The 115343-nt window shown below is 54.0% G+C and carries 104 protein-coding genes and 1 riboswitch (1 of these 105 running past the window's edge); of the genes, 26 read left to right on the top strand and 78 right to left on the bottom strand.

Features of this window, described 5'->3' with window-relative positions; genetic code table 11:
- The 3 genes from FYJ35_RS10030 to FYJ35_RS10020 form a co-directional block, all read right to left on the bottom strand.
- Positions 1–493 carry the 5' portion of a DNA-3-methyladenine glycosylase 2 gene (locus tag FYJ35_RS10030; protein WP_205839798.1) on the bottom strand. It extends 455 nt beyond the left edge of the window, so 493 of the gene's 948 nt are visible here — the first part of the coding sequence; its start codon is at positions 491–493; its stop codon lies beyond the left edge, outside the window.
- Entirely contained in the window at positions 490–1596 is a 1107-nt protein-coding gene (locus tag FYJ35_RS15010; RefSeq protein ID WP_328597077.1) for a DNA-3-methyladenine glycosylase I, read from the bottom strand. Before FYJ35_RS15010 ends, FYJ35_RS10030 begins: the two co-directional genes overlap by 4 nt.
- A 97-nt stretch (positions 1597–1693) precedes the next feature.
- Positions 1694–1918, bottom strand: coding sequence for a hypothetical protein (locus tag FYJ35_RS10020; protein WP_154526093.1), 225 nt, complete (start codon positions 1916–1918; stop codon positions 1694–1696).
- 320 nt (positions 1919–2238) lie between these two features.
- Here FYJ35_RS10020 and FYJ35_RS10015 point away from each other — a divergent pair, with 320 nt between their 5' ends.
- Entirely contained in the window at positions 2239–3177 is a 939-nt protein-coding gene (locus FYJ35_RS10015) for a TIGR01212 family radical SAM protein (protein WP_154526091.1), read from the top strand.
- A gap of 65 nt (positions 3178–3242) precedes the next feature.
- Here FYJ35_RS10015 and FYJ35_RS10010 read toward each other — a convergent pair whose 3' ends face one another.
- Positions 3243–5126, bottom strand: coding sequence for a threonine--tRNA ligase (locus tag FYJ35_RS10010; RefSeq protein ID WP_154526089.1), 1884 nt, complete (start codon positions 5124–5126; stop codon positions 3243–3245).
- A 197-nt stretch (positions 5127–5323) separates the two neighbouring features.
- On the bottom strand, positions 5324–6457 hold the full coding sequence (locus FYJ35_RS10005; RefSeq protein ID WP_205839797.1) for an aldo/keto reductase: 1134 nt from the start codon (positions 6455–6457) through the stop codon (positions 5324–5326).
- 361 nt (positions 6458–6818) lie between these two features.
- On the opposite strand from FYJ35_RS10005, the gene FYJ35_RS10000 reads away from it, so the two are divergent.
- Positions 6819–7490, top strand: coding sequence for a response regulator transcription factor (locus FYJ35_RS10000; protein ID WP_154526087.1), 672 nt, complete (start codon positions 6819–6821; stop codon positions 7488–7490).
- On the opposite strand, the gene FYJ35_RS09995 is transcribed toward FYJ35_RS10000, so the two are convergent.
- Together FYJ35_RS09995 and FYJ35_RS09990 are read right to left on the bottom strand one after the other, a co-directional pair.
- Positions 7480–8514 carry a hypothetical protein gene (locus FYJ35_RS09995; protein WP_154526085.1) on the bottom strand — a complete coding sequence of 345 codons (1035 nt, stop codon included), beginning with the start codon at positions 8512–8514 and terminating at the stop codon, positions 7480–7482. The two genes, FYJ35_RS10000 and FYJ35_RS09995, sit on opposite strands and share 11 nt — an antisense overlap.
- Before the next feature lie 13 nt (positions 8515–8527).
- Positions 8528–10159: an MBOAT family O-acyltransferase gene (locus FYJ35_RS09990; protein WP_154526083.1), complete on the bottom strand. Its 1632-nt coding sequence runs from the start codon at positions 10157–10159 to the stop codon at positions 8528–8530.
- A 319-nt stretch (positions 10160–10478) separates the two neighbouring features.
- Here FYJ35_RS09990 and FYJ35_RS09985 point away from each other — a divergent pair, with 319 nt between their 5' ends.
- Both FYJ35_RS09985 and FYJ35_RS09980 read left to right on the top strand, forming a co-directional pair.
- Positions 10479–11462, top strand: a complete 984-nt coding sequence (locus FYJ35_RS09985) for an SPFH domain-containing protein (protein WP_235906529.1) — start codon at positions 10479–10481, stop codon at positions 11460–11462.
- 14 nt (positions 11463–11476) lie between these two features.
- Complete coding sequence (locus FYJ35_RS09980) at positions 11477–11677, top strand: PTS ascorbate transporter subunit IIC (RefSeq protein ID WP_277067575.1); 201 nt, start codon at positions 11477–11479, stop codon at positions 11675–11677.
- Here FYJ35_RS09980 and FYJ35_RS09975 read toward each other — a convergent pair.
- The 8 genes from FYJ35_RS09975 to FYJ35_RS09945 form a co-directional block, all read right to left on the bottom strand.
- Positions 11671–12909: a YibE/F family protein gene (locus FYJ35_RS09975; protein ID WP_235906516.1), complete on the bottom strand. Its 1239-nt coding sequence runs from the start codon at positions 12907–12909 to the stop codon at positions 11671–11673. The two genes, FYJ35_RS09980 and FYJ35_RS09975, sit on opposite strands and share 7 nt — an antisense overlap.
- A 132-nt stretch (positions 12910–13041) precedes the next feature.
- A complete protein-coding gene (locus FYJ35_RS09970; RefSeq protein ID WP_235906528.1) occupies positions 13042–14427 on the bottom strand; it encodes a metallophosphoesterase in 1386 nt (461 codons plus the stop codon).
- Entirely contained in the window at positions 14393–14635 is a 243-nt protein-coding gene (locus FYJ35_RS14760) for a hypothetical protein (protein WP_235906515.1), read from the bottom strand. The genes FYJ35_RS09970 and FYJ35_RS14760 overlap by 35 nt, the downstream gene beginning before the upstream one ends.
- 132 nt (positions 14636–14767) lie before the next feature.
- The gene (gene phoU / locus FYJ35_RS09965) at positions 14768–15463 is read right to left on the bottom strand and encodes a phosphate signaling complex protein PhoU (protein ID WP_154526079.1); all 696 of its coding nucleotides are present in this window, start codon (positions 15461–15463) and stop codon (positions 14768–14770) included.
- A gap of 189 nt (positions 15464–15652) precedes the next feature.
- Positions 15653–16414: a phosphate ABC transporter ATP-binding protein PstB gene (pstB, locus tag FYJ35_RS09960; RefSeq protein WP_154526078.1), complete on the bottom strand. Its 762-nt coding sequence runs from the start codon at positions 16412–16414 to the stop codon at positions 15653–15655.
- Positions 16415–16436: 22 nt separating this feature from the next.
- On the bottom strand, positions 16437–17357 hold the full coding sequence (gene pstA / locus FYJ35_RS09955; protein WP_154526076.1) for a phosphate ABC transporter permease PstA: 921 nt from the start codon (positions 17355–17357) through the stop codon (positions 16437–16439).
- Positions 17354–18247 carry a phosphate ABC transporter permease subunit PstC gene (gene pstC / locus FYJ35_RS09950; RefSeq protein WP_154526074.1) on the bottom strand — a complete coding sequence of 298 codons (894 nt, stop codon included), beginning with the start codon at positions 18245–18247 and terminating at the stop codon, positions 17354–17356. Before pstC ends, pstA begins: the two co-directional genes overlap by 4 nt.
- 118 nt (positions 18248–18365) lie before the next feature.
- Positions 18366–19298 (bottom strand): phosphate ABC transporter substrate-binding protein, encoded by a 933-nt coding sequence (locus FYJ35_RS09945; RefSeq protein WP_154526072.1) that lies wholly within the window; start codon positions 19296–19298, stop codon positions 18366–18368.
- 303 nt (positions 19299–19601) lie between these two features.
- Between FYJ35_RS09945 and FYJ35_RS09940 the strand changes: the two genes are divergently transcribed.
- On the top strand, positions 19602–21389 hold the full coding sequence (locus tag FYJ35_RS09940) for a Na/Pi cotransporter family protein (protein ID WP_154526070.1): 1788 nt from the start codon (positions 19602–19604) through the stop codon (positions 21387–21389).
- 31 nt (positions 21390–21420) lie between these two features.
- Entirely contained in the window at positions 21421–22740 is a 1320-nt protein-coding gene (locus FYJ35_RS09935) for a sensor histidine kinase (RefSeq protein ID WP_154526068.1), read from the top strand.
- A gap of 30 nt (positions 22741–22770) precedes the next feature.
- On the opposite strand, the gene FYJ35_RS09930 is transcribed toward FYJ35_RS09935, so the two are convergent.
- The 16 genes from FYJ35_RS09930 to rsxC form a co-directional block, all read right to left on the bottom strand.
- Entirely contained in the window at positions 22771–23460 is a 690-nt protein-coding gene (locus FYJ35_RS09930; protein WP_154526066.1) for a Maf family protein, read from the bottom strand.
- The gene (locus FYJ35_RS09925; RefSeq protein ID WP_154526064.1) at positions 23460–24026 is read right to left on the bottom strand and encodes a TIGR01440 family protein; all 567 of its coding nucleotides are present in this window, start codon (positions 24024–24026) and stop codon (positions 23460–23462) included. Before FYJ35_RS09925 ends, FYJ35_RS09930 begins: the two co-directional genes overlap by 1 nt.
- 397 nt (positions 24027–24423) lie before the next feature.
- Positions 24424–25191: an amino acid ABC transporter ATP-binding protein gene (locus FYJ35_RS09920; RefSeq protein WP_154526136.1), complete on the bottom strand. Its 768-nt coding sequence runs from the start codon at positions 25189–25191 to the stop codon at positions 24424–24426.
- Between the two features lie 43 nt (positions 25192–25234).
- Complete coding sequence (locus FYJ35_RS09915) at positions 25235–26119, bottom strand: amino acid ABC transporter permease (RefSeq protein ID WP_154526062.1); 885 nt, start codon at positions 26117–26119, stop codon at positions 25235–25237.
- A gap of 109 nt (positions 26120–26228) precedes the next feature.
- Positions 26229–27140 carry a transporter substrate-binding domain-containing protein gene (locus FYJ35_RS09910; RefSeq protein WP_154526060.1) on the bottom strand — a complete coding sequence of 304 codons (912 nt, stop codon included), beginning with the start codon at positions 27138–27140 and terminating at the stop codon, positions 26229–26231.
- A gap of 225 nt (positions 27141–27365) precedes the next feature.
- Positions 27366–28535, bottom strand: a complete 1170-nt coding sequence (locus FYJ35_RS09905) for a pyridoxal phosphate-dependent aminotransferase (RefSeq protein ID WP_154526058.1) — start codon at positions 28533–28535, stop codon at positions 27366–27368.
- 42 nt (positions 28536–28577) lie between these two features.
- A complete protein-coding gene (locus FYJ35_RS09900) occupies positions 28578–29561 on the bottom strand; it encodes a D-isomer specific 2-hydroxyacid dehydrogenase family protein (RefSeq protein WP_154526056.1) in 984 nt (327 codons plus the stop codon).
- Positions 29562–29646: 85 nt separating this feature from the next.
- The gene (locus tag FYJ35_RS09895; RefSeq protein ID WP_154526054.1) at positions 29647–30354 is read right to left on the bottom strand and encodes a YczE/YyaS/YitT family protein; all 708 of its coding nucleotides are present in this window, start codon (positions 30352–30354) and stop codon (positions 29647–29649) included.
- Positions 30355–30603: 249 nt separating this feature from the next.
- Positions 30604–32541 (bottom strand): heavy metal translocating P-type ATPase, encoded by a 1938-nt coding sequence (locus tag FYJ35_RS09890; RefSeq protein ID WP_154526052.1) that lies wholly within the window; start codon positions 32539–32541, stop codon positions 30604–30606.
- 15 nt (positions 32542–32556) lie between these two features.
- Positions 32557–32775, bottom strand: a complete 219-nt coding sequence (locus FYJ35_RS09885; protein ID WP_154526050.1) for a cation transporter — start codon at positions 32773–32775, stop codon at positions 32557–32559.
- A gap of 60 nt (positions 32776–32835) precedes the next feature.
- Complete coding sequence (locus FYJ35_RS09880; RefSeq protein WP_154526048.1) at positions 32836–33198, bottom strand: ArsR/SmtB family transcription factor; 363 nt, start codon at positions 33196–33198, stop codon at positions 32836–32838.
- A 315-nt stretch (positions 33199–33513) separates the two neighbouring features.
- The gene (locus tag FYJ35_RS09875; RefSeq protein ID WP_154526046.1) at positions 33514–35190 is read right to left on the bottom strand and encodes a hypothetical protein; all 1677 of its coding nucleotides are present in this window, start codon (positions 35188–35190) and stop codon (positions 33514–33516) included.
- A gap of 102 nt (positions 35191–35292) precedes the next feature.
- On the bottom strand, positions 35293–35865 hold the full coding sequence (locus FYJ35_RS09870; protein ID WP_154526044.1) for an electron transport complex protein RnfA: 573 nt from the start codon (positions 35863–35865) through the stop codon (positions 35293–35295).
- Positions 35862–36473, bottom strand: a complete 612-nt coding sequence (locus FYJ35_RS09865) for an Rnf-Nqr domain containing protein (protein ID WP_154526042.1) — start codon at positions 36471–36473, stop codon at positions 35862–35864. The genes FYJ35_RS09870 and FYJ35_RS09865 overlap by 4 nt, the downstream gene beginning before the upstream one ends.
- Positions 36470–37885: an RnfABCDGE type electron transport complex subunit D gene (locus FYJ35_RS09860; RefSeq protein ID WP_235906514.1), complete on the bottom strand. Its 1416-nt coding sequence runs from the start codon at positions 37883–37885 to the stop codon at positions 36470–36472. Before FYJ35_RS09860 ends, FYJ35_RS09865 begins: the two co-directional genes overlap by 4 nt.
- Positions 37886–37897: 12 nt before the next feature.
- Positions 37898–39223 carry an electron transport complex subunit RsxC gene (gene rsxC, locus FYJ35_RS09850; RefSeq protein ID WP_154526040.1) on the bottom strand — a complete coding sequence of 442 codons (1326 nt, stop codon included), beginning with the start codon at positions 39221–39223 and terminating at the stop codon, positions 37898–37900.
- A 173-nt stretch (positions 39224–39396) separates the two neighbouring features.
- Between rsxC and FYJ35_RS09845 the strand changes: the two genes are divergently transcribed.
- From FYJ35_RS09845 to FYJ35_RS09835, 3 genes are all read left to right on the top strand, one after another.
- On the top strand, positions 39397–40602 hold the full coding sequence (locus FYJ35_RS09845) for an FAD:protein FMN transferase (RefSeq protein WP_154526038.1): 1206 nt from the start codon (positions 39397–39399) through the stop codon (positions 40600–40602).
- 72 nt (positions 40603–40674) lie between these two features.
- Positions 40675–41097 (top strand): NusG domain II-containing protein, encoded by a 423-nt coding sequence (locus FYJ35_RS09840; protein WP_205839795.1) that lies wholly within the window; start codon positions 40675–40677, stop codon positions 41095–41097.
- Entirely contained in the window at positions 41081–41593 is a 513-nt protein-coding gene (locus FYJ35_RS09835) for a Gx transporter family protein (protein ID WP_154526034.1), read from the top strand. Before FYJ35_RS09840 ends, FYJ35_RS09835 begins: the two co-directional genes overlap by 17 nt.
- A gap of 105 nt (positions 41594–41698) precedes the next feature.
- Here the strand turns inward: FYJ35_RS09835 and FYJ35_RS09830 are convergent, their stop codons facing one another.
- The gene (locus tag FYJ35_RS09830) at positions 41699–42265 is read right to left on the bottom strand and encodes an HD domain-containing protein (protein WP_154526032.1); all 567 of its coding nucleotides are present in this window, start codon (positions 42263–42265) and stop codon (positions 41699–41701) included.
- A gap of 319 nt (positions 42266–42584) precedes the next feature.
- Here FYJ35_RS09830 and FYJ35_RS09825 point away from each other — a divergent pair, with 319 nt between their 5' ends.
- Entirely contained in the window at positions 42585–44219 is a 1635-nt protein-coding gene (locus FYJ35_RS09825; RefSeq protein ID WP_154526030.1) for a Na/Pi cotransporter family protein, read from the top strand.
- On the opposite strand, the gene pdxR is transcribed toward FYJ35_RS09825, so the two are convergent.
- Entirely contained in the window at positions 44214–45737 is a 1524-nt protein-coding gene (gene pdxR, locus FYJ35_RS09820; RefSeq protein WP_154526028.1) for a MocR-like pyridoxine biosynthesis transcription factor PdxR, read from the bottom strand. The genes FYJ35_RS09825 and pdxR overlap by 6 nt on opposite strands.
- Before the next feature lie 237 nt (positions 45738–45974).
- Here pdxR and FYJ35_RS09815 point away from each other — a divergent pair, with 237 nt between their 5' ends.
- Positions 45975–46733, top strand: a complete 759-nt coding sequence (locus FYJ35_RS09815) for an alpha/beta hydrolase (RefSeq protein WP_154526026.1) — start codon at positions 45975–45977, stop codon at positions 46731–46733.
- 100 nt (positions 46734–46833) lie between these two features.
- On the opposite strand, the gene FYJ35_RS09810 is transcribed toward FYJ35_RS09815, so the two are convergent.
- The 15 genes from FYJ35_RS09810 to FYJ35_RS09740 form a co-directional block, all read right to left on the bottom strand.
- On the bottom strand, positions 46834–48363 hold the full coding sequence (locus FYJ35_RS09810; protein WP_154526024.1) for a M28 family metallopeptidase: 1530 nt from the start codon (positions 48361–48363) through the stop codon (positions 46834–46836).
- A gap of 12 nt (positions 48364–48375) precedes the next feature.
- Positions 48376–51054, bottom strand: a complete 2679-nt coding sequence (locus tag FYJ35_RS09805; RefSeq protein WP_154526022.1) for a transglutaminase-like domain-containing protein — start codon at positions 51052–51054, stop codon at positions 48376–48378.
- A gap of 19 nt (positions 51055–51073) precedes the next feature.
- Positions 51074–51817, bottom strand: coding sequence for a copper homeostasis protein CutC (locus FYJ35_RS09800; protein ID WP_154526020.1), 744 nt, complete (start codon positions 51815–51817; stop codon positions 51074–51076).
- A 10-nt stretch (positions 51818–51827) separates the two neighbouring features.
- Entirely contained in the window at positions 51828–52595 is a 768-nt protein-coding gene (locus FYJ35_RS09795; RefSeq protein WP_154526018.1) for a DeoR/GlpR family DNA-binding transcription regulator, read from the bottom strand.
- A gap of 16 nt (positions 52596–52611) precedes the next feature.
- Positions 52612–53919: an alpha-L-fucosidase gene (locus tag FYJ35_RS09790; protein WP_154526016.1), complete on the bottom strand. Its 1308-nt coding sequence runs from the start codon at positions 53917–53919 to the stop codon at positions 52612–52614.
- An 87-nt stretch (positions 53920–54006) separates the two neighbouring features.
- A complete protein-coding gene (locus FYJ35_RS09785) occupies positions 54007–54981 on the bottom strand; it encodes an ABC transporter ATP-binding protein (protein WP_277067518.1) in 975 nt (324 codons plus the stop codon).
- A 2-nt stretch (positions 54982–54983) separates the two neighbouring features.
- The gene (locus FYJ35_RS09780) at positions 54984–55964 is read right to left on the bottom strand and encodes an ABC transporter ATP-binding protein (protein WP_154526014.1); all 981 of its coding nucleotides are present in this window, start codon (positions 55962–55964) and stop codon (positions 54984–54986) included.
- Positions 55965–55969: 5 nt separating this feature from the next.
- Positions 55970–56893, bottom strand: a complete 924-nt coding sequence (locus tag FYJ35_RS09775; protein WP_154526012.1) for an ABC transporter permease — start codon at positions 56891–56893, stop codon at positions 55970–55972.
- Position 56894: 1 nt separating this feature from the next.
- Positions 56895–57833 carry an ABC transporter permease gene (locus FYJ35_RS09770; RefSeq protein WP_154526010.1) on the bottom strand — a complete coding sequence of 313 codons (939 nt, stop codon included), beginning with the start codon at positions 57831–57833 and terminating at the stop codon, positions 56895–56897.
- 190 nt (positions 57834–58023) lie between these two features.
- Positions 58024–59622: a peptide ABC transporter substrate-binding protein gene (locus FYJ35_RS09765; RefSeq protein ID WP_154526008.1), complete on the bottom strand. Its 1599-nt coding sequence runs from the start codon at positions 59620–59622 to the stop codon at positions 58024–58026.
- A 377-nt stretch (positions 59623–59999) separates the two neighbouring features.
- Entirely contained in the window at positions 60000–60572 is a 573-nt protein-coding gene (locus FYJ35_RS09760) for a nitroreductase family protein (protein WP_154526006.1), read from the bottom strand.
- A gap of 68 nt (positions 60573–60640) precedes the next feature.
- Positions 60641–61846, bottom strand: a complete 1206-nt coding sequence (locus FYJ35_RS09755; RefSeq protein ID WP_154526004.1) for a glycosyltransferase — start codon at positions 61844–61846, stop codon at positions 60641–60643.
- A gap of 127 nt (positions 61847–61973) precedes the next feature.
- Complete coding sequence (locus tag FYJ35_RS09750; RefSeq protein WP_154526002.1) at positions 61974–63338, bottom strand: MFS transporter; 1365 nt, start codon at positions 63336–63338, stop codon at positions 61974–61976.
- A 129-nt stretch (positions 63339–63467) separates the two neighbouring features.
- Positions 63468–63779 carry a thioredoxin gene (trxA, locus tag FYJ35_RS09745; RefSeq protein WP_154526000.1) on the bottom strand — a complete coding sequence of 104 codons (312 nt, stop codon included), beginning with the start codon at positions 63777–63779 and terminating at the stop codon, positions 63468–63470.
- A gap of 13 nt (positions 63780–63792) precedes the next feature.
- Positions 63793–64746, bottom strand: a complete 954-nt coding sequence (locus tag FYJ35_RS09740) for an NAD(P)/FAD-dependent oxidoreductase (RefSeq protein WP_235906512.1) — start codon at positions 64744–64746, stop codon at positions 63793–63795.
- 307 nt (positions 64747–65053) lie between these two features.
- On the opposite strand from FYJ35_RS09740, the gene FYJ35_RS09735 reads away from it, so the two are divergent.
- Positions 65054–65332 carry a type II toxin-antitoxin system HicB family antitoxin gene (locus FYJ35_RS09735; RefSeq protein ID WP_154525996.1) on the top strand — a complete coding sequence of 93 codons (279 nt, stop codon included), beginning with the start codon at positions 65054–65056 and terminating at the stop codon, positions 65330–65332.
- Positions 65333–65442: 110 nt separating this feature from the next.
- Here FYJ35_RS09735 and FYJ35_RS09730 read toward each other — a convergent pair whose 3' ends face one another.
- The 4 genes from FYJ35_RS09730 to FYJ35_RS09715 form a co-directional block, all read right to left on the bottom strand.
- Positions 65443–66195, bottom strand: coding sequence for a glycerophosphodiester phosphodiesterase (locus tag FYJ35_RS09730; protein ID WP_154525994.1), 753 nt, complete (start codon positions 66193–66195; stop codon positions 65443–65445).
- 1 nt (position 66196) lies between these two features.
- Positions 66197–66451, bottom strand: a complete 255-nt coding sequence (locus tag FYJ35_RS09725) for a kinase to dihydroxyacetone kinase (protein ID WP_154525992.1) — start codon at positions 66449–66451, stop codon at positions 66197–66199.
- Positions 66452–66610: 159 nt separating this feature from the next.
- Positions 66611–67546, bottom strand: coding sequence for an alpha/beta fold hydrolase (locus FYJ35_RS09720; protein WP_154525990.1), 936 nt, complete (start codon positions 67544–67546; stop codon positions 66611–66613).
- Between the two features lie 53 nt (positions 67547–67599).
- Positions 67600–68904, bottom strand: coding sequence for an O-acetylhomoserine aminocarboxypropyltransferase/cysteine synthase family protein (locus FYJ35_RS09715; RefSeq protein WP_154525988.1), 1305 nt, complete (start codon positions 68902–68904; stop codon positions 67600–67602).
- Between the two features lie 329 nt (positions 68905–69233).
- Here FYJ35_RS09715 and FYJ35_RS09710 point away from each other — a divergent pair, with 329 nt between their 5' ends.
- Complete coding sequence (locus FYJ35_RS09710; RefSeq protein WP_154525986.1) at positions 69234–70553, top strand: class I SAM-dependent rRNA methyltransferase; 1320 nt, start codon at positions 69234–69236, stop codon at positions 70551–70553.
- Positions 70554–70678: 125 nt separating this feature from the next.
- Here FYJ35_RS09710 and FYJ35_RS09705 read toward each other — a convergent pair whose 3' ends face one another.
- From FYJ35_RS09705 to FYJ35_RS09695, 3 genes are all read right to left on the bottom strand, one after another.
- Entirely contained in the window at positions 70679–72172 is a 1494-nt protein-coding gene (locus FYJ35_RS09705; protein ID WP_154525984.1) for a glutamate synthase subunit beta, read from the bottom strand.
- A gap of 93 nt (positions 72173–72265) precedes the next feature.
- Positions 72266–76819, bottom strand: coding sequence for a glutamate synthase large subunit (gene gltB, locus FYJ35_RS09700; protein ID WP_154525982.1), 4554 nt, complete (start codon positions 76817–76819; stop codon positions 72266–72268).
- A gap of 166 nt (positions 76820–76985) precedes the next feature.
- Positions 76986–78317 carry an aminotransferase class I/II-fold pyridoxal phosphate-dependent enzyme gene (locus FYJ35_RS09695; RefSeq protein WP_154525980.1) on the bottom strand — a complete coding sequence of 444 codons (1332 nt, stop codon included), beginning with the start codon at positions 78315–78317 and terminating at the stop codon, positions 76986–76988.
- Between the two features lie 338 nt (positions 78318–78655).
- Here FYJ35_RS09695 and FYJ35_RS09690 point away from each other — a divergent pair, with 338 nt between their 5' ends.
- Positions 78656–79627 carry a C39 family peptidase gene (locus FYJ35_RS09690; protein WP_154525978.1) on the top strand — a complete coding sequence of 324 codons (972 nt, stop codon included), beginning with the start codon at positions 78656–78658 and terminating at the stop codon, positions 79625–79627.
- A gap of 96 nt (positions 79628–79723) precedes the next feature.
- Here FYJ35_RS09690 and rpiB read toward each other — a convergent pair whose 3' ends face one another.
- The 6 genes from rpiB to FYJ35_RS09660 all read right to left on the bottom strand — a co-directional run bounded on the left by rpiB (position 79724) and on the right by FYJ35_RS09660 (position 85123).
- Complete coding sequence (rpiB, locus tag FYJ35_RS09685) at positions 79724–80164, bottom strand: ribose 5-phosphate isomerase B (RefSeq protein WP_328597076.1); 441 nt, start codon at positions 80162–80164, stop codon at positions 79724–79726.
- 90 nt (positions 80165–80254) lie between these two features.
- The gene (locus FYJ35_RS09680) at positions 80255–81196 is read right to left on the bottom strand and encodes a transketolase family protein (RefSeq protein ID WP_154525976.1); all 942 of its coding nucleotides are present in this window, start codon (positions 81194–81196) and stop codon (positions 80255–80257) included.
- Positions 81184–82023 (bottom strand): transketolase, encoded by an 840-nt coding sequence (locus FYJ35_RS09675; protein ID WP_154526128.1) that lies wholly within the window; start codon positions 82021–82023, stop codon positions 81184–81186. Before FYJ35_RS09675 ends, FYJ35_RS09680 begins: the two co-directional genes overlap by 13 nt.
- Positions 82024–82061: 38 nt before the next feature.
- On the bottom strand, positions 82062–82769 hold the full coding sequence (locus tag FYJ35_RS09670; protein WP_154525974.1) for an L-ribulose-5-phosphate 4-epimerase: 708 nt from the start codon (positions 82767–82769) through the stop codon (positions 82062–82064).
- Between the two features lie 305 nt (positions 82770–83074).
- Positions 83075–83893 (bottom strand): DnaJ domain-containing protein, encoded by an 819-nt coding sequence (locus FYJ35_RS15255; RefSeq protein ID WP_154525972.1) that lies wholly within the window; start codon positions 83891–83893, stop codon positions 83075–83077.
- A gap of 66 nt (positions 83894–83959) precedes the next feature.
- Positions 83960–85123, bottom strand: coding sequence for a S66 family peptidase (locus tag FYJ35_RS09660; protein ID WP_154525970.1), 1164 nt, complete (start codon positions 85121–85123; stop codon positions 83960–83962).
- 159 nt (positions 85124–85282) lie between these two features.
- Between FYJ35_RS09660 and proB the strand changes: the two genes are divergently transcribed.
- Both proB and FYJ35_RS09650 read left to right on the top strand, forming a co-directional pair.
- The gene (gene proB / locus FYJ35_RS09655) at positions 85283–86092 is read left to right on the top strand and encodes a glutamate 5-kinase (RefSeq protein ID WP_154525968.1); all 810 of its coding nucleotides are present in this window, start codon (positions 85283–85285) and stop codon (positions 86090–86092) included.
- Between the two features lie 19 nt (positions 86093–86111).
- A complete protein-coding gene (locus FYJ35_RS09650; RefSeq protein ID WP_154525966.1) occupies positions 86112–87113 on the top strand; it encodes an alpha/beta fold hydrolase in 1002 nt (333 codons plus the stop codon).
- A gap of 118 nt (positions 87114–87231) precedes the next feature.
- On the opposite strand, the gene FYJ35_RS09645 is transcribed toward FYJ35_RS09650, so the two are convergent.
- The 4 genes from FYJ35_RS09645 to FYJ35_RS09630 form a co-directional block, all read right to left on the bottom strand.
- Positions 87232–88002: an SIMPL domain-containing protein gene (locus FYJ35_RS09645; protein WP_154525964.1), complete on the bottom strand. Its 771-nt coding sequence runs from the start codon at positions 88000–88002 to the stop codon at positions 87232–87234.
- Positions 88003–88046: 44 nt separating this feature from the next.
- The gene (ilvN, locus tag FYJ35_RS09640) at positions 88047–88520 is read right to left on the bottom strand and encodes an acetolactate synthase small subunit (RefSeq protein ID WP_154525962.1); all 474 of its coding nucleotides are present in this window, start codon (positions 88518–88520) and stop codon (positions 88047–88049) included.
- A 12-nt stretch (positions 88521–88532) separates the two neighbouring features.
- The gene (gene ilvB / locus FYJ35_RS09635; protein ID WP_154525960.1) at positions 88533–90158 is read right to left on the bottom strand and encodes a biosynthetic-type acetolactate synthase large subunit; all 1626 of its coding nucleotides are present in this window, start codon (positions 90156–90158) and stop codon (positions 88533–88535) included.
- 199 nt (positions 90159–90357) lie between these two features.
- Positions 90358–90567 carry a FeoB-associated Cys-rich membrane protein gene (locus FYJ35_RS09630; protein WP_154525958.1) on the bottom strand — a complete coding sequence of 70 codons (210 nt, stop codon included), beginning with the start codon at positions 90565–90567 and terminating at the stop codon, positions 90358–90360.
- A 185-nt stretch (positions 90568–90752) separates the two neighbouring features.
- On the opposite strand from FYJ35_RS09630, the gene FYJ35_RS09625 reads away from it, so the two are divergent.
- The 5 genes from FYJ35_RS09625 to FYJ35_RS09605 all read left to right on the top strand — a co-directional run bounded on the left by FYJ35_RS09625 (position 90753) and on the right by FYJ35_RS09605 (position 94655).
- Positions 90753–91025, top strand: a complete 273-nt coding sequence (locus FYJ35_RS09625; RefSeq protein WP_235906509.1) for a heavy-metal-associated domain-containing protein — start codon at positions 90753–90755, stop codon at positions 91023–91025.
- A gap of 72 nt (positions 91026–91097) precedes the next feature.
- Entirely contained in the window at positions 91098–91319 is a 222-nt protein-coding gene (locus tag FYJ35_RS09620) for a FeoA family protein (RefSeq protein WP_154525956.1), read from the top strand.
- Between the two features lie 84 nt (positions 91320–91403).
- A complete protein-coding gene (locus FYJ35_RS09615) occupies positions 91404–91622 on the top strand; it encodes a FeoA family protein (RefSeq protein WP_154526124.1) in 219 nt (72 codons plus the stop codon).
- 222 nt (positions 91623–91844) lie between these two features.
- Positions 91845–94034 carry a ferrous iron transport protein B gene (gene feoB / locus FYJ35_RS09610; RefSeq protein ID WP_154525954.1) on the top strand — a complete coding sequence of 730 codons (2190 nt, stop codon included), beginning with the start codon at positions 91845–91847 and terminating at the stop codon, positions 94032–94034.
- Between the two features lie 177 nt (positions 94035–94211).
- A complete protein-coding gene (locus FYJ35_RS09605) occupies positions 94212–94655 on the top strand; it encodes a metal-dependent transcriptional regulator (RefSeq protein ID WP_154525952.1) in 444 nt (147 codons plus the stop codon).
- Positions 94656–94805: 150 nt separating this feature from the next.
- Here the strand turns inward: FYJ35_RS09605 and rbr are convergent, their stop codons facing one another.
- The 13 genes from rbr to FYJ35_RS09540 all read right to left on the bottom strand — a co-directional run bounded on the left by rbr (position 94806) and on the right by FYJ35_RS09540 (position 110490).
- Positions 94806–95348, bottom strand: coding sequence for a rubrerythrin (rbr, locus tag FYJ35_RS09600; protein WP_154525950.1), 543 nt, complete (start codon positions 95346–95348; stop codon positions 94806–94808).
- A 134-nt stretch (positions 95349–95482) separates the two neighbouring features.
- On the bottom strand, positions 95483–96130 hold the full coding sequence (locus FYJ35_RS09595) for a potassium channel family protein (RefSeq protein ID WP_154525948.1): 648 nt from the start codon (positions 96128–96130) through the stop codon (positions 95483–95485).
- Positions 96131–96175: 45 nt separating this feature from the next.
- Positions 96176–97507 (bottom strand): TrkH family potassium uptake protein, encoded by a 1332-nt coding sequence (locus FYJ35_RS09590; protein ID WP_154525946.1) that lies wholly within the window; start codon positions 97505–97507, stop codon positions 96176–96178.
- Positions 97508–97765: 258 nt separating this feature from the next.
- Positions 97766–99496 carry a bifunctional metallophosphatase/5'-nucleotidase gene (locus FYJ35_RS09585; RefSeq protein ID WP_154525944.1) on the bottom strand — a complete coding sequence of 577 codons (1731 nt, stop codon included), beginning with the start codon at positions 99494–99496 and terminating at the stop codon, positions 97766–97768.
- 207 nt (positions 99497–99703) lie between these two features.
- Positions 99704–100942, bottom strand: a complete 1239-nt coding sequence (locus FYJ35_RS09580) for an aspartate-alanine antiporter-like transporter (RefSeq protein ID WP_154525942.1) — start codon at positions 100940–100942, stop codon at positions 99704–99706.
- Positions 100943–101182: 240 nt separating this feature from the next.
- Positions 101183–102307 carry a DUF362 domain-containing protein gene (locus tag FYJ35_RS09575; RefSeq protein WP_154525940.1) on the bottom strand — a complete coding sequence of 375 codons (1125 nt, stop codon included), beginning with the start codon at positions 102305–102307 and terminating at the stop codon, positions 101183–101185.
- Between the two features lie 126 nt (positions 102308–102433).
- Complete coding sequence (locus FYJ35_RS09570; RefSeq protein ID WP_154525938.1) at positions 102434–103300, bottom strand: aldo/keto reductase; 867 nt, start codon at positions 103298–103300, stop codon at positions 102434–102436.
- 133 nt (positions 103301–103433) lie between these two features.
- A complete protein-coding gene (locus tag FYJ35_RS09565) occupies positions 103434–103907 on the bottom strand; it encodes a GNAT family N-acetyltransferase (protein ID WP_328597080.1) in 474 nt (157 codons plus the stop codon).
- A 120-nt stretch (positions 103908–104027) separates the two neighbouring features.
- Complete coding sequence (locus FYJ35_RS09560; RefSeq protein ID WP_235906508.1) at positions 104028–105425, bottom strand: MFS transporter; 1398 nt, start codon at positions 105423–105425, stop codon at positions 104028–104030.
- A gap of 46 nt (positions 105426–105471) precedes the next feature.
- On the bottom strand, positions 105472–106923 hold the full coding sequence (locus tag FYJ35_RS09555; RefSeq protein ID WP_154525934.1) for a family 43 glycosylhydrolase: 1452 nt from the start codon (positions 106921–106923) through the stop codon (positions 105472–105474).
- A 185-nt stretch (positions 106924–107108) separates the two neighbouring features.
- Positions 107109–109181 carry a beta-glucosidase family protein gene (locus FYJ35_RS09550; RefSeq protein ID WP_154525932.1) on the bottom strand — a complete coding sequence of 691 codons (2073 nt, stop codon included), beginning with the start codon at positions 109179–109181 and terminating at the stop codon, positions 107109–107111.
- Positions 109178–110107: a helix-turn-helix domain-containing protein gene (locus tag FYJ35_RS09545; RefSeq protein ID WP_154525930.1), complete on the bottom strand. Its 930-nt coding sequence runs from the start codon at positions 110105–110107 to the stop codon at positions 109178–109180. The genes FYJ35_RS09550 and FYJ35_RS09545 overlap by 4 nt, the downstream gene beginning before the upstream one ends.
- A 68-nt stretch (positions 110108–110175) precedes the next feature.
- The gene (locus tag FYJ35_RS09540; RefSeq protein ID WP_328597079.1) at positions 110176–110490 is read right to left on the bottom strand and encodes a pyridoxamine 5'-phosphate oxidase family protein; all 315 of its coding nucleotides are present in this window, start codon (positions 110488–110490) and stop codon (positions 110176–110178) included.
- 264 nt (positions 110491–110754) lie between these two features.
- On the opposite strand from FYJ35_RS09540, the gene FYJ35_RS09535 reads away from it, so the two are divergent.
- The 5 genes from FYJ35_RS09535 to FYJ35_RS09515 all read left to right on the top strand — a co-directional run bounded on the left by FYJ35_RS09535 (position 110755) and on the right by FYJ35_RS09515 (position 115008).
- Entirely contained in the window at positions 110755–111606 is an 852-nt protein-coding gene (locus FYJ35_RS09535) for a DUF3100 domain-containing protein (protein WP_154525926.1), read from the top strand.
- Complete coding sequence (locus FYJ35_RS09530; RefSeq protein WP_154525924.1) at positions 111603–112049, top strand: hypothetical protein; 447 nt, start codon at positions 111603–111605, stop codon at positions 112047–112049. The genes FYJ35_RS09535 and FYJ35_RS09530 overlap by 4 nt, the downstream gene beginning before the upstream one ends.
- Position 112050: 1 nt before the next feature.
- On the top strand, positions 112051–112815 hold the full coding sequence (locus tag FYJ35_RS09525) for a sulfite exporter TauE/SafE family protein (RefSeq protein WP_154525922.1): 765 nt from the start codon (positions 112051–112053) through the stop codon (positions 112813–112815).
- A 69-nt stretch (positions 112816–112884) separates the two neighbouring features.
- Entirely contained in the window at positions 112885–114267 is a 1383-nt protein-coding gene (locus FYJ35_RS09520) for an amidohydrolase family protein (protein WP_328597075.1), read from the top strand.
- A gap of 15 nt (positions 114268–114282) precedes the next feature.
- Complete coding sequence (locus FYJ35_RS09515) at positions 114283–115008, top strand: Crp/Fnr family transcriptional regulator (RefSeq protein ID WP_154525920.1); 726 nt, start codon at positions 114283–114285, stop codon at positions 115006–115008.
- Between the two features lie 64 nt (positions 115009–115072).
- A riboswitch (TPP riboswitch) is annotated at positions 115073–115174 on the top strand.
- Positions 115175–115343 lie beyond the last annotated feature (169 nt).

Below are 115343 nucleotides of genomic sequence, written 5' to 3'. Positions count from 1 at the left end.
GCTGCGAGATGATGAAGGTGATCAGCATCTCCCACGGATCCTGCCGAAGAATCCGCAGTCCCCTGCCCGCCTGCTCCGCCTGCGTCAGGAATCGGATCGCAGCATCTGAACCCACGTCTAGTCCCTGGATACATCGTTCTCCGGGGTCTATGCTGCCCTGCCTGCGGGCTGTTTCTGTGGCGGCATCTCCCTCTGATATCCCGCGGGATGTCTGTCCGAAAGGGGTCGTCCTTTCTCCGCTGAGCTGCAGAAGAAGGTCCTCCCTGATCCGCTTGTATGTTCTGGACAGATCAAAGTAGTCTCTCCAGAATTCATCCCACTCCTCCTCAGAGCAGGACACCTGGAACTGATGAGGGACCTGTTCCCTGATATTCAGAACCTTTTCGCGGCTGATGAACCGATAGCTCCCGTCCGGGAGGCAGACAGCCCGGAAGCACTGCCCGCAGTCTGCCATCTTCTCAAGACTGAAATCATCCTCTATTCCAATGATCATCTGTCGTTTCTCCCGCCGGACACGCGATTTTCCGGCTGATAGTGGTTCTGTGCAAATGTCTCCGCGTGGTCTCTGTGAAAGCAGAGGCATTCCGGATCATGGCAGTAGAGAATGCCGACCGCCTGCAGGAAGGAAAACACTGTCACCGAACCGGCGAAACGGATCCCCCTCTTTTTCATATCCTTCGACACGTCATCACTCAGCTGGTCGGTCACAGCGTCCATGCGCTCCGGGATACTCCGGTTTTCCGTAAAGTGCCAGAGATAATTTGAAAATGACCCAAACTCTTCCCTCAGCTTCAGCACCACACGTGCATTCCCGATGGCCGCCTCAATCTTCCTGCGGTTCCGGATAATGCCCGGATCCTGCATCAGCGCGTCAATCTTCTCCGGTCCGTACGCCGCAATTTTCTCTACGTCAAAGTTGTCAAAAGCGCTTCGGAAATTCTCCCGCTTTCTGAGCAGAAGTTCCCACGAAACACCTGCCTGGAAAAGCTCCAGGACAAACATCTCATAGAGCTTCTGCGCGTCATGCTCAGGCTTTCCCCACTCCTCATCATGATAGCGCGTCAAAAGTTCGTTCTTCAGATAATAGCGTTCCCCGCAGCGTACCACCTTCTCATAGGCGTATCTCGGGTCATCGTCCTCCGGAATATGGACGATTCCGCAGTACCGGAACCCGTTTTTCTGGAGCATATGCTGCATGATGAGGTTATCCGGATGCGTATCAATCCTGAGGTTCCCGCACTGAGATACCGCCCAGTTCACGCAGAAAGAGCCGGCGCCATGACCATTTTCGGAAGCTGCAATTCTATGCACGACGCCATATCGCGCCGGCCCTGTAAAGCTTCCGTCTATAACCGAGTACGCCGGTTCGACGTTCTCCCCCTCATCATAGAAAAATGTCGCTTCAACCCTCCTATCTGCCTCGCAGACGTAACTCTTTCCTCTCCGGATGTCCTCCCGGATCAGCGCCTCGGGCGGCCATTTGTCGCCCCACTGCCTCGGGTTCCCGTGTTCCCTCATAAAAGTTCTCGCATATCTGTAGATTGCCAGAACCTCCGGCAGATCCCTCTCTTCGGTTTTTCTGATCTCCATATTCATCAATATCGTTGACTCCGTTTCTCTTCATATCCACATCTGCATGCCTTGAGCCCTTTCAGGCCCGGCTCCGGAAACCTGTCAGCTATCTTCCGAATGATCAATCCATTCCCAGCGCTGTTCCTGCCTCAAGCCCTCGCAGCTCCTCCTCTGTCAGCACGATTCCTTTTGCCAGCGCGCACTTCCTGGCCAGTTCATCCGGAATGTTCCGGTATATTCGTTTTCCGTCTGCCGACAGTACCAGGCAGCACAGAAGAGGTGCCCCTTCCTCCCGCTCCTCGCAGCCAAAGTCCGCTTCCAGAATATCTTCAATCTGGTACTGCATGCGTATTCCTCCTCGTTGTTTCTTTTATCCTGACCGCCTATTATTCCCACCAGCCTTTTACTGACGGTCTCTTTCCGCCATCCTCATATCGCAAGCCTGATCCCATCAGCCTTTATTACCGCCGGCTTAAGTTCCGCTGGTCCAGGCAGCCTGACATGAGTGTACCGCTGAGCAGACTCTGAATCAATCCCGGCCTTTCGATTACCGATTCCGTCCATTTCATACCCCCGCTGCTTCCATGCCTTGAAAAGGCAGACAGATCCTTTCATAATAGGAACGTCAGGTTTGAAAAATGAAAATCTGAAAAGGAGAGAAGAAAATTGGAATATCGGAGTGTTTCAGACGTCCTGAAGGAAACCTATGGCCAGAAAATATACAGGCTGTCCCTTCAGTCGGGCTGCAGCTGCCCGAACAGAGATGGCACGCTCGGGACAGGAGGCTGCACGTTCTGCTCAAACGGCGGATCCGGAGAATTCGCCTCCCCTCTCCTGCCTGTCGAAGAGCAGATCCGTCTTGCAAAACAGCGTGTGGATCAGAAGATCCCCTCCTCGATCCCGGCAGAAAAGCGGCTGTACATTGCATACTTTCAGTCCTACACCAACACCTACGGCGATGTGAAAAGGCTCCGTTCGCTCTATCAGGAAACCATCCGGCGGCCGGAAATCTGCATTCTCTCCGTCGGTACCCGGCCCGACTGTCTCGGAAGTGATCAGATTCGGATGCTCAGAGAGCTGAACCGGTTCAAGCCTGTCTGGGTGGAACTGGGACTTCAGACCGCCAGTGATCAGACCGCACAGCGCATCCACAGAGGATATGCCCTGAAGGTTTTTGACGATGCCTACCGCAGACTGAAAGAGGCTGGTCTGACCGTCATTGTCCATGTCATCCTGGGACTTCCCGATGAAAATGAATCAGATATGCTCCAGACTGTCCGGCATGTGAGCGATCTGTTTTGGCGTTACCAAGTCGGCTACTCAGAAGGCATCCGCACGGACGGCATCAAGCTCCAGCTTCTTCACGTGCTTCGTGGCACGCAGCTTGCGCGGGAATATCAGGAAAAACCCTTCCATATCCTGACTCTTGAGGAATACTGCCGGATTGTCATCTCCTGTCTGAAGCTTCTTCCCGAGGAAATAGTCATCCACCGCCTCACCGGGGATGGCCCAAAAGCGCTCCTGATTGCGCCGCTCTGGAGCGCTGACAAGAAAAAAGTATTGAATACACTCAACGCCACCATCCGAAATACAGATCGAGAATGAAATACGTGCGAAGCGCATAAGAAAAGCCATCCGCTGAGGTATGATCAGCGGATGGCTTTTCATTATCAGTCCAGTGTATCGATGATGTCAAGGCAGTGTGTCTTGTTCATCCGGTCGCAGAGCTCGAGGAACTTCTCCACCGGAACATCATTCAGCTTCTTATTGCCTCTGATGTTGATGGAGACGGTGTTCTCCGCCGCTTCCTTGTCGCCGAGGACCAGGATGTACGGATCCCTGTAGTTGTGGAAGGTCTTGATCTTGGTCTTCATGTTGATGTCGTTGTAGTCGGCCTCCACACGGATTCCTCTGTCGACCAGCAGATCCTCAATCTTCTTTGCATAGGCGTTGTGCTCCGGACGGATCGGAACGATGCCGACCTGCATCGGGGAAAGCCAGAACGGGAAGTTCCCCTTAAAGTTCTCGATGATGATTCCGATGAAACGCTCAAGTGATCCGTAGATTGCCCTGTGGATGACAACCGGCATCTGACTGGATCCATCCTCGGCCGTGTAGGTCAGGCCAAAGTTATGCGGAAGCTGGAAATCCAGCTGAATGGTACCGCACTGCCATTCTCTTCCGATGGCGTCCTTTATCTGAAGGTCAATCTTCGGTCCGTAGAACGCGCCGTCTCCCTCATTGACCTCGTAGCCGCCCTTCCCGTACTTCTCATCCAGAATCTCGCGCAGATCAGCCTCCGCCTGGTTCCAGACCTCGATGTCTCCCATGAAATCATCCGGCCTAGTGGAGAGCTCTGCCCGGTAGCTGACGCCGAAGGTCTTGTAGACCTCGTCCGCGATGGAGATGATGTCCGCGATCTCATCCTTGATCTGGGACTCCATGACGAAGGTATGGCAATCGTCCTGACGGAACTCCTGCACACGGAGCAGGCCGTTCAGCTGTCCGGACTTCTCCTTGCGGTGAAGGACATCATACTCGCCATAGCGGATCGGCAGCTCCTTGTAGGAGCGGGTCTTTCTCTTGTAGGTGAGCATGGCGTTCGGGCAGTTCATCGGCTTTGCAGCCATCGTGTCCGGATTCTCGCGGTTGTAAACCACGGATCCAGCTTCGATCTTTGTCTTGGAGGTCTCTGCATCCGGATCCTTCAGGTCTGCGACAAGCTCATCGACATCGACATCCGCCTTCGTGTACCCGTCAACGCCCGGCACAATGAACATATTGTTCAGATAGTGTGCCCAGTGCCCGCTGACAAGCCACAGGCGCTTATTATTGATCAGCGGCGCCGCGATCTCGGTATAGCCATGCTTTCTCTGGATCTGACGGCTGTACTTCATGAGCGCCTGGTACATCTGCCACCCTCTCGGCAGCCAGTACGGCATACCCGGAGCGGTCTCGTTGAACATAAAGAGCTCGAGCTGCGTGCCGATCTTCCGGTGATCACGCTCCTTTGCCTCCTCGATCATCTTGAGGTGCGCCTTGAGCTCGTCCTTCGATGGAAATGCATACAGGTAGACTCTCTGCAGCCTGTCACGCTTTTCATCCCCTCTCCAGTATGCCATGGAGGTGGAGTGGATCTTGAATGCCGCACTCAGAAGCTCCTGGGAGTTGGACACATGAGGTCCACGGCACAGGTCGACATAGTCATCCCCGGTATAGTAAACAGTGATCTTCTCGTCTTCCGGAAGGTCCCCAATCAGCTCGGTCTTGAACTTTTGATTCTTGAAGAGCTCAAGAGCCTCCGCGCGGCTGACCTCCCTGCATGTCCAGTCTTCCTTCCTCTTCAGGATCTCATGCATCTTGTTCTCGATCGCTGTGAAATCTGCCTCGGTGATCGACTTTCCTGCGGGAAGCACAAAGTCATAGTACGCGCCATCCTCGATCTGCGGTCCGATCGCATACTGAACGTCCTTCCCGTAGATCTCAATCACAGCCTTCGCCAGCACATGGGCGAGGGAGTGGCGGTATACCGCAAGATACTGTTCCTTATCCATAACAGAACTCCTTTCAATTTGAACCCAACCAGGGTCCTTTTTCCTTTACAGTGTTTCATTATATAGCAAAATTAAAATGTAGCAACCAGTCTTTCCCATACTCCTGTACTTCTAAAATGCAAGATGGCTGCTCCTGCCAGTCTGTCTGCATATCCTGAGTCTGCTGTGTCTATGGAATTTCATTGCGGACGTCCCGTTTACTCCAGTATCGCTGCGATTTTGTCCATCCATTCCGGAATCTGAATGTGCTGCGGGCACTGTCTTGCACACTGGCCGCAATGGATACAGTCTGATGCCTTTCCATGCCCTTCTCCTGTAGAAAAAGCATAATTTCTCACTGCGGATGTATGGTTATCATAGACCATCTGAAGGTTCATCGCGCTGAATATGCCCGGAATATTGATTTTTTTCGGACAGCCCGCTACGCAGTAGCGGCAGGCGGTACACGGAATCTGATCGATTTCGGCGAGGATCTTCTGCACGCTTCGGATCACTTCCTGTTCTTTTTCGCTGAGTGGCTGGAAATCCTTCATATAGGATATGTTATCCGCTGTCTGTTCCTCATCGGACATCCCGGAGAGCACCACCATGACGCCCGGCAGGCTGGCTGCAAACCGGATGGCCCACGATGCGTAGCTGGCCTCCGGATCTGCTGCCTTCATCTGTTCTCTTGCGGCCTTCGGCGGGCTGGCCAGGGTTCCACCCTTGACCGGCTCCATCACGATGACCGGCTTGTGATGCCTGACGGCGGTCTCATAGCAGCCCCTGGACTGCACACGCGGATTCTCCCAGTCCGCATAGTTGACCTGGAGCTGGACAAACTCGACATCCGGGTGCTTCGTCAGCAGCTCATCGAGCAGCTCAGGCGTGTCGTGAAAGGAGAACCCGTAGTGGCGGATCTTCCCCTCCGCCTTCTTCTTCCTTATAAACTCCCACAGATGCCAGTCTTCAAACTTCTGAATGTTTCCGCTTCCCAGCGCATGGAGCAGATAGAAGTCAAAGTAATCGACTCCCTCGCGCCTGAGCGATTCGTCAAACTCCGCCTTCGCCTCCGCTTCATTATGAATATAGGAAGCATTAACATTCAGCTTCGAGGTGATGTAGAAGCTGTCGCGCGGGTAGCGTTCTGTCAGCGCCTTTCTCGCCGCTTCCTCACTGCCATTGTAGACATAGGCACTGTCAAAATACTTCAACCCTGCACTCATGAACGCATCGACCATTCTTTTTGTCTGCTCAAGGTCGATGATATCCTTTTCCTCGTCCGCCCTCGGCAGACGCATCAGCCCAAAGCCCAGCTTCGGCATCTGTCTGATCATTCTCTCATCCAGCATACTGTTCCTCCTCACTTGAATATCCCCGGCTCAGGCAGCCCGGCGTACGCGGCAACCCTTCATTCTGACATGTTGAAACAATTCTACCATGTACCCGGAGGGCTGTCACGCATGCCCTGTTCCTGCGCCAGACCACTTTACGCAGATTTTTCATTTGCTTATCGATCTTTTTACATCCTTCTGGTATCCTGTGAGTTAAGTGCCGGACTTTTTACACTCGACTTTTGACACTCATTTATGATTACGCGTGTCAATAAGTCCTGCCACCACCTGCATGCAAGCATGCGTGGTGGCGGACTTTTGACACTGTAATCACTCTGTTACGGAAGACAGCATTTTTCTTACAGGAGCGAAATCGGACATGGCTGAGATTTACATTGTTGAGGATGACAGAGATATTCAGGAGATTGAGAGCATTGCACTGAAGAATTCCGGACATACCGTCCAGGGCTTCTCGAACGGAAAGGATTTCTTCCGGGCTGTCTCGGAGAAGATGCCAGATCTGGTTCTCCTTGACATCATGCTCCCCGATATGGATGGAAATGAAATTCTGAAAAAGCTTCGCCAAAATGAGATGACGGCTCATGTTCCGGTCATCATGGTGACGGCAAAAACGGCCGAGATCGATATGATCAAGGGACTCGATATCGGTGCTGACGATTATATCAAAAAGCCCTTCTCCGTCATGGAGCTGATCACGCGCGTGAAAGCCCTGCTCCGGAGAACCCAGGGCGACCAGATCCGGCCTGTCCTGCAGCTGGAAAATGTGTGCCTTGACAGCTCCCGCCGCATCGTCACAGTTGATGGCCAGCCGATTGATCTGACATACAAGGAATTCGAGCTGCTGCGGCTTCTGATGAGCAATCCGGGCATCGTCATGACAAGAGACGTCATCATGCAGCGCGTCTGGGATACAAACTTCGAGGGGGAGTCCCGCACCGTTGACATGCACATCAAGACTCTGCGCCAGAAGCTCGGGAATTCCGCAGACCGCATCAAGACCATCCGGAATGTGGGCTACGTCATGGAGTGAGTCCCTGCGCCGCAGCCCGTTCTCTCATCTTCGCGAGCATCCTGCTTTCCCGCTTCTGGTACCGTGCCGCCAGCCCGTTCCATCCGCTGTAGGCCGGATCGGACCGCTTGTCGAAAAGCGCCGGCACTTCTGTCTGAAGCATCCTCTGAAGATAAGCCGTCGTCTTCCGCGCTCCTGACAGATTCAGGTGATCACCTCCATCGAGGCTGTCCGTCGTCCAATCGATTCCGACCTCCCCGGTCTTCAGGTTCAGGTCGGTATACGGCACGCCCAGCTCTTCTGACAGGCGCGCGAGTGTGTTGTGTCGCTTCATATTGTAATTCTTCGGGGATGGCGCACTGTACAGGAGCAGTTCCATCCCTCTTCTCTCACAGATTTTTTGAATCTTTTTAAGAATCCGGACATTCTGAGGGTCAATCGGCTCTGTCCCGTCATCGGGATTCATATAATCGCCAAGCTGCTTCGGCGGTCTGATTGTAGGCATCAGCCGAAATCCCTTCCAGACCCTTCGTTTGTTCTTCGGCTTTTCGATGGCATCCTTCCAGAGATTATGCAGCCGGAAGATCTGAAATGCATTCTGCCCGGCCTGCTGAAGCAGCAGTTCATCTGCCTTTCCAGGTTCCAGATCAGTATAAAGCGCATGTGTCTCGATGAGCAGTGCCTTCGGGTGCTGCCGTCTGAGCGCCGCCTGGAGGATGGAATTCATTTCCACCATCGTCTCCCCCGGAATCGATGCCAGGTAGGCCGGAATGCCGCCGCCAAGCCACAGCTCCATCGGGGAGAAGGACGCAAAGGCCTCACTGTTTCCAAGTACAAGGACATCCAGGCTGTTCTTTTTCTCCTGCTCAAGATCCCAGTAGACCGTGTTGCGGGAGCGATATCCATGCTTTGCCTCCGCGCCGGTGATCTCCATAAAAAGCCGTGACGCCAGAAGCAGCAGGACCAGCAGGCAGGCCAAAAATGCAAGCACCTGCAGTGCGGTCCTTCTTCCTGACCGGATCGATTTTGATGTCTCTTTTCCCATATTGCTGTACCCTTCAGAATCCGGCATAGATCAGGTCGACTGCCTGATAGCCGGTTCCGTATGCGCCAAAAATGATCACCGCGAATATAAGCACATTGTAAAGTGCCCACCGGACCGGGAGCTTTCTTGCAAAAACCCAGTCCCGGATGGAAAAGCCGCGCTCACGCAGCAGATCATAGAGAAAGACAACAGCTGTTCCGCCGATGATGGCTGTCCAGTCTGCCATTCCCAGGCCGAATGTCAGGAGCGTCCCGTCCCAGAGGCGGCTGATTCCAAAACTGTGAAACAGACTCCGGAACATGCAGAATCCTGCCCGCAGCCCCGGTGCGCGGAAGAACATCTCCCCGGTGAAAATGATCACCCAGGTTCTCAGAATCCTCAGCAGCGTGGCACCCCGGCCGTTCTGACGGATCCCTGTCCTGCGGTAAAAGCCCGCCTTGACCGGCTCAAGCGCCAGCTCCAGGATCAGCAGCACAAGATAATAGATCCCGTAGAAGATGTAGTTCCATTCCGCTCCATGCCACAGGCCGTTGAACAGCCAGACAGGCGTCAGCGCCAGCGCAGAGACGGCCAGCTTCGCCACATACCGTCCGGACATTTTCCGGAGTCTTTTCCCCAGCTTTTTGGCCGTTGTCGATGCGGCGACCGGATAGAACAGATAGTCCTTCAGCCAGGCGCCGAGTGAGATATGCCATCTTCTCCAGAATTCCGATGCTGTCTGAGAGAAAAAGGGCTGGCGAAAATTCTCCGGCAGACGGATGCCAAACAGTCTGGCAGAGCCGATGACCACATCCATCATCCCGGAGAACTCCATGTAAAGCTGGACCGTGTAGCAGACGGCTGCCACAATGATCAGCACACCATTCTGTTTTTCATATTCCCCGAACAACGTCGCAACGATGATGTTCAGCCGGTCGGCCACGACCAGCTTCTTGAACATCCCCCAGCAGATGCGCATAGCGGAGGCTGTCATTTCCTCCAGCGTGCGCGGCACGCCGCTCTGCGCCTGAATGCCCGGCATACCGCATCTCGTTATTTCCACCTTCTCCGGAAGGCTGGAAAACTGCATCGCAGTATCTCCGTAGCGTGCAATCGGTCCTTCCATCGTCTGCGGAAAGAACCCCAGGAAAAGCGCAATCCGGATGAAATCCCTGTCCGCCGGAATTCTTCTCCAGTAGACCTCGAGAAGATATCCCACCGCTTCAAGCGTATAGAAGGATATACCGATCGGCACAAGCAGCCTTGGCGCGATGATCGCAGCCCCGCCTGCATGCACAACCAGCTTGTTCAGCTGCCGTACAAAAAAGCCGGTATATTTCAGATAGAAAAGAACCCCAAACAGAACACCATTCGCAAGGAGCATCGCAGCATGATGTGCCATCGCCTGTTTTCTGTACGGATCCCGGGAAGCAGCGGCTGCACTCTCCGGAAGCCCTTCTCCAAGCTTCCCGATCCAGATCCCCATGAGGTAAGTCCATACCGTCGTTCCGAGAAGATAGACAATCAGATACCGGCTGCATAGAAAGAAGTACAGCCAGGAGGCACCGGCAAGCACATACCTTCTGGATCGTTTCGGACAGATGGAGAATAATAGAAGAACCAACGGGAGAAATCCCAGCAGGTAAGACAGTTGATGATAGCCCATGCGTGATCAGAGAATCCTTTCCTTACAGATGATTCGTGCAGTATTCAAAACCATACGCCCAATTATATCTGGTTTGCCAGATCGTAGCGTACCCGGATCTGCAATAAAAGTGTCATAAAACAGCCTGACGTTCTTGACAGCACGTTAAGTTTTGATATCATTTAGATATCAGTAAGACATCTTCGCAAATTGGAGGGAGGATCCAATCATGATGGACAATCTGAATCAGAATCAGAATCAAACGTCAAGTACAGCTGCCGGAAAACAGCCTCAGGATGTAAATGTAAAGGAAAAGATATTGAATGCCAGGAAGAACGGTATGCTCGTTCTCACCCTGACCCTTGCACTCGAGATCGGACTGGTGCTTCTGACCGTCTTTTTCATCTCAACCGACGCCCCTCTGGCGCTCCAGGTCATTTCCATGATCCTGGCCTGCATCTGCTGGCTTCCGCTGGCAGGTCTGCGTGTCCTGAAGCCGCAGGAGGCGCTCGTCATCACACTGTTCGGCGACTACATTGGAACACTGAAGGGACCTGGCTTCTATGCGGTCAATCCCTTCTGCAGCAGCTTCAATCCCGCTAAGAGAACCCAGCTTGGACAGAGCCGGGATGTGAACGATGGCGACAAAAATTCTGTCGCAGCAGCACTGCTGAAGGGTGCCGCCGAGCCCTCCACCCCCTCTTCCAGCGGGAATGTCATTTCTCTCAAGGTGATGACCCTAAACAACAGCCGACAGAAGGTCAACGACGCGCTCGGAAACCCGGTCGAAGTCGGGGTCGCCGTCATGTGGCGGGTTGTCGATACAGCGAGGGCTGTCTTCACCGTCGACAACTTCAAGGAATACCTCTCGCTCCAATGCGATGCGGCCGTCCGCAATGTCGTGAAGATCTATCCATACGACGTCGCGCCGAACATTGACACCACAGGCGACGGTCAGGCGGACGACGGTTCCCTGCGCGGCTCAACAGAGGTCGTCGCAAAGCGGATCCGGGACGAGATCCAGAGCAAGGTTGAGGTTGCCGGGCTCGAGATCCTGGATGCCCGCATTACTTACCTGGCCTACGCGCCGGAGATCGCGGCCGCGATGCTGCAGCGCCAGCAGGCATCGGCAATCGTCGATGCGAGAAAACTGATCGTAGACGGTGCTGTCGGTATGGTTCAGATGGCGCTTGAGAAGCTGAAGGAAGATAATGTTGTCGATCTCGACGACGAGCGAAAGGCTGCCATGGTCTCCAACCTGCTGGTCGTTCTATGCGGCAATCGTGATGCGCAGCCAGTCGTCAACTCCGGCTCGCTGTATTAAGCTGAAAAGGAGGGATACGCTTGGCAAAGAAACAGATTCCGCTCAGGTTGAATGAAAAGCTCTACGATGCAATCGCTGCCTGGGCAGAGGATGATTTCCGCTCTGTCAACGGCCAGATCGAATACCTCCTGACCGAATGCGTTCGGCAGCGCAAGAAAGATGGGAAGTACGTTTCGCAGCATCTCGACGAGCCGCCGGAGCTGGATCTTCACTGAAGAATCCGTTCTGTGGATTCTGACGGCTTCCCACGGAAAATCCAGGATGCGATCAGCACGGTAATCGGGACGGACAGCACAATGCCGAAGCTGCCGGAAAGGCCCTGCATGACAGCAATTCCGATGTTGTTGGAATTGAGGACCTGTGCAGCCGGAAGATCGTAGGCAAAATTCAGGACCAGCTGAGAGACCTCCGTCCCGACAAAAGCAAGAAGCAGCGTATTAGAATCCGTTCCCATCATATCTCTTCCCACACGCATACCCGCACAGAAAAGTTCCCATCTGGAAATCCCGGGATTCTGTCTGCACACTTCCTGCATTGAGCTGGATATAGACATCGCCACATCCATCTCCGCACCGAGCGCCGAGATCAGAATTCCTGCAAAGAGAAGGCCTCCGACCTTAATGCGGTTTGACTCCCAGATCGTCAGCAATGTCTCGATGTTCGAGACATTCCAGCCGCTGATTCCCGTCACCAGAGAGAAAATCTCCGCAAAGATTCCGGCGATCACAACACCTGAGACCGTCCCGAGCGTTGCAGTGATCGTCTTGCGGCTGATTCCGCCGATGCACCAGAAGGTCAGAATGGTCGTCAGGGCACAGATCACAACGGCGGAGCGGATTGGCGAGACCCGCAGATAGATGAGCGGAATCCAGATAAAAATGATGATGAAGAACGTGATGATGAGGCCGGCGGAAGCCTTCAATCCCTGCCGACCGCCGACCGCGATCAGGGTTGCAAGATACAGCAGGCCAAAAAGAAGGATCATCCCACCTCGGTCTCTGGAATAGACGGAGGATACCGTTGAGTCACCGGAGACGGATTGAACGACTATGACATGAAGACCGGGCGTGCAGGCTGTCCCAAACAGGAAACCAGATGCAGAGGTCATTTGAATGACCTCTCCTTTGCGCACTCCTGTTGTCATTTTCACTGTCACGACCTGTTCTCCACTGCGTGTCCCGTCTGCCTGCAGGTTGTCCTGCAGGACTTTCTGCACAACCCCCTTCTCATATGTATTCCCGGTGCGGGTGACAAGCTCCGTCTTTTTCATCGTGTTCAGCCTGTAGGCTGCAAGAATCAGAATAAGAAAGATGGTCGCCATCACCGTCCGCCGGACCCAGATTCTTTTTCCGCATGACGTGCTTTCTTTCAGTTTCTCAATCCTTCTTCCGGTCACAGTTGTCTGCTTCTCTTTGATCATTGGCTTTTTGACCGTAAATCGTCCCATATCTCAGCTCCACAATATCTGTATATGAAAGGCTGCCCCGGGCTCTTACGCCTGGAGCAGCTTCTTCCAAACCCTGTATGTCTGATCTGCCCTGCGCTGTTATCGCACAGAGCAGCTGATTGGTGTTCAGGTTTACTGTGCCTCGGTCACAGCTGAAGTTTCATCTGAAGAATCCGTCTTGTTGATGGTGAAGGTGTCATCGATCGCCTCGACCGATCCATCGTCCTTGATTTGGTACGTATCGATCGTGAAAGCACTGTCGCTCAAAGAGATGACTGAGTAGGACGGAAGCCAGTTCTGGCTGCGGACTTCTACATAATCCTGCTGTGTCTCCGCCAGCTCATAGTACTTGGAACCGGATGCGGAGTTTGCAGTCATGTAGAGGATCCCAGTCGGATTGTTGACGGAATTGCCATCCACATCCTCGATGGTGTAGCAACTGTTGTCCTGGTCGAACTTTTCCTTCGCAGCCTTCTCGTCATCGGTCGCGTCCGACGTATCAAGCTTGATTGCTTCATCCGTGTCAACATTGTAAGCATGGTCCCAATCATAGTCCTTGCCTGTATCATCCAGTCTGAACTCATACTTACCATGCTCCTGACCATCGCCTTCCAGCATCTTGGTTCTGCTGTAGGTGTGGTCATGGCCCTGGAGAACGACGTCGATATCATTCTCATCAAAAAGCGGTGTCAACTGTGTACGAAGGATCATGCCATCTGTGTTGGAATGGTCAAGCCCTGAACCATAGATGTCCTGATGGATCGTGACGATTCTCCACTTTGCGTCCGGGTTCGAGGCCACCGCTTCCTTGATTGTCTCCGCATGCTCCGCGACATTGTAATTGTTTGTATTCAGCACGATAAAAAGGCCGGGTCCATAGCTGTAGTAGTAGTCGCCGCCTGCTTCCGTCTGTCCTTTCCCAGTCTGGTTCGGATTGAAGAAGTGATATCCGTAATCCTTCGTCAGGGAGTCATGATTGCCGATTGTGGTCGCCTCTGCGATGCCGGACAATTTTTCTGCGTTCAGGTAGCTGGCAAATTCCTCTTCCTTCGGGTTCCCTGTGTTGTTGACCTGGTCGCCTGCGGAAATGATATAGTTGATGTCCTTGTTCTGATCCAGCGCGATGTTCAGCGTCCGGTTCCATGCAAAGCCATCATTCTCGGCTGCCGTGTTCGCCTCGCCGCTGTCCTCCGCAAGCTCCTCGGAGGAGGAAGTCGGCTGTCCCTTTGAGGTTCCAACCTGCGGATCGCCTACAAAGAGCATCTTGACCGTATCAAAAGACTGGGTGTCAAACTCTGCGGGATCTGTCTGCTTTCCATCCTTCTGGACCGTATAGTAATACTTCGTCGATTCCTTCAAGCCCGTGACCGTCACATGATTGTAATAGTACTGAGTGTCACCTGTGAAGGTTTTGTCAACTTCTCCGCTCTCTCCGTCAAACTCCTGGAGCTTCTCCTGATCCTCTCCGAAGAATACCTTGGCATCATCCTTCGATTTGGAATACCATCCGAAATTCAGCTGTGTCTGGTCTGCGCCGACTGAGATGGAAACCTTCTCGTAGTCTGCCGCAACAGTCGGCCACTTTTTTTGTCCAGTCTTCCCAGCCGGAATCCTTTCCTGTCACGCTGGAGTCATTGAAATGAGCGGTCGATGCCATTGCAGACACGCTCAGACATGCCGCAAGCGTTCCCGTCAGAATCATTCCAGTGATTTTGTGATTCAGCATTCCGTTTTCCCTCCTGCAAGTTATCCTGTTTTTTTGATTACAGGAAGAGTGTACATGCAGAATGTGAACTCTGACCGCCTGCCGCCGTGAAATGTCTGTAAAAAATAAGAAAGGCCGTCGTGGCTTCTGCTGTCACTGTGGGTCGTCCTTGCTCTCCCTGGCATAGCGGTCCGTGAACATGATGTTCAGTTCGCCCTTTGTGATAAAAGAAATCCAGGACGCGACGGCAGTCACGTGGTCCGCCATCCGCTCTACATACTTGTCGATGAACAGATAATCCAGATACTGCTCGATGGCATCTGTGTCTGCCTTGATGGCATCCCGGATTTCCTGAACATTCTTCTCAAACAGATCATCGATGACATCATCTGCCTTTACGACCTTTTCTGCCAGCTGAAGATCTTCATTATGGAAGGCCTCCACCATGTCGGCGACCATCTGCCTCATGGACGAGAAGGCCTCACCAAGATGAGCCGGAGGCGTGACGGTTTTCAGGGACGCCAGCTTCTTGATGTAGATGGCGATGTCACTGCAGTTGTCCGCGATCCGCTCCAGGTCGCTGATCATCCGCATGTAGCTCGCCAGCCGTCTCCAGTCCGATGCGATTGGCTGCTCCTTGACGACAATCTGAATACACCGCTCCTCGATGTCTGTCTCCATCGCATCGATCAGTGCATCATTCTTCATGATCGCATTCGCCGCCACGACATCCATCTTCTCCAGCGCGATGATCGTCCGGTCAATGGCGAGCAGCACCTGCTTGCCCATCGTCTCCACCCGGTCATTGATCTCCTTCAACTCCAGGTCATATCCTTTCCGTGTTCCCATACTTACCTCCTGACTCTCCGGGACGAACTGCCTGGGTGACTCTCATTCAGTCCGTCTGTCTTTCTCTGGTATATGCTCAACCGGTCTTCTGCCTGCGTAAGCTTCTTCAGTCCCCATCATTCTCCACGGCACAGCTGACAAGCCGCTTCCAGTCTGATACGGCCGCCTGTTCCCTGCCGTGCCCGGCAGTCAGCCGAACCTTCCGGTGATGTATTCTTCCGTCTTCTTGTTCTTCGGATTGAGGAAGAGATCCTTTGTCGCACCGGCCTCGATCAGCTCGCCCAGCAGGAAGAAGGCCGTCGTGTCGGAGATCCGGTTTGCCTGCTGCATGTTGTGCGTGACAATCACGATGGTGTACTTTTTCTTCATTTCCACAGCCAGATCCTCGATCTTCATCGTGGAGATCGGATCCAGCGCCGAAGTCGGCTCATCCATCAGAACGACCTCCGGATGAACGGCGACGGTCCTCGCAATACAGAGCCGCTGCTGCTGCCCGCCGGAGAGTCCCAGCGCAGATTTGTGCAGGCGGTCCTTGAATTCATCCCAGATTCCGACCTCGCGCAGGGAGGTCTCTACAATCTCATCCAGTTCGCTCTTCTTTTTGATCCCACGGATTCTCGGTCCATAGGCGACATTCTCATAGATGGATTTCGGAAAAGGATTGGGCTGCTGGAAGACCATCCCGACTCTCTGCCTCAGCTCGATGGCGCTCATGTCTGTCTTATAGATGTCTTTTCCGTCCAGAAGGACATCTCCTTCAATTTTGCAGCCTTCGACGAAATCGTTCATACGGTTCAAGGTCTTCAGGAAGGTTGACTTGCCGCAGCCGGAGGGTCCGATCAGTGCCGTGATCTTGTTGGCCTCGATTTCAAAATTGATATTCTTCAGCGCGTGGAAATCCCCGTAGTAGAGATTCAGATTCCTCGCTGTAAACTTGCTGTTTTCACTCATCTCTTCTTATCCTCCCAAAGGCTCACTTGGTATCGCCCATCTTCTTCCGGATTCTCCCCTCCAGATAATGCGCAAGCAGGGAGAAGGACAGCACCAGAATCATCAGAATCGCCGCACTCAGATTGGCAACATCCTCCGCGCCGACGGACGCCGTGAAGGAGGACCAAATTTTCAGAGAGAGGGTGCCGCCGCGTCTGAGCGGGTTAAACGGGTTCAGCGACGGATTGATCCACGCATGTGGATTCCACTTGATGTTGGTGTCGGAACCGGAGGTATACAGAAGTGCTGCTGCCTCGCCGAAACCACGGCCGGCGGCCAGGATGACACCCGTGATAATTCTCGGAACACAGGCCGGAATCAGAACCGACTGGATCGTCTGCCGGAGCGTCGCCCCCATGCCAAGAGACCCGAGCTTATAGCTCGGCGGAAGGCTTCTGAGCGCATCCTCCGTCGTTGTCGTCATCAGCGGGAGGGACAGAATGGCCACACAGATCGAACCTGCCAGAAGGCTTGGCTGTGAATGGGTCGCAACCAGAAAGATCAGATATCCGAACAGGCCGACTACGATTGACGGTAGGGAGGACAGCGTCTCGATTGCGATTCGGAGAAATTTCGTAAAAGCATTGTCTTTTGCATATTCTGCCATGTAGATCCCGCCCATCACACCGATCGGCACCGAGATCAGAAGAGACAGAAAGACCAGATAAATGGTATTGAAGAAATAGTTTCCGATTCCATTTCTGTCAAACCGGAACATCTCCGGCGTTGCACCGGCAAAGCCCTTGATGATAACGTAGCCTGCAAACGCAAACAGCAGAAGAAGGAAAAACAGTGCAACCAGGTAAAACACGACGGTCCAGATCCGGTCAACAGCCTTCGCGCGACCGATCAGACCTCTGGAGGGTGTCAGATCTTTTGTCTGCTCGTTTTTGATCTCTGTCATGATTCTTTCTTCGCCCCCTTTGCCGCAATCAGATGAATCAGGAACATGAACAGCAGCGAAATCAGATACAGGACAAACGCGATCGTCCAGAGCCCTGCCTTGGCTTCACTGCCCTCCATCAGCTCCGCCATCCGTGACGCAATGACGGTTGTCATGGTTGCTGTCTGTCCGAAGATTCCTTTTGGAAATGCAGGTGTCTTGCCAATGACCATAGCCACGGCAAGTGCCTCGCCGAACGCCCTGGCAAGTCCGAGGATCACACCGGTCAGCACACTCGTTTTCGCAGCCGGCATCACAATCTGATGGATGACCTGCCAGCGCGTCGCGCCAAGGCCGTACGCCGCCATCCTTGCGGAGACCGGCACCGCACGGATCGCATCCGCCGCCACCGTTGTGATGGAAGGGAAAATCATGATCGCCAGGACAATGCCGCCCGCCAGTACCGACCGGCCGGTCTTGAGGTGAAACAGGCTCTGGAGCGCCGGAACCAGAACCGTCATGCCGATCCAGCCATATACAACGGAGGGGATTCCGACAAAGATCTCCACCGCCGGGCGCAGAATCCGGTTTCCGGTCTTCGGCGCGATCTCCGTCATGAAGATGGCGACTGCCAGTGAGAACGGCACCGCGATCAAAAGCGCCAGTCCGCAGACAATCAGGGAGCCGACGATAAAGATCGCTGCACCCCCCTGTCCGCCTCCGGTCAGGTCGTCCTTCAGCTTCCAGGTCGTTGTGAACAGAAATTCCCAGAGCGTGTGATGATAGTGGTAAAAAAGGGCATTCCCCTTAATTGCAAGAAACACACCGATCGCAATCGGAAGGGCAATCATCAGAAGCCCGCAAAGCATCACAAAGAATTTCCAGGTTTTTTCTTTTCCTCTGCTATACATAGATTGGATTCTCCAAAAAAGCCCACCCGAATCGATGTTCCTTCGGGTGGGCGGGTCTCAGACTGTTTCTGCCTGACTTTTCCGGTTTCCGTCTTCTGGATCCGGGCGGTGTTGAAACTTACTGTGCCTCGGTTGCTGCTTCTGTCGCTGCGGCTGCATCCGCAGTCCCGGTGTGGCCGTCCGTCTTGGTGAGCTTGGAGGAGACGCAGTAGCCAAGGGACTCGACATCATCCGAGAAGTCGCCGGTGATGTAATCGATGAAGGCCTGGGTTGCCTCGTCTGCATCCCCCTTGGTGTACATATGCTCATAAGCCCAGACGTCATACTTGCCGCTGTAGATGTTCTCAAGCGTCGGCTCGACATCATTGATTGCAACCGTCGCAATTCCCTTCATTGCATCCTTCGCATTGTCCGGAAGAATATAGGAAAGAGCCAGGTATCCGACAGAGCCATTCGTGTCCTGAAGCGCTTTCTGAAGCTCTGCGGAGTTGTCGTTCTCCATCGCCTCGCCCGCTTCCTCTGCTCCGCCAAGCGCATACTTATCGAAGGTTGCGCGGGTTCCGGATCCCTCCGGGCGAAGGACAAGTGTGATGTCCTCATCCGGGCCCCCGACATCCTTCCAGTTGGTTGTCTCTCCCGTAAAGATCGAGACGAGCTGGTCGGTTGTCAGGCTCTTGACCCCGCCGTCAGCCACATCCTGGGAGACGACAACCGCCATGCCGATTGCGCAGACCTGATGGTCAACCAGCTCTGCGGCCTTGTCCTTATCGAGCTTCTCCTCAGCGAATACGTCAGAATCGCCGACAGTCGAAGTTCTATCTGAAACGTTCTGAAGTCCCTGTCCTGATCCGCCCGCATCGACCGTGATGTTCACACCCGGCGCGACATCGGCAAACTTGTCCGCTGCCGCCTGGACAAGCGGCTGAAGGGCGGATGATCCGGTGCAGCTGATGTCTCCGCTGATCTTGGACAGATCAGAATCCGCGAATACTGTCATGCTCATTGCCATTGCACCGATCAATGTAAGTACAGCTACCTTCCTGAACTTCATGTTTGTTCTCCTTTTTTAATGAATACCGCATCTGTATACCCCGTCGTTACGGTCAGAATCGTAACACCCGCAAATGCCTTCTTTCCACCAAGGTCCCGTAAAGTGTGAAACGCCTTGGAGAAAACAATGTATCAGTTTTGTAAAGTCAGGTCCACTTTACAAATCCTTTACATAAATAACCATTGTTATTGACACGGGCATGATATGTTTTTGATGTATTCTTTAAGGAAACGCGGCATTTAGACATTCTTCAGAAACCTGCTGCGTTCAGGATCAGGATTTCACATCCTCAGAGGACCGAACATGAACATTTTCTCTATTCTCACGCTGATCGGCGGCCTGGCACTGTTCCTCTACGGCATGAAGGCCATGGGAGACGGGCTGACGATGCTTTCCGGCGGCCGCATGGAACAGCTGCTGGAAAAACTGACCTCCACCCGCTTTTCCGGTGTCCTCCTCGGTCTGGCCGTCACGGCCGTCATCCAGTCTTCATCTGCGACGACCGTCATGGTAGTCGGCTTCGTCAACTCCGGCATCATGAAGCTGGAGCAGGCCGTCGGCGTAATCATGGGTGCCAACATCGGGACCACCGTGACCTCCTGGCTGCTCTCCCTGACCGGGGTCAGCGGGAATGCCGTGTGGATCAAGCTGCTCAAGCCCTCCTCATTTTCTCCGGTTCTGGCACTGATCGGCATCTGCTTCCTCATGTTTTCCAAGAAGGAGAAGAAGCACAATATTGGTATGATCCTGATGGGATTCGCCATCCTGATGTTCGGAATGGAGACGATGTCGGATGCCGTTGCGCCCCTCGCGGATGACAGCCGCTTCACATCCATTCTGCTGATGTTCAGCAATCCGGTGCTCGGCACTCTGATGGGGCTGGCGGTCACCGCCATCATCCAGTCTTCATCTGCTTCTGTTGGTATCCTGCAGGCACTGGCACTGACCGGGGTCGTGCCGTTCAAGACAGCCATCCCGATCATCATGGGACAGAACATCGGAACCTGCGTCACGGCGCTCATTTCCTCCATCGGAACAAGGAAGAACGCACGGCGTGCGGCGATGATTCACCTGTACTTCAACCTGATCGGCACTGTCCTGTTCATGCTGGCCTTTTACACGCTGAATCACTTTGTGCATTTTGCCTTCATGGGAGAAATGGCAACACCGGCCGGCATCGCCGTCATCCACAGCCTGTTCAACATCATCACAACGATCGTGCTCTTCCCGTTCGGCAACCAGCTGATGAAGCTGGCCATCCTGACCGTCCCGGACAAGCACTCGAAATCCGATGTTGCGGAGGATGCTGCCGCTGTTCTCAGAAGGATTGACGTCCATCTGCTGGATCGTCCTGCGATGGCGCTGGAACAGGCAAGGTATGTGACCAACCGCATGAGCGAGCTCTCCCGCGAGGCCGTCACAGATGCCCTGTCCATGATCGATTCCGGTTTTGACGAGGATCTGGACGTCAAAATCAGGGAGCTTGAGAATACCATCGACACTCTGGAGGACAAGATCGGAAGCTACCTGATCCAGATCCCGGGGCATGACATGTCCCAGAAGGACAGCCGCCTGTATTCACTGATCCAGCACAACATCGGAAACTTCGAGCGGATCTCGGACCATGCGGTCGGCATCTCGGACACCTTCCGGGAAATGGATGAAAAGAAGCTTCATTTTTCGAGCGAGGCCTGCAGCGAGCTGAAGGTCATGCGCCAGGCTGTCACGGACATTCTGGACATGTCCACCGACTCTTTCTGCACGCTGAATACGGAGAAGGCAGAGTACGTCCTGCCGCTCGAGGAAGTCATCGACGCCCTGAACCTGGAGGAAAAGCAGCGCCATATTGAACGCCTGCGCAAGGGAAGGTGTACAATTGAGCTTGGCTTTATCCTGGCAGATTTGACAACCTACATGGAGCGTATCTCCGATCACTGCTCGAATATCGCGGTGTGTACATTATCATTGAAGGAAGACGAAATCGGCGTCCACGAGTATCAGGACATCATCAAGACAAGAAACAGCGAGGCCTATAAGAAAGGGCTGCGGGAGATGGAGGCTCGGTATCTTCTCCCGAAAGCAGAAGCATAAATGGCAGAAAGGACAGAAAGGGAGGGTTTCAATGAAGAAAAAAATCAATGCAAGCCTTCTTCTCATCTCGATCATCGCCATCATCCTGACAGGGCTGCTTGGCACGATCGTGACCTATCAGCTGTTTCAGTCGCAGCTTGAGGCTGACCTTGCCTCCGATGCGGATATTCTCCGTGACAGCGGCTTGTTTGATGCCCCTTCCAAATCCTCCGCCGCCCGTTTTTCGTTTGGCTCCGATGAGATCCGGATCACATGGATCGACAAGGACGGGACTGTCCTGTACGATAACCGGACAGACGCCTCAGAGCTGCCCAGCCACGCAAACAGGCCGGAATTCCGGGAGGCACTGGAAAAAGGAAGCGGGACGACCGTCCGCCGCTCCGACACTCTGAATAAGAGTACCTTCTACTATGCGCTCCTTCTGCCAAATCAGACGGTGATCCGCGTCGCGAAGGTCAAGAGCAACATGCTGTCTCTGTTTGAGGCTTTTCTGCCAGGGCTCCTCGCGATCATCGCGCTTGCCATCCTGTTCAGCATCGCGCTCGCTCATTTTCTGACAAAAAGTCTTGTATCACCGATCGATACCATGGCGGAGAATATCGGATCCTCCATGGAGCCGCCCTATCCGGAGCTGGTTCCCTTCGCGAACAAAATCCGTGCCCAGCATGAGGACATCCTGAAGTCTGCGAAGATGCGGCAGGACTTTACGGCGAATGTCTCCCATGAGCTCAAAACACCTTTGACAGCCATTTCCGGCTATGCGGAGCTGATTGAAAATGGGATGGCCTCCGGCTCCGATGTGACACGTTTTGCCGGTGAAATCCAGTCGAATGCCAGACGGCTCCTGTCCCTGATCAATGACATCATCAAGCTGTCCCAGCTGGACAACTTTGAAGACCGTCAGCCGTTCGAGAAGGTCGACCTCGACAAGATTGCCCGCTGCTGTGTGGACAATCTGCAGGTCTCCGCCGGAAAGAACAAGGTTCATCTGTATTATGAAGGAAAGCCTGCCATGGTTCTCGGAAGGGAAGAAATGCTGAGTGAGCTTGTCACGAATCTCTGTGACAACGCGATCCGGTACAATTATCCCGGCGGCTATGTGAAGGTCTCTGTCTATACGGAAGAAGGACAGAGCGTCCTTGTGGTGAAGGATAATGGAATCGGGATTCCAAAAGAACAGCAGGACCGTGTTTTCGAGCGCTTCTACCGTGTCGACAAGAGCCGCTCGAAGAAGACCGGCGGAACAGGACTCGGCCTCGCACTGGTCAAGCACATCGTCCTGCTCCACAATGCCAGCCTGACGCTTGATTCCGCCCCCGGTGTCGGGACGACCATCACCGTCAGATTCTGAAACATACGAAATGCTGATCAGTGCCTCTGATCAGCGCTGTCCCTCCCTGAACAATTGCTTCAGGCTCTGGTAGACAGCGCCTGCCGGGAGGCCGACCACGTTCGTATAATCGCCCCGGATGCCTGCGATATAGCGGCCAAAAAATCCCTGAATGCCATATCCGCCTGCCTTGTCCATCGGCTCCGCGCTGTACGCATAGTCGTGGATCTCCTCATTTGTCATCGGTGCAACCTCGACCTCCGTCTTCTCCGCGAATGTCAGGCTTCTGCCGGAGCGCAGCCCGATCAGGGTAACGCCGCTGCAGACCTGATGCGTGCGTCCCTGAAGAAGCCGGATCATCTCTTCCGCCTCCTCATGCGAGTGAGGCTTTCCAAGAATTCTCCCATCTGTGCAGACCACCGTGTCCGCGCCGAGCACAACCACAGCCGGCTCCCGTCTGCTGTCTGCAGACTCCTGCCCCGATGTCTCCCTGCCTGACACTGCTTTTGTGTGTGACTTCCGATCAGCCAGATTCTTCATCGGCATACGGGTTGCTACAAGCCTGGCCGCTACATTCTCTGCCTTCTGACGGGAAAGATCCATGACTACCCGCTCCGGAATCGTTTCCTCCGTATGCTCCTCGATTCCGCTCACGATCACCTCCGGCTGGAAGCCGATCTGCCTGAGAATCTCCAGCCTTCTCGGTGACTGAGACGCCAGGATCAACCGTATCTCCTTCATCACATCAGCCTTTCATCATAGATTGCGCGCTGACCGCCCACATATTTCGGTCTTCTTCTGGCGCAGGTCACCACTGCTTCACCGATCTTCCGGATCCCGACCCGGACAGGTACAACAACCGGATGAATATGCATCCCGATCAGTGTCTGTCCGATATCGATCCCGGCCGATGCCTTCTGCTCCAGACTTTCCACCAGAACCGGATCCTTCATCTGTTTCCATGCTGTTGTTGCAAATGCACCACCGGCATGGTCCGGCTGAGGGATTGCATTCACCTGCTCCAGGCTGAAGGCCCTGCAGGTTTCCCGCTCCACCACAAGTGCCCGGTTCAGATGCTCACAGCACTGTGCGGCAAGCCGGATTCCGCGCATCTTCAGAACACGAGTGATCCCTCTGTAGACAGCCTCCGCCACCTCCAGGCTGGTATGCGTCCCGATCTTCTCCCCCAGCACCTCGCTGCTGGAACATCCGACCACAAACAAATCGCCCTCCTCCAGACGGCTCACCTCCAAAAGTTCCGAGACCGCCTGCGCGCTCTGCTCCTCAATCTCCTTCAGATCCGCCATATAAATACGCCTCCCTGCTGTCTCTCCATCCATATCATACTGGGTTCTTCCACATCCGACTTCCCTTTTACCCATGCTCTGCTGTATTCCCGCACACATGGCAGTATCTCATCCGCACTGCCTTCTCTGTCTGCCATGTCCAGACTGCTTCTCCGGCCTCTGCCCAGATCTTACCACACTTCCTGCCTGCGTGAACGGATCAACAGGGGATCTTCCAGCTTACCGAGTCGGAGACTCCGCTGTCATCTCATGCTCCACACTCGATGATGAGCGGTCGCCTGCTGAAAAAGCCGCCGCGGCACTGTGATTGGTTCCCACTGTGTGTCCGCGACGGCTTTGTTGTTCTTTTCACATATGTTTCCTGCTTCAGATACCTGCCCTGCAGCTGACGTCCGCCTTATCTCTTCAGGAAACGGGCAAGGAAATCCTTCGTCTTGTCATTCTGCGGATTGCCGAAGATCTGATCCGGCGTCCCACTCTCACAGATCACTCCATCATTCATGTAGACCACCTGGGTGGAGACCTGCCTTGCAAATGCCATCTCATGCGTGACCACAATCATGGTCATGCCCTCCTTCGCGAGCGCAGACATGACATCCAGCACCTCACCGACCATCTCGGGATCCAGCGCAGAGGTCGGCTCATCAAAAAGCAGAACCTCCGGATTCATCGCGAGCGCCCGCGCGATGGCGACACGCTGCTTCTGCCCGCCGGAGAGCTGCCTCGGCTTCGCCTTCATATACGGCAGCATCCCGACCTTGCCGAGATACTTGATTGCCTCCTCATAAGCCTGCTGCTTTGACCGCTTCAGTACACGAATCTGTCCCACCATGCAGTTGTCAAGGACATTTTTATTGTAGAAAAGATTGAAGGACTGGAAGACCATTCCCACATGGGAACGGTATCCGGCTGCGTCCACATGTCTGCCCATGACATCCTGACCATGATAAAGGATCTGTCCGGACGAGGGCGTCTCAAGCAAGTTAATGCAGCGCAGAAGAGTCGATTTTCCGCTGCCGGAAGCCCCGATAACCGTCGTCACATCACCCTTGAACACATTGAAATCGATGTCCTTCAGAACCTCGTGTTTCCCGAAGCTCTTGGACAGGTGGCGGACAGAGATGATGGCGTCTGCTGCCGTCCTGCCGGAGATCTGCCCATCCATCTGACCCGACGGACTGCCTGCCTGTATATTTTGATCATCCATCTCAGCACGCCTCCTTTCCTGACCTGTCCTCGATCCGGCTCTGAGCGTCCTTCTGAAGAGCCGCCCGCTCATCCGGATTCATATCCTTTTCTGACTTTTTCGCATCCACGTGATAAACACCAGCCGGAAGCGTAAGCTGATCGACTGCCACCAGCTCGTAGTCGCTCTTTCCATCCATCCGCTTCTCCAGAAGTCTCAGCAGCCAGGAAGCCAGCAGCGTCATCGTCAGATAACCGATCATCTCGATCGCCGCTGACGGGAAGTAGGTGAATGTCGCGCCGACGACAGACTTGTGAACAGCGAAGAAATCCGTGAACCCGATGATGAACATCACGGACGTATCCTTCACGTTAATGATGAAGTTGTTTCCGATCTGCGGCATGATGTTGCGGATGGCCTGCGGCAGAACAACAGATGTCATCGTCTGGAAATGCGTCATGCCGATGGCCATGGCCCCCTCGGTCTGCCCCGGGTCGACCGATATGATCCCACCGCGCATCGACTCGGTCATGTAGGCGCCCGTATTGATTGATACGACCAGGATGGAGACCAGCCACTTTCCCTCGAACTGGATCGAGTTGTTGGTAAAGTAGGGAAGGCCGTAGAAAATGAACACGGCCTGCAGAATCATCGGTGTTCCCCGGAACACCTCCACATAGATCCGCAGAATCACCTGCACAATCTTCAGGAGCACCTTCTTGACCACTGAATCATTCCGGCTGACCGGGATCGTCTGCACAATGCCGCACAGAAAACCGATCAGGCACCCGATCGCGGTACCGACTGATGCCAGGATCAGCGTCCGCCAGATGCCGCCCATATACGTCCCACCATACTTTGACCAGAGGGACGCCATATCACTTCCCAATTTTACAAACTGTTCCATCTTCCCATCCTGCTCTTGTATCCCGCCGTGCGGCGTCTTCCTCTGCTGGAGACTCTGCCCGCGCGGGGCTGCTGTGATTTTTATTCCCCAACGGGATCCGTCCTATATCTCAGTTGTTTGTGATCGGCTGAATCTTGATGGCATCAGCCATGATGTCATCAAAGTCCTTCTTGTCCATGGTATTCAGCACCGCGTCGATCTCGCTCTTGAGTGCTGTGTTGCCCTTCTTGACAGAGATTCCGATGTTGACATCCTCGTCCGATACCTTGAAGTTGTCATCCGAACCGGAGAAGTCAAGGATCGTCAGATCCGGATAAGCTGCCACTGCGCCCTGCGCCGTCGGCATATCCGTGCAGACATAGTCCACCGCGCCTGTCTCCAGCGCCATCAGCATAGCCGGCGCTGACTCCGCCGCTTCCTGAACATCCGCTCCCTCGATCTGCGGGAGGCAGGTGTCATACCAGATCGTCCCCATCTGGGAAGTGCACTTTCCTCCGGAAAGATCGGAGATGCCCTTCGCGCTCGCGAACTTCGAGTCCTTCTTGGTGACAACAACAATCGTCGCATACAGGTACGGCCCCGCAAAATCCACCTGCTTTGCTCGCTCCGCCGTCATCGACTGGCCTGCGATGATTGCGTCGACCTGGCCGGACTGCACCGCCGGAATCAGGGAATCCCAGTCCAGACGGTTGACCTTCAGCTTCCAGCCATATGCATCACAGATCTTCTTTGCGATCATGACATCATAGCCATTTGAATACTCGCTGGTATCCTCGATCGGGACAGAATCATTCGAGTCATCCGGCTGCGACCAGTTGTACGGCGCATAGCCGCACTCGTTTGCAATGGAGAACACCCCATCCTTGATCAGGCCTGAGCCTTCCGGGCTCTCCGTGAATGCCTCTGTACCGGATTCTGTTCCGGAGGCTGCCTCTGTCTCTCCTCCGAATGCTGTTAAGGCGCCTGCCATAGAAACCATCATCGCTGCTGAAAGTACTATCGAAACAACTTTTCTTCTCATCCTGGTCCTCCTCTGCTTCCGGCTTGAAAAGCCGGCATGACGCTTTTCAGGCAGCTGGCCTGATCAGTGTAAAAAAGTCCCGCAAAACTTTGCCTCCTCGCAAAGTCTCACGAGACCCATCCTTGTCCGTTCTTTACGGAATATGAAAATACTAGCACTCACCTTCTGGAGCGTCAAGCCACAAATTCCACGAATTGTGTCATTTTGTCGAAAATAGTTTTGTGTTCAGCCCAGAATCCCAGACTTTTTGACTGACTCCACTGCTTCGCGAATCTTATCGGGCGGAAGCACAAGCGCAAAGCGCACATAGCCCTCCCCCAGCGGTCCGAAGCTGGAGCCCGGCGTGCAGATGACGCCGCTTTTCCCGATCAGATCCAGGCAGAAGTCCATTGAATTCCTGCTCTTATACTGCTTCGGAATCGGCGCCCAGACGAACATGCTTCCATGACTGTCAACCATATCCCAGCCGATGGAGCGGAATCCCCCGCAGAGCGCATCCCTTCTCTCCTGATACTTCCGGCACTGCTCCTTCACGGAATCCAGCGGTCCGGTCAGCGCCGCGATCGCCGCTTCCTGAACCGGCAGAAACATACCGAAGTCAATTTGTGTATGCAGCTTCTTGTAGGCCTGCACGACATCGCTGCGTCCTACCAGAAAGCTGATTCTTGCCCCCGTCAGATTAAAGCTTTTCGACAGAGAGAAGAACTCGACACCGACATCCATAGCGCCCGGATAGCTGAGAAAGCTTCTCCCATCTACCCCGTCGAAAATGATATCGCTGTACGCGTTGTCATGGACAATCAGAATATCGTACTTTTTCGCAAAGGCTATGATTTCCTCATAAATCTCCGGTGTTCCGACCGAACCCATCGGATTGGAGGGAAGCGACACGACCATGTATTTTGCCCGGCGGGCAACATCCTCCGGAATATCACTCACACGCGGCAGAAACCCATTCTCAGCGGTCATCGGATAGTACCAGGGTTCTGCCCCCGCCATCTTCACGCTGGTAATGAAGACCGGATAGCAAGGCGTCGGAAGCAGGACCGTATCGCCCTCGTTCGCCAGCACCATTCCGATATGGCCCATTCCCTCCTGCGTCCCGTTGCAGCTCTGGATCTGATCCGGACGGAGCGTAACGCCGAAGCGCTTCTGATAGTAGGAGATGACAGCCTCGACAAGCCTGTCTGAATCGCGCAGCGCATATTTCCAGCTGTCCTGGTTCTTCGCTGCCTCAATCAGCACCCTTTTGATGTGCTCCGGCGTCTCAAAATCCGGTGTTCCGACACTCATGTTGTAGATCGTCTTTCCCTGCTTTTCCAGCGCAATCTTCTTCTCATTGAGCGCCGCGAAGATCTCATCTCCGAACCTCTGCACCGTCCTGCTGAATTCCATATTCATCCTCCTCAAGCCTTGTGCGTACCTGTTTTCTGGTGTTCAGTGCACCTCGTGCGGGTTCTCTATCCCTCTCGCCCAGCAGCTGACACTCTCAAAGATTCCATTTACCATGGACTCCACTGCGTCATCGGTGTAGAACGCGGTGTGCGGGGAGAGGATGACGTTCGGAAATGAGCGAAGTATGCTCATCTCGTCGTTGCGGATAATGTCGCCCTCCCGGTTGTAATAGTACAGGCCGGCTTCATGCTCCAGGACGTCGAGGCCGGCTCCTCCGACCTTTCCGCTCTCCAGCGCATCGATCAGCGCTGCTGTGTCAATCAGGGTGCCGCGTGCTGCATTGACAATCAGGACACCGTCCTTGCATTTACCGAAGGCTTCCCTGTTCAGGATGTGATAGTTGGCCTCGCTGGCCGGCGCATGGAGCGTGATGATATCGGACTGAGCCAGCAGCTCGTCTGCCGATACATAGGCCGCATACTTTTTAACTTCCTCGTTCTCGTAGGGATCATAGGCAAGAATCCGGCAGCCAAAGCCTGATAACGAGCGAATCACAGTTCGTCCGATGCGGCCGGTCCCGATCACGCCAACCGTACAGTTTGAGATATCTCTCCCCATCTTCCCCTTCAGATGATAATCCTGGATTTCAGCCCGTTTCATGATCGGCATCATCTTCCGCAGGAGCATCAGCATCATCATGATGGCATAGTTCGCGACTCCTCCCGGCGCATAGCTCACATTGGAAACCTTCATGCCGAGCTTTCTGGCTTCATTCATGTCGATGTGATCATATCCAATGCTGCGGCAGGGCAGGTATTTCACTCCAAGATCATGGAACGCATCAATATACTTTGCACTCATATCGCAGGGTGTCGAACTGACTGCATCGCATCCCTGGGCAAGCTTAATATTATCCGGATTCGGATAATCCGCCGTCCAGGCAAAATCAATCCCGTACTGTTTGCTGAACTTCTCCGCATATGAGAGTTCATCAAACGGCCTCAGCGAATAAAACATGATCTTCATTGTCAAGTCACTCCTTTCTGTCGACGCCTCCATCCGGCAGCATCGGCCCCAACGCTGCACGGTTTTTCAGGCTCCGTCTGCCTCCTCAGGATTCCACGCCTGCCGCACCAGTCTGCCTGCCATACCGCATCGGCTCCGCGACTTTCCTGTTAAAATAAGCGATCAGCGGTCCCATGAAGAATGCCGTGATGATCGTCCCGACACCGACCGTCCCGCCGAGAGACCACAGGAGAATCTGCAGCGCAGATCCGCCCTTCGGAAAGCTGGACAGCCGGGTCAGATCCAGAACCACCCAGCCGGTCGCCACACAGATAAAGTCGGTTGTAATCCGGATATACCGAAACTGAAATCGGGTCCGCTCCGCAATCGTCAGCGCAATGGCATCATAGGTTGAAACCCCGAGATCTGCCGTGAAATAAATGGCGGAGGCCAGGCACATAACCACGATTCCCAGAACCAGGAACAGGAAGCGGACACCAAGTGCCTCCGTATGGACAAAGTGACGAATCACCCATTCCGAAAATTCTGCCATATAACCGACACCAAACAGATTGATAACCGTCCCAAGCCCGATCTTGCGCCGGTTCACGAAAAATATGAGTACTAGGAGTACGATGTTCATCAGCGCATAGAATGTTCCGAACCCCATGTGAGTCAGATGCCAGGTTCCGTGCGCAAAGACCTGAAACGGATCAAGTCCAAGGTTCGAGAAGCTGAACATTCCTATACTCAATCCGCAGATGCAGACCCCCGCAATCGTCATCAGGATTCTTCTCTTCATTTCACTGCTCATCAAATGCTCTCCCGCAGGCTCCCGCACCTGCGATCACCTGTCACATTATTCACCTTTTCAAACATACCGTTTTGCATCATAGCAGTGTTTCTGCCATTCTTCAAGTCGCCTTTATCTCTCGTCCTCCGCACCCGGTGATGTGCGGTCGACAGAAGCCATGTTATACAAGCAAGCATGCATCCTGCTTCTGGCCTGCCTTCAAAAAGAATGCCCCTCCGGATGACATGAGCCATCCGGAAGGGCATATTCTCAACGCGACTCATGCAGTGTCCGCATGGAATTCAGAATGCAGAGAATCGCGACGCCAACATCCCCGAAGACAGCCGCCCACATGGAAGCCAGCCCAAAGACGGAGAGTGCCAGAATCAGCAGCTTGACTGCTATCGCAAACACAACGTTAGATTTCACAATCCGCATCGTCTTTCTGGCAATCCGGATCACCTTCGGAATCTTCCGGATATCGTCATCCATAAGGACAATATCCGCAGCCTCAATCGCCGCGTCACTGCCAAGAGCTCCCATGGCGAACCCGACATCCGCCCGCATCAGAACCGGTGCGTCGTTGATCCCGTCACCGACAAACCCGAGCTTTCCGCCGGCTTTTCCGGCTTCTGCAATCAGCTTTTCAGCCTCCGAAACCTTGTCTGCCGGAAGAAGGTCGCTGTGAACCTCGTCGATTCCAAGCGTCTCTGCGACCTGAACAGCCGCACCTTTCCTGTCTCCGGTCAGCATCACCGTCTTGGATACACCGGCTTCCTTGATCTCCCGGATGGCTTCCTTCGCGCCTTCCTTCACCGTGTCGCTGATCACGATATATCCCAGGTAATGACCGTCCAGGGCTGTATAGATGATGGTCCCCGGCTCTTCTGCCGGCTTTGCGTCGATATGATTCGATGTCATGAGCGACAGGTTTCCAATCAGAAGCTTCTTGCCATCCAGAAGCGCTTCGATTCCATGTCCTGCAGCCTCCTTTGCATCTGTCACTCTTGCGGTGTCAAGACTCGTATTCTCACCCAAAGCCTCCCGGATCGACCGGGCAATCGGGTGATTGGAATAGCTCTCTCCCAGTGCCGCAGTCTCAAGAAGCCTGCGCTGCGCCTCCTCAGGAGTGCCAAGCAGATTCTGAGTGTCGGATTCCCCGGCAGACGGAACAACCTTCTGCACCCGGAACTCTCCCTTTGTCAGCGTCCCCGTCTTGTCAAAGACAAGCGTTGACAGACCGGATGCAGCCTCCAGGTAATTGCTTCCCTTAACTAGCACACCGATCTTCGAAGAGGCGCCGATCCCGCCGAAAAAGCCGAGGGGCACCGAAATGACAAGTGCGCAGGGGCATGAGACAATCAGGAAATTGCAGGCCCTTCTGATTGAGTCCGCGTATGTCAGACCTCCGATGTGAAAAAGCGGAGGAAGCACAGCCAGCAGGACTGCACCGATCGTGACAACCGGCGTATAGACGCGTGCAAACCTTGTGATAAAGTTTTCCAGGCGTGCCTTTCTGGAACTCGCATTCTCCACCAGATCCAGAATCCGCGCAACCGTGGAGTCCTCATACTCCTTTTCCACACGCACCCGGAGCGTCCCCTCTCCGTTCACGCAGCCGGAAATGACCGGATCCCCCGCCTTTACGCGGCGCGGCACCGACTCACCTGTCAGCGCAGCTGTATTCAGGTAGGATTCTCCTTCAATGACAGTTCCATCCAGCGGCACCTTCTCACCCGCCTTAATCAGCAGGATATCCCCGATATGAGCCTCCTCCGGATCCATGACCTCAACCCTGCCGTTCCGCTCGACATTCGCACTCTCCGGGGCGATGCTCATCATGTCGGCAATTGATTTTCTGGACTTCCCAACCGCAACATCCTGGAACAATTCCCCGATCTGATAGAACAGCATGACTGCAAGGGCCTCTGAATAAGCCTCATCCCCCATCAGACCAAGTCCGAAGGCTGCAAAGGTTGCGATCATCATCAGAAAATGCTCGTCAAACACCTGTCCCCGGATGATATTCCGAAGTGCCTTCAGCAATACGTCATAGCCGATCAGCAGATAAGGCAGAAAGTAAAGCAGAAATCTGCCATATGTCCCGGCTCCTCTCAGAAGTCCTGCGCGGTCTGTCCCCAGCAAAGCAGCGAACCAGATCAGCGTCACAATAATCCGGATAAGTGTCCGATGCTCCTTCTTCGTCATGTCCGTCCCCTTTTCTCAGCCGATATGAATCACAGTGTCCGGCTCAACATGCTTTGCCTTTTTCACAACGGCCTGAAGGACCTCATCAAACCGGTCATCCGGAGCCGTTAATGTCAGCTTCTGCGTCAGGAAATTGACGCTGCACGCCTCAACGCCATCCACCTTCCGGATTGCATCCTCAAGCTTTGCCGCACAGTTTGCACAGTCCACTTCGCACCCGAACTTTTTCTTCATCGCTCGTATCCCCCTTTATCTGCCATGTCATGTCACCTGAGGCGTCCTGCGGCCTCCTCGTCAGTCTTCCTCAATATGCTCTCTTCCCTTGTCGATGATCGTCCTGACATGTTCATCTGTCAGGAAATAAATGACCTGCTTTCCTTCCCGTCTGCTGCTCACCAGCCTGGCCTGCCGCAGAATCCGCAGCTGGTGTGACACCGCCGACTGTGTCATTCCAAGCGCCTGCGCGAGGTCACATACGCAGATATCCGCCTCAAACAGGGCAAACAGGATTCTCATCCTAGTCGAGTCCCCGAACACCTTGAACAGTTCCGCCAGGTCGTAAAGCTCATCCTCCTCCGGCATCTTCGCCGTAATCTCTGAAACCTTTTCCTGGTGAACCTCCCGGACCTCACACAGATCCACATCGCACTCCGCCATCTTCATCTCCTCCCTTCCCTCTCTATTTTTCTGCAGACAGCACCACCGGCGTTCCTTTCTGAACGGCATGCCTGCTCTGCTTCTCTGCTCTCCTTTATTGCTCTCCTGTGTATCAGAATGTTTTCACAAACATATGAGCATCTGTTCATATGTTTACTATACGACTACATTCCCGCTGTGTCAATTCTTATTTCTTTCAGGCACTCTCTGACAAAAAAAATCCTGCGGGATGAACAATTCCCGCAGGATTCTATAACGCCGGTCAGCCTGAAGTCTCCAGGCTGAGATGCCTGTTTCTTTATTGCTCCGGATAGTTTACTTCTCGAACTCGATCGGTGTTGCACCGCTCTTCGCATCTTCAGAGATCAGCTTGATGGTCGCAACCTCAAAGCCAAGTGTCTTGTACTCAGCCTTATACCCGCTCTTCGTGGTGAATGTCAGCGTGTAGGAAGTCTTGTCCGTAATGCTGCTGTCCTTGTCGATGGAGACCTTCACAGTCTTGCCGTCTTCCAGTCCGTCCTTCAGATCCTCTACAACCTTCTTGGATGTATTGTCGACCAGCTTGATCTCTGTGACCTTCTCACCGGTCGCATTGTTGAAGGTATACTCTGCCTTGTCCGGAAGTTCCTTCTTCTCTTCCTCTGCCTCCGTTGCAGCCTCAGTCTCTGCCTCGGTCTCAGCTTCAGGGACAAACTCGATCGGCGTTGCGCCGCTCTTTGCATCTTCTGCGATCAGGTTGATTCCTGCAACCTCGAAGCCAAGGGTCTTGTACTCTGCCTTGTACCCGCTCTTTGTGGTGAAGGTCAGCGTATAGGAAGTCTTGTCCGTGATGCTGCTGTCCTTTTTGATGGAAACCTTAACGGACTTGCCGTCTTCCAGTCCGTCCTTCAGGTCCTCTACAACCTTCTTGGACGTATTGTCCACCAGCTTAATCTCAGTAACCTGCTCGCCAGTCTTATTGTTGAAGGTGTACTCTGCCTTATCCGGGAGTACCTTTTTCTCTTCCTCTGCCTCCGTCGCAGCCTCGGTTGTCTTCTCGGTAACCTTCTCCGTCGCCTTTGCCTCAGTTGCCTTCTCGGTAGCCTTCTCTGTCGCCTTTGCCTCAGTTGCCTTCTCGGTAACCTTCTCCGTCGCCTTTGCCTCAGTTGCCTTCTCGGTAACCTTCTCTGTCGCCTCTGCTTCGTTTGCCTTCTCAGCCTCGGTGGAAGCGCCCTCAGCCGGAGCCTCAAACTTGAACGGGGTTGCGCCGCTCTTTGCATCCTCCGCGATCAGGGTCATCGGAGCAACCTCGAATCCGAGGGTCTTGTACTCTGCCGTATATCCGCCCTCAGTCGTGAAGGAGAAGGTAAAGGACGTCTTGTCTGTGACAGTCGAATCCTTCTTGATCTTCAGAACAGTGGATGCTCCGTCAGCCAGTCCGCTCTTCTCGTCAAGCGCGACCTTTCCGGTATCGTTGCGTGTAAACTTGATCTCTGTAACCTTCTCACCGGTCTGGTTATAGATCGTGTACTGAGCCTCCTCCGGAAGCTTCTTCTCAGCCTCGGTCTCAGCAGCCTCCGTTGCCGCTGCCTCAGTTGTTTTCGCTTCTGCTGCCTTCGCCTCAGTCGTCTTTGCTTCGGTTGTCTTTGCCTCAGTTGTCTTTGCTTCGGTTTCCTTCGCCTCAGTCGTCTTTGCTTCGGTTGCCTTCGCCTCAGTTGTCTTTGCTTCGGTTGCCTTCGCCTCGGTTGCCTTCGCCTCAGTTTCCTTTGCCTCAGTCGTCTTCGCCTCGGTTGCCTTCGCCTCAGTCGTCTTTGCCTCGGTTGCCTTCGCCTCAGTTGTCTTTGCTTCGGTTGCCTTCGCCTCAGTTGTCTTTGCCTGAGTTTCCTTCGCAGCCTGCGTTGTTGCCTGTGCAGTCGTCTGTGTTGTCGACTCTGTCTTGGAACCGCTGCTGCACGCAGTCAGCGCTCCGGCTACCATGACAGCAAGAACAGCTGCTACAATACGATTCTTCATAATGCACAAACCTCCTGTTTTTCTTCTGGTACAGTTCCTATAGAACCTGCATCTATCCTGTATATTATTCCATACATTTCGCTGAAAATCAATTGCCGTTTATCAGCCTCCAAGGACCTCAATCCCGTGAAATGCAATTGCCATCAGGCCGGCCGCTACAAGGAGAATCGGAACCCCTCTGAAGGACTTCGGCACATCACTGTATTTCAGCTCATCATCGATCGCCGACAGCATCGCAATGACAATCAGATAGCCCACGGCTGCCATGAATCCGTAAAACGTACCATTCAGGACACTGTAGTCATTCTGGACGATAACCAGCACCGTGCCAAGCACCGCCGTGTTGACTGCCAGAGCAGGGAACGGCTTTCCCTCTTCCAGTGCGGCAGTTCTCTTTCGAAGAAGCAGTGCAAGCAGTCCTGATGCCGCAAGGATGACCACTACGAACACAACGGTCTTTGCCTGCACGGCATTCGCCGGAACCAGGATATAGCGGTATATGACTCCGCAGATGAGGCTGGAAAGGGTCATCACGATGACCATCGCCAGCGCGCCGATGCACGTCTGCTTTTTGTTCTTCCCGATCTCCGGAAATGGAGACAGCCCCAGGAAATAGCTCAGTGCGATGTTGCTGATGAGGGCGGCTTCAACCGCGAATACGACAAAATTCATCATTCACCCTCCCTGTCTGTCTCTGAAGCCTTCCTGCGGGCTTTGACATTCATCGCGGCTGCGAGAAACGCAACTGTGAAAAATGCTCCCGGTGCCATGGAGAATGCAGCAACCGGCTGGAATCCTTCCGGCATTACCTGCAGGCCGAACCAGGTTCCTGCTCCAAGAAGCTCTCTCACCGAACTGACCGCAGCAAGCGCCAGTACAAAACCAATGCCCATTCCGAGCGAGTCTCCCAGTGCCTCTGCCAGTGATCCACTCTTCGATACTGCAGAGACACGGCTGAGAATCACCGAACTGATCGCCATCAGCGGCAGATAGATGCCAAGCTCTTCGTGAAGCTCCGGAAAGTTCTGCGCCATCACGTATTCGGCAATCGCCGTCAGGACGGCTGTCAGAAGGACAGAAACCACCATGAAGGCTTTCTCCGGAACCGCATGACTCAGAAGCGTCATCACCAGCTCCACTGCAATCAGAACAACCGCAGTTGCGATTCCCATCGCCAGAGCGGGCTTTACGGCGGCTGTCGTCCCAAGTGCCGGGCACAGCCCAAGCATCAGGACGAGGACCGGGTTTTCCTCAAAAATTCCCTTCCAAAAACGTTTGCTCATGACGATGCCTCCTTCTTTCTGATTCCGAAAGCAACAGGACGCGTCAGCCGGTCGATCAGCGGTGTCAGGCAGTTTGCAAGGATAATCGCGTTGGACACGCCTTCCTTATACATACCAAACATTCTGTAGAGCCAGGTCATGACACCGATGATCAGCGCAAACAGGATCCTTCCGCTCTTTGTATACGGAGAAGAGACATAGTCGGTCGCCATAAAGAAGGCTCCCATCATCAGTCCGCCCGCAAACAGTTCCTGAAGCATGTACTGAAGCGGTGCGTCATACCCTCTCGCCGCTGCGGTGATCAGGACAAGCACGCCGAAGCTTCCAATATAGAAGACTGGGATTCTCCAGTCGATCACGCCAAGCAGCATCAGGAAGATGCCCCCGATCAGCAGAAGCAGTGCGGAGGTTTCTCCGATGGTTCCGGGTGTGTTGCCGAGGAAGAGTGCTTTCAGGTCGAAGCTCTGACCCTTCTTCAGATACTTCAGCGGTGTCGCTGTCGACACAGCATCCAGCTTGCCGGAATCCCGAGTTTCCGTTTTCGGAGCCGCTGCCTCCGTCTCAGCCGTTGCACCGGAAGCCGCATCTGCTGTTTCCTCCGTCTCGGCTGTTGCCGTTGAGTCCGCATCGGTCTTCGCAACTGCGGCTGCCTTGCCTTTTTCCTCCGTCTCAGCTGTCGCTGCTGAGTCCGCATCGGTCTTCGCAGCTGCGGCTGCCTTGCCTTTTTCCTCCGTCTCGGCTGTTGCCGCTGAGTCCGCATCGGTCTTCGCATCTGCGGCTGCCTTGCCCTTTTCCTCCGTCTCGGCTGTTGCCGCTGAGTCCGCATCGGTCTTCGCAGCTGCCTCTGTCTGTGCCTCCGTCCAGGCTGTCGCGGTCGAATCCGCATCTGTGCCAGCGGTTTCATTTGCCCCGGCATCCGCCTCTGCAGCTGCCTCAGCCGTCACGGTCGGTTCTGTCACCTGACTCAGCACGCCGGTCCCGGTTGTGAAAGCAGTCATCTGCGCGGAAAACGCCAGCACCAGAAAGCAGCGGGCTGCAAGCGCCGGGTTCATAAAGTTCCGGCCAAGGCCGCCGAACAGCTGCTTCACCACAACGATTGCAAACACTGAGCCGATCACCGGTATCCACCATGCGATCATCGGCGGCATATTCATGCCGATCAGAAGCCCTGTCACCGCGGCAGATCCGTCTGTCACAGTGATTTTCTTTTTCATCACAAGCTCATAGACTAGCTCCGCCGCACCCGCGGAGCCGGTCGAGAGCACCAGGATCAACAGGGCGTGCATCCCAAAATTCAGTACTCCGTACACGCAGGACGGGAGAAGCGCAACAATCACCAGAAGCATGATCAGCGACGTTTTTCCCTTTGCCCTGACGTGCGGCGAAGGTGACACAAGCAATTTTTCACCCATTTCCGAACTTCCTCACTTCCTGTTCTTCTTTCTCTCCGCCAGCACCTTGCCTCTCATGGCATTGATGTTGACAGCCAGCGGGCGCTTTGCCGGGCAGTTGTAGCTGCAGCAGCCGCATGCCACGCACTCCATCCCATACTCGTCCTGGAACCGCTGCATATCCCCATGCAGGACGATATCCAAAAGTCTGCACGGCACCAGCCGCTGCGGGCAGACCTCGATGCACTTACCGCAGCGGATACAGGGTCCGCTCTCCAGATTTTTCACCGGATCGTGCAAAAAGCAGGTCAGTGCACCGGAGGTCTTTGTCACCGGAACGTCCAGATCCGCCAGTGCAAATCCCATCATCGGGCCGCCGGATATCACCTTCTCAGGATTTCCCAGAAATCCGCCATCCGCCTCGATGATTCTTGTATATGGCGTCCCGACCGGAACCCGGAAGTTCTTCGGGTCCTTCGGCGCATCCCCGGAGATCGTAAAGACACGCTCCATGAGCGGCTTACCTTCGATGACAGCCTCATAGACGGCGATGACCGTCTGCACATTGTCGACCACGCAGCCTGCATCCGCCGGCAGCATGGAAGAGTTCACCTCACGCCCTGTAACTGCCTTGATCAGAGAGCGCTCTGCACCTTCCGGATACTTGGTCTTTGTAACAGCAACCCTCATCCGGCTCTTCCCGGATATGGTGTTCCGCATGACCTCCGCCGCATCCAACTTGTTATCTTCAATACAGATCACGCCCTCGCAGGAGGGACCAAAAAGCTTCAGGATCACCTCAAGACCGGCTGCAATCTTCTCCGGCTCCTCCATCAGGCACCGGTAATCGGATGTCAGATACGGCTCACATTCTGATGCGTTGACCAGGATGTGGTCAATCACAGACGGGTCCTTTGGCGCCAGCTTGACAGCTGTCGGGAATCCTGCCCCGCCCATTCCGACTACGCCGGCTTTTCTGATTCTCTCCAGAATCTCCTCCCGGCTCAGGTTCTCCAGCTTCGCTCCCTCAAATGAAACAGACTCGTACTTCTGATCATTTTCGATAATGACAGCTGTTGCAGGCGCCCCTGTTGCGGTCTTTCGGGTGCCGATTTCCTTCACGGTCCCGGATACTGACGCATAGACCGGCGCAGAAACAAAGCCCCCTGCCTCCCCGATCATCTGCCCTCTCAGAACCCGGTCACCGACTGCAACCACTGGCTTTGCCGGTGCGCCGATATGCTGGGACATCAGGTAGACCAGCTCCGGTCCGGGATCCAGTTTTTCGATGGGCTTTTTCGATGAGAGCTCCTTGCCCTCATAAGGGTGAACGCCCCCTCTGAACGTCAACACACCCATGAATACCTCCTCCAATCATGTCAATAGTCTTGACTTGCACAATTGAAATATTATACAAATAATAATTAGCATTTTCAATTCCTATACCAGAATCTTTTTCCGGCAGACACCCGGGGGTTATATCATCATGTTACATTGACCAGGTGACTGCGATCCGACGATAGGAGGAACCGATGTCTTTCAAATATCTGAAAAAAACCACCACGCCCATCACACCAGCCGCAGCCGGTGCCATGCTGGCGTGCAGCATGCTTATATCTGCCGTCCTCACTCCGGCCGCATATGCCGGTCAGAACGAGGAGCCGCAGACCCGTCAGCTTTTCGCAATGACAACCGTGATGAACCTGAAGGCCTACGGCGAGGATGCCGGGGCGGCACTCGATGACGCGGAGAAAAAAATCCGTTCGCTCGACAGCCTGCTTTCAACCGGCACAAAAGGCAGCGAGGTATGGCAGATCAACCACGATGGAAGCGGAACACTCTCGGACGACACTGCCGCGCTGACTGACATGTCCCTTCAGTTATATCAGGAAACAAACGGCGCCTTCGATTTCACCATCTACCCCATCATGAAGCTCTGGGGATTTACGGAATTCTTCGGCGAATCCGGAGATGAGACGGAAAGCAGCACAGAGAACGCCCCAGGACACGAGGCTTCTGCGCAGACCGAAGCTGAGACACAGACCGAGGCTGCGGCGGATGCCCTTTCCTCAAGTGAGCATCTGATCAGCCATGTCCCGACAAAAGTGGAGATTGAGGCGCTTCTTCCGTTGGTCGACTCCTCCAAGGTCATCTATGATCCAGAGACGAAAAAGCTCACTCTCCCCTCCGGTGTCCAGATTGACTTCGGCGGAATCGCCAAGGGCTACACCTCCCAGGCGGTCATGGACATCTATCAGAAGCATCATCTGACAGGCGGACTTGCCGATCTGGGCGGAAACATTCAAGTGACCGGAAACAAGCCCGATGGAAGCCCCTGGCGCGTCGGCATCGAAGATCCTGCAGACACCAGCGCGCTTCTGGGAATCCTCACGCTTTCAGAAGACAGTACCGTCATCACCTCGGGCGGCTATGAGCGCTACCTCGTTGATCAGGACGGAAGGCGGTATCCGCATATCATCGACCCCTCGACCGGGTACCCGGTCGAAAATGACCTTTCCTCCGTCTCCATCATCTGCAAGGATGGTGCCCTGGCGGACGGTCTTTCAACCTCCCTCTGCGTGATGGGAAAAATGAAGGCCATTTCCTTCTGGAAGGCACACAAGGACCAGTTTGACATGGTACTCTTTGACACCGATCAGACCATCACCATCAGCGAAGGACTGAAAAATTCCTTTCTATCCGATCGGTACAAGATTGAGACCGTATCAGCCGGCTGAATGGCGGAGTCTCGCAATCATGGAGTCTCACAACAATGCAGTCTCACAATTTCGAAAGCTTTGGGAACAAGCATGATAGAGAAGGATAAAGAGGCGAAATCTGCATATAACCGATCCGACCGGCAGATCCGGCGCAATGACCTGCTCCTGATCGGCGGTCTTGCGCTGTTGTCTGTCATTCTCCTGATCATTCCGATTGTCACGGCTGTGAAGCCAAAATCGCCGGCTCTTCTGATCCAGGTGGATGGTAAAGAGTACGGTACGTACCCTCTGACGACAGACCGGGATATCGAGATCAATGACTCGAACGTATGCAGAATTCAGAATGGGAAAGTAAAGATGATATCGGCTGACTGCCCGGACCAGATCTGTATCCAGGAAAGCGCCATCGATGAGAATGGAGGCACGATTGTCTGCCTGCCCAATAAGATTGTGCTTTCGATCGTCGATGCAAAGGAATCAGAAGGAGGGGAACTCGATGGAGTCGCACGGTGATAAAATTGCCCGCAAAGTCGCTGTCTCCGGCCTGCTGCTGGCACTAGCGGTACTCTTCGGATATGTTGAGGCGATTATTCCGGTCCCCATGCCTGTTCCGGGTATGAAGCTCGGACTTGCGAACATCGTGATTGTGACCATCCTGTACCTGGCAGGATGGAAGGAAGCCATTGTGATCTCCGCTCTGCGCGTGCTCATCATCGGCTTTCTGTTCGGGAACCTGTTCAGCATCTCGTATGGTCTTGCCGGAACCGCCCTCAGCATTCTCGGCATGGCGCTGGTCAGAAAAACAGGAAGGTTCAGTGTCGTATCCGTCAGCGCACTCGGCGGCGTTCTGCACAACTGCGGACAGATTCTGGTCGCCACGCTGGTTGTGATCGGCTTCCCCTGGAAATGGTACCTTCCCGTCCTGATGCTCGCCGGACTTGGAGCCGGTATCGTGACCGGCTTCCTGAACAGGCTGATCGTCCCGCGTGTCAAAAGACTGTGGGGATGAACCTGCCCCGGAACTGTCTGTCAAAGATGGCACCGTTCCTGAGTTGATCAGCGTTCAGAAACATAAGGTGGAACACCACCACGGCACCACCATGGCACTATCTTGTCAGCCGACAGCGCCGCAGACCAGGGCACCGAGGATCATCCCGGCCGTCTCATGCCGAAGCAGCGGCAGCGCCGGTCTGTAGAGCAGTTCCCGAATAGAACTGTACTTGTCCGCAACCGTGATCAGGTATCCTTCCGCCGACGTCGGCATCCAGCCGTTGAGCGGCCACATATGGCACCGGATAATCTCCTCCGTCTTATGGTCGATCTCCGGCACAAGTTTCCTTGAAATTCTGACAGAGTCAATCGGATGAAGCCTGCAGCAGACGCGATTGTTCTCAAACTTCTCATAGCGGCCGATGATGCCAAGATCATGGCACAGTGCGCCAATTGTTACCGCTCTTCTGTCCAGTCTCAGTCCCGTCTTCTCAAGCGCATAACACATGCGAAGTGCAGCGGCCGTCACATTCAGCGTGTGCTCACCCACCGTTGTGTTTGTATGATGTTTCTGCGCAAATGCCTTGCGAAACAGCTCTGAATCAATGACCTCTTTTCCATAAGCCGAAATATCTGCGGCAATTCTCCTGTTCGACTCTTTATCCATCTGCTTTTTGAAATAAGCTGTCATAAGGATCACGCTCCTAAAAAGGTTATTCAGCACCCTTCGCGGCCTAATCTATAAGGTTTCGTACCGTCTGTCAAGGAACCTTCCGAAATCTTCACAATCTCTTCAAAACGCTGCCTTCCTGTGCTTTCAGTCACCGCTTCAGGCCGGTCAGCTGAACCCGATGTTGATTGTCACCTGCACCTTTAGTATAATGAGTCTGTGGCAAATTTATTGATAAATCGTGGCCTATTCCTTACGTATTCCTTCATATAATTTACCTGCTTTACATAATATTTATATACTTTACATAGATTACATACAGAAAAGAGAGTACTGTGCTATGAGTATTGCCGATTTCTTTGCCCTCCTGGGCGGTGTCGGGCTGTTTCTTCTTGGAATGACGCTGATGTCGTCCGGCCTTCAGAGCGCCGCCGGAGACAAGGTCCGAACAATTCTGGAGCATGCAACGTCCAATAAAATCCTTGGCATCCTGCTGGGAACGGGCGTAACCGTTCTGATCCAGAGCTCTTCTGCTACAGATATGATGGTGATCGGCTTTGTAAACTCAGGCCTGATGAATCTGAAGGAAGCCATCGCCGTCATCATGGGCGCCAATATCGGTACAACCATTACGGCACAGATCACTGCGTTCGACCTGACAGCGTTCGCCCCGCTTCTGCTGTTCATCGGCTGCGTGATGTACCTCTTTATGTCCAGGAAAAAGGTGAAATCCGTTGGAATGATCATTCTTGGCTTCGGAATGCTGTTTGTCGGTGTCGGACTGATCAAAGACGCAATCAAACCGCTTTCGCAGAGCGTTCAGTTTGAGCAGTTTCTTGCTGGCTTGTCGAACCCTGTCCTGGCTGTTCTGTTTGGAATTGCCTTCACAGCTCTTCTGCAAAGCTCTTCTTCGTCCACTGTCATCTTTCAGACCTTCGCCGTACAAGGCATTCTGAATTATCGCACGACCGTATACCTGCTGATCGGAGCTGCGATCGGTTCTGTAACCCCAAACCTGCTGGCCGGACTGACCACGAATCGGAACGGAAAGCGGTCCGCTGTGCTGAATCTCGTATTCAACCTGCTGCGGGCAGCGCTTCTTCTGACCATCATCAGCATCTTCCCGCAGGTTCTGGATCTGATCTGCAGACTGTCCCCGAATAACATCGGCCGCCAGATCGCAAACACGCACACGATCTTTGCAATCTTTTCCGTTCTGGTTCTGGCTCCATTTTCAGGGTTGATCGTAAGGCTGGCAGAGTTGATGATTCCCCGGCTTCCGGAAGAGACAAGGATGCTGGAAGGCAAGAAACTACTGTACCTGAATTCCGCGAAATCAACCCTGCCTTCCGTCCAGATTCGGCAGGCGGTCCTGGAATGCAGGAGAATGGGGGAGATGACCCTCGACAATCTGAAGCTGTCGCTCCAGTGCTTCTTTGAAGACGGAAATACACAGAAGCTGATGAATCAGGTGGAAGACACCGAGTCCATCATCGATTATCTCTGTCAGGCGATCTCAGACCGGCTCATGGAGACCCGATCGCTCGACCTGACAGACGCAGATGCCTTCCGTGCCTCAAAGCTGATGGTGATCGCCATGAACTTTGAGCGCATCGGGGACCAGGCTGAAAACATCATCGAATTCCGCCAGAAACTGGATGAGCAGAATGACAAGCTGTCAACCGCCGGAAAGTCCGATCTTCAAAAGCTCTCGGAGAAGGTTGTCCGAAGCGTCGAGCTGTGCATTGACATCTTCTCCGAAGAAAACTTCAGCAAGCTTCCGGAAGCCTCTGAGAATGAAAACCAGGTGGATCAGCTTCATGACCAGATCACAAACAACCATGTACAGCGTCTGATGAACGGCAACTGCAATCCGATGGCCGGAATCGTCTTCACTGATATGACAACAGATCTGGAGCGCTGCGCTGACAACGCCTTCAATATCTCGACCGCACTGTTCAAAAAAACATCATAAAACAGGAAAACCACACGCCTTCCGAAGCGCTCTGTACGCTTCCTCCAGGCGGTCAAGATCCATACTTGAATAATTGATGATGAACTGGTGTCCGTATCTGCTTTCGTGGCGCATGTCATAGTCTGCCACACTGCTGATCCGGATGCCTTTTTTTAACAGTTCCCTCCGAATCTCTTCCTCCGTCCTGTCGGTTCGAAGCTCCAGAATCAGATGAAGGCCGGAATCATTTTCAATGGTTCGGCACTCCTCAGGGCTGAAGAGCGTCTTCGTGATCGAAAGAACCTTCTCCCGTCTTCTGCGATAGGACAGACGCATCCGATTGATGTGCTTTTCAAAATACCCCTGACTGATGAAGTCCGCCAGGGCATACTGGTCGAAGGTCGAGACCGTACAGGAATAAAAACCCAGCTTCTGATAGAACACGCTGACCAGCCGGGGCGGCAGCACCATGTAGCTGATTCGGATGGTTGAGGTCAGAGACTTTGAAAAGGTATTCATGTATATCACCTTTCCGGCTTCGTCAATGCTCTGGAGTGACGGCATCGGATGACCTTTGATTCTGAACTCGCTGTCATAGTCATCCTCGATGATATATCGTTCTTCCGATTCGCTTGCCCAGGCGAGTATCTCATAGCGTCTGCTGACCGGCATCGTGACCCCTGTCGGGAAATGATGCGTCGGGCTGATGTGCGCAATATCGGCGCCGCTCTCCCTCAGCTGACCGACAATCATGCCCTGGCTGTCGACATCCGCAAACCGACACGCTGCGCCGCTGCTCCTGTAAATTGCCAGAAGCTTTCGGTATCCCGGATTTTCAATGCAGTACACCTTATCCTGCCCCAGCAGACGGATCAGAAGCGTGTACAGATACTCCGTCCCTGCCCCGATGATGATCTGTGCCGGATCGACCGACATGCCCCGAAAGGATGCCAGGTGATCCGCGATGGCAAGACGGAGCGCCTCCACACCACCGCTCGGGGACACCTCCATCAGCTCCTGTTCGCGCATCGAGATCGTCTCCCGCATGCATTTCGCCCAGATGGAAAACGGAAAATCCGCCGCTTCCGTCCGGTTGGAGGAAAAGTCAAACCAAATCTTGCCAGCTTTCATGCCGGCGTCCTTGCATTCCGCCGGTTCAGCCTCTTCTGAAGCAATTCTCCGTTCAAACATACTGGCATTTATTTCATGTGCACGGCTTGCAAATGCAGTCTTCGTTCGGTCAGCATCCGTTTCTGCAGGCTGGCCAGTCTTCATACCACTCCGAAACCTGTGCATGCCCGCCAGATCTGAGACGTAATATCCCTTCTTCGGAAGCGTATACAGATACCCCTCCCCGATCAGTTGACTATAGGCAGTCTCCACTGTGATTGTGCTGATCCCCAGGTTTCGTGCCAGCGTCCGCTTCGATGGCACCTTCTCCCCGGAGGAAAGCTTCCCATTCTCAATATCCTGTTTCATACAATCATAGAGCTGCTTGTAGAGCGGTCCAGCCCCCGCATCCAGATGATATGTCAGCATACCCTTCCTCCCAGTTCACCTGATGTCTCTTCCCCGCGGCATGCCCATTCATCTGGCATGTCTATTTATCCTGAATAAATCATATTTCAGATGCCAAATAACTTCAACTAGTCTCCTCAGCACAAAGCAGGAATCGAAGGGCTGCGCGAAAGAAATTCTTTATCAGTCAGAATCTGTGATACAATGCTTCCCGGACACTTTCAGAAATATGCATTTTAAAGGAAAGACCGGGTCTTCATGAAAGAAAAACATATTGATATCAACGAAAATGGTGCTTCCGTCCGCTGCCGCCTTCTGGTGGAGGAGGACAGCCGTACACATGATCGTGTCGTTATCTGTACACACGGATACGGCAGCAGCAAGGACGTATCAAATATAACGCGTTTTGCGGAAAAGTATCTGTCTAAGCATAAGGCAGACGCTGTGATCGCCTTTGACTGGCCCTGTCATGGGCAGGACGCAAGAAAAAAGCTCGAGCTGAAAGACTGCATGTTGTACCTGACGCTTGTCACAGACTATGCGAAGAATACACTGCAGGCCAAAACACTCTTCAATTATTCTGTCAGCTTTGGAGGATATCTGACCCTAAAATACATCGCAGAAATCGGGAACCCATTTGCAAAAATTGCTCTCCGCGCACCCGGCATCCGGATGCACGACCTGATGCTGAAGAATGTGAAAGATACCGATCTCGAGAAGCTGGAAAAGGGCAAGGAAGTGATGATTGGCCTGGATCGAAAGTTCAAGGTTGACAAATCCCTCTTTGATGAGCTGGCGGCGAGCGATGTCCGCAAATATGAATATTTTGACTGGGCGGACAGCATGATCGTCATCCACGGAACCGCCGATGAGATGGTCCCGATCAGCGACTCCGAGAAATTCTGCGAGGACAACGTGATCGAGCTGGTTCCGGTCGAGGGCGCAGATCACCCCTTCCGCAATCCAAAGCTTATGGACACGGCCATTCACACGATTGTCGAATTCTTCTCTGAGTAACTCTCCAGAAAATACAAAGGGCCATGCATCGATATTGAGGATGCATGGCTCTCTTGATTGAGTACGACGATTGATGATTTCTGTCATACATATCTGTTGATCAGTATTCCGCGAATAGCTTCTGCAGCTCTAATCCCATCTCCTCTGGCAGCTCACGCTCAGAAGCGGAGACCTCCCTGCCTGCAAGATTCCGCACCATCGCTTCGATCAGGTCTGCTTCTCTCCCAAGCTCCCATGCGGACAGAAATCGCTGCTCATCGTGGCAGGTGTGCATGCCAAAGCCGTCTCTGTCGTATGTAAGGGCCGGAACACCCTTCCAGGCAAACGTGTTGGCGTCCCCTGACCAGATGCTCTGCCTGACTTCCGCGTCACTTCCATATTCTTCTAGAATTGTCCGGATCTCAGATGCAAATGAATCGCTTCCTGTCACGCCGATGACATCTGATCCGATTGCCTGCCCGGCCAGATCAATGTTGATGTCTGCCAGACACGCCCTAAGCTCCGATTCGTGACGCCGCACATAAGCATAGCTTCCGAGCATCCCCTGTTCTTCAGATCCAAGCCAGGCGAAACGCACTTCTCTGTCTGCCGGGTGCACGTAAAGGCGTCTGTACAGCTCCACCAGGACGCTGCATGCTGCCAGGTTGTCATACGCCCCCGGTCCTTCCGGTACGGAATCATAATGAGCGGTCAGGAGTACGTAGCCTTCCCTGTCTGTCTTTCCGCTGACAGAAGCGCAGACATTCTGAGAGGTTTTCCGGACGATACGACTGTCAGTCGTCAGTCTTGCCCAGGTTTTTCGGCTGATTCCGGGGAGTTGAGGCTGCTTCTGAGGTTCATCCGCTGCCATCTTTTCGATCAGCATCGATGCATCCTGGCAGTGAATCGTCGCGCCGGGGATTGTTCTCTCCTCGCCGCGGCTGATCCGCCGTCTAGCCGGAAGTCTGTCCTGCCCAACGTCAATGGGTGTCCCTGTGACTGTGAGATACGCCGCGATGCCTGCCTCGGAAAGCTTTCTGTACAAGTCAGAGCTGACTGCTTGATTCAGCATGACGATGCAGCCCTTTGCCAGCGACAGCGCATGGGTCCCGCCATCCTCCACATACAGAAGCGGCCCGGCTGCTTCGAGGCGCTCAGGTTTCTCATTCCGCGCCGGGTCGTTCAGCTGTTCCCGCGCTGTTGCCTGACCCAAGGATGCGTCAGCCTGTCTCTTCGCTGCTTCCTGTCCCACGGATGCGTCAGCCTGTCTCTTCGCTGCTGCCAGACCCACGGACGCGTCAGTCTGCCTCTGTGGTGCTGCCTGATCAGTGGACACGGGTGTGTCCGACGGCACATCTGTATAACTGCTCTGCCGCACCGGCCTGTCATATGCCCGCACGGGGATATGCAGAACGCTGGCCTTTGAATCGCTGCCGGACACTGTCAGTGCAGCTGTCTGTTCACAGAGCCAGATTGGGAATGACTCTGTCTCAGGCTCTCCGCCTGCCATGCGGATGGTCTTCGCGATATGCATTGCGGCTTCCCTCTCCGCGCCGCTTCCGGCAGGTCTAGGCTCATCAAGTGCTTTCATCCACTGCAAAAGCCTCTGCCCGGTCGTCACGCCCGATTCCCGGTCCTTCCTTCTGTCCAAAACAGCCCTCCTTCACAGGTTCATGATTTGGATGAGAAGGCGTCCTGTCCCGACCTGATAGCCACCGGCTGAAAAGATACCGTGCCCGCTTCTGTCTGTCACAAAGATGAAGGGAAGCTGCCCCGGATCCAGATAAAAGCTGCGCATCAGCATCTCCCTCTCCGACGGCTCCTCTGCATAGCAGCACTGAATCGATGGAAAACGATCTGTCACCTTCCGGACCAGTCTCTGCTCCTTCTGCGCTGGTATATCGGTGATCAGCGAAATTGCAGGCGCAATCCGCTCATACGACTCCTCATTGTCCAGCATTTCGTTCAGGATGTGCTCCGTTGGCTCCTGCCCCGGAGCCAGCCAGATGTACAGCCTCTTCTTCCCATTCTGCTGCCGGACAGCCTCCCCGTTGTCCTCTCTCAGATGAAGAGGCGGCATGTCGACAGAGACAAACATCTCCTCCGGGCGGATCTGCTGTATCTTCAGACGAATATCCACCTTCTTGTCTGCCTCCGCCCGGATATGGTATTCCAATACGTGCGCATTCCCGTTCGGCAGCCGCTGAGCGGTAACCAGGCAGTATCTGCCCGGCACAAGTGGAATGTCCATGCGCCCATGATTCCAGTTGTCCTTCAGGGAGAGGAATTGATCCGGCTCCCCTTTATCAGAGAGCCGGGTCAGCCCCCACGTGGTCTCATATTTGACATCTGCCTCATCATCTGTGCGCAGGGTCAGGCAGGATGTCTCCCTCCGGGAACGGTCGAACGGAAGATATTCAGCCTGGACCGACGGCGCTCCTTTTTCTGACCGGCTGCCTGATACCCGGTATTCTGCTGTCCCATCGTCTTCCCGGATTCTTGCGGGAATCCCGCAGACACGGGCGACTGCCACCGCCAGCACCTCTCTGGAGGGCTGATTGCAGACACCGCTTCTCAGTGCTGCCCCGGGCGTCATGAGCAGCTCTTCGAAGTCTTCCTGCGGCTGCTCATGAACATGGCTGTTCACAAAATCCCGGATCTCTTCCGGATGTGCCGCAAAGTACGCGATCCGCTCCTTACCAAGAAATGCCGAAACCTCCTCAAACCAGCTGCTCAGGACTTCATTCCCGATGCGCAGACCGAAAACCTCCGGATCCGAGCATTTTTCTCCAAAGCCATTCTCCAGAACTGCTGAAAGATGTCTCCTGACGATCTCCTCCCTGCAGTCGGTCAGATCCTTTTCGCTGAGCGAAGAGAGCACTGTCTTCCTCGCAAGCTCCTGCTCCGGTGTCCCGGATGCGGTTCTGAGGAAAGCGGTTCCGGCTGCCTCCCAGTCCTTCGTCCGCGCATTCCGGATTTCCGCTGCCCTTTCCAGAAAAGCACTGTCCGCCTTCCTCTGCCCGGCATCTGCCTGCGGATAAAAGACAGGCTTCTCAGACGGTGCCGCGTACTCAATCTGCTGCCAGCCTTCATCATAATCGCTGCCCGGGTTAGGGCTGTCCGGGCTGCCGCCTTCTGCCGCCAGCATGACCTCCGCATCACCGCTTCCTGCCTGCAGAAACGCATCCCTGAGCGCACTGCTCAGCGGATGGATCCGGAGCATCCCGTCGCCGGCAGAAAAGCTCAGCTGTCCATCTTCGTCTGTTTTCTTCCGGGCCAGGGTTTTCCAGGAGCCTTCGTTATAGACCTGCAGCTCAACCACGACCGCTTTTTCCGCCTGTCCGGTCTTTTTCTCCGTCAAAGACCGGGCTGACACAGACTGAGCTGGTACAGACTGCCCTGACACATCCGGCTTTCTGCCTGCCTGCCCTGACGCAATGACTTCCTTTGCAACCTGCACCTGGATTTTTCTGACCTCTCTGTACCTGGCTGTCTGATTACATTCCGTCACGCAGCCATCCGTCCCGATGATGTCCTCATCCTCCAGAAACGCCCCCTTTGTATAGGCTCTGCTTCTGACCAGCATGGTTCTGGAGGAGGCTCTGTTGAACCATCCCTGGTTCAGAACAGACTGCGGCTCGCAGGCGCCGAGGAACTGCCAGCGGCCTGAGACCCAGACCTCAACCCAGGCATGGTTGTCGTCCGTGTGTGCCCACCATGGCGCGTAGACCTGCCGCGCCGGCACGCCTGCCGCACGCATGGCATTCACCACAAAGACGGACTCCTCCCCGCAGCGGCCATATCCTCTGCTGTAGAAGGCTTCCGCCGAGATCGTCCGGATATCGTCGCTGTGATACGTTCCGTTTTCCGCCGCCCAGCGGTTGATTTCCAGCGCGCGCTCCTCCTCTGTCTGTGGCTTTTCCGTTCCTTCATACAAACGACGGTCCAGCTGCTCTCCAAACAGCTCCCGGCACGGCCGGATCTCCTCATTGTTGACACGGTGAAACAGAACATACTCCCCGAAGAAATCGGCCGGAAGTGCCGCGACCTGGCTTCTGTTCTTTCTCAGCCAGACGCCGCGGCGCGCAAAATCCAGGTACATCTCAGCCGGGTACATCATCACATCAGAGACCGGCATCCAGGCATACAGAAATTCCAGCGCCGTACGAACATCTGCATCCAGTCCCTCCAGATATCCGTCCGACGGAAATCCGGTTAAAGCGCAGCTGTCAGCCTGGCTGCGCTCCTTCATCCCTGCATGTGCCATGCAGGACTTCAGCCTGCCTCTTCTCTCCAGAAAACGATTATGAACCTGAAGATCCATTTTCTCCGTAAACAACATGATGTCTGTCCTCTTTCCCTTATCCGAGAATCGCCCTTGCTTTGCGGACTTCTTCCTCGTCTGTCCTCCAAATTCTGTATTCAGAACTGCTGTCCTCGCCCATGCTCACCGCAGAATTCCGGTAGATCATGCGGCTCGATACCGCCATCTTTCCGGACATATGGTAGACCGGCGCATGCAGCTCCTCTTCCAGATGCTCCAGATTCCCGGAATTGACACCGCCGCCCGGCATGATGTCCAGTCTCCCGTCCGCGCCGGCTATGATAGCCTTCAGATTTCCGATGCCCTTCTCCACGTCCGGCGCCTGGCCGGATGTCAGGATCGTCGAGATCCCGCCGAGTGACTCAATATCCCGGAGCGCCTGTCCGGCATCCCTCGCCATATCAAACGCACGGTGGAAGGTCATATCCATCGGCCCTGCCGCTTCCCGGAGCCGCTTCATCCGCTTCAGATCGACATCTCCCTCCGGCGTCAGACAGCCGGTCACAACCGCATCCGCCCCCTCCTCCCGGAACAGGGCAACCGCATCGCACATGATTCCGAACTCATACGCGCTGTAGCAGAAGTCCCCGGCACGCGGCCGGATCAGGACGCGCACCGGAAGATCCGTGCAATGCCTGACGGCTCTGTAAAGAGAGAGCTCCGGCGTAGTGCCGCCCATCGGCAGGCATCCGCAGAGCTCCAGCCTGTCCGCCCCGCCGCGAGATGCCGCCAGGGCAGACTCCACACTATCCACACAGACTTCCAGTTTCGTCCTTTTCATACCGGCTCCTTCAAATAATATCGACGCCGACCGATTCGATCAGCTCCCGAATCTCGGGATTTGGTTCTTCATCGGTGATGACCGCATCAATATCATCCAGCTTTGCATACTTGTAGCATTCATTTGAATCAAACTTCTGGTGTTCCATCAGGACATACTTATGCCTCGAGGCTTTCAGGGCAGCGCGCTTTGTCAGCCCGTCCTCCGCGCCGAGCGTTGTCAGCGAATAGTCGGAATCTGTCGCGTCGATCCCGCAGCAGCCGAAAAATCCCTGGTCAAAGCTGTAGCTTCGGATTGCCGCCGCGGCCTCAATCCCTATAAAGCCGTTGACGCTCGTATGCATCCTGCCTCCCGTCGCGATCGGCGTGATGGAGGGTGACTTCACCAGCTCCTCCAGGATATCGATCATGTTTGTCACGACACGAACCTTGATTCCCGATGCCGCCAGATTCTGCGCAATCAGGACATTTGTCGTCGAGACATCCAGAAAAAGCGTCTCCCCGGGGCGGATCAGGGATGCGGCCTTTGCCGCGATGATCTTCTTCTCCTCCGTGTGAACCGTCCTCCGCTGGACGACCTCACGATTCAGGGTATAGTCTCTGGAGAGCAGCGCCCCGCCGTAGATGCGCTTCAGACTTCCGGCATTCTCCAGCGTCTTCAGGTCCTTCCGGATGCAGTCATCCGTCACACCGAAGCGCTCGCTCAGGTCGCGAACCCGAACCTTCCCGCTCTCGCGCAGGCTCTCAAGAATCTTCTGCTGCCGCTCCTCCGTAAACATGTTCTCCCTCTTTCTGTCATGCCTCCAGTTCCAGCTCCAGAACCGTATCGGTCTGATCCGGGAGCACCGGGTCCGGTCCCAGATCCGCAAACAGGATGTCCGGATAGTCGCTGTGCACCCAGGAAGTGGAAATTTTCACCTCCGATCCGTCCCGGAGAAGCCGGACCCCCTTCACCTTGTCCTTGGGGATTCCCGGAATCGGGAACGGTCCGATGGTATTCTCAAAGATATGAACATAAATCCTGCTGCCCTTCCGGGTCAGCCGGTACATCCCCTCCGGCTTTGCCGCACAGGCTCCGCAGCCGTAAATACTGTCTCCATTTTCCCGCATGAAGCTCCCGATCTCGTGAAGGATCCGGACGGACTCCTTTGGGAAATTGCCCTTTGCATCCGGCCCGACGTTCAGGATCATGTTTCCGCCCTTTGATACACACTCCACCAGCTTTCTGACCAGCATGGAGGATGGCTTGAAGAAATGATCCTGCGCGCAGTAGCCCCAGTGTCCGTTCATGGTCACGCAGGCTTCCCAGACAAGGCTGTTCCCGGCAGGATCCTTCAGCCCTGCAGGCGGGATCATCTGCTCCGGCGTGATAAAGTCACCATGGTAAGGAGTCGGATGGCCTTCCGCAAGCGAGCCGAACCCCTCTCCGCTGACCTCCAGTCTGTTGTTCAGGATGATATCCGGCTGGAGGCTCCGGATCATCGACACCAGCTCGGTGGCCTTCCAGGCTTCCCCTCTCAGATCGTCATAGGAGAAATCGAGCCAGAGAAGGTCGATCTTCCCGTAATTCTCCATCAGCTCCCGCACCTGCGCATGCATGTACTTCAGGTAACGGTCAAAATCACGTCCCTCGTTGCCGCACTCCGGATGGTTCCTCATCGGGTGCTGGCGATCCTTGTAATGCGGAAAATCCGGATGCCGCCAGTCGATCAGGGAAAAATAGAGTCCGACCTTCAGCCCCTGTTCCCGCACAGCCTCGACATACTCCCGAACCAGGTCACGATGGCAGGCCGTGTTGGTCGACTTGAAATCCGTATACTTCGAGTCATAGAGGCAGAAGCCATCATGGTGCTTGGCCGTCATGACCATATATTTCATCCCGGCATCTTTCGCTGCTTTTGCCCATTGTCTCATATCCAGATCGCATGGGTCAAAGGCATCAAAGTATTTCCGGTACTCGTCATCGGTCATCTCCTCATCGCTCATGACCCACTCCCCACGTGCCGGGATGCTGTAAAGCCCGTAGTGGATGAACATCCCGAATCTGGCTTCGGTGAACCATTTCATCCTTTTCTCATATGCTGCGCGGTCAAACTGATACATCTCAAGTCTCCTCCCGGTATCTTTCTGACAGGCTGTTTTCAAGTCTCACGGTCACTTCTCTGCACCTGACCATCCCACAGAAGTCTCTCAGTCTGCCTCATGGCAGGCGACAAAATGTCCTGGCCTGAGCTCTCTCAGCTCCGGACGGCTCTTTTTGCAGACATCACTTTTCACCGGACAGCGGCTGCAGAACCGGCATTCATTCTCCGGCAGTGAAATCGGGCTGGGCACGGAACCATTCAGCATGATTCTTGAGCGCTTCTTCTCCACATCCGGGTCCGGCAGCGGAATTGCGGAGAGCAGTGCCTGCGTGTACGGATGCATCGGATGCTCGAACAGCTCCTCCGCCGGCGCCACCTCAACCAGCGCGCCCATGTACATGACTCCGATCCGGTCACTGATGTGGCGGACCATGGACAGATCATGCGCGATGAACAGGTAGGTCAGCCCGTGCTCTTTCTGGAGATCCTCGAGCAGATTGACCACCTGCGCCTGGATCGAGACGTCAAGTGCGGAGATTGGCTCATCGCAAACAATGAAGTCCGGCTGAACAGCAAGGGCACGCGCAATCCCGATGCGCTGGCGCTGTCCGCCTGAAAACTCGTGCGGGAAGCGGTCCGCATGCTCCTTCTGCAGCCCCACACGCTCCAGAAGCCGGATCACCGTCTCCCTGCGCTCCTCCTCAGAAGCATACAAGTGGTGAGCATCCATCCCCTCCGCCACAATATCGATGACCTTTCTTCTCGGGTTCAGAGAAGCATACGGATCCTGGAAGATCATCTGCATCCGTCTCGTCAGAAGATGGCGCTGCTCCTGTGAGGTCTCCTCCCCGACCTTGATGCCGTCAAAGGTAATCTCTCCGGAAGTCGGCTCGTACAGGTGGATCACCGTCCGGCCGAGGGTGGACTTTCCGCAGCCCGACTCTCCGACCAGTCCGAAGGTTTCCCCCTTGTTGATATGAAAGCTGACATCATCGACAGCCCGGAGCACTTTGCCCCGTCCGACATGGAAATACTTCTTCAGGTGCCGTACCTCCAGAAAAGGTGTCTGTTCTGTTCCCACGCTTACGCCTCCTTCGCTCTGGGGTCAAGCATCCAGCAGGCTGCCCTGTGTGCTGTTCCCTGATCATAGAAATCCGGCATGAACTTCTCGCAGACCTCCATTGTCTGGCGGCATCTTGCTGCAAATGGACAGCCCGCCGGCGGCTTCATCAGTCCGGGCGGTGTCCCCGGGATCGGGTGAAGCCGTTCCTTGTCCCCGGCTCCCGGGATCGAATCAAGGAGTGCCTTCGTGTATTCGTGCGCCGGTGAATAGAAGATATCCCTTACATCTCCTGTCTCGACAATCTTTCCGCCGTACATGACGGCGACTCTGTCCGCGATGTTCGCCACAACGCCCAGGTTGTGCGTGATGATGATGATTGATGTCCGGACCTTCTTCTGAAGCTCCCGCATCAGATCGAGGATCTGCGCCTGTATGGTCACGTCCAGCGCTGTTGTCGGCTCATCGGCGATCAGCACATCCGGATCGCAGGCAAGTGCCATCGCGATATCAACCCTCTGACGCTGCCCGCCTGAAAGCTGATGCGGATACTGTCCGTACCGGGTCTCAGGATTGGAGATGCCGACAAGGTCAAGCAGCTCCACGACACGCTTCCTGCGCTCGTCCGGCGTCATCTCCTTGCGGTGCAGTTTCAGAACCTCCTCAATCTGCTTGCCGATCTTCATCGTCGGATTCAGAGAGGTCATTGGGTCCTGAAAGATCATGGAGATATCGGATCCGCGCAGCTTTTCCATACGCCTGTCCGAATACTTGCTCAGGTCTTTTCCGTGAAACAGCACCTGACCGTCTGTGATCCTTGCATTCTTTGGCAGGATCTGCATCACTGCCTTCATCGTCATGGACTTTCCGCAGCCGGATTCTCCTACGACCGCGAGGGTCTCCCCCTGTCTGAGGCTGAAGGAAACATCCCGGACTGCATGGATGATGCCCTTCTGCGTCCGGATATCCACGACAAGATTCTTCACTTCGAGTACATTTTCCATCTGATTCACCTGCTCATCTGCGGATCCAGGGCATCCCTGAGACCATCACCGAGGATGCTGAAGCACACCATGATCAATATGATAATGATTGCCGGGAAGATCATCACATGCGGATAGTTCTGAAGAACCTGGTAGCCATTGTTGATCAGGACACCGAGGGAGGCCTGCGGCTCCGCCAGGCCGATCCCGATGAAGCTCAGGAAGGCTTCTGTAAAGATCGCGCTCGGGATGGTAAACATGACGTTGATGACGATCACGCTTACGGCATTCGGTACCAGATCATGCAGAATGATCCCTCTGCTGCTTGTCCCCAGTACCCTGGAAGCCAGGACAAATTCCTGGTTCTTGAGTTTCAGGATCTCCGCCCGGACCAGACGTGCCATGTTGACCCATCCGGTTATGGAAAGTGCCGCGATGATCGTCCCGACGCCCGCCGGAAATGCCATCAGAAACAAAATCACAATGATCAGGCTCGGAATTCCAACCAGGACTTCGATGATCCGCTGCATGATGGCATCCACGCGTCCGCCGAACAGAGCGGAGACGGCGCCATAGGTCACGCCTATGAAGATATCGACCAGCGCCGCGACCACCGCAATCATCAGGGAGATTCTGCAGCCCATCCAGCACCGCACCCAGAGATCCCGGCCGAACTGGTCTGTGCCGAAGATGTGGGCCTTGTCCGGAAGCGCAAAGATTGCATTGTAATCCGGTTCCTTGAAGGAATAGCGAGAAAACACCGGCGCAAAGATCGCCAGAAGAACAATCGCTGCCAGAATAAACAATGCCGCCACAGCCGCCCTGTTCTGCCTGAGCCTGTACCAGGCATCCGCCAGCACCGATGTCATCGGCGCGTCAAGGTGTTCCCTCTCCGCTTCATCCACCTTCACCTTTCGGAACATGGAGTCCTTTACACAATCATTGGTCATCTTAGTCCTCCTGTTCCTTTGAAAGCCGGATGCGCGGGTCGATCAGTGAATAGATGATGTCGACAAGCAGGATCACCAGCATATAAAACGAAGCGTAGAATACCGTGATGCCCATGATCACGGGATAATCATTTCCCTTGATACAGTCGACAAACAGGCTGCCGATTCCCGGGATGCTGTATACGCTCTCCACCGCAAGGGAACCTGTCATCAGGTTGATGACGATTGGTCCGAGGATGGTGACAACCGGTATGATGGAATTCCGGATCGCATGAAACATCAGGATCCGCATCTGACTGAGGCCCTTCGCCTTCGCGGTCACGATGTAGTCCTGGTTGAGAACATCGAGCATCTCCGTCCGCATGAACCGGGCAACCATCGCCGTGGCGCTGAAGGAGAGCGCGATCGTCGGAAGGATCGAACACTTCCAGTTTGTCCAGAATCCGATCGGCAGGATTCCCCACTTCAGTCCGACAAAGTACTGAAGCAGCGCCGCCATGACAAAGTTCGGGACAGAGACGCCCAGCACCGCGATGATCATTGTGATGGCGTCAATTCCGCTGTTGTGGTGCCAGGCTGCCAGGATTCCGAGAATCAGCCCGATGGCCAGTCCGATCAGGACCGCCTGCGCACCGATGAGAAAGGAAGGTCCGAGTCTGGACGTGATGATGCCGGTAACCGGCTGGTTGACATAGGTAAAGGATGTCCCGAGATCACCGCGCAGCATATTCCCGAGATATTTCACGTACTGGACCGGTACCGGGTCGTTCAGCCCGTACATCTCCAGCACCTTCTCCTGCTGCGCCTGCGGCATGGAGGCGAACCGTTCCGGATCGAATGGCGTCCCGGGCAGTTTCTTCATCAGGAAGAATGTACAGGTCGTGATCACCCAGAGCGTGACCACAATATAGATCAGTCGTTTAACAATGTAGCGAGCCATGAGCCGCCTTCCTTCCACATGATTCTGATATAAATCAGGCTGCATGTTGATTCCCATGCAGCCCAATTGATCAGCACCGCTCTCTCATGATGTCCCGTCAAAGCAAGTTGCCGAGCGATGTTGAATCCGGTAAACATTCAGGTCCCGAAGCCGGGACTCTGCGGCATACAGCGGCATACAGCCGCCCGCATCACTCGAAGTGTGCGTACTTGAATTCCATCGGTACCCCGATCGGATGGCTGACCAGATCCTTCAGATTGGACTTGGTCAGAACCGCATGTCCTCTGTGGTAGATCGGAGCCACCACCGCGTCTGTCTCAACGAGAAGCTTTTCTGCGTCAAGCATATCCTGCAGTCTCGCCTTGTCATCCGTCTGGGACTTTGCATCTGCGATCAGTTTGTTGTAGTCATCGTTCTTATAGTTTCCACGATACGGTGTGCCGTTCGTCCACAGATCCAGGTACGTCATTGCATCGTCATAGTCAGCGCCCCATGCCGTGAAGCCGAACTGGTAATTGTTCGCATCCATCTGCTCGCCGCGCCCCTGCATCGTCTTGGTGTCGATCTTGACGCTCAGGCCAAGGTTCTGCTCCAGCTGACTCTGGATGAAGGTTGCAACGGTCTTCATGACACTGTCATCGCCGATCAGGAGCGTGACTTCCTTCGGAGCATCAGAGCCAAGCTCCTTGACCGCCTTGTCATAGCACTCCTTTGCCTTCTCCGGATCATACGGAGAGACATCACCGTTCAGCTCTCTGAAGGTCTTGCTCCCATCGCCTGCCATTCCATCCGCAATCAGTCCGGTTCCGGCAGCGGAGCCATCTGCAAGGATGCTGTCGACAAGCGTCTTGCGGTCAATCGCAAGGGAGATCGCCTTGCGCATATCCACGTTGCTCATGACCGGATCGGTCAGATTGAACTGCAGATAGTTGGTTCTGAAATCGGTCAGCTGGGAGAATTCCGGATTGTCCTTGTTCGCCGCGACATCCGTTCCGGTAATCTCGACCTGAGACAGCTCGCCTGCCTTGTAGGCATTCAGGGCTGCCGCGGAGTCCTTCATGACACGAACCTTCGCATTCTCGATCGCGACGTTGTCCGCATCCCAGTACTGATCATTCTTGACAAATGTCGCACCGACTGCCGGGTCATACTCTGTAATCTTGTAAGGTCCCGAGAACAGCATGTTGTCCGGTGTCACATCGAACTGGTCTCCCTGTGCCTCGCAGAACTTCTGGTTGACCGGAAAGAACATCGACATGGTGGTGAGTCCGAGGAAGTAAGGGGTCGGATTCTTCAGCTTGACCTGAAGGGTCTTGTCATCGACTGCCTTGACCTCCACCTTGTCCTCTGAACCGCTTCCTTCATTGTATTCCTGACCGCCGACGATGTAGTCCGTCATCAGGAAGCTGTAGCCGTTGGTTGCGTCCGCGCTCATCTGCTTCAGCCATGCGTAGACGAAATCCTGCGCCGTGATCGGCTCTCCGTTGCTCCACTTGATGCCATCTCTCAGATGGAACGTGTAGGTCAGCTTGTCATCTGAAACCTCATACTTGTCGCAGAGCGCCGGCTGCGGAACATTGTCGGCATCCATCCGGAACAGTCCTTCCTGCGCCTGGTTCATCACAAGGAAAGCCTGGCTCTCGGAAGCTGCCCACGGAACCAGTGTTTTAACCTCCGCGTTGACCGCGACATCCAGCTCCTGTCCTGCATCATCAGCCAGCGCCGGAACCGCGCTCATCCCTGAAGCCATCACCATCGACAAGATACCTGCCAAGACTCTTTTGTTCATATGTCCCTCCTGCTTGTTTTAGCGGTGAAACGATGGTTACCAATCTTCTGCAGTTGATTTGAGCGTATTATAGGGCATATTCTTATTGTTTTCAATTGGTTTTATCGTATTTTTTATCATTTGTTATTGTTTCATTCGGATATGTGTGTATGTTGCACAAATATTTATTGTATATATAGGCATATCGCCGGTTTTTCGGTTTTGCACAGGCAGCCGCAATCTTTCCCGGGCAGGCAGACCTTCTTCCTCACGGTACCTGCCCTTTTCCAAAAACAGGAAGGAGCCTCCGGTTTTTCTCCGAAGACTCCCTCCTGCTTTCTGCTTGTTCTGTTTGTTCTGTTAACCGGCACAGGGCCGACGCTCATCCATCCGCCTGCTTACCTCACAATACGGACTCTCCTGCCGATCTCCTCATCATCCTTTTTTCCCGGCTCCTCCACGATGCCGCCGAAGGGCATCTGCGCGATGAGTTTCCAGTCCTCCGGTACATCAAACAGCTTCCGTACCGCTTCGTTGATCACCGGATTGTAATGCTGAAGATTCGCTCCGATTTCAAGCTCGCGGAGCGCAGACCAGATCGAAATCTGAAGCATTCCGTTGGACTGCTGTGCCCAGACCGGAAAGTTCGCCGCATACAGCGGAAACTTCTCCTGAAGTGTCTTCACGACCGATTCATCTGTGAAGTACAGCACGGTTCCGGCGCCTGCCCGGAACCCATCGATCTTCTCTCTGGACACCTTCCCGCCGAATACATCATAGACCGTATCCCAGAGCTGATTCTGCTTTTCTCCAAGGGCGACAATCACTCTCTGGCTCTTCATATTGAAAGCATCCGGCACAAGCTTCACAGCCTCCTGAATGGTCTCGACAACCTTCTCCTCGCTGACTGGAAGCTTTTTGTCAATCTGGTAATATGTTCTTCTTTTCTGCAACGATTCTATTACACCCATCTGTTTCTCCTTATTCTCAGTTGTGATTCATCGGAAGTCTCTCCCGCAGCGGCTTCCGCCCGGCTCTCTCAGCCTTCATGCTGCGTCTGATGCTGCTGCATCTCCTTCTCTGTCTCCTTCTTCTGTCTTACGGCTTCAAGCCGCTGAGCCTTCTCCTGCTCGGCCTTCAGGAGCTCTTCGTCCTTCCCTTCATTCTTCTTGTCATCCTTGAAGATGTACTTGTGCTGAATCTTGTAGCTCAGGAAGAACAGCACGACATCCGTGATCACCTTGAAGCCGACCGCGGAACCGCCGAGGACACCCTTCAGCACACTGACGATCAGGGCGCTCAGCAGACACTGGACGGCTGACAGGGCCATGAACTCGCCGGCGCTTTTGGCCGACTGCTGAGCCTTGTCCGACTTGAAATGAAAGACAAAGTGCTTTGTCAGCAGATAGTTCACCGACGCCGAGATCAGCCTCGCGCACACGGTTGCGTACAGGATCGCGAACATCTGCCCCCGGAACGTCACACCGGTGAAGATGCCAAACATGATGATATCGACAATCGACGCCATCAGCGATGTGATCGAGTAGAGAATGAACTTTTTGACCACCGTCAGGATGATCCCGAACGTGTCGCCAGGACGCCGTGCCTTCTCGTACCCCTTTTCAAAGGAAACATAGTGAACCGGTACCTGAAGGAATCCGATTTTTTCAAAGGACATCAGCATCGCAGTCTCATATGAATACCGCTCCGCTGAGACATCCAGACAATGCTGAACCCTCAGATCCGGGATGCCGAAGATGCCGGACATAGGATCTGCAAGCCGCACGCCCATCAGCATGTGGTAGATCAGCTTCATGAGCACATTCATGCGGTAGTCATAGTCGGTCACCAGATGGCTTCCGAAGTCCCTGGAACCCACGACGATCGCGTACGAGCCCATCTCCTGTTCATTATGGAGAGACTCCGCCATCTTCTGCACATCCGCCACCGGTGTAAGCCTGTCGGAGTTCAGTGTGATGATCCCATCCGTCTGCCCGCTGAAATGCTCCTGGTAATGCGTCATCGCTGTCCGCAGGGATGCGCCGATTCCCTTATTCTCCTCGTGCGTCAGGACAAGTGCACCTGCACGTTCCACCTTATAGAACACCGGAAGCTTGTCTGTGCGGCTTCCGTCATTGACCACGATGATGTCCTGAAAGCCCGCCTTTTTCAGCTCGGAGATATACCCTGCAAAAGAAGCAGGCGGATTGTATGCAGGAATCACGATTACACATCTGTACGCCATATCCCTGCACCTCCTTCCTGCATACCTGGCGTTCGTCGTGGGATTCACATCAACGCCATCATATCAGACGCAGGGTGCTTTTGTAAATGTCCGGCCGGCAAAGCCGCCTGCCGGCTGAAGCCCTCTCTCATCTCTCTGCTTTCTGCAGCTTTGCCATCACTTTCTTTTCATCATAGCGGCTCATCAGAACAGCTGCCAGCAGGCAAAGGACTGTCGAGGACACGGCCGCGATCCGGTAACCTGTTCCTGCGCTTCTTCCGATTGTCGCAAAGCTTGTAAACAAAAGCGCCGCCAGGCTCTGTCCCATCTTCATTGCAAATGTCCGCGCCGCAAAGAACATGCCATCGTGGTTCTCTCCCGTCGTGATCTCATCACTGCGGGCAATATCCGCGACAACCGTCTGGGGCAGAATTCCGAGGATCGCCATCGACGGCGCCGCGATGACCATGACCAGAATGCCGAAAGCCATGCCCTTGTTCGTTCCGGCCTGCCCGGTTGACACGGCGGTGATGAGATAGACAACCGAAAACTCGATGAACGCCCAGACGATCATTTTCTTCTTCGTGATTTTCCGGGACAGTTTTCCCACAGCCATATAAAGAGCGACGGAAATCAATGTCATCCCGATATAAAGCACCGTGTTCATGGTCTCCGGAAGCTTCATCAGCGAGGTAACAAAGAAATTTAGGCCAGACTGAAACATCGTGACCGCCACCCAGTAGCACACATCCGATCCGACAAATATGCGGAAATCCCTGTTTTTGAATGTCTTTGCAAGGGACTGGAATGCATTGCCGCTCACTGGCTTGATTTCCACATAGTCCTGTTCACGGATGGTGAAGGTCGGTACCAGCAGGCAGACAAACGCGATGACTGCCAGCACAGTGAACGTCACGCGAATCGCCAGGACCCTTCCGAGCGCCGGCGTGAGTGCGCCCCAGATGAATGGGCAGGCATAGCCGAGCGCACTTCCGAAGATAAAGGTGAATGAGATCGTGGTTGACAGTCTCGTCAGCTCCTCCTGATTCTTCGGCAGCTCCGCAATCAGTGCATTGTATGGGGTGCAGTACAGTGTCATGAACAGATAAAAAAGCAGCATCATGGCAAGCACCCAGACACCATTGACCGAGCTCTGTCCATTCACCGGCGCACAGTATACCAGCACCGTCACCACAGCAAGCGGCAGCGCCGCTCTTCTCATGAATGGAAGCCGCCTGCCCTTCGGATTCCGGCTCCTGTCCGACAGATTCGCAATCCAGGGATCTGTGACAGCGTCGAACACACGCCCCAGCGCATAAATGCCACCCAGAATCGTAAACACGCCCAGGATTATGCGTCCCTGCGGCAGAAACAGCGTCTGTCCTGCCTTCAGCATCTCCGTATCCGGCTCATAGAATGTAATGATCCAGTTTGTCACCAGCGCGGAAAGAATGCTCCACCCAAGCTGTCCGATTGCAAACAGCCAGATGACCTTGCTTGTCAATTTCTTCATACGAAACACCCTCCATTCGGTATCCTTTGTCTATTTTAACACATTGAAGGATGTTTTTTTCTTTCTCTTTAAATGTACAGAAATGCCCGGCTGATTACTCAGTCGGGCGGAACATACGAGAAAAGTCTGTTACTTGTTCTTCTCGATGAAGCTTCTCATCGAAGCCTCCGGGGTAAAGCCGACGTTCTGGTCCACCTTCACACCATCACGGAAAACAGCTACATAAGGGATGGACATGATCCCGAACTTCTCCGCAATGTCCGGATTCTCATCCACATCCATCGCATAGAACTTTACATCTGTGATCTCATCTGAAAGCTTCTCCAGAACCGGCCCGAGCATCTTGCACGGTCCGCACCATGTTGCGTTGAAGTCCACAACCGAAACTCCATCCTTCACTGCATTTGCAAAATCTTCTGAATTGATAACCTTGACGCTCATAAGATATCCTCCTTCATGTACTTTCTAACATTCTCTGCTTTCTAACATTCTGATCCAGATACGCTGCCGCACTGATGGCAGCCACATTGCCTTCCCCTGCTGCCTTGGCAATCTGATAGGGGAGTCCTGTCAGATCCCCGGCCGCAAACAGCCCCGGCAGGTTTGTCGCCATACTGCGGTCAACCTTCACATGGCTGCCGGAAAGCTCCAGCCCCGGCACCAGCTTGTCCGGCGCGACACTCTCCCGGAGAAGAAAGATGCAGTCCGCCTCCAGATGATCCGGAAGCGCTCCGTCCTGCAGCCTGCTCCCTTCTCCGGCTCTGAGAGAAGCGCCCTCGGGTCTGTAGGGAGAGTCTGTCAGCTGAAGCCGCATCCTTCTGTCTGCCTTCCCGACCGACACCGGCTTTGCCCACAGTAGATGTACCGATTCCGGAAGGGACACCTCTGACCGGTACATCGGAAGATATGTCACCTTTGAGCAGGTCTCACTTAGAAATACCGCCTCGCTCTCCTCCTTCGGATTCCATCCGACAACAATGACTTCCTTCCCCTTGTAGAGCGGTGCGTCGCAGGTTGCGCAGTAGCTGACGCCGCGTCCGAGGTTTTCATTCTCTCCCGGGAGCGGCTTCCCGAAGGAGGTTCCTGTTGTCAGGATCACGGAACTTGCTTCCAGAAAGTCCTGATCTGCCTGTAGGCTGAAATAATCTCCCATTGCATAGATGCCTGCCACCCTTTTCTCTGTAATCGGGATGCCTGCAGCCTTTACCTGATCCAGAAGCCTCCGGTTCAGCTCCGGACCCGTCACATCCGGCAGCCCCGGGTAATTCACAATCATATGTGTCTTCGCGATCTTCTCAGATCCCTTCTCACTTCCGATCAGAAGAATGCTCTTGTTGCGGCTCTTCGCCGTCAGGGCCGCCGAGATTCCTGCCGGACCTGTGCCGACAATTGCAATATCATATCTCAATACGGCTTCACCTCCCTGCTTCTGCCATCCTCGCTGCCACCATCCCCGCCATGGACCGCTGCATAAAGAATAAACAGATTCTTTCATTCATGATTCAATTAGATTGTGCGCAATCTTTATGGCTCCACTATACCTGTACAAAGGATATCTGTCAAGCCCAATTTTTACATGTCCGCAGCACATCCCCACATCCCCTGCTGTATTTCTGTTGTGATGTGTGTTGCGATGTACCCCTGCTGTACGGTTGACACCCTCCGGCAACCCTTTTACAATGGCAGGGTGACAGCAGCATAGAAAGGATATCATCATGAAATTTTATTATCCGGTCATAATCGGTAAAAAAGATGAGGGAGGGTGGCATGCCTCCTTCCCGGACCTTGCGATGTGCGAGGTTGATGGGACAGATGAATTCGATGTGCTCCAGAATGCACGCGACGCGGCATACAGCTGGATTGACCTGGAGCTTCAGGAAAAAGACCCGAAGCTGCCTTCTCCATCCGACCCGAAGGATGTAAAGACAGCCCCCGGGCAGGAAGTCCGGATGATCCTGGTCAACTACCGTATGACCGAAGGCTGGGACGAGTGACTTTCAGCCTTCCCTCCCGCTTCGAGAAAGAGCTGCAGCCCGGAAAGGCTGCAGCTCTTTCTGTATGTTCATGTGTTCACATCTTTCTTGCAGTTCCATGCCATCCTGCGTCATACAGGATCTGCTGCCCTCAGTTCCTCGCGCACTTTGATGGCGCGATCCGGATAATTCGTGATGACAGCATGCACGCCGGCCTTCATGCAGGCTTTCATGTCCGCCTCCCGGTTGATTGTCCAGACGTTGACATCCAGCCCGAGTCTTCTGCAGTCCTCCATGTACCCGGGATACTGCAGACACCAGCCCGACGGATGAAGGGCATTGACATGGAGCGCAGCCGCATACTGCGGTACATCAATGAACCCGTCCTCATACAAAAGGCCGACCTTCGCCTTCGAATCGATCTGCTGCACACGCCTGATTGAATAATGGTTGAAGGAGGAGTAGATCACGCGATCCTCCATCCCAAACCTGTGGACAAGATGCACCGCCGCTGCCTCGATTCCCGGATAGAAAAAGACGCCGGTCTTCAGCTCGATGTTGATCACCATCCTCGTCTCATCATGCACGTACGCCAGCACTTCCTCCAGCAGCGGAATCTTTGCATTCCCGGCACCGAACTCCGGATGGAGCTTTCCGAACGACATGCTCCGAAGCTCCTGAAGGGTGTAGTCCTTCACATATCCCTTGTGGTCGGATGTCCGGTCGATCGTCTCGTCATGGCAAACGACAAGGCTGCCATCCGCCGACAGCTGGACGTCCAGCTCGATGCCATCCGCCCCGAGGGCTGCGGCATACTCATACGCCGCCATCGTGTTCTCGGGAGCATATCCCGACGCGCCTCTGTGCGCCCACACCTTGACCATCTCAGCCTTTCAGCCCCCTTGCCTGGCGATCCATATCCTCGACAACAATGTCGTAAATCTCACCGATCGACCTTCCGTACTCAAGCAGCTTCCAGGGCTCATTCGTATGGAAATGAATCTTCACCGGATCCCCGTCCCCTCCGACGGCGAGCAGGCAGTCTCCATCGAAGTGCTCCGTGATATAATCCCGGATCTCATCCTCGTCCAGATCCTCTCCGTCAATCAGCATCTGCGTATCATAGCGGTATTGAAGCATAGCCGGCTCCTCTCATCATTCCTGATATACTGAACAAACATGCATGTTGTTTCTGATTCTTCAGTCATTTTAAGGCGGCACAGCCGCCCCTGTCAACAAACAGCGCCTGGCTGGACATGCGAGCCGCCCCCGGCTTCCTGCGGCTTTTGAAGCTGTCCGCTACACCAGCCCCTTCCCGGTCAGATGCCGGCCTATCCAGTTCCTGATATCCTCGTACACTTCCTCTTTGCCGATTTCATTGGTCAGCTCATGTCGTTTTCCCGGATACAAGTGTATGTCCACGTCCTTGATTCCGGCAGCGCGATAGCTTTCGAAGACCTTCTTCACTCCTTGTCCATACGAACCCACCGGGTCTTCTTCCCCGGATATGAACAGAATCGGGATGTCCTTTGGGATCCTTCCGACATGTCTCGGGTCCTGAATGTACCGGATGACATCAAACAAAGTCTGATATCCATTTACCGTGAACGTATAGGTGCAGAACCGATCGGCATTGTATCGATCGACAATCGCCGGATCACAGGTCAGCCAGTCATTCGCCGTACGCGGGTTCTGAATACGATCCAGATATCCCTTGAAGGAAAGCTGTTTCAGAAATGCGGAGCGGTAGCGCTCTCCGTGCGTCAGCCTCAGCCAGCCGGCGATCAGGTACGCGGCACCCAGAACAGGTCCCGGCGTATAGCCTGTCCCTGAAAGAATTGCACCATCCAGTTCGCCGCCATATTCCATCAGGTATCTCCTTGCCAGGAAAGAGCCCATGCTGTGTCCGAACAGAAAAAGCGGTACATCTCCGTATGTTTTCTTTGCATACTTGGTAACCTCATACTGATCATCTACCAGCGTTTTGCTTTTTCCCGCCCCGATATAACCCAGGTCCGCATCGCCTGCCGCCGTCTTCCCGTGACCCAGATGATCATTTCCGATTACCAGAATTCCATACTGATTCAGCCAGAGCGCAACGTTCTGAAAACGTTCGACATACTCGACCATCCCATGCGAAATCTGCAGAATCGCACGGATCTCCCCCTCCGGCTCCCAGACTTCCACATGCAGCCTGTTCTTCTGATCGGTAGAGGGGATCGAAAGCTCTGTCATGATAATCTGCCTCCCATTGCACATTGAAAATCCGGCCGGTTTCAAAAGTGCCGTCAGACAAGTGTATCCAGCGCCTGTTTCAGATCCGCGATCAGATCCTCCTTGTCCTCGATGCCGATGGACAGGCGGATGGAATCCGGATAGATCCCTGCTCCTTCCAGCACCTCCTTCGGCTGGCCGAAATGAGTGGATGTTGCCGGATGAGTGATCAGGGACTTGGCATCGCCAACGTTGACCATGAAGCCGAACAGATGCACCTTCTCAAGCAGAGAGGCAGCATCCGCCTGGCTCCCATTGACCCGGAACATCATCATGCCGCTGCACCCAAGCGGGAAATACTTCTGTGCGAGTGCATGATATCTGGAAGACTTCAGCCCCGGATAGGAGACGGAGCGGACCGCCGGATGCTGCTCCAGAAACTCCGCGACCGCCTGCGCGTTTTTGCAGTGTTCCCGCATCCGGAGCGACAGTGTCTCGATCCCCTGCAGGATCAGCCACGCGCTGACCGGGCTGAGATTCGCGCCGACATCACACAGATACACCTGGCGAAGTCTCTGGGAGAACATTTCCCGGTCCATCTTCTCAGCGCCGACCCAGTCTCTGTACTTCTGATTGAACGCCTCAAACTGCGGGAACTTCCCGTTCAGCCACAGGAATCCGCCCTTCTCGACGACCAGCCCGCCGATCGTCGTGCCGTGCCCGCAGAGATACTTCGTCGCTGAGTACACGACGATATCCGCCCCATGCTCAAACGGCCGAAACAGATAGGGTGTCGCGAAGGTATTGTCGATGACAAGCGGAATCCCGGCATCATGTGCGACCGCCGAGAGTGCTTCGAAGTCCGGTACATTGATCAGCGGGTTGCCCAGACACTCCACATAGATTGCCTTTGTGTGCTCGTCGATCTGTGCCCTGAATGCCTCCGGGTCATCCGGGTTGCTCACAAACTTCCCGGTGATGCCATACTGCGGAAGAATACCGGTCAGAAGGCTCGTTGTCCCGCCATAGATCGTCTTGACCAGAACAATGTTGTCGCCCGCCCGACAGAGATTCAGGATCGTATTCGTGATGGCAGCCATGCCGCTCCCGAAGGAAACCGCCCGTACGCCCCCCTCCAGGGAGGCAATGCGGCGTTCCAGAACGTCATTCGTCGGATTCTCGAATCTGGAGTAGCTCTGCCCCTCCTTTGCGAACTTGAATACGTCGATACAGTTGTCAATATCTTTCAGGGAATAACAGGCGCTCTGGTAGATTGGAACTGCCTTTGACCCATAAGTATCCCCGTCCGGATTGTAGCCTGCGTGGAGCTGTCTCGTCGTAAAGCCAAGTGTCTGATCCCGGTCTGCCGTGAATGCCATCTCTGTTCTCCTTCCAGACACAGGAGGATCGGTTGGTCTTCCCGTGTCATTATCTGCTGTCAGTAATCGAGTCTTCTGGATATTGTACGCCGGCTGTCCGTCTTCTGTCTAATATCCGATTATTGTACCCCGATATAGATGATATCTATATCGGGCAGTGCCCTTTCGCTTCATTTCAGTTATAATATGATGACAGTGTCAAAAGTCCGCCACCACACCTGCCTGCATGCGAGTGGTGACAGGGCTTATTGACACTCATATCATCACAGCACAAGGAAATCCCGCAGCACAGCCTGCATGTACAGCACTTCCGGAAAGAGAGAATGGATATGACATTGAGCGAATGGTTTGAAACACAGAGCTTCCCTGCGGAGGAGGAGAACCTGGCATCATCTGCCAGTCTCTATCTGAAGAAGGGCGCCGGCCGCAGCCTCAAGTCTGGCGGCGGCTGGATCTACGACAACGAGGTTGACCGCACAGAAGGTTTCTTCGACAACGGAGCGATCCTGAGGGTTCTGGATTTTGATGGTTTTCCACTCGGGTACGGCTTCATCAACACGGCATCCAGAATCCGCGTCCGGATGCTCTCAAGATATGAAAAAAATGGAATCACCCCCGCTTTTCTGAGGCAGCGTGTCCGTGATGCCTGGGCGTACCGCAAGGCCGTCATGGATACGGATTCATGCCGGGTTCTGTTCGGGGAGGCGGATTTCCTGCCGGGCATCACCGTGGACAAGTTCGGGGATGTGCTTGTCGTGGAGTCCCTCGCGCTCGGGACGGAGCCTTACAAAGTGATGATCCTGAACATGCTCGCGGATGCAATGGCCGAAGACGGTATCCGGATCCGAGGCATCTACGAAAGAAGCGACGCCAAGGTACGTCAGCTGGAGGGGCTTCCTCGCACAAAAGGGTTTATCGGACCGGAGTTCGACACGAATGTGCCGATCGTTGAAAATGGCGTCCGGTATCTGGTCGATGTGAAGGACGGACAGAAGACCGGCTTCTTCCTGGATCAGAAGAACAACCGTGCGGCCATCGCCGGAATCGTCCGGCGGCTTCAGATCCCGTCTGTGCTGGACTGCTTTACGCACACCGGCTCATTCGGACTGAACTGCGCCCTGGCGGGCGCCGGGAGTGTTCTGTCTGTGGATGCCTCCGACCTTGCCATCCGCCAGGCGATGGACAACGCCCGGCTCAACGGCCTGTCCCCACGCCTGCTGCAGATGGAAGACTGTATTCCATCCGATCAAAGCGCTCAGACAGGGCTCTGCTATCTGACCGCGGATGTCTTCGACCTTCTGCCGAAGCTTGAGGCGGCAGGCAGGCAGTACGATCTTGTCATTCTCGACCCGCCCGCCTTCACAAAGTCCCGGCAGGTCACAAAGAACGCCGTCAAGGGCTACCGCGAGATTAACCTCCGCGGAATGCGGCTTGTAAAAGACGGCGGGTTCCTCGCGACCTGCTCCTGCTCTCATTTCATGGAGGAGGACCTGTTTCGCAAGACCTTGAAAGAGGCCGCCCACGGCGCCCGCCGCAGGCTCCGCCAGGTTGAGTTCCGCACGCAGGCACCTGATCACCCGATTCTCTGGGGCGATGACGAATCCTATTATTTGAAGTTCCTGATCTTTCAGGTCATAAAAGAACGGTAAATGCCTAAAAAAATGCCGCCGAAGCGCCCGGTTGCCCAGGTCCTTCGGTGGCTGAATTCATGTATGTATTCCGGTCAATCACTCACGCTGCAAAGGCAGCTGTCTCTGCTCAAACGGCGCAGCGATCACTGTACTCTGATGTTCGTATAGCCCATCAGGCTCTTGTCCACGGCCTCGGCGCACTCGCGCCCCTGGCGGATGGCTTTGACGACAAGGGACTGACCGGTATGCATATCGCCGCAGCTGAAGACCTTCTCCACAGAGGTCTGATAGCCGCCTTCCGCCGTCTTCACATTGGAGCGTTCCGTCGTCTCGACGCCAAACGCATCTGTCACATACTTCTCCGGCCCGAGGAAGCCTGCCGCGATTACAAGCACCTCACACGGCAGCTCCTTCTCGCTGCCAGGCACCTCTGTCATCTTCCGTCTGCCGGTCTGCGGATCCTTCTCGAATCTGAGTCCGACCGTCTTCACCGCGCGCAGATTTCCATCCTTGTCCTTGAGGAATTCCTTGATCGTCGTCTCATAGATCCTCGGGTCATGCCCGAACAGCGCGATTGCCTCCTCCTGGCCGTAGTCGGTCTTGCTGACTTTCGGCCACTCCGGCCACGGATTGTCCGCCGCGCGCTCGTCAGGTGCCTTCGGCATCATCTCGATGGCCGTCACGGACTTGCAGCCATGGCGGATCGCGGTTCCGGTGCAGTCATTTCCCGTATCGCCCCCGCCGACGATCACGACGTTTTTCCCCTTTGTCTCGACATACTTTCCATCCTGGAAATGGGAATCCAGCAGGCTTTTCGTATTCCTCGCGAGGAAATCGACCGCAAAATAGATTCCCTTTGCATCGCGCCCGGGTCCCTTCAGGTCTCTTGCCTGCTTCGCCCCGCAGGCAAGCACGACGGCATCGTACTCCTTCAGAAGGGCCTTCGGCTTGACATCCTTCCCGACATCCATACCGGTCAGGAAGGTGACGCCCTCCTCCTTCATGATGCTGACCTTGCGGTCCACGATCTGCTTCTCCAGCTTCATGTTCGGGATCCCGTACATCAGAAGGCCCCCGATGCGGTCATCGCGCTCATACACCGTCACCTGATGACCTCTGTGATTCAGCATATCCGCGCAGGCAAGCCCTGACGGGCCGGAGCCGATGATCGCCACCTTCTTCCCTGTACGCACCTTCGGCGGCTTCGCAGCGGCGTATCCGTGCTCATAGGCATATTCAATGATCGCATACTCATTGTCCCGCGTTGCGACAGCATCCCCGTGCACACTGCAGGTGCAGGCCTTCTCACAGAGCGCCGGACAAACCCTTGAGGTAAATTCCGGGAAATTGTTGGTCTTGTGCAGGCGGCTGTAGGCCTCCTTCCAGTTTCCATGATAGACCAGATCATTCCACTCCGGGCACAGATTATGCAGCGGGCAGCCGCTCGTCATGCCAGCGAGCGTCATGCCCGACTGACAGAACGGAACACCGCAGTCCATGCATCTGGCGCCCTGTTTCTTCTGCTCCTCGAGGGAGAGATGTTCATGGAACTCATTCCAGTTTTTGATGCGCTCCTTCGGGTCCTCCAAAACCGGATCGACCCTGTCATATTCCAGAAATCCCGTAGGCTTCCCCATCTTCCTGTCCTTTCTTCATGCCCGGATATCCGCCATGCTGCTCAAGCCGTAGCCGCAGCCTGCACTGTTGCACAGGCTGCGTCCTGTACCGATTCACGCACTCTGGCTCTGCTTCATGTAGAATGCTTCCGACTGCGCCTGCTCCGGCGACAGTCCTCTCTCCTCCGCCTTCGCGATCAGTCCCAGCATCTGCTCGTAATCGTGCGGGATGATCTTCTTGAACTTCGGAAGATAGTCCTCAAAATGCTCCAGAATCTCTTTGCCCTTCACGGATCCCGTGACACGCACATGCTCCTCAAGCATTTCCTTCATATCCATGACATCGTACTTCGAGGTAATCTCCCTGGAGGACACCATGGTCTTGTTGATCTTGGTATACAGATCATTGTCCTCATCGAGCACATAGGCAACACCGCCCGACATGCCGGCTGCAAAGTTCTTGCCGACCGAGCCCAGAATCAGTGCCTTTCCGCCCGTCATATACTCACAGCCATGATCGCCACAGCCCTCGACAACTGCATTGGCCCCGGAATTGCGGACACAGAACCGCTCACCTGCCGTTCCGCAGATATAGGCACTGCCCGAGGTTGCCCCGTACAGAGCGACATTGCCGATGACGATGTTCGTATCCTGGCGGAACCGGGACGACTTCGGCAGATACACCACCAGCTCACCGCCGGAAAGCCCTTTCCCGAAGTAATCGTTGCTGTCGCCCTCCAGCTCCAGCGTCAGCCCCTTCGGGATGAACGCGCCGAAGCTCTGGCCGCCCGCTCCCTCGCAGCGGATGTGGAAGGTGTCATCCGGAAGGGTATTGCCGTACCGCTTTGTGATCTCCGAGCCGAAGATCGTGCCGAATGCCCGGTCTGTGTTGCTGACACTCAGGCTCAGAGAAGCCTTCTCGCCCTTCTCGAGCGCATGACCGAGCTTTTTGAGAAGCACCTTCTCGTCCAGTGTGTTCTCCAGCTTGAAGTCATAGACCTTCTTCGGGTCAAATGTGACGCTCATCTTCCGCGCGTCATACGGATTGTTCAGGATCGCAGACAGATCGACCTTCTGCCACTGCTCCGGCAGATTGTCGCGCACCTTGAGCAGATCTGATCTGCCGACCAGCTCGTCCACTGTCCGGACGCCCAGCTTCGACATATATTCGCGAAGCTCCTCCGCGACGAACAGCATGAAGTTTTCAATGTACTCCGGCTTCCCGCAGAATCTCTTGCGCAGCTCCGGGTTCTGGGTGGCGACACCCATCGGGCAGGTGTCCTTGTTGCAGACACGCATCATGACACAGCCCATCGAGACCAGCACAGCCGTCGCAAAACCGAACTCCTCCGCGCCGAGAATCGCCGCGATCGCGACATCCCGCCCGGTCATCAGCTTGCCGTCCGTCTCCAGCCTCACCCTCGAGCGGAGGCCGTTCTGAATCAGCGTCTGGTGCGTCTCCGCAAGTCCCAGCTCCCACGGCAGACCTGCATTGTGGATCGAGCTTCTCGGCGCTGCTCCGGACCCACCATCATATCCGGATATGAGGATGACCTGCGCACCTGCCTTTGCAACGCCTGCCGCAACGGTGCCGACACCTGCCTCAGAGACCAGCTTCACATTGATGTCGGCTGCCCGGTTGGCATTTTTCAGGTCGTAGATCAGCTGCGCCAGATCCTCAATCGAGTAGATGTCATGGTGCGGCGGCGGGGAGATCAGTGACACTCCCGGCGTCGAATGGCGAACCTTCGCCACCCACGGATAGACCTTCGCTCCCGGAAGGTGGCCGCCCTCGCCCGGCTTGGCCCCCTGCGCCATCTTGATCTGAATCTCCTTTGCGCTCATCAGATACTCGCTCGTCACGCCAAAGCGTCCGGACGCGACCTGCTTGATCGCCGAGTTGCGGTCGATGCCATCCTTCCCGACATGGAACCGGGAGGAATCCTCGCCGCCCTCTCCGGTGTTTGACTTGCCATGCAGATGGTTCATCGCGATGGCCATGGTCTCATGGGCTTCCTCGGAAATGGCTCCGAAGGACATCGCTCCTGTCTTGAAGCGCTTCACGATCTCCGATGCCGGCTCAACCTCCTCGATCGGAACCGGCTTTTTTGCATAATTGAAGTCCATCAGCCCTCTCAGCGTCTTGACGGAATCCTCGTCCTCAACCAGGTCTGAGTAGGTCTTGAACATCTTGTAATCGCCGTTCCTCGTCGCCATCTGGAGGGCGTGGATCGTCGCCGGATTGTAGAGGTGGTCATCTCCGCCGGAACGCATCTGGTGATGTCCAGGGGAGTTCAATGTCTCATCTGTCTCCACCTCAAGCGGGTCGAAAACGGCGGAATGCAGGTCATCAACAGACTTCTCGATATCCTTCAATGTGATGCCGCCGACTCTGCAGACAACACCCGGGAAATACGTGTCGATGACATTCTTGTCGATGCCGATCGCTTCGAAGATCTTCGATCCGGAATAGGACTGAATCGTGCTGATCCCCATTTTCGAGGCAATTTTGACGATGCCGTCCCGTACAGCGCGGTCATAGTCATCGACCGCCGCGTACGGATCCTTGTCGAGCATGTGGTTCTCGACCAGCTCCCAGACTGTCTCCTGAGCCAGGTACGGATTGACCGCTGTCGCGCCGAAGCCGAGAAGCGCCGCGAAATGATGCACCTCCCTGGGCTCCGCGCTTTCCAGAACCAGCGACACGCTCGTCCGCTTCTTGGTCACAACCAGGTGATGGTTGACCGCGGCCACAGCCAGAAGCGACGGGATCGCGACATGCGTCTCATCGACACCGCGGTCGGAAAGGATCAGGATGTTGGCGTTCTCCTTGAATGCGCGGTCGACGTCGATGTACATGCGCTCGATCGCCTTCTCAAGGCTGGTATTCTTGTAGTAAATCATCGGGATCACTTCAACCTTGAAGCCCGGACGCTTCATGTTCCGGATCTTCATCAGATCGGTGTCCGTCAGAATCGGATTGTCCACCTTCAGCATCTCGCAGTTTTCCGGCTTCTCCTCGAGGAGGTTGCCGGACTTGCCCAGATAGACGGTTGTCGATGTGACAATCTTCTCGCGGATCGCGTCGATCGGCGGATTGGTAACCTGTGCAAAGAGCTGCTTGAAGTAGTCAAACAGGGGGTGATACGTCTTGGCCAGCACCGGCAGCGGCGTATCCACACCCATCGCATCAATCGGCTCATTTCCGGTCAGGGCCATCGGCAGGATGGAGGTCTTGACCTCCTCATAGGTGTAACCGAAGGCCTTCTGCATCTTCTGCAGCATGTCCTCCCCGTACCGCGGCACTCTCTGATTCGGAATCCTCAGATCCTTCAGGCTGACCATATGGGAATCGATCCACTCGCCGTACGGCTGCGCACAGGCATAGTGCTTTTTCAGCTCGTCATCGTCGATCACACGTCCCTCTATGGTGTCAACCAGCAGCATCTTGCCCGGATGGAGACGTTCCTTGACCACGATCTTTTCCGGCGGAATCGGCAGCACGCCGACCTCCGAGGAGAGAATCAGGGTATCGTCATCCGTGATCAGATAGCGGGACGGACGCAGGCCGTTCCGGTCGAGTACAGCGCCCATCATATCGCCATCTGTAAATATAATGGAGGCCGGGCCATCCCACGGCTCCATCATCGTTGCGTAGTACTGATAAAAGTCCTTCCGCCTCTGGCTCATCGCGCTGTTGTTGTCCCAGGGCTCCGGGATCGTGATCATGACAGCCAGCGGAAGCGGCATTCCGCTCATGACCAGGAATTCCAGCGTGTTGTCCAGCATTGCGGAGTCCGAACCGCCTTCCTTGATCACCGGCAGGACCTTCGCCATCTGGTCTTCGAGGTATGGAGACGCCATATTCTCCTCGCGCGCCTGCATCTTGTCCGCATTTCCCTTGATGGTGTTGATCTCTCCGTTGTGGACTATGAAGCGGTACGGATGCGCCCTCTCCCAGGACGGGTTGGTGTTCGTCGAGAATCTGGAGTGCACGATCGTGATCGCGGACTCAAAATCCTCGTCCTGCAGATCCTTGAAGAACGTGCGCAGCTGTCCGACCAGGAACATACCCTTGTAGACAATGGTTCTGGAGGACAGTGAAAGAACATAGGTTGTCTCCGAGCTCTGCTCGAACAGCCGTCTGACGACATAGAGGCGGCGGTCAAAATCCAGCCCCTTTGCGACGTTCTTCGGCTTCTCGATGAACGCCTGCCAGATATCCGGCATGCAGGAAAGTGCCTTGTGTCCCAGAACCTGCGGACAGATGTCGACCTTTCTCCAGCCCAGGAACTTCAGGCCCTCTTTCTGCGCGATGGTCTCGAACATCTTCTTCGCACGGTTTTCCGCAAACTCATTCTGCGGGAAGAAGAACATGCCGACGCCGTATTCCCTCTCTCCGCCGATGCTGATCCCGAGTTCCGAACAGACTTTCCTGAAGAACTTGTGCGGAATCTGGGTCAAAATCCCGACGCCGTCTCCCGTCTTTCCCTCCGCGTCCTTCCCGGCGCGGTGCTCCAGGTGCTCGACAATGGTCAGGGCATGATTCACGGTCTCGTGGCTCTTTTTCCCCTTGATGTTTACACAGCAGCCGATTCCACAGGCATCATGCTCGAAGCTTGTGTCGTACAGCGGCGACTGCGGCAGATCTTTCCTTACGTCAAACATGCAGATCCTCCCTGTGATGATGCGGGTATGCCCCACATGGGATATTTACAACAAAAAAGGACGCAAAGAAGCCATTGCTGACGCTTCTTTGCGACCTTTTCCGTACTATACACCAATTATTTTTGTTTGTAAACCATTTCCGAAGAATTTATACAAGGGGGAGGGTTCACTGCGCCGCGACAGGCGACGGTGCTTCAGCCCTTCTCTGCTCCAGAATCTTCGTGCACGCAACATACTTTGTCGCCAGGCAGAGCAGCTCGGTTGCCGTCTTCAAATCATTAAGCGGCGGGAAGGACGGCGCGATCCGGATGTTGGCGTCATGCGGATCGACACCGCCCGGATAGGTCGCCCCTGCCGGTGTCAGAACAACGCCTGCCTTCGCGCACTTCCGGACAACCTCCTTCGCGCAGCCGTCCATCGTATCAAAGGAAATGAAATAGCCGCCCTTCGGATTTGTCCACTTCGCGATCCCCAGTCCACCGAGCTCTTCCTCGCAGATCTTCTCAACCATCTCGAACTTCGGACGCAGGATGTCGGCATGCTTTCTCATGTGCTCGACCATCCCGTGGATATCCTTGAAGAACCGGACATGGCGCAGCTGGTTGACCTTGTCGTGTCCGATGGTCTGCACCTTGAGCTGCTGCTTGACGTCCTCCAGATTGTTGAGGGAGGTCGCCATCGCCGCGATGCCCGATCCCGGGAAGCAGACCTTGGAGGTCGACGCAAACTTGTAAACCAGGTCCGGATTGCCCGCCCGCTTGCACTCGGCAAGGATCTCAATCAGATGGTCCTGGTCGTGGTCATACAGATGATGGATGGTGTAGGCATTGTCCCAGTAGATACGGAAGTCCTTCGCCGCAGGCTTCAGGCGCGCAAAGCGACGGACTGTCTCGTCAGAGTAGGAATTTCCGGTCGGGTTGGAATACTTGGGAACACACCAGATTCCCTTGATGGACTCGTCGGAGGACACCAGTTCCTCGACCATATCCATGTCCGGTCCGGTCTCCAGCATCGGCACGCAGACGTTCTCGATTCCAAAGTACTCTGTGATACGGAAATGCCTGTCATACCCCGGCACCACGCAGAGGAACTTGACCTTGTCGAGCTTGCACCATGGGGTGTTGCCCATCACGCCGTGGGAATAGGAGCGGGAAATCTGATCATACATGACGTTCAGGGATGAATTCCCATAGATGATCAGATGATCGTACGGGACCTCCATCATATCGCCCATCAGCTCCAGCGCCTCCGGGATGCCTGTCAAGACGCCATAGTTGCGGCAGTCTGTCCCGTCCTCGCAGCGCAGGTCGCTGTCGGAGCTGAGCACATCCATCATGCCCATGGACAGATCAAGCTGTTCCACACAGGGCTTTCCTCTTGACATATTCAGCTCGAGCCCCAGCCCCTGGATCTTTTTGTACTCAGCCTTGAGTTTTCTTTCCAGTGCCTCCAGTTCCTCGTTGCTCATCTCAGAATACGGTTTCCTGCCTTCACTCATCGCGTCTCTCCAATCTTCTGTGCCTGCGGTCCATTCCCGGTGCTGCAGCCGCCGGGCGGACTTTCCGCAGTGATCTGCCCGGCATACCTATCCAGCAGCCCTTGCGAATTATCATAATCACCGGTTCTTCATTTGTAAACTGGAAATTCGACGATATCGCCGCATTGCAGATGCATCCGTCTATTGTCAGAGATTCCAGCAACGGCGGCTGCCGATCCGAAAGCATGCGTTAATGCGACACGGACAGCCGGCCAACATGCAGGCGGCTGCTTGCCAGAATCCCCGGCGGGCTGTAGACTGAACAAAAGAAAGCAGAAAACAGTTCAGGAGAATCATTCATGAAACAGAGATCAAGATCAGGACATACATTCAGACGCTGCAGCGTGGCCGGATGCGTCTGCCTGCTTGCTGCCTGTGCCAGTCTGGGCCTGGCTTTCCCTGTGCAGGCCTCCGACCAGCTGCTGATCGGTGTCGGCAACTCAAGCGCCGGGGCAGACGGCGCGGAAACCGGCACCGAGGAGGATGGAAGCAGCCTCAGCGACACTTCCCTCGGGAGTGCCGGCTACAACGGCGGTCCGACGATGCTCGGCTCCGGCAGCACGCTCACGGTGGAGAATACGCGGGATGAATATGAGTGGGTCAAGACCAACATGGCCGGCCGGTTCTACCCGTATGTCATCGTCCATGCTGAGGGGAATCCGAACGTGATTCATTTTCTGTATGAGTACGGGCACGATTACAAGTCTCCGGCATCCTTCTACTATACAGACGAAGAAAAGAAGACCTTCACCGATACAGAAAAATCGGGTGCCGCCAGGGTTCCGCTGATCATGCAGTGGGATTACCGCTGGGGCTTTAACTGGTACGGAGGAGGCCCGGCCGGGCTGACGGCCTGCGCCCCGACCTGCATGACGATGATCGGGCTCGGGCTGACCGGGAAGGAGTCCTACACGGTTCCGGCGATGTGTTCCTATGCCGAGGATAAGGGCTACTGGGTAAACGGTCAGGGCACCTCCTGGAGTCTTGTGACCGATGCCTTCCCAAATGACCCGATTACATGCCAGCAGACTTCTGTGGATGAGGGAAGCATCGCGTCGGCTTTGAATGCCGGAAACCCGGTTCTCATCAATGTCGGAGTTGGAAAGTTCTCGGCGGTCGGACATTTCATGGTGCTGACCGGCGTGGACAAGGACGGAAAATTCATCCTGAATGACCCGAACAACCTTGAGAACAGCTCTAAGACCTGGACATGGGCTGATCTTGCTTCCGAGATTCAGGCCGCCTGGACGTACGCGCTTCGTTCCTCCTGAGCATGAAAACCGGCTGCAGGCATCATGATGTGCTGCCTCCAAAGCAGGCAGCACACCAACACGCCGCAGCCGGTTTCTTCTACATCATACAGATCCTCACGCCTCATCCGGCGCGTCGATCATCGCAATCCTTCTCTTGTGACGCTCTCCCTCCGAGAAAGGCGTATTCAGGAAGGTATCTACAATCCTGCAGGCAAGCCCAGCTCCGAGGACTCTTCCGCCCATTGCCAGGATATTCGCGTCATTGTGCTCCCTGGTTGCAGCCGCCGAGAAGCAGTCCGAGCAGAGCGCCGCGCGGATCCCCTTGTAGCGGTTCGCCGTGATGGAGATGCCGATCCCGGTTCCACAGATCAGAATCCCCTTCTCACTCTCACCCGAGAGGATGCTCTTCACAACCTTTTTTGCATAAACCGGATAGTCGGTTGATTTCGTGTCATAGGTTCCGAAATCCTTGTACGCGATTTTCTGTTCGTCCAGATGCTTCTTCACTTCCTGCATCAGCTCAAATCCGCCGTGGTCACACCCAAGCGCTATCACAATTCCGCCTCCTTCAAGCACGCCGCATAGCTGTGGCAGAAGCGTACTGCCTCTGCCACCCTGTGGTCATTCTCTGTTTTCGATGTTCGCTCAGCCAAGAAATGCCTTGACCTGCTCGTACACGCCCTCGCCGTCGAGCTTGTACTTGTGGAGCAGCTCGACAGCCGGCCCGGACTCACCAAACTGGTCATCGACGCCAATCCGCGCAAGCTTCGTCGGCAGCTTCGCCGAAAGAAGCTCCGCAACTGCCCCGCCAAGACCGCCTGCGATAAATGCCTCCTCTGCCGTCACGACCCTTCCTGTCTTCGCCGCGCTCTTCAGAATGATCTCCTCATCGAGCGGCTTGATCGTATGGATATTGATGACCTCGGCGCTCACGCCGTCCTGCGCCAGCCTGTCTGCCGCTTCCAGCGCGGAACCGACCTCCAGCCCGGTTGCGACGATGGTCACATCGCTGCCCTCGCGGAGCAGAACGCCCTTCCCGAGCTCGAACTTGTAATCCGGTCTGTCATTGATCACCGGTACAGCCAGACGGCCGAATCTCAGATAAACCGGTCCCTTGTGTTCATAGGCTGCCTCGACTGCCGCCTTTGCCTCGATGTCATCGCTCGGGACAACAACCGTCATGCCCGGGATCATCCGCATCAGCGCGATGTCCTCCAGGCACTGATGGGTCGCGCCGTCCTCACCGACAGAGATGCCGGCATGGGTTGCGCCGATCTTCACATTCAGGTGCGGATAGCCGATGGAGTTGCGAACCTGCTCAAAGGCACGGCCGGCTGCAAACATGGCAAATGTCGATGCGAACGGCACTTTCCCGGTTGTTGCGATCCCGGCCGCGATTCCCATCATGTCCGCCTCCGCGATGCCACAGTCAATGTGGCGCTCCGGGAAGGCCTTCTTGAAGGTTCCGGTCTTGGTTGCACCTGCGAGGTCAGCATCCAGGACAACGACATCGTCGTGTTTCTTTCCTAGCTCGACAAGCGCGTTGCCGTAGCTCTCTCTCGTTGCAATCTTCTTTACTTCTGGCATAATGCTTCCCCCGCTTTCTCAAGTTCTTCCATACCCTGCGCATACTGCTCATCGTTCGGAGCCTTGCCGTGCCAGCCTACCTGGTTTTCCATGTAGGACACGCCCTTGCCCTTGACCGTCTTCATGATGATCGCGGTCGGCATCCCCTTCGTCTCACGTGCCTCCTTGAATGCTGCACGGAGCTGATCCATGTCATTGCCATCGGCAACATTGATCACATGGAAATTGAAAGCCTCAAACTTCTTGTCGATCGGATACGGAGAGCAGACTTCCGTGATCGGCCCGTCAATCTGGAGATTGTTGTTGTCCACAATGACACAGAGGTTGTCCAGCTTGTGGTCCCCTGCGAACATGGAAGCTTCCCAGACCTGGCCCTCCTCCAGTTCGCCGTCGCCCAGCAGGGTGTAGACCCTGTAGCTGTCCCCGGAAAGCTTTGCGGACAGCGCCATTCCGACAGCCGCCGAGATCCCCTGTCCCAGAGATCCCGAGCTCATGTCAACACCCGGCGTATCCTGCATGCACGGATGACCCTGAAGACGGGATCCGACATGTCTGAGCGTGGAAAGCTCCTCGACCGGGAAATATCCTCTGTGTGCCAGCGCACTGTAGTAACCCGGCGCCGTATGTCCCTTGGACAGGACAAACCGGTCGCGGTCCGGCTTGTCCGGGTGAGCCGGATCGATGTTCATTTCCTCAAAGTAAAGATACGTGAACACATCCGCCGCAGAGAGGGATCCGCCCGGATGACCTGATTTTGCCGCATGTACCGCAGTCAGAATGCCCTTGCGGACCTCGACCGCCATCTTCTGTAACTCCAGCGTTGTCATATTGACTCCTTTCTTCATCTCGATCGGGCTGGTATCCATCAACCCTTCTTTATCTGCCCGTAGTAAGCGTTTTTCCCGTGCTTCCTCAGAAAATGCTTGTCCAGCATATACTGCGGCGCCGGAACGCTGTTTCTGTCAATCAGCTCCGTCCGAACCGCCATCTTCGCGACTTCCTCCAGGACAACCGCATTGTGAACAGCCTCTGCCGCGTCCTTGCCCCAGGTGAACGGGCCATGATGCGCGCAGACGCAGCCCGGAACATACATCGGGTTCTTTCCGCGGAAGGTCTCGATGATGACCTTGCCCTGCTCAATCTCATAGTGCCCCGGCTCCCCGGCGACTTCCTCCGCCGTCATGACTCTGCAGCACGGGATCTCGCCATAGAAATAATCAGCGTGCGTGGTTCCGTATGCCGGAATCGCCCTCTCTGCCTGCGCCCAGGACGTTGCCCACGGAGAATGTGTGTGGACGACACCGCCGATCTCCGGCCACGCCTTGTACAGCTCCAGATGCGTCGGCATATCGACAGACGGTTTGTAATTGCCTTCCACAACCTTTCCGTCCAGATCCACGACCACCATATCTTCCGGTTTCATGGTTTCGTAGGAGACGCCGCTCGGCTTGATGACAAACAGTCCGCTCTCCCGGTCAATCCCGGAAACGTTCCCCCATGTGAAGGTGACAAGTCCGCGCTTTGGCAGCTCCATGTTTGCTTCAAATACCTGCTTTTTCAGTTCCTCCAGCATATACAGCTCCTTTTCCTTTTGCCGGCTCAAGTTGTGCGTACCAATTTGAGAATGTGCACGCTCTTCCGGTCAGTTGACGCAATACAACTTTAAGCCTATTAAACCACAAAAATGGCTGCGGGTACAGAGGAAACTGTCGAAATCACGAAATTCGCCACTTTCAACTGTCCCGCAGCCGCCTGATTGACCGACTGTACAGCTTTTCTGCCGTTCCCACACACGAAACCCGGCATGGGGCACATGGACGGCAGCCAGCTGCCGCTGACATGCACGGCCTTCGCCCTGCGCCGCGTCTGAAAAACCGGTCACACCGTCTGCTCTTCACGCATCTTCTGGAACTCTCTCAGCTTCCGAACCTGCTGCGCGGTCAGATTCGTCGGCACGTCAATCTGCATCACGAGATACAGGTCTCCGCGCTTTGAAGGACTGGTTCTGCTCCTTGCGCCCTTGCCCGGCAGGCGGAACCGTTTGCCGCAGGGTGTCCCTGCCGGAATCCGGAGCATCACATGCTCCGCCTCCGGCGTCGTCACCTTGACCTCGCCGCCAAATACCGCAGTCGTGAACGGAACCTTAATGTTGCCCTCGCGGTCCAGCCTCTCCACGCGCTGCCCGGCATCCTGACTGCCAAAGCCGCCGAAACCGCCCTCCGCGCTTGAGCCGGAGCGGAACCCGCTTCCGGAACCAAAGCCTCCAAATCCACCGAAACCGCTCCGCCTGCCGCCATCGGAACTGAAACCTCCGAAGCCGCTGCCACCGCTGCCGCCGCTGAAGAAATCGCCGAAGATATCTCCGAACATCTCCTTCATGCGGGGATCGTTTGCATTAAAATGAAACTCCTGGTATCCATTGCCGCCATTCCCACTAAAACCGCCAAAGCCCTGGCCGGCAGCACTTTCGTCAAATCCTGCCATTCCGACCTGGTCGTAGATCTGCTTCTTCTTCGGGTCAGACAGAACGCTGTAAGCTTCATTGAGTTCCTTGAACTTTGCCTCCGCCTGTTTGTCTCCCGGGTTTGAATCCGGGTGATATTTCCGTGCAAGCCGGCGGAATGCCTTGCGGATCTCCTCGTCCGAAGCCGTCCTGCTGACGCCAAGGACATCATAGTAATCTCTCTTCTCTGCCATCTGCACTCACCTCTTTTCCCACTTACCGTTATAATCGCAATTGTTAGCACTGTCAATAAGAGAGTGCTAATTTTCTTGATACACCATCGTCCCTCTTCCGCCTTCATAGTCCAGTCGGAGGATCGCTCCGTTGATCATCGTCATGTGCGGAATGGTATGACCAATATCCGCCTCCCAGATCACCGGAATCTGCGGTGACCCAGGCATTTCCTTCTGACCGACTCCGCCGAACGCCCACTCCACCGCTTCATCGTATGTCATACCGGACTCACTTTTTTCAAACAAGGTTCGTCCCAGAAGAACCGCTTTCGTGAAACGGAACCATCCCGCGTATTTCATCTGAAGAAATGTCCGGTACAACATCTCGGCACTCAACGCAAAATTGTCAAAGTACCAGATGATCCCATCCTTCTCTCCGTACCGATCCACGAACAGGGAGGCCCCGTCGTAAGGTGTCCCGATCAAATCCTTTAGGACATCTATGCAGCCACCGATGCACCGGCCTGTTGTGTGAATTGCACCGGTATTCGATTTCCAGACCGTCGGCGTATCAAACTGAATCCTCTCGGCAAGAAACGGCGCGCAGCCAAGATGCTTCTCAGAGGTCTCCTGAACCGGGTTCTCCCCCTTCAGAAAACGCAGATTATCCCGCAGGTACCTGCTCTCATCTGCCAGTCCGGTCTGGTGTTCTGTCCGGATGGCCTGCGGCTGCCGATCATCCTGCCCAGTCCTGCTGTTCCCGGGTGCTGGCTGATCGTCCTGCAGCTGGCAGCCGTCTGACCCAGGCGTACATTGCATACCGGCGCTGTCAGGCAGGTCGTAGCTTCCGGCATTGCAGCCGTAAAGTGTCGCCACATCGCAGATGGTTGTATAGGGAAACAGAAGCCCTGTCGGGTCCGAAGCACCCATCAGCCACTTCGGGTTCCGCTTCATCTGTTCAAAATCTGCATACGGAAGCATCTCATCGAGAAAGTCTCCGCCGGATGCCGCCATCACCATCTTCACTTCAGGATCCGCAAACAGCGTATTCAGTTCATTGCCACGTACCTGTGCGCTTCCTCCCCGGTCGCTGTCAAGCCGCACGGAGGCGGTCTCCTTGATCCGGTAGCCCTCCGCCCGCAGAATCCCCAGCGACCGGTCAAAGCTCTCCAGTTTTCTGCCGATACCTGCCGATGGCGCACAGATCCCGATCAGATCCCCCTTCTTTAGAAATTCCGGATACTTCATCATTCATCTCTCCTGTTCTTCACCGTTATTTCTTCACAATACCACAGTCCTGCCTTGCCGGATACCCATCATCGTTGTAAACTAGGCATGGCAGAAAAATCATACCTTGTCCGGTGCTTGCCGGAGCTTTCAGAAGATTTCAGAATAGAGGTTTCACAGCTTATGAGTCTCGTACAGAATAGAATTGTGGTGAAGGTCGGTACCTCGACCCTCACGAATGACCTGGGGCAGGTCAATCTGCGTTCATTTGACCATCTTGCGCTTGTCTGCTCCGACATCCAGAATATGGGCTATGAGGTTGTTCTTGTCTCCTCCGGCGCGATCGCAGTCGGTGTCAACAAGCTCGGCCTGAAGTCCAAGCCCTCCTCCATGCCGCTCAAGCAGGCCGCTGCCGCAGTCGGGCAGTGCAAAAACATGTTCCTCTATGACAAGTTCTTCGGAGACTATGACAAAACGATTGGTCAGATTCTGCTCAATGCATCCGACATCGAGCAGGAGGAGAAAAAGGAGAATCTGACCAACACCTTCAACACCCTCCTGGAGCTCGGCATCATTCCTGTCGTGAATGAAAATGACTCTGTCAGCTACACTGAAATCGAGTCAAAAGACCGGCTCTTCGGCGACAACGACATGCTCTCCGCTGTGGTCGCTGTGCTGGTCCGGGCAAAGAAGCTTGTCATCTTCTCGGACATCGACGGATTCTATGACAAGGATCCCCGTCTCCATCCGGATGCGAAGCTGATCTCCCGCATCGACACCATCAACGAAGAGGTTCAGAAGCTGGCGGGCGGCGCCGGCTCCAGAAGAGGCACCGGCGGAATGCGGACAAAGCTCGAAGCCGCATCTCTGGCCACTGCAAACGGCATCGACACGATTGTGACAAACGGTAAAAACCCGGAGAACCTGTACGACATTGTACACGGGAAGCCGGTCGGAACCCTGTTCAAGGGGAGTACAGAGATCTTCGTCTGACGAAGAAGAGGAGGCAGCCATGGTTCCGTTTGAAGCAGAAAAATTCGAACCCTACATGAAGACCGTTGTCCGCCCATGGCTCCAGCGCCATGTGGAGGATGGACAGTTTCCGGGCTGGGACGGAAACCTGATTCATTTCTATCGTGCAAAAAATCCTTCTGCGAAGGGCATCATTGTCATGCTCCACGGATTCTGCGGCTTCTTCGGAAAATACCATGAGGTCCTCTACAATTTCTATGAGGAAGGGTATTCCGTCTACTTTCTCGAACTCAGAGGTCACGGCCTGTCCTATCGTCCAGTCAGCAGCCCGTCGATGGTGGATGTCGGCGACTTCGACGAGTATGTCGAAGATCTGAAGAGCTTTCTGGATACCATTGTGATCCCGGACCAGACCGAAAATTCGGAGCTGCCGGACTATACGGGCCTCCCGCTGTTTTTGTACGCCCACTCTATGGGCGGCTGCATCGCCACTCTGTTCCTGGAAAAATACCCGGACATATTTCAGGCTGCTGTGCTTTCATCCCCGATGCTTGACATCAACTTCGGCTCTACGCCTCGCTGGAAGGTCAATCTCACCGCGCTAGGTACAAAGCTGCTCGGATGGAACGACCGCTATGTACCCGGTCAGGGAGACTTTGACGGAAAGCCTTATTTTGAAGAGAGCGGCGCCTCCTGCAGGGAACGCTATGACTACAGCTTCCGGCTCCGGATTGCGCCGGAAAATCAGGACGCCAACACCATGAACGGATCCAGCTGCCGCTGGGCGCGCGCATCGCTCCGTGCCATCCGCAGGCTCCGGAAAGGCATATCATCCCTGACGATGCCCCTGCTGATTCTGCAGGCCGGCAAGGATGCCTATGTTGACAACCAGGCAGAAAACCGCCTCCGGAATGAGGTCAAAAGTGCGCTTCTGATCCGCTTCCCGGAGGCGAAACATGAAATCTTCAATTCAGAGGGGAAGACTCTTGAGAAATACTACAAGGTCATCTTCCGCTTTTTGGACCAGTACGCAGAAGCCTGATCCTATCTGTACCTCAGCCTCTCCCTGCGTGTATCTGGCTCAGACTGTATCTCAGTCCCGTTTATCTGACAGGGCCGAATCTGCGAAGGACGTATCTGACAGGGACAGCTGTGGCCCATCAATATGCCAGCTCGTATGTCACGGAGACCTCCGCCTGGATCTGCAGAGTGCCTGCGCTGAGATCCGGAATGGAGCTGGCATTCTGCACCGCATCTGCCGTTTCATAGGCAGCGCCGATATCGGAGGACTGATATCTGGCTGACAGATCCTGGTATCCTTCTGAGATCGAGACCACCTTCCCGGCAGACGCTCCCTCGGCCTTCGCAAGGACGTCCGCCTTTTTTCTGGCCGCCTTCACGGCTTTCTGGAGCGCCTCCTCGTATTTTTCATCGTACGTTGAGCAGGTATAGACTACCCCCTCCACGTTGTTGACGCCGGCCTTCACGCTTTCTGAGAGGATCTTTCCAGCATCGGCAATCTTCCGGTCGGACACCTGAAGCGTTGTCCGCACCTGATACCCTGTCAGCTTCGGCTGTTTGTTTACATCCAGATTGTCATAATCATACTGAGGAGAAATGCTGTAGCCGGAAGTCTGGATGCTTTTGTCCTCCACGCCCATCCCCTTCAGCGTTGCGATCACCTGATTTACTTTTTCTGTATTCTCCGACTGGGCTGCGTCTGCCTTCTCCCCATTTGTCACAATGCCAAACGTGATCTGTGCCATATCGGGAACTTCCATCACGACCCCGGTTGCCGAGGCACTGACCGTGCGGATTTTTCCGTCAGCTGTCTCTGGCTGGCTCTCCGAGGCAGCCGCCAGTCCCGATCCGGCCAGCACCATGCCTGCCAGTCCCACTGCGGCTGCCGCCGCCCACATTGACTTTTTCATCTGCGCCTCCTTTCCGGGTCATTGCCCCGTCCAGTTTACAGTGCTTACTTTTTCGACATTGCAATCGTTCCGGTTCGCTGCACCTCCAGGATGCCATACGGCTTGCACAGCATCACAAACTCATCCAGTGTCTCCGGCTCCTTCGCCAGTTCGATGATCATATACTTCATCGTCACATGCATAATCTTCGCGCCCATCACACTGCACAGCTCGATCAGAGAAGCCCGGTTCGTCGCCGAGTAGGAAACCTTGATCATCATCATTTCCAGCTCGACTGCCTTGGACTCCTCGAGCCGGCGTACCTTGATGACATCCGGCTTCTTGTTCAGCTGCTTTTCGATCTGGTCAATCGTTCGTTCGTCACCCGTCGATACGATAGTCATGCTGGAGACATCATGCTTGTCCGTCTCCCCGACGGCAAGGCTGTCGATGTTGTATCCTCTCCGGGCAAACAGTCCGGAGATCCCGGACAGGACACCGTCTTTATTCTCCACAAGAACCGAAAATATTCCCTTCATCCCTGTCCGTCCTCACTTTGTATTGTTCGCGCTGTCGATGTTCACAACCATCAGCGCCGCACCGTCCGCCTTCAGGAATGCATCCAGCCTGCCATCCAGTTCCTCATTGCTCCAGGCCTCGAAATACTGCATGTCATAGGCCTTCGCCAGGCTGTCATACCTGGGATAGTCTTCCAACTGTGTACCGAAGTAGTGTCCGTCATAGACCTTCTCCTGGTGTTCCCGCACCAGCCCGAGGTACCGGTTCTTCACGACGATGATCTTCATCGGCAGTTTTGCGACTGCAATGGTTCCCAGCTCATACATGCTCATCTGGAAAGCCCCGTCTCCGCAGACCGTGACGACCTGCCGGTCCGGTGCCGCAAACCTTGCCCCGATGGAAGCCGGGATCGAATAGCCCATGGTTCCCATACCGCCCGTTGTGAGGAACCGCCCCTCCTTCATGATGTAATTGTCAGCAGACCACAGCTGGTTCTGTCCGACATCCGCCACATAGATGGCATCCTTGTCCATCTTGTCAGAGAGGGTCTTGACGAAGGTCATCGGGTTCACCAGCCTGTCGCTGAAAACCCTGTGGTCCACCGTCGTCTTCTTGACCTCCTCCAGCTGCGTGAGCCATCCGCTGGTATCAATCTGAATATCCGCCTCCAGAAGCTGGGCAAAGATATCCTTCGCATCTCCTACAAGCGGCAGCGTCGGTCCCATATTCTTCCCGATCTCCGCCGAGTCAATGTCGATGTGGATGACACTGACCTTCCGCTCCAGCTCGTCCGGCTTCGGAACCGCCCGGTCCGCCACCCGCGCGCCGACGATGATCAGAAGGTCTGAGCCTGCGACCGCCTTGTTCGCATAGGGCTTTCCATTATTCCCCAGCATTCCGAAATACAGCGGATGTTTCTTCGGCATGACGCCGATTCCCATCATCGTGCTGACCATCGGGATCCGGAATTTCTCGCAGAATGAGCGCACCTCCTTCTGTGCCTGTCCCAGGATCACCCCGCCTCCGACGCAGATCAGCGGCTTTTTCGCCTTGTTGATGCTTTCAATCACCTTCTCCATCTGCTGGCGGTTGCCCTTTGTGTTCGGCTTGTATCCCCGGATGTCAACAGACCTCGGATAGGAAAATTCCTTCTTCAGGGTCATCTTCTGAATATCACAGGGGATGTCGATCAGCACCGGACCCTTGCGGCCGGTGTTTGCGATATAGAACGCTTCCTTGAATATCTGCGGAATGTCGTTCACATTCCGGACCAGATAGCTGTACTTGACAAATGATTCTGTCGCGCCTCTCATATCTGCTTCCTGGAACACATCCCGTCCCAGCAGCGTGCTCGCCACCTGTCCGGTGATCGCGATGATCGGGATGCTGTCTGCGTAAGCAGTCGCCAGTGCCGTGATCAGGTTTGTCGCCCCGGGACCGGACGAAGCGACACAGACACCGGGCTTCCCGGAGATCCTGGCATATCCGTTCGCCGCATGTCCCGCCGCCTGCTCCTGCCGGACCAGGATGTGGGTGATTTTATCCTGATTCTCGTACATTGCCTCATAGAACGGGGCAATCGCGACCCCCGGAATCCCGAAGATTGTATCGACGCCCTCCTCCAGAAGACACTGCACCATCGCCTCCGCACCATTCATGGAAAGCTCCTCCTGACTCTGAACATGTTTAACAGACTGAGGCCATTATAGCATGGCGCCGTACAGATTGCGAGACTGGTAAAGCAGGCAAGGCTTCCTGTCCGCGCGAAGGACGCGCTTGAGACAAAGCCCGAAGCAGGTTTTCTCTGGATACGGAAAGCGGCAGGCTTCTGCCGCCTGCCGCTTTCCATCGTCTGCTTTATCCTGGCCGCCTGTCTGCGTGCCTGACTTCATGTTTTACAGACACCTGATGGCTGCAGGAGCAGCCGCCTCCGCACTTTCCGCAGTCTCCGCTGCACCCGTACGGATTTCCCTTTCCGGCTTTCATGCTGCTCAGAATATGCCAGATCAGATAACCGGCATACCCGCCGATCGCTGCAATCAAAATCACATCTACCAAAATTCCCATATTCGAAATCCTTTCTATATAAAACCCGGAACCCAGTGTTGATCATTTCATCCGGTTTCAATATAACACCTGCGGCATTATTTTGGAAGTCCTGTCATACAAAAGTTTTTATCTTCGTATTGTTGACAGATTCAACTTACTTGTGTTAGCATTTGCAGACGAAAAGGAAATAGAAACGCGTTTCCATGAAAGAGGTGAGGGACTTGAATCAGGTCACCATGAAGGTGACTGGAATGCGGTGTGGCATGTGCGAAGCCCACATCTGTGATGTGATCAGAAAGCAGTATCCGGAAGCAAAGGCTGTTCGCGCATCGCATGGAAGTGATCGCGCATCTTTCCGCATAGAAGGGGAAGTTGATCAGGCGAAACTCCGGAACGCAATCGACGAAACCGGCTATCGCTGTGAGTCTGTTTCCGTCGAGCCTTATGAAAAGAAAGGGCTCTTCCACAGACGTTGAACAAGAGAATCCCTCTGCCTTCGAGATGCCATGGCAGGGAGAGCTCCCGCGCCGGGGAGCAGAAAGGAGCATATGATGCCGCTTGCACTATCTCAGACAGGTGACACGGTCGTCATCAAAGAAATCAAAGGCCGCGAGGATGTCCGTCAGCATCTGGTTGAGCTTGGTTTCATCACGGGCGACCAGGTTACCGTCGTGTCCGAACTGGCCGGGAACCTGATTCTTCAGGTCAAAGACAGCCGGATCGCACTGAACAGAGGAACAGCCAGCCACATTCTGGTGGATCCCTGCTGACCAATTGTGCATTAGTCTGCTGCAGGAAGAACTCATCTTCTCGGCTTATGTACAAAAACTGAATTGAAGGAGGAAAAAATCATGATGTCACTCAAGGATGTCCCGGTCGGACAGACAGTCAGGGTCGTCAAAATTGACGGGGACGGGGCTGTCAGAAGAAGGATCATGGACATGGGGATCACAAAAGGAACGGAGCTCTACGTCCGGAAGGTTGCCCCGCTTGGAGATCCGGTCGAGCTCACTGTCCGCGGTTATGAGCTGACCGTCCGCAAGAATGATGCAGACATCATCAAAGTCGGTTGACGAAACCGCTTTTTTCTTTGCATAGTAGTTAGTTGTGTGCAACATATTGTAGACCCGTTTAATCCGGATTGATCTGACACGTTCGCACTGTCTGTCTTTTCAGACAGTCCGTCATGTCAGGAAATGGATCACCTGTTAATCCCGAGAAGGGAAGTCTGCCGCCACAGACATCAGGATATCCGAGCGTCCGGACCAGACGGATCAAAACAGATGGAGGAACCTATGGCACTGAAATTTGCACTTGCCGGCAACCCGAACTGCGGGAAGACAACGATGTTCAACGCCCTGACGGGCAGCAACCAGTATGTAGGGAACTGGCCGGGCGTCACAGTCGAGAAAAAAGAAGGAAAGATGAAGGGAAAGTTCGGCAGCAGCGATACAATCGTCACCGATCTTCCCGGCATCTACTCGCTTTCCCCCTACACACTTGAAGAAGTCGTCAGCCGGGACTATATCCTGGGCGAGAATCCGGACGTCATCATCGACCTCGTCGATGCAACCAACATCGAACGGAATCTGTACCTGACCACCCAGCTGATTGAGACTGGCGTACCGGTTGTCATCGCACTGAACATGGCAGACCTGCTGAAGAAGCGCGGCATCCGTGTTGACACCGAACGGCTCGGTTCCATTCTCGGCTGCGAGGTTGTCCCGACCTCCGCTCTTCGCGGTGAAGGTCTGGATAAGCTTGCAAAGCAGGCAGCCATAACAGGCGCTGAAAACAGCCATGCCCTTCCGCCTGAAATATTCTCAAAGGAGCTTGAGGCCGCTATCAAAAATGTGGAAATGATTCTGCCGGCTTCCATCCCGCAGCAAAAGCGCAGATGGTATGCCATCAAGATACTGGAGAACGATTCCAAGGTCTCCGCACAGCTCTCCCTGTCCGACAGCCAGCTCAAGGTCATTGCCGCCGAGCGCGCTGCCATTGAGAAGAAGGAAGATTCCGATATGGAATCCATCGTCACAGATGCGCGTTATGCCTTTATCCAGAAAGCGGTGAAGGCTGCCGTGAAGAAATCCGGCGAGAAGCTGACCACCTCTGACAAAATTGACCAGATCGTCACCAGCCGCATCTTCGGCATTCCGATCTTTGTCGGTATCATGTTCCTGGTCTACTATCTCTCCATCAACAGCATGGGCGGTTTCTTCACAGACTGGATCAACGATGTCGCGACGCCCTGGGTCCAGGAGGCTGTGTCAAACGGTCTGACTGCTCTGCATGCGAACAGCGTGTTCATCAGCGCAATATCCAATGGCGTGATCGGCGGGCTCGGCGCCGTCCTCGGCTTTACGCCGCAGATGGCCTTCCTGTTCCTGTTTCTGTCCATCCTTGAAGACTGCGGTTACATGGTCCGTATTGCCTTCGTCATGGACCGGGTATTCAGACATTTCGGTCTGTCCGGAAAGAGCTTCATCCCGCTGCTGATCTCATCCGGCTGCGGTGTTCCGGGCATCATGTCCAGCAAGACCATCGACCAAGACAATGACCGCCGCCTCACCATCATGACCGCGACCTTCATCCCGTGCGGCGCCAAGCTCCCTGTCATCGCACTGATGGGCGGCATCATCACCAGCTACTCCGTAACCGGAAAATTCACAGCAGGCGGCTGGATGGCACCTATGATGTACTTCGTCGGAATCGCCGCTGTCCTGATTTCCGCCGTCATGCTCAAAAAGACAAAACCGTTCTCAGGTAAAGCAGCTCCGTTTGTCATGGAGCTCCCGCAGTACCACATTCCGCAGCCAAAGACAGTTCTGATGCATGTCTGGGAAAGACTGAAGGCTTTCCTGAAGAAGGCAGGGACCGTTCTCTTCCTCGCAACCCTTGTCATGTGGTTTCTGTCCAGCTTCGGTGTGGAAGGCGGCCGCTTCGGTCTTGTTGACACCCCGAATTCTTCCGTCCTCGCTGCGATCGGCGGTGCGATTGCCGTCATCTTCCGTCCGCTCGGCTTTGGCGAGTGGCAGCCTGTCGCCGCGACGATCTCCGGCTTCACGGCGAAGGAATCCATCGTCTCCACGATGGGTGTCCTGGCGCATGTTGCCTCTGACGCTTCCGAAGACACAGCTGTAGTCGGCCAGGCCATCGCGTCCTGGTTCCCAAGTGCGGCGGCTGCCTTCTCCTTCCTGCTCTTCAACCTGCTGGATTCCCCGTGCCTTGCGGCAATCGGCACCATGGCAGCAGAAATGAATGACCGGAAGTGGTTCTGGTTCGCGATTCTGTATCAGAACGTGTTTGCCTATGTCTCCAGCCTGATCGTCTATCAGCTCTGGATCCTGCCTGCGAACGGGTTCACAGCCTGGACAGCGGTTGCGGTTGTTCTTCTGATCATCATGCTGTATCTACTCTTCAGACCGGATCCATATAAAAATATGAAGACATACAGCAAACGCTCTGTTACAGAGGCTGCATGAGGTCTGCATCACTTACCGCGTGTACCTCAATCATCCGGGAGACTCTTATCCGGTCTCCCGGATCATTTTTCCGAATTATAATTTAGCTCAATTTAATTTATATCTCTTGATTGACAAGGACACCTCCGGTGTGCTAACATTTGTTAGAAATATCTAATGATATAAAGGAGAATTGCTATGAGTGAGACCACATTACACTCTTCACATCCATATCACACAACCGAATCCGCCCAGAACTATCTGGAGGCCATCCTGATGCTCAGCGAACAGAAGCCCGTCGTCCGCTCTGTCGACGTTGCGAATGAGCTTGGCTACAAAAAATCCAGCATCAGCATCGCGATGAAAAACCTCCGCGAAAACAATCTGATCACTGTGACGCCGGAGGGATATATCTACCTCACAGACGAGGGGCTGAAGATTGCCAGCACCATCTACGAACGCCACAAGTTTTTTTCCTGCTGGCTGGCGAACCTCGGCGTCGACCAGGCGACAGCTGCTGCTGACGCCTGCAAGATTGAACATGACCTCAGCCCGGAGAGCTTTGCGGCGATCAAGCGCTATATCACAGAACAGTACGCAAAGGAGCAGAAAAGCGCTGCAACCGACACAGACGCGAAGTAAAGTGAAAAATAAAGAGAAGCGGTACAGCCTGTATGATACGCTTTCATCCTGGCTGTACCGCTTCTCTTATACGTTCATGACATGATCTTGTCATGCGTCAGGCTTCTGCACTGTTCAGGAACCGCTTTGTGAAACACTGCCCGCTGCCTGTCAATAATTTTCCGCGTGAACCTCAAAGAAGGACTGCGGATGATAGCAGACCGGACATACATCCGGAGCCTTTGTTCCGACAACGACATGTCCGCAGTTTCTGCACTCCCAGACGACTACGCCGCTCTTCTCGAAGACCTCCTTCGCCTCGACGTTGTGAAGCAGCTTGCGATAGCGTTCCTCATGTGTCTTCTCAATTGCCGCTACCCTTCTGAACTGCTCCGCCAGCTCGTGGAACCCTTCCTCATCGGCATCCTTTGCCATGCGGTCATACATGTCCGTCCACTCGTAATTCTCGCCCTCAGCTGCTGAAGCCAGGTTCTCAGCTGTGTCACCGAGAAGTCCAAGATGCTTGAACCACAGCTTCGCATGCTCCTTCTCGTTGTCAGCGGTCTTCTGGAACAGTGCCGCAATCTGCTCATAGCCTGCCTTCTTTGCGACAGAAGCAAAGTATGTATACTTGTTTCTCGCCATGGATTCGCCAGCCAGCGCTTCCTGAAGGTTCTTCTCTGTCTTGGTGCCTGCGTACGGATTCTTTGCCATCTTCTCTTTCCTTTCTTGTTTTTGTACACTGGTTCTGCAGGTTTTCTCCTGCAGAGGGTTCACATCTGCTGTGACTTCATTCTAGCATGTACGAAAACAGGATGCAAGTACTATTTCAGTAATTATTATTATTTTTATTGAAAGCACTTATCAATATTCTCTTTCCGTCCCAGTACAACCAGCCTCTGATTCGCAGTCAAAGGCTTAGTCGGATCAACGCCGGGAATCAGGACATTGTCCTCCTTCAGCGCAATGATATTTAAATGATAAAGTTTCCTGATATCAAGCTCATGAACCGTCTTCCCGACCCACCGCTTCGGGACATCGATCTCCGCGATTGAGAACTGGTCATCCAGCGCCAGGTAGTCAAAGATATGGTTCGAGGCAAAGCGGATCGCCGTCCACGCCGCAAGCGTCTTCTCAGGAAAAACAACCCTGTCAGCTCCATTTCTCAAAAGGAGCTTCTCCTGCGCATCGGACGTCGCGCGGGCTACCACATATTTTGCCCCATAATCCTTGAGAAGAGCTGTCGTCTGAAGAGAGCTGAGGAAGTCGTCCCCAATTCCGACAATGCAGAAATCGTAATCATTCACGCCAAGGCTGGCAACAAACTTTTCATCGGTCGCGTTGCCGATCCTTGCATTCGTCACGAAGGGGAGCGCCATATCGACGCGCTCCTCACTCATATCGACCGCCATGACATCCTGTTTGTACTCTGTCAGCTTCTTCGCAACTGTCATCCCAAAATATCCGAGACCGATCAGCAGGATATTGTTCTTCATCCTTCTCTCCATTTCCCCGCAAAAGCGGCTCCCTGTAATTGATGTTTACCCTACGTTCAGATCCTCCTGCGGCAGGCACGAGGACCCAACCCTGGATCTTCTGAATGTCGCATACATGAAGGTCAATCCCCCGACTCTTCCGTAAAACATGAGGCCAATCAGGATCAGCTTCGATACCACGTGAAGCGAAGGCGTCAGGCCGAGCGTCAGGCCGACGGTTCCGATCGCGGAAGCCGTTTCAAAAAAGCTTCTCAGAAGAGACCGGTGCTCCATCGCACTGACCGCCATGCCGCCTGCCAGAAACAGTGTGACATACATCAGGACAATGGAGAATGCAGCCCGCACAGTCTTTGCCGGAATCCGGCGCTGATGCAGGACGGTGTTGCTCCGCCGTCCGCTCATGCTCAGAAACGTCCCGACCACGACCGCGATGGTTGTTGTCTTCATACCGCCGGCGGTTGATCCCGGAGAACCGCCGATCAGCATCAGCATAATCATGATCAGGAGATCATTTTCCTTGAATTTCGTGAGATCAGATGTATTGAAGCCTGCTGTCCTGGTCGTCACAGACTGAAAAAAGGAAGCCAGAACCCGTTCCCCTGCCGGCAGCGATCTGTACTCCGCAAAGAAGAAGATAACAGCCGGAAGAAGAATCAGAATGACCGTGGTCGTCACGACCACCTTCGTCTGCAGGGTATACCGGCTGAAATGAAGCTTGTTTCTCTGCAGATCCCGCCAGGTGTAAAAGCCCAGACCGCCGAACACGATCAGCGCCATGATCACCAGATTGATCACGGCATTGCCCTGATAAGCAACCAGAGATGAGTACTTCTCCCGGACGCCCATCAGGTCAAAGCCCGCATTGCAGAATGCCGAGACAGAGTGGAACAGCGCGTACCCGGCTCCGGTGACAGGTCCGAAGTCCCTTGCAAACACCGGATACATGACAAGGGCTCCGCCCAGCTCCACCGCCATAACCATCTTCATAATATACAGCGACATCCGGACGATTCCCTGCACATTGTCACCGGAGATAGAGTCCTGCAGAAGCGTTCTCTGAATCAGAGAAATCTTGGAACCGATAATGACACGGATCAGGAATGCGGTGGTGATGACGCCAAGTCCGCCGATCTGGATCAGTGACAGGATGACAACCTTTCCGAACAGGCTCCAGTGCGTCGCCGTGTCATAGACGACAAGTCCGGTCACACAGGTTGCCGATGTGGATGTAAACAGACAGTCCAGAAATGGCGTTACCCTTCCCTCCATGCTGGCAATCGGAAGCATCAAAAGAAGCGCTCCGGCCAGAATGACCAGAAAAAAGCCTGCCAGAATAATCTGTGCAGATGTCAGTCGAAAGTTTTTCTTCAGCTTCATATCGAAAAATACCTGTTCGTCTTTTTTGACCGCTCATCGACGGCGTGATTATAACACATCGCCATACGGACTTCCATGTCTTTCCATCTGAGCATAAACATGTCCGTCTGCAAAACCCGGAGGAGCACAGTTCCTCGTTGCCTTCACAAAAAAGAAGGAAGGGGCTGAAACTCCAGCCCCTCCCGCAGCTTCCGCCGCCTGCAGGCATTGCCGCTTCCGGATCGGGCGGCGTCCGCCATCCATGCTTCCTGTAATCTGTCAGGATGCCGCTTCTGTTACCATTTCTGCATTACCTTCCGTCTGCGAATCGTTCTCTACCGCCACAATTCTGCCGTCTCCATAAGGATTCTCATACGCATCCCCGACTGTCCCGCCAAGGTCGTCCGCAATGAAGTTGATCAGGGCCTGATTGTCCAGCATGAACTCGTCCTGCAGGATCTTTGCATCACCGAACATGTTATATCCATCACCCTGCTGCTTCAGCATATAGTTGTGTGTTGCCACCGTGTATGTCTTCTCCAATTCGAGCGTTTTTCCGCCAACTGTGACGTTTTTCACCCGATACTCTCCCTCATGCCCTGTCCACAGGCCATTTTCATCCTGTGTGCAGTGATCCGGGACGTCTGTATGGATCTCGTATGTCAGTCCCGAAACCTGCAGGAAACCACCGTTCTCACTCGGAACCGTGCGGGCTCCCCACTCCAGCGCATCCAGGACCTGCTGCCCGGTCATCTCCGCCACACAAACCATGTTGCCAAATGGCTGAACCGTGAGGATATCGCCCTGTGTAATGTCGCCCGCCGCGATATTGGCCCGGACTCCGCCTCCATTTGCAAATCCAATGTCCGCCTTTCCCGCTGCCCGGTATGCATCCGCCACCAGGTCGCCCAGGTTTGTCTCTGCATTGCGGACAATCCGGATCGGCTCGCCCGCGTCATCAACTGCAGTCGGATCCACAATCGTCAGGTTCACATCCGTATGTCCCACGACTGTTTTCAGGCTTTCGTCCAGCTTCTCCTGTGCCTTCTTCACCTCTTCCGTGACGGAGTTGCTGAAGCCAAACGTATCCTTCGCAGATCCCTCCAGGCCCCAGGTCAGGAGCTGATTGCTGATGGTCCCATCCATCCCGAACCTCACGGTGCCGATGCAGGCAAGCTTTGTCCCGCAGGCGGTCCGGATCACAGCCTTTCCGTCTTTGTTCTTCATCGTCACCTGATCAGTATCATGGCTGTGTCCGTCAAGGAGCACGTCAATCCCGGATGTATTGGAAATCACCTGATCATACCGCCATGGCGAAGCCGTATCCTCGTTGCCGAGATGCGCCATGGCGACAACATACTGCGCACCTTCATTTCTCGCCTGATCGACTGCCTCCTGAACCTTTGTGTAGAGCTTTTCTCCCGTCTCGTCCTGGCAGAAATCATACACAAAGTTTCCGGCGTCATCCTGGAAATAAGCCGGTGTGGACGAGGTGATGGTCTGCGGCGTTGTGATACCGACAAACGCAAACTTGATTCCGTCAAATTCCTTGATGACATAAGGATTAAAGACCAGTTTTCCATCCTTATTGAAATTGCAGCTGATGTACGGGAACTTTGCTTTCTCTGTCAGCGCCAGGAATTGATCCATCCCATAGTCGAATTCATGATTGCCTGGGATGGCAATGTCATAGCCTGCCGCATTCATCAGCTCCAGCGGTGTCTCTCCCTTCGTCATTGTCCCGATCGGTTCGCCCTGGATGAAATCCCCGTCATCCACAAGCAACGTATAGCACCCCTGGTCTTCATAATACTTCCGGACCTGGTACAGCCCGTCAAGGCCAAAATTCTGATCCACCCCGCAGTGGACATCGCTCGTAAACAGAATCACCAGATCCTTCGACAGTCCGCTCTCCGATTCTCCCTCCGCTGCTGCCGCCGGAACCGCCGTCAGAAATACCACAAGCATAAGTGACAGCAGATACACACTCAGCTTTCCTGCCCTTTTCATATCTCCGCTCCTTTCATCGGTTTTGCCTGCCCGCCGGCAGGCTCATTTATATCTGATTAATATAATTATACCGAATTAGTATCTGATTTTCATCTATTAATTAGCACAATTAACTATCTATATCTTTGTCTATTCTTCATATTCTCAATCTTTTCAGTATAAAAAGAGATCTGCGGATTTCTCCGCAGATCTCTGATATGAACCGAATCAGTGCAGCAGCAGAATCAGGAACTGGCAGGCCAGCACAACCGTGATCAACGCGATCGGGTAAGTTGCCGCATATGCAGAGGCGACAGCCTCTGTCTTGGCAACCTTGATCAGGGTGCCGAGTGCCGGTGTGGATGTCATGCCGCCTGTGATACAGCCGAGCGCATTCATCAGATGCAGCTTCACAACCTTCATCGCGACAATGAATCCGATGATCATCGGGATCAGTGTCATGAACAGGCCGTACACGAAGTAGATCGGCTTGAAGTACTCGATGAACTTGGATCCACCGGACACACCAGCTCCGATCAGGAACAGAATCAGGCCGAATTCCTGGAAGGTCTTGAGCACCTCGCTCTTCACATGAAGCGAGATCGGGCCAAGGTGTCCGAAATGTCCCCAGATCAGTCCGGCGATCAGCACGCCGCCTGTCGTGGTCAGGGAAAATGAAGTTCCGGCAAGTCCCTTCGATGTGAGCGGGATGTGAACCGCCCCGAGGAAAATTCCCGTCAGGATGACAAACGCGAAGGCACCAATCCCGAACGGATCAATCTCAACATAGTGCCGGTCAGCCTTCCGTCTCTGCCCGGCTGATACATCCGTAATCTTCCGGACCTCCTCGTCGATGTTCGCATGAAGAATCTTCGGAATGAGCTGAACAAACAGCACGACACCGATGACGCCAAAGATATAGGAGATCCCGTATCCGACGGTCACGGCACTCTCATACTCCGGTGCGACGGTCGCCTTCGCCGCCGAGAACGCCGGCGTGGATGTGAGGGCTCCGGAGAGCAAGCCGGTCAGGAGCGCGACAAACTGCTTCGTGTCAGCCTCCCCGCCTCTTCCGATGAAGTAGCACGCAACCGTTGTCAGACCGCCGCTCAGAATGATCACAACCCCGAGCAGAATATAGGACTTGAAGTTCTTCTTCAGATTCGAGAAGAAACTCGGCCCCGCGATCAGACCGACGGAGCAGACAAACAGAACCAGTCCGCAGTTCTCGATGATCTTCAGCGCGTCGGGGCTGAAGTCAATCCCGCTGAAATTCATTGTGTCAGCCAGCTGTTTCGAATGCAGGATCCCATAGATGATTGAAGCAATGAAGACACCTGCCGTCCCCAGCGAGACACCCTTGATCGAAATCTTGCCGATCAGATAGCCGCCGACAATAATTGCAAAGATACTCATCACGAAGAACGTAATCCCCGTGATGTTGATCACACCGCCAAAAAGACTCATCTTTTCCCTCCTGTTTCTGTTCAATCTGAAAAGCCCATTAGAGAGAATTGTAAGATATTTCAAACAAAATTACAAGAGACCGATCTTCCCTGCTCATTCTTTCAGCTGATTCCCGAAAATTCCCCGCGGCAGTCACTTCCCTGGAATTTTCAGCACGGATCCGTCCGCGTGACACCTCAGAGTGCCATCAATGATGCTCATCTTGACGCAGGTCAATGATAACCGGTGATCCGTGAAGCGTTACATAGTTATCAGTTCGTATTCCCTGGTGCCCAGACCGATCTTCTCGGCGTGTTCCAGCGTCTCCTTCCACGCCACGTTCGGATTGCTGTCCTTGAAGTGCTCGTGGTAGTGGTGCCAGTCCGGCCTGGCCAGGTTGTCGCCGAGCTGGGAATTCCGGATCGGCGTCTGCTGCTCGCACAGATCCACACAGGCCTGGTCGAGCGCAACCGGGTCAAATGAAGCCAGCATTCCGACATCGGGAAGAATCGGAGCGTCATTTTCGCCATGGCAGTCACAGTTCGGCGAGACGTCCTGAATCAGGCTGATGTGGAAGCACGGCCGCCCGTCGCAGACAGCCTGTGTATACTCCGCCATCTTGCATCCAAGCACCTCGTTCGCATTCGCATTGTCGTTCTCAATCGCATCAAAGGCACAGGCACCGATACAGCGCCCGCAGCCCTTACAGATGTCCTGGTTGATATGCGCAACACCACGCTCGTAGTCGATCGCGTCCGAACCGCACTCTCTGGCGCAGCGATGACACTTTCTGCACTTCTCCTCGATCACATGCGGCTTGCCATCGTTGTGCTGCTGCATCTTTCCCGCACGGCTCCCGCAGCCCATCCCGATGTTCTTGATGGTTCCGCCGAATCCAGCTGCTTCATGCCCTTTGAAATGCGTCAAAGAAATGAACACATCCGCATCCATGACGGCCTCTCCGATCAGCGCCGTCTTCAGATACTCGCCGTTCCGGATCGGCACCTCCACCTCGTCTGTCCCGCGCAGTCCATCTGCGATGATGACGTGACAGCCGGTTGTGATGGAATTGAAGCCATTCAGCTCCGCGCAGGTTAGATGCTCGAGTGCATCCTTACGGCTTCCCGGATAGAGCGTATTGCAGTCCGTCAGAAATGGCATTCCGCCATTCTCCTTCACAACGTCAGCCACTGCCTTCGCATAATTCGGTCTCAGGAACGCCAGGTTCCCGAGTTCCCCGAAATGCATCTTGATGGCGACAAACTTGCCACCCATGTCAATCGATCCGATTCCGGCCTTCCGAATCAGCTTCTGCAGCTTTGCTGTCAGCGGCACGTCAACCTTCGTCCTGAAATCGGTGAAATAAACCTTTGCTTTTTCTCCCATCTGTCTGCTCTCCTATTCTGGCTAGTCTCGCACAGGCTGCCTGCGACATTCCGTATACGGTGCTCCGCATTCTGTTTCCCTGATGTTTTTTCCGTCCGTCACGCTGGCTGTGCTTCGTGTACCCACTCACCCTTCATGTGCCTTGATCTGGATATCAACGCGTTCCCGCTCCGGATGTTCCCCCGACCATCCATAGTCCGGCATTGTATCGATACGATACATATCGATCTGCGAGATCGTGAAATCGCCCAGGTTCAGGTTCTGCCGCATCCGCTCCGGTGAGGACGCTTTCGGAATTACCATTACACCGCGCTGAAGATCATACTTCAGACAAAGCTGTGCCGGTGAGACACCATACTTTTCCGCAAGCGATACAATCAGCGGATCCTTCAGCACCCGGTTTCTTCCAAGCGGGCTCCATGCCTGTACCTGGATTCCATGATCCTGACAGAACCGAAGCGTCACTTCCTGCGTATGACCGGGATGGAACTCCAGCTGATCCACGGCAGGCACCACCTCCGCATGCTCCATCAGGTTGAGCAGATGCTGTGGAAGGAAGTTGCTGACACCGATCGCACGCACTTTTCCTTCCTGGTAAAACTCCTCCATCAGCTTCCATGTATCCAGGTCCAGCTTTTCCCAGGCCCGATAGTCCGGCGTCGGCAACGGCCAGTGAATCAGATACAGATCCAGATAATCCGTTTTGAGACGTTCAAGAGACCGCTCAAACGCCTTCCGGACCTCGTGATACCCAAGCTCACTCTTCCAGGCCTTCGACGCAATCTGAATCTCCCCGCGTTCAAGTCCGCTCTGAGTCCAGGCCATCCCGAGCTCCTCCTCCGTTCCATAGAACGATGCTGTATCGAAATACCGATAACCCGCCCAGATTGCCTCGCTGATCACCCGCTCTGTACCATCCGCCGCAGCCTTGTAGGTGCCGAATCCGATTTCCGGGATCGTCATCCCGTTATTCAGTCTGAACTTATCCGCCATGGTTCCCCTCCTGTTCCTGTCTATATTAACCGAAATATCCGTTTGATCCCTCTCATTTTACAACAAGAAGCCAAAGATATCACATACCTTCCTCAGGATTGATTTCAGGGGCCGCGGATGTCCCTGTCTTATGTCAGGCCAGGATATACTCCATCTGCCGCTCCTTGGTCTTCATCCCCATTTTCTCATAGAACTTCTCCGCAGATGTATTCCCTTCCCAGACATTGAGCGTCACCTCGTAACAGCCCAGCCTCTTTGCCTCCTCCTTTACAAAAGCGAACAGGCTCTCTCCGACATGCTGCCCCCTCATCCTCTCATCGACGCACAAGTCATCGATGAACAGAGACCGAAACGGGACCATGTTGTTGGAAAACGGCTGCTCCCGCAGCTGGCAGAATGCATACCCCTCGCACATACCCTGCTCATCCGTCGCAACGTAGATCGGCTTTGCATCATTCCGGATCATCTCCCGGAGCTCCTCGTCCGTGTACTTTGTCGTCCCGGAAATAAAAATATCCGGCCGAATCTCTGCGTGAATCTGGAGCACCTGCCCCAGGAGCTCATGCAGTCTCGGAATATCCTTATCGACTGCTCTTCTGATTTGTATCATAGCGGTCCTCCTTTTGATCTCCTTCCGCCATTGCACCACATTTTCCTGAAGAAAGCAAGCTCCCGGCCGCCGGATAAAACCGACAGCCGGGAGCAGAAGGATCCCTCTTTTTATTCTTTACTCTGCATGCTTTGCCGCAAGATCTTTTTCCATCTGCGGCGCTATTTTATCAAGATTGCAGAAGAGCAGAGCGACAAGACCGATTGCAAACAGGATAACCGGAATGATCGTGTATGCGCTCTTGATGCGGGCGATGGTCATCGCGGTCTGCGCGACCTTCTGTGCTGTCCGCTTCCCTTCATACGCTGCCCACGCAAGTCCCCATCCAACAATCGCGGATCCAAGTCCTGCACCAACCTTCATGCCGAAGGATGTTGCCGAGTTTGTAAGGCCATCGAGCCTGACGCCGGTCTTCCACTCACCATAATCTACGACATCCGCTACCATTGCAAAAAGTCCGGCATTATGTGGAATTCCGCCAATTCCAAGCAGAATCAGCCCTGTGAATGCTGCGGACGCAGATGTCGGAAGGACTGCCATCAGCAGGACTCCTGCAATCTCAACGATATAGCCGATGACCATGGCTCTCCAGTTTCCAAGCACCTTCACAATATACGGGTAAACCAGGTTGCCGATCATCTTCGGAAGAATGAAACAAAGTGTCAGGGTACCCATGAGTCCTACGTTGCCCAGTACATCTCTTGCATAATAAATCCGAAGACCGTTATTCACGCCCAGCGCTGTATAGTTGACAACAAAGATCAGGGTTAACAGCAGGAAGTACTTATTCTTGAACAGATAGGCAAACGACTTTCCGACAGACAGCTTCTGTGCTTTCTTCTTTTTCTCAGTATCGACGAAGGTCCGGTCAACATTCTCCGCGATATCCTGGTTGTTGCGCTCCTTTGTGAAGAAAAATGTGATCAGAAGCATGCCAACCGCAATTGCACCGAAGATTGACGCCATTCCGGTCCATCCGAACTTCCCGACAAAATCCATGGTATTGTAGTTGATGAACAGGACCGTCGCCATCGTGCAGAAAAATCGGAAGGAACTCGCCTGTATGCGGTCTTTCCGCTCCGGTGAGAACAGAGCAAGCAGCGTATTATATGCCAGGTTGCATGCCGTATAGACTACAGCCGCCATTAATACATAGGATATAAAGGCATATGCTACTTTTCCCTTCGATGAAAGTGATGACGGAATGGAGAACATCAGCACCAGCCCGACACCCATCGGGATTGCAGACCATAAGATCCATGGCCGCGCTTTTCCCCACCTTGTATGCGTATGGTCGATGATGGTTCCCATAATCAGGTCTGAAATCCCATCCAGCAATCTTGCCAGCAGCATCATCGTCCCAATCGTTGCCGCTGCAATACCGACATTGTCGGTGTAATAGACGGTCAGGAACGACCCCAGCGTCGTCCAGACAAAGTTACACCCGCCGTCTCCCAGGGCAAAGGCGATCTTCTCGCCAAACCCCGGCCGTTTTCCTGCATACTTGTTCATCATGATTCCCTCCTCCTATGATTATTCCCTGTATGCCATCCTGCAGTGCTTACTCCATCAGTTCCATATCCATGAGGTCAATGGCTCCGCTTCCGGCATATCGGAGATAGAGTTCCTGATCATTATCCCGGAACTGAACGCCTCCCTCCGCTTTCATGAACGTGCCTTCCGGTACAGTTCTGTCTGCAGCTTCCGTTTTCACCCGGATTTCTCCCCTGCATGCCGTATCCGGCGCGTCAATCTCCGTGAAAATCCGGATCACCCCATCTGCATGGTTCCCGCCCGTTCCCCGGAAGCGGATTCGGATTTGATGTGTTTCCCCCAGATCGAAATATTTATATCCGACGATCGTTCCAGACGAGATATTGGATACATACCTTCCGTCCTCATCTCTTGTCAGATATGGAAAATCCGCTTCCTTGTTGGAACGCCCCAGCGAATTTAAAGCTCCCATATGTCCATTTGTCAGATTGCAGCAATAGACTGCCGGATATGTACCCACACCAGGAAGCCGCTTTTCATTCAGACCACTGGTTGTCACACAGACCTGCGGTATGGATCCATCTTCCTTAATCGAAATGCGCTCTGCGCAGGCCTGCCGATTATACTGGGTGAGGGAGGTGTGCCTGTGATAGAAGATGTACCACTGCCCGTCAACCTCCACGAGTCCCCCGTGGTTGTTTCCCCCGCTATTCAGCTGATCCTCTTCTCTACGCCCCCTGTATCCGACATCCGTGTTGGATATGATGCAGCCTCTGTACTGAAATCCGCTCATCGGCCTGCTGCTTGTCGCATAACAGAGCCTGTGGGTATGGACGGAGGAATAGACCAGATAATACATGCCATGGATTTTTCTGATCGATGGTCCCTCAAAGTACGGGTCCGCTTCAAATGAGGTCCCGGCCGCATACTTCTCTGATGGAAGAACGACCTCCGGTCCCTCCAGAACAGTCAGCATGTCATCCGCCAGCCTGACGACAGAGCCGCCCTTCAGATCCTGTGACTTGTATCGTGGAATATTGATCATGCAGGGCGCAAATCCGAAGTACAGAAAGTTTCCTTCCTCCGTACAGATGACAGACGGGTCGTACGGCTGGTTCTCGCTCATCACCCTGCCGTCTTTGTAGTGAACCTGACCATAGAACCTGTATGGCCCCTGTGGCTTGTCAGAAACTGCAGCATGGATGCTGTCCTGAAATTTGATGCAGTAGTAAAGGTAATACCGCCCATCCCGTCCCTGCACGACATCCGGGGCATACATCGGAAGCTTATCCAGATTATATGGATCCTGGTCCTTCCTGTAGATAACGCCCTCATACCGCCAGTCAGACAAGTCATCCGCAGGCGCTGACCACGTCACATAGTCCAGCTCACAAAACTCTTTTCCATTTTCCCGGTCATGACTGCCAAACAGATACAGCCTGTTCTGAAACACATGGGGCTCTCCGTCCGGAATGTGTTCATCCAGAGGGAGATATGGATTCATTACCAGATTTTTCACCTTTCTGTTCCTCTTTTATCTTTTCCTTCTATCGTTCTGCTGCAGACAAGTATAGAAGGTTCTCTGCTCCTTCTGCTGTCACATCCGGAATACCCACTGTCAAAATTGGACAAAAAAATCCCACCAGCTGCCTGTACGCCTGCTGTCAGCTGATGGAAATGCACGTTCAAAAGGATGACGCCGCTTTACCTTGTCACCTTCCCGCTCCATACGATCTGTTCTGCACTAAATCCGACATGAATGGTGAAATTCCCCTGCTCTAGTCTGAAAGCATGTTCCTCTTCATCAAAATACTTCAGATCATCGCAGGAAACCGGAATCCGGATGTCTCTGCCCGCTCCGGCTTCCAGCTTTACCTTCAGAAATCCCTTCAAAGTCGGTACCGGACACTTTGCGGATTCCACATATACCTGCACAACAGCGGAACCGCTTCTTTTTCCGGTATTGCTGATATGGCAAAAGACCGCGAAAAACGGATTGCCGTTCCATTCCGTTTCTCCCGCCGCCTTCACATCGGACGGAGTCTCCCGTCTGACCGATACATCGGACAGTGCAAATGACGTATAAGACAGTCCATATCCGAACGGGTACATGGCTCTGATCCCATCATGTGCAAGCTTCCGGTATCCACTGTAGTACTGATACGTCACCTCTGACGCTTCAAAGTCCAGCGCCGGCAGATCTTCCTCCCGCTGGGGGATTGTATATGGGAGCCTCCCACCCGGTTCAGCCTCTCCAAACAGAACGCGGGCGATCGCCGTGCCGCCCTCCTGGCCGCCATATCCCGCCCACAGCAAAGCCGGCACCTGGCTGATCCATTTGCCCGGGATCACTGCCGATCCGGATATCATGACAACGGCAGTGTTGGGATTGACTTTGCCGATTTCATTCAAAAGCTTCTCATCTCCGTCATGCAGGCGCAATCTTCCTTCCCGGTCCCCTCCGACTGAAGTTCCCCGTTCAGCCGTAAACTGGTCCTTCGAGAGTGCTTCTCCCTCATCCAGGTATGTCAATCCTGCGATCACGATCACACAATCCGCCTCATCCGCAAGACGTTTTGCGTGGGCGATGTTATGCCCGCGGTAATAGATGACATCTGTCGTCCCGTTCACCAGCTTCATCAGCCCTTCGAGCGGAGAGACAACATGCTCCGGATACACTCTTGCAGAGCCTCTGTCTCCCTGGTTTCCTTCTTCAGCCAGCTCTCCGAACACTGCAATCGTGTGGAGCCTTCTCTTCGAAAATGGAAGCACATTCCTTTCGTTCTTCAGCAGGACGATTCCTTCCTCTGCGGACTGAAGTGCCAGCTCCCGGACCTCTCTCTTCTTCAGTCTTTTTCTTTTTTCTGATTCCATGGAAATCTTTTCAAAGGATTTCATGGTTCGGACAATGCGCAGTGCCGCATTGTCGATCACAGCCTCCGGAACAAGCCCCCTTCGGACTGCTTCCACCAGTTTTTCACCAAAGTACTTGGTGTCTGCCATTTCAACTGTCTGGCCTGCCAGCGCAGCTGCGACTGTACCCTTCACGCCCCAGGTAAAATCGCTGATGAGGAATCCCTGAAACCCCCACTCCTCCTTCAGGACATCATGAAGCAGATATCGGTTATGTCCGCACATCACGCCATTGTAGGCGTTATAGGCACTCATCACAGCTCCTGCATGATCTCTGCGGATGCATTTCTCAAAATGGCGCAGGAATACCTCCCGTTCTGTCCGAAGGCTGTCACAGCGTACATTCACGCGGAAGCGCTGATTTTCCATCTGATTAAAGGCGAAATGTTTCAGACAGGCGATGACGCCGACGCTCTGAACACCTCTGACCATCGCTCCGCCCATCTCTCCGAGCAGGAAATCATCTTCCCCGTACGTCTCCTGTGCCCGTCCCCATCCCGGGTGATAGAGGAAATTGATGCAGATCCCGCCAAAGAAATTGGCTCCGAACTGCTGCGCCTCCTGCGCAATCGCCGTCCCGATTTTCTCCTCCAGGTCCGGATTGAATCCGGCTGCCCGAACCATCGGGACAGGAAAACAGGTGGCTTTCCCCCTGCCGCAGACAACACCTCTCGGTCCGTCACAGAATCTGATCTCAGGCACATGAAGCCTGTCATTGCCTCCCGCCGCGTAGGGCTTTTCATTATAATGTTCCGACAATGTTCCCTTGAGCGCTCCGTGAATTCTGGAGCGGTCAGCCCGCCCGCTCATCAGACGGACCTTTTCCTCAAGAGACATATTCTGCACAATCCATTCCGGCGTCATGACAGGAATCCTTTCAACAGATCAAGTGCCTCGTATCTCTCGTAATCCAGATACCCCCGTACCTCTGCATGCCCGGTGTTTCCACCATCTGATTTCCTGTAGCTGAGAGGCGTCTGGCCGGTCAGCTTCTGGAATGCCCTGTAGAATGTCTTCTCCGAACCGAACCCACAGGCATCGATGATAAAAGGCATGTCATGGTCGGTCGTCCGCAAAAGCTTTCTGGCCTGCTGGACTCTCATTTCCTCAATGAAATCCCTCACAGACATCCCAAGTCCAGCCTTAAAGCAGCGATAAAGTGTCTTCTCCCCGACGCCAAACTCATGCGCCAGCAGCACACTCAGATGGTCCTCTGCCACATGCCGGCGAATGTAGTCGATCATATCCAGAAGCTCTTCAGACCCTGTTTCTTCCTTTTGCCTTCTCATAAGGATGTCATAATCAGCACCCTCCACCAGATCCGCTACCAGACTATACATTTCTCCGCGAAGCCTGTATGCCGTCTGTTCCTTCTCAATGAGCGTACACATCAAAATCCTCGACACATGGTTCCGGATGGATACAATTCCCTCTTCCGGCTGCTCATCCTGATTCATACTGTTCAGAAAAAATCTGAACTGCCGCTTGTCCTCCGTCCCGCTTCTGAAAAGATCCGGACTTAACTGTACAAACCCACAGAGATTTACCTCATTCCCGCCAACGATAGAATGCAGCTCCTTTGAGTTTACAAGCACGAGATTTCCTTCCGTAACAGATCCTGTCCACTTCTCTGAACGGAGTGTCACCTTCCCCTTCAGGACCAGCATCAGTTCATACTCATAATGCCAGTGCCATGCGCTGAATCCAATGGAGGTAACAAATGATTTCCCGCGAAGCTGCGAGCCGTAATCGACACTCTCCAGCGTGTATTTTTCCTGGTAATTATCCATCCACTTCCATTCCCTGCATCAGTTACACCACGCTCATGTGCTTCATCCTTGTAGGAGAGCTGAGGATATTACTTTTCATGTACAAGCTTCCCTGTCATATGATCGACATGAACCGCAATCATCTGTACGTTCCTCAGATCTCTTTGAATCTCCATGTCCACTTCCTCAGCGGTCGGATAGTACTTCAGTCCGATCGCCCTGAGTTTTTCACGGAGAAGATCACTGTCCGTGACCAGACTTGCCGTTCCGAACACGACAACGCTTGACACGTAATAAGCCCAGTCTCCCTCCTTACGCGTACCGGACGTCCAAACTGTAAAACACACTCTGGGATTTTTCTGGATTAAATCAGTCTTATGCCCGTTCTTAGCGCGATGAAAAATGAGCGTCTCGGTCGGCTCATCATACTTTTACGTCATTGTTTCATACAGCCACGTAGTAAAAATTTCCCCCGTCTAGTACAATATTTAAAAATATTTTTATAAATATCGTTATTTAACAATAATTTGTTTAATATTATACAACATTATATGTAGGATTCCACCCATTTGAGCTGTTTTTCGAGAATCATTTTTTCTATACTGAATCCATACTCGAGCAAGGAAAACGCTGTATGAACAATGCAACATCTAAAGGAGGTGCTTCTCATGGCCAGCAGGCAGAAAACTCCCACCTATCATAGCCTCAGGGAACGTATTCATTCAGAATGGATTCTGTATCTATTCGCATTCCTGTTTATTCTGATCGCTGATTCCATCGGTCAGATCAAAATTCCAGTCTGGAAAGGAACTTTCATCATTTTCCCAATCTTCTTTTCGCTGGGGCTTGGGCTCCTGACAGGTCCAAGTGTTCTGAAAATCCTTGATGACAAAAAGGTAAAAGCTGCATCTGGTCTTGTAGGTGTGGCGATTCTTCCATTCATTGCGAAACTCGGAATTAACGCCGGAGCAAATATCTCTATTGTCATCTCTTCCGGTCCTGCATTGCTGCTTCAGGAATTTGGAAACCTTGGAACAATCTTTCTGTCTCTTCCCTTCGCACTAATGCTGGGCCTGAAACGTGAAGCCATCGGCGCATGTCACTCTATTAATCGTGAGACGAATCTTGCTCTGATGCAGGATATGTTCGGTGCTGATTCACCGGAAGCACAGGGCAGTCTTTCCGTCTATATCATAGGTGGGATGATCGGCACCATATATTTCGGTTTTATGGCTTCCATGTTTGCAGCTACCGGAATTTTTCATCCTTATGCTCTTGGAATGGCATCTGGTGTTGGAGCCGGAATCCTGATGTCATCCGCTGTTGCATCTCTCTCCGAAGTCATGCCGGCATATGCCGATAAAATATCAGCTCTTGCCGCTGCCAGTGAAACGATGTCCGGGATCGATGGAATCTACATGGCGATTTTTATCGGAATTCCCCTATGCAATTATCTCTATCGAAAACTTGAACCCAAAATCGGTCGAATTACCAAATATGGAAGGAGGGAACAATCATGAAGATCAGAGACTGGCTTTTTACTCTTGCAATCACAGGCCTCGGTATGATTTTGGCCAACAAGGTTGGCTTTGGGGCATCTGTGACGGAATCTCTGCCTGGTGTATTTGTCCTTCTTGTCATTGCCCTCTGTGCAGCCGGTCTTAAGGCGATCATTCCTCTGAAGCTTCCGACTGTTGCTTACTGTTCTATTCTTGGTCTCCTTGCCGCTTGCCCTATCTCTCCGATATCAGGCTTTGTCATTGACGCAGCCGGGAAAATCAATTTCACCGCTCCTCTGACAATGGTTGGTGCTTACGCCGGGATGTCCATCAGCAACCAGTTGAAAAGCTTCATTCGTTCAGGATGGCGTTTCATTATTGTCTCCATTTTGGTTATGACAGGCACTTTCCTGGGGTCCCTTCTAATCGCGCAGCTGGTTCTGAAACTTACGGGTACAATCTGATATGTTGAACATCATTCTATGGATCATCCCAGGCTGTTTCCTGGTCGGGCTCTGCATCGGCTGGACTGGTGTCGCAGGTTTTTTACTTCCGATTCTGTTTATGACAGCCTGCCATTTTTCCTCTTCTCAAAGTCTCTTCCTCAGTTTTGTATGCTTTGCGATATCAGGAATCATCGGCGCTGCAAATTACAGAAAGCGGGGTGAGTTGCCTTGGAAGCCTGCCATTGCCATCAGTCTTGGCAGCCTTTCTGGAAGTCTTTTCGGCGCAATGATTGGTCAGAACTATATATCTGGTTCCATTAAAATCATCCTGTATATGGTTGTTCTTCTGTCTGGAATCATGATACTGGTGCAGGAATATCTGGTGAACCGTCATCGTGACCAGAAGCTGCATCGTCAGCCAAACATTGTTTTACTCCTGTTCATCGGTTTTTTATGTGCTGTTCTTTGTGCACTTTCCGGGGCAGGCGGTCCTGTCCTGGTCATGCCGATTCTGGTTCTCACAGGATTCCCGGTAAAAACCTCAATCGGAATTGCCTTGTTTGATTCCATATTCATCGCGCTGCCAGCAGTCGCTATTTATGGAAGCCACGCCAGCTTTTATGGCATGGGTATCCCTATTGTTACAGCTGTGCTGGCACATGCTGCAGGAATTTCTCTGGGAAGCACTTCAGCCGGCAGGATCCCCGCCATACCGCTTAAGCGTGGAATCGCAGTGTTCTCAATTGTATTTTCGATCTGGATGTTGTTCCACGCCATGGCATGACTTTCAAATTCACAATCATACATAGTCATTCTTGATTTATTCTCATACTATGTTAAGGAGAAAGGAATTGTGCCGCTTGTTACAGACAGCACAATGGTAATTATGATGAAAAACAAGCTTCCCTGCGACATTCTTATCCGGCATGCTATGATTCTTGCTCCTGATATGACAATTAGAAAGAATCAATTAATTGCCATTTCAGAAGGGAAAATACTTGATATCCGGGTAGACGGAGATACTGTACCATACATTGCCTCCAAACAGACATTTGAAGATACCCATCTTCTGTGGATGTCTGGCCTTACAGATGGACACATTCACACCAGCCAGCAGTTTCTTAGAGGCAGACTCCTTGATGTAAGACCCGTTGTCTGGAAAAGGGTGAATGTTCCCTTTGAGAGCTGCCTCAACAGGGAACTTTCAAAGCTCTCAGCCTCGCTTGCCGCCCTCGAGATGATTTCATCAGGCACAACCTCTTTTATAGACGCAGGCGGAAAATATCCAGAAGCCTTCGCAGAGATTTATGAAAGATCCGGGCTCAGAGGTTATTTAACAGTCATGACAAATGACAGTCCCAATGCGCCTGAAAGTCTCCGGGCTGTGTCTCCGGAAGAAGGCGTAAAGCGGCTTCGGGATATGAAAGACCAGCTCATTTCACCTGGCGGACGTATTCAGCCAATATACTCCGTCACAACACCGACTGCTGTCAGTGAACCGCTGCTTCGGATGGTACTTGAGGCCTCTATCGAAGACCATGTCCCTTTCGAGACGCATCTGAATGAATATGCTTCTGAAGTCGTAGATTTTATTGAGAAATATGGAAAACGTCCGTTTCTCTGGCTGGAAGATGAAAAGCTGGTCCCACAAACAATGATTGCCGCGCATGCTGTTTTTCTTTCTCAGGAAGAAATGGATGTATTGCAGCGAAACAGAATTCTGGTTGTCCACTGCCCATTTTCAAATTGCGGAAAAGGAGTCCCTTCGACTCCACAACTGATTCATATGGGAATATCCTGTGGTTTCGGATCTGACGGTGCGGGGCATGGAGGCCTCGATCTATTCCGAGAAGTACGCCTGTTTCGAAGTCTGATGCAAGTTGAGCGGGGTGTCCCCTCCGCTGACTCCTCTGTCATGCCTGCGGAAACCTTGCTTCACATGGCTGTCTGCGGAGGTGCTTCTGAGCTTTTCTGTAAACACACAGAAAGATTAACTCCCGGCGCTCCGGCTGATCTCATCGCGATTGATACTGATTCTCCTAACCTGTGGCCAACACAAAATCTGGTTCACTCTCTCGTAGAGTGTGTCTCCGGTTCAAATGTACGGCACAGCATTATCGATGGTCGGCTCATCATGAAAGACAGGGACATCCTCTCACTTGACACTGAAAAAATCCGGTATAATGTAGAAAAGGCGGTGAATGAGTTTCCATGGCTTACGAGCTGGAATGAATAGGCTGGAGGGATATACATGACCTATCACGATCTTTCAGAATCTTATCCTTGTCTGAAGGTTCTGTCCACTTCATTGCTGACAGAGCCTTCAGAAGAATTCCGCCTTCGCACCTGTTTCCCGCATGAAGTGATCTCACAGAAAGGTGCAGCGCTGACCCAAATCGGGATCCTCGCTTCTGGAACGTTTCGTGTGGTGAATGAACTTGAAAATGGCAACGTCTTTATGATTGAAATGAACGATGCCCCCTCTTTTGTCGGTGAGGTCACTCTTCTTGCCGGCGAATACACTACCTCTGTCACAATAGAAGCTGTGTCCGAATGCATCATCGCTTTTCTTCCTGTCAGCATCTTCTCCGATTGGATTGAGAAAAATCCTGCTCTTCTCCGTTATATCAGCCGCCATGTGGCAAAGAAATTGTACTGCTCAAGCTATCACCGCGGAGAGCGTAATTTTTACTCTGCACAGTATGTTCTGCTGAACTATCTTCTTGAGCACATTGATATCACAAAATCAACTGAGCCTGCTGTCATGCACCGCACACGCCAGCAGATGAGTGAAGAAATCGGAATGTCTGTCAATACAATAAACAGACACCTGCTTACATTCAGGAAGGAAGGCTTGATCTCGATGATTCACGGAAAGGTAACACAAAACGCCACGCAGCGTGAATCTGCAAAGGATGCGCTTCAGATATATATTGCCCAGAATCGCAATGGTGCAAGGGAAAAGATTCCAATTTGACATCGATCCTCCGCAGTATTAAACTTGAAGATGTTTCAAAAACATATCCAATTGAATACTCTTTTATTTCCGCTAGGGGCGCATATGCTGAGATCGGTGAGCATTCACCGGACCCTTATAACTTGAACCGGATAATACCGGCGTAAGGAAGCTGAAATGATCTTTATGTGGTTTCACATACTTTCTTCAGCATTTGCCTGCCCCTCCCTGTGCTGTGCTACCCGTCAAGAGGACAGTGAATAATTAAAAAGTTTTGTGCCGCCAGTCGAATGATCGACTGGCGGTATTCTTATGCCGCTACATAATAGTTCTCATGGTATTCAACAGGGGTCATG

The organism is Porcincola intestinalis (assembly GCF_009696445.1).
GTDB classification, from domain to species: Bacteria; Bacillota; Clostridia; order Lachnospirales; family Lachnospiraceae; genus Porcincola; species Porcincola intestinalis.
This window is presented reverse-complemented; position numbering and strand designations above follow the sequence as displayed.

What these genes read in the sequence shown, in the direction of transcription:
- FYJ35_RS15010 (WP_328597077.1), bottom strand. Translation starts at nt 1,596, where the DNA reads ATGAATATGGAGATCAGAAAAACCGAAGAGAGGGATCTGCCGGAGGTT.
- FYJ35_RS10020 (WP_154526093.1), bottom strand. Translation starts at nt 1,918, where the DNA reads ATGCAGTACCAGATTGAAGATATTCTGGAAGCGGACTTTGGCTGCGAG.
- FYJ35_RS10010 (WP_154526089.1), bottom strand. Translation starts at nt 5,126, where the DNA reads ATGGATAAGGAACAGTATCTTGCGGTATACCGCCACTCCCTCGCCCAT.
- FYJ35_RS10005 (WP_205839797.1), bottom strand. Translation starts at nt 6,457, where the DNA reads ATGCTGGATGAGAGAATGATCAGACAGATGCCGAAGCTGGGCTTTGGG.
- FYJ35_RS10000 (WP_154526087.1), top strand. Translation starts at nt 6,819, where the DNA reads ATGGCTGAGATTTACATTGTTGAGGATGACAGAGATATTCAGGAGATT.
- FYJ35_RS09995 (WP_154526085.1), bottom strand. Translation starts at nt 8,514, where the DNA reads ATGGGAAAAGAGACATCAAAATCGATCCGGTCAGGAAGAAGGACCGCA.
- FYJ35_RS09990 (WP_154526083.1), bottom strand. Translation starts at nt 10,159, where the DNA reads ATGGGCTATCATCAACTGTCTTACCTGCTGGGATTTCTCCCGTTGGTT.
- FYJ35_RS09985 (WP_235906529.1), top strand. Translation starts at nt 10,479, where the DNA reads ATGCTCGTTCTCACCCTGACCCTTGCACTCGAGATCGGACTGGTGCTT.
- FYJ35_RS09975 (WP_235906516.1), bottom strand. Translation starts at nt 12,909, where the DNA reads ATGGGACGATTTACGGTCAAAAAGCCAATGATCAAAGAGAAGCAGACA.
- FYJ35_RS14760 (WP_235906515.1), bottom strand. Translation starts at nt 14,635, where the DNA reads ATGCTGAATCACAAAATCACTGGAATGATTCTGACGGGAACGCTTGCG.
- phoU (WP_154526079.1), bottom strand. Translation starts at nt 15,463, where the DNA reads ATGGGAACACGGAAAGGATATGACCTGGAGTTGAAGGAGATCAATGAC.
- pstB (WP_154526078.1), bottom strand. Translation starts at nt 16,414, where the DNA reads ATGAGTGAAAACAGCAAGTTTACAGCGAGGAATCTGAATCTCTACTAC.
- pstA (WP_154526076.1), bottom strand. Translation starts at nt 17,357, where the DNA reads ATGACAGAGATCAAAAACGAGCAGACAAAAGATCTGACACCCTCCAGA.
- pstC (WP_154526074.1), bottom strand. Translation starts at nt 18,247, where the DNA reads ATGTATAGCAGAGGAAAAGAAAAAACCTGGAAATTCTTTGTGATGCTT.
- FYJ35_RS09945 (WP_154526072.1), bottom strand. Translation starts at nt 19,298, where the DNA reads ATGAAGTTCAGGAAGGTAGCTGTACTTACATTGATCGGTGCAATGGCA.
- FYJ35_RS09940 (WP_154526070.1), top strand. Translation starts at nt 19,602, where the DNA reads ATGAACATTTTCTCTATTCTCACGCTGATCGGCGGCCTGGCACTGTTC.
- FYJ35_RS09935 (WP_154526068.1), top strand. Translation starts at nt 21,421, where the DNA reads ATGAAGAAAAAAATCAATGCAAGCCTTCTTCTCATCTCGATCATCGCC.
- FYJ35_RS09930 (WP_154526066.1), bottom strand. Translation starts at nt 23,460, where the DNA reads ATGAAGGAGATACGGTTGATCCTGGCGTCTCAGTCACCGAGAAGGCTG.
- FYJ35_RS09925 (WP_154526064.1), bottom strand. Translation starts at nt 24,026, where the DNA reads ATGGCGGATCTGAAGGAGATTGAGGAGCAGAGCGCGCAGGCGGTCTCG.
- FYJ35_RS09920 (WP_154526136.1), bottom strand. Translation starts at nt 25,191, where the DNA reads ATGGATGGGCAGATCTCCGGCAGGACGGCAGCAGACGCCATCATCTCT.
- FYJ35_RS09915 (WP_154526062.1), bottom strand. Translation starts at nt 26,119, where the DNA reads ATGGAACAGTTTGTAAAATTGGGAAGTGATATGGCGTCCCTCTGGTCA.
- FYJ35_RS09910 (WP_154526060.1), bottom strand. Translation starts at nt 27,140, where the DNA reads ATGAGAAGAAAAGTTGTTTCGATAGTACTTTCAGCAGCGATGATGGTT.
- FYJ35_RS09905 (WP_154526058.1), bottom strand. Translation starts at nt 28,535, where the DNA reads ATGGAATTCAGCAGGACGGTGCAGAGGTTCGGAGATGAGATCTTCGCG.
- FYJ35_RS09900 (WP_154526056.1), bottom strand. Translation starts at nt 29,561, where the DNA reads ATGAAGATCATGTTTTATTCGCTGAGGCCGTTTGATGAACTCTCATAT.
- FYJ35_RS09895 (WP_154526054.1), bottom strand. Translation starts at nt 30,354, where the DNA reads ATGAGCAGTGAAATGAAGAGAAGAATCCTGATGACGATTGCGGGGGTC.
- FYJ35_RS09890 (WP_154526052.1), bottom strand. Translation starts at nt 32,541, where the DNA reads ATGACGAAGAAGGAGCATCGGACACTTATCCGGATTATTGTGACGCTG.
- FYJ35_RS09885 (WP_154526050.1), bottom strand. Translation starts at nt 32,775, where the DNA reads ATGAAGAAAAAGTTCGGGTGCGAAGTGGACTGTGCAAACTGTGCGGCA.
- FYJ35_RS09880 (WP_154526048.1), bottom strand. Translation starts at nt 33,198, where the DNA reads ATGGCGGAGTGCGATGTGGATCTGTGTGAGGTCCGGGAGGTTCACCAG.
- FYJ35_RS09875 (WP_154526046.1), bottom strand. Translation starts at nt 35,190, where the DNA reads ATGAAGAATCGTATTGTAGCAGCTGTTCTTGCTGTCATGGTAGCCGGA.
- FYJ35_RS09870 (WP_154526044.1), bottom strand. Translation starts at nt 35,865, where the DNA reads ATGATGAATTTTGTCGTATTCGCGGTTGAAGCCGCCCTCATCAGCAAC.
- FYJ35_RS09865 (WP_154526042.1), bottom strand. Translation starts at nt 36,473, where the DNA reads ATGAGCAAACGTTTTTGGAAGGGAATTTTTGAGGAAAACCCGGTCCTC.
- FYJ35_RS09860 (WP_235906514.1), bottom strand. Translation starts at nt 37,885, where the DNA reads ATGGGTGAAAAATTGCTTGTGTCACCTTCGCCGCACGTCAGGGCAAAG.
- rsxC (WP_154526040.1), bottom strand. Translation starts at nt 39,223, where the DNA reads ATGGGTGTGTTGACGTTCAGAGGGGGCGTTCACCCTTATGAGGGCAAG.
- FYJ35_RS09845 (WP_154526038.1), top strand. Translation starts at nt 39,397, where the DNA reads ATGTCTTTCAAATATCTGAAAAAAACCACCACGCCCATCACACCAGCC.
- FYJ35_RS09840 (WP_205839795.1), top strand. Translation starts at nt 40,675, where the DNA reads ATGATAGAGAAGGATAAAGAGGCGAAATCTGCATATAACCGATCCGAC.
- FYJ35_RS09835 (WP_154526034.1), top strand. Translation starts at nt 41,081, where the DNA reads ATGGAGTCGCACGGTGATAAAATTGCCCGCAAAGTCGCTGTCTCCGGC.
- FYJ35_RS09830 (WP_154526032.1), bottom strand. Translation starts at nt 42,265, where the DNA reads ATGACAGCTTATTTCAAAAAGCAGATGGATAAAGAGTCGAACAGGAGA.
- FYJ35_RS09825 (WP_154526030.1), top strand. Translation starts at nt 42,585, where the DNA reads ATGAGTATTGCCGATTTCTTTGCCCTCCTGGGCGGTGTCGGGCTGTTT.
- pdxR (WP_154526028.1), bottom strand. Translation starts at nt 45,737, where the DNA reads ATGCTGACATATCATCTGGATGCGGGGGCTGGACCGCTCTACAAGCAG.
- FYJ35_RS09815 (WP_154526026.1), top strand. Translation starts at nt 45,975, where the DNA reads ATGAAAGAAAAACATATTGATATCAACGAAAATGGTGCTTCCGTCCGC.
- FYJ35_RS09805 (WP_154526022.1), bottom strand. Translation starts at nt 51,054, where the DNA reads ATGTTGTTTACGGAGAAAATGGATCTTCAGGTTCATAATCGTTTTCTG.
- FYJ35_RS09800 (WP_154526020.1), bottom strand. Translation starts at nt 51,817, where the DNA reads ATGAAAAGGACGAAACTGGAAGTCTGTGTGGATAGTGTGGAGTCTGCC.
- FYJ35_RS09795 (WP_154526018.1), bottom strand. Translation starts at nt 52,595, where the DNA reads ATGTTTACGGAGGAGCGGCAGCAGAAGATTCTTGAGAGCCTGCGCGAG.
- FYJ35_RS09790 (WP_154526016.1), bottom strand. Translation starts at nt 53,919, where the DNA reads ATGTATCAGTTTGACCGCGCAGCATATGAGAAAAGGATGAAATGGTTC.
- FYJ35_RS09780 (WP_154526014.1), bottom strand. Translation starts at nt 55,964, where the DNA reads ATGGAAAATGTACTCGAAGTGAAGAATCTTGTCGTGGATATCCGGACG.
- FYJ35_RS09775 (WP_154526012.1), bottom strand. Translation starts at nt 56,893, where the DNA reads ATGACCAATGATTGTGTAAAGGACTCCATGTTCCGAAAGGTGAAGGTG.
- FYJ35_RS09770 (WP_154526010.1), bottom strand. Translation starts at nt 57,833, where the DNA reads ATGGCTCGCTACATTGTTAAACGACTGATCTATATTGTGGTCACGCTC.
- FYJ35_RS09765 (WP_154526008.1), bottom strand. Translation starts at nt 59,622, where the DNA reads ATGAACAAAAGAGTCTTGGCAGGTATCTTGTCGATGGTGATGGCTTCA.
- FYJ35_RS09760 (WP_154526006.1), bottom strand. Translation starts at nt 60,572, where the DNA reads ATGGGTGTAATAGAATCGTTGCAGAAAAGAAGAACATATTACCAGATT.
- FYJ35_RS09755 (WP_154526004.1), bottom strand. Translation starts at nt 61,846, where the DNA reads ATGGCGTACAGATGTGTAATCGTGATTCCTGCATACAATCCGCCTGCT.
- FYJ35_RS09750 (WP_154526002.1), bottom strand. Translation starts at nt 63,338, where the DNA reads ATGAAGAAATTGACAAGCAAGGTCATCTGGCTGTTTGCAATCGGACAG.
- trxA (WP_154526000.1), bottom strand. Translation starts at nt 63,779, where the DNA reads ATGAGCGTCAAGGTTATCAATTCAGAAGATTTTGCAAATGCAGTGAAG.
- FYJ35_RS09735 (WP_154525996.1), top strand. Translation starts at nt 65,054, where the DNA reads ATGAAATTTTATTATCCGGTCATAATCGGTAAAAAAGATGAGGGAGGG.
- FYJ35_RS09730 (WP_154525994.1), bottom strand. Translation starts at nt 66,195, where the DNA reads ATGGTCAAGGTGTGGGCGCACAGAGGCGCGTCGGGATATGCTCCCGAG.
- FYJ35_RS09725 (WP_154525992.1), bottom strand. Translation starts at nt 66,451, where the DNA reads ATGCTTCAATACCGCTATGATACGCAGATGCTGATTGACGGAGAGGAT.
- FYJ35_RS09720 (WP_154525990.1), bottom strand. Translation starts at nt 67,546, where the DNA reads ATGACAGAGCTTTCGATCCCCTCTACCGATCAGAAGAACAGGCTGCAT.
- FYJ35_RS09715 (WP_154525988.1), bottom strand. Translation starts at nt 68,904, where the DNA reads ATGGCATTCACGGCAGACCGGGATCAGACACTTGGCTTTACGACGAGA.
- FYJ35_RS09710 (WP_154525986.1), top strand. Translation starts at nt 69,234, where the DNA reads ATGACATTGAGCGAATGGTTTGAAACACAGAGCTTCCCTGCGGAGGAG.
- FYJ35_RS09705 (WP_154525984.1), bottom strand. Translation starts at nt 72,172, where the DNA reads ATGGGGAAGCCTACGGGATTTCTGGAATATGACAGGGTCGATCCGGTT.
- gltB (WP_154525982.1), bottom strand. Translation starts at nt 76,819, where the DNA reads ATGTTTGACGTAAGGAAAGATCTGCCGCAGTCGCCGCTGTACGACACA.
- FYJ35_RS09695 (WP_154525980.1), bottom strand. Translation starts at nt 78,317, where the DNA reads ATGAGTGAAGGCAGGAAACCGTATTCTGAGATGAGCAACGAGGAACTG.
- FYJ35_RS09690 (WP_154525978.1), top strand. Translation starts at nt 78,656, where the DNA reads ATGAAACAGAGATCAAGATCAGGACATACATTCAGACGCTGCAGCGTG.
- FYJ35_RS09680 (WP_154525976.1), bottom strand. Translation starts at nt 81,196, where the DNA reads ATGCCAGAAGTAAAGAAGATTGCAACGAGAGAGAGCTACGGCAACGCG.
- FYJ35_RS09675 (WP_154526128.1), bottom strand. Translation starts at nt 82,023, where the DNA reads ATGACAACGCTGGAGTTACAGAAGATGGCGGTCGAGGTCCGCAAGGGC.
- FYJ35_RS09670 (WP_154525974.1), bottom strand. Translation starts at nt 82,769, where the DNA reads ATGCTGGAGGAACTGAAAAAGCAGGTATTTGAAGCAAACATGGAGCTG.
- FYJ35_RS15255 (WP_154525972.1), bottom strand. Translation starts at nt 83,893, where the DNA reads ATGGCAGAGAAGAGAGATTACTATGATGTCCTTGGCGTCAGCAGGACG.
- FYJ35_RS09660 (WP_154525970.1), bottom strand. Translation starts at nt 85,123, where the DNA reads ATGATGAAGTATCCGGAATTTCTAAAGAAGGGGGATCTGATCGGGATC.
- proB (WP_154525968.1), top strand. Translation starts at nt 85,283, where the DNA reads ATGAGTCTCGTACAGAATAGAATTGTGGTGAAGGTCGGTACCTCGACC.
- FYJ35_RS09650 (WP_154525966.1), top strand. Translation starts at nt 86,112, where the DNA reads ATGGTTCCGTTTGAAGCAGAAAAATTCGAACCCTACATGAAGACCGTT.
- FYJ35_RS09645 (WP_154525964.1), bottom strand. Translation starts at nt 88,002, where the DNA reads ATGAAAAAGTCAATGTGGGCGGCGGCAGCCGCAGTGGGACTGGCAGGC.
- ilvN (WP_154525962.1), bottom strand. Translation starts at nt 88,520, where the DNA reads ATGAAGGGAATATTTTCGGTTCTTGTGGAGAATAAAGACGGTGTCCTG.
- ilvB (WP_154525960.1), bottom strand. Translation starts at nt 90,158, where the DNA reads ATGAATGGTGCGGAGGCGATGGTGCAGTGTCTTCTGGAGGAGGGCGTC.
- FYJ35_RS09630 (WP_154525958.1), bottom strand. Translation starts at nt 90,567, where the DNA reads ATGGGAATTTTGGTAGATGTGATTTTGATTGCAGCGATCGGCGGGTAT.
- FYJ35_RS09625 (WP_235906509.1), top strand. Translation starts at nt 90,753, where the DNA reads ATGAAAGAGGTGAGGGACTTGAATCAGGTCACCATGAAGGTGACTGGA.
- FYJ35_RS09620 (WP_154525956.1), top strand. Translation starts at nt 91,098, where the DNA reads ATGATGCCGCTTGCACTATCTCAGACAGGTGACACGGTCGTCATCAAA.
- FYJ35_RS09615 (WP_154526124.1), top strand. Translation starts at nt 91,404, where the DNA reads ATGTCACTCAAGGATGTCCCGGTCGGACAGACAGTCAGGGTCGTCAAA.
- feoB (WP_154525954.1), top strand. Translation starts at nt 91,845, where the DNA reads ATGGCACTGAAATTTGCACTTGCCGGCAACCCGAACTGCGGGAAGACA.
- FYJ35_RS09605 (WP_154525952.1), top strand. Translation starts at nt 94,212, where the DNA reads ATGAGTGAGACCACATTACACTCTTCACATCCATATCACACAACCGAA.
- rbr (WP_154525950.1), bottom strand. Translation starts at nt 95,348, where the DNA reads ATGGCAAAGAATCCGTACGCAGGCACCAAGACAGAGAAGAACCTTCAG.
- FYJ35_RS09595 (WP_154525948.1), bottom strand. Translation starts at nt 96,130, where the DNA reads ATGAAGAACAATATCCTGCTGATCGGTCTCGGATATTTTGGGATGACA.
- FYJ35_RS09590 (WP_154525946.1), bottom strand. Translation starts at nt 97,507, where the DNA reads ATGAAGCTGAAGAAAAACTTTCGACTGACATCTGCACAGATTATTCTG.
- FYJ35_RS09585 (WP_154525944.1), bottom strand. Translation starts at nt 99,496, where the DNA reads ATGAAAAGGGCAGGAAAGCTGAGTGTGTATCTGCTGTCACTTATGCTT.
- FYJ35_RS09580 (WP_154525942.1), bottom strand. Translation starts at nt 100,942, where the DNA reads ATGAGTCTTTTTGGCGGTGTGATCAACATCACGGGGATTACGTTCTTC.
- FYJ35_RS09575 (WP_154525940.1), bottom strand. Translation starts at nt 102,307, where the DNA reads ATGGGAGAAAAAGCAAAGGTTTATTTCACCGATTTCAGGACGAAGGTT.
- FYJ35_RS09570 (WP_154525938.1), bottom strand. Translation starts at nt 103,300, where the DNA reads ATGGCGGATAAGTTCAGACTGAATAACGGGATGACGATCCCGGAAATC.
- FYJ35_RS09560 (WP_235906508.1), bottom strand. Translation starts at nt 105,425, where the DNA reads ATGATGAACAAGTATGCAGGAAAACGGCCGGGGTTTGGCGAGAAGATC.
- FYJ35_RS09550 (WP_154525932.1), bottom strand. Translation starts at nt 109,181, where the DNA reads ATGACGCCGGAATGGATTGTGCAGAATATGTCTCTTGAGGAAAAGGTC.
- FYJ35_RS09545 (WP_154525930.1), bottom strand. Translation starts at nt 110,107, where the DNA reads ATGGATAATTACCAGGAAAAATACACGCTGGAGAGTGTCGATTACGGC.
- FYJ35_RS09535 (WP_154525926.1), top strand. Translation starts at nt 110,755, where the DNA reads ATGGCCAGCAGGCAGAAAACTCCCACCTATCATAGCCTCAGGGAACGT.
- FYJ35_RS09530 (WP_154525924.1), top strand. Translation starts at nt 111,603, where the DNA reads ATGAAGATCAGAGACTGGCTTTTTACTCTTGCAATCACAGGCCTCGGT.
- FYJ35_RS09525 (WP_154525922.1), top strand. Translation starts at nt 112,051, where the DNA reads ATGTTGAACATCATTCTATGGATCATCCCAGGCTGTTTCCTGGTCGGG.
- FYJ35_RS09515 (WP_154525920.1), top strand. Translation starts at nt 114,283, where the DNA reads ATGACCTATCACGATCTTTCAGAATCTTATCCTTGTCTGAAGGTTCTG.